The organism is Klebsiella sp. V115_8 (assembly GCF_029967715.1).
Lineage (GTDB): Bacteria > Pseudomonadota > Gammaproteobacteria > Enterobacterales > Enterobacteriaceae > Klebsiella > Klebsiella quasipneumoniae.
Genome location: NZ_JASCAR010000036.1, coordinates 1 through 83,474 on the forward strand (window position 1 = coordinate 1; position 83,474 = coordinate 83,474).

Consider the following 83,474-nt stretch of genomic DNA (forward strand, 5'->3'; position numbering starts at 1 on the left):
CTTCCCGTTTCAATGCCCGGTGGCGGCTGCGCCTTACCGGGCCTACATTCTCCCTGCGCACTCCTGTAGGCCGGGCAAGCGTAACGCCGCCCGGCAATGAGCATTCTGCGCCGTTCCCGCTTCGATGCCCGGTGGCGGCTGCGCCTTACCGGGCCTACATTCACCCTGCGCGCTCCTGTAGGCCGGGCAAGCGCAGCGCCGCCCGGCAATGGGCATAAGGGATAAAGGGAACCGTCCGGCAGTCACCGACGTCCGCGGGTCAGGCTTTGCTCTCCTGCAGCAGCTGCTGGATCACCTGCTCCTGGCGGGCATAATCCCCTTCGCCGAAGGCGGTATAGCGCAGTTGCCCACGTGCGTCGAAAATGTAATGCGCCGGCCAGTACTGATTGCCGAAGGCGTTCCAGATGGCGTACTCATTATCCGCCACCACCGGGTAGGTTATCCGCCACGCCTTCACCGCCTCGCGCAGCAGCGGTAGCGAACGCTCCCAGGGATATTCCGGGGTATGGACGCCAATCACCACCAGCCCGGCCGCGCGGTATTTGTTCGCCCAGTCGCGCACGTAAGGCAGGGTATGCTGACAGTTGATGCACTCCCGGGTCCAGAAGTCCACCAGCACCACTTTGCCTTTCAGACGCTCCGGGGTTAACGCCGGGCTATTGAGCCATGCGCTGCCCCCCGCCAGCGAAGGCATCGCGCTGCTGGGCTCGGGCGTCGCAATCGGTTGCAGAACCGTTTTCTGCGTTGGCTGCGGCAGACGGGCGGCCAGCCGCTGCTCCAGCGCCTGACTCCATCCTCCCGCGCTTTGCAAATAGCGGTCGCCGCCGCTGGCGATCAGCGCCACCGAGGCCAGCATCGCTACCCCCGCCAGCCGGCGCAGCCGTTCGCCGAACGCCAGCCCGCGACGCAGACGGGCAATCAACGCCGCGCCGCACCACCCGAGCAGGAATAACATCAGCGCCCCGCCGCCGCCGTAGGCCAACAGCAACCCGCCGGTGGTCGCCTGGCCCGGCTGCACAAAGCCCAGGCTCAGTATCGCCCCCAGTACCGGCCCGGCGCATGGCGCCCACAGCAGACCCACCGCCAGCCCGGCCAGCAGCGAACCGATCCAGCCGCGCTGGCGTGAGCTGGCGTCGTTAAGCTGATTCCCCAGCGCCACCAGGGGTGACGTCAGCCGCTGCGCGACGCGCGGCGAAAGCAGGCTCAGCCCGACAAGGGCGAAGAACGCCAGCGCCAGGCCGCGCCCAGCCAGCGTCAGATTCACGACCCAACCGCTGGCGACCGTCACCAGCCACGACACAGCGCCGAACATCAGCGCCATGCCCGCCAGCATGATCGCCAGTTGCCCCCGGCGGCCCCGGACGCTGGCGAACAGCAGCGGGATCACCGGCAGCGTGCAGGGGCTTAGCAGGGTTAACATCCCGCCCAAAAATGCAATGAATATCGACATCGCCTTCTCCTCATTATGCCATCGCTGCCGAAGGTGGCAGCCACGACATTACAGCAAGGGGATGTAGGGCGGATGTGTCGGGAAAGCGGGAGAATTGTCGGCTTAGTTTTCTATCTGCGCCGGTGATACAGCAGGATACAATCCCTGCGCGGCGAGACGCACGCTGGCATCCAGACCGCCCTGCGGGCGATTGGCCAGGCGCAGCGTGCCGTTCATCTGGCTGACCAGCTGCGCGGCGATCGCCAGCCCCAGGCCGGTGCCGCCGGTATCGCGATTGCGCGAGTCCTCCAGGCGATAAAACGGCTGCAGCACCGCCTGCAGCGACGCCTCAGGGATCCCCGGCCCCTCATCCAGCACATGAATGATGATATCCCCGGCGGCGTCGCGGTTGAGGGCGACCGTTACCGTGGCGCCGAATTTCAGCCCGTTATCGATAAGGTTGGTCATCACCCGGCGCAGGGCCTGCGGTGGGATCCACACCACTCCGGCGCGCGCCTCGGGGCAAAACCGCACCGGCCGGCCGACATCGGCATAATCGCAGGCGATGCTGTCGAGAAAGGCGTCAAGGTTCAGCCGCTGGCGCGCCTCCTCCAGCGGCTGCGAAGTGCGAGCGAAGGCGATACCTTCGCGCACCAGGCGGGTCATATTGTCGAGATCCTGCAGCAGTTTGTCGCGCAGTTCAGGCTGGTCTGCCATCTCCACCCGCAGCTTCATCCGGGTGATCGGGGTTTGCAGATCGTGGGAGATGGCGGCGAGGATCCGCGCCCGCTCCTGCAGATGATCGTGGATGCGGGTCTGCATCGCGTTAAACGCGCGGGCGGCACGGCGCACCTCCTCCGGCCCCTGCTCGGCCATGGTTCCCGCCGTGTCGCTGGCCGGCTCAAGCGCATTCACCGCATGGGTAAAGCGAGTGATGGGCTGCAGTACCTGGCGAACCGCGTACCAGGCGCAGGCCAGCAGGAGGACAAACTGAGCGATCAGCACCACCGGCAGCCAGCGGGCGATGGGCGGTAGTTTCGGCCACAGGTCGAGGGTTAAGGGGGCGCCATCGTGGAGGGTAATATGGGCCTGGATATGCTGCCGCGGACCGGGGATCGCCACAATACTCACCGGATACTGCGCGCTCAACGCCTCCTGCAGGGAGCGCGCCGCGTCCCGGGCGCGCCAGCTGTCCGGATAGTCGCCGCGCTCACCGGCGTCCAGCTGATAGCGGTAGTTGCCGCGCGCCAGCTTCGGCAGCCACTGCGGGCGTTCAGCGGGCGGCAGACGGTCGAGGATCGCCACGCTGGTGGCGACATCCGACGCCAGATTGCCCAGCATCACGCTGCGGGCGCTGCTCATACGCTCATAAAACAGCAGCGACAGGGTTAAGGTATTCGCCAGCAGCAGCGCCAGAAACAGCAGCGCCATCAGCCTCGACTGCAGCGAGGCGGGCCAGAACCTCATTCATGCCTCTCGCGGATGGAGACCGGGACCGACAGCACATAGCCTTCACTACGCACCGTCTTAATGTAGGCCGGCTCGCGGGCATCCTCCCGCAGGCGCTGACGCAGCCGGCTCACCAGCAGGTCGATTGACCGTTCAAACAGTTCGGCGTCGCGTCCCTGGGTCAGATTGAGCAGCTGATCGCGGTTCAGCACCCGCTGGGGGTGGTCGAGAAACACCCGCAGCAGTCGATACTCCGCCCCGCTGAGGGCGACAATCGCCCCGCTGTCGTCCAGCAGATGGCGGGCGGCGGTATCGAGCAGCCAGTCGCCAAATGCGATCAGCCTGCCCGCCTCGGTGATCTGCAGGTTGGGCGGCAGCGCCCGGGTGCGGCGTAAAATGGCTTTGATGCGCGCCAGCAGTTCGCGGGCCACAAAGGGCTTCACCAGATAGTCGTCAGCCCCCATCTCAAGGCCGAGGATCCGGTCGCTGTCGTCGGTGCGGGCGGTGAGCATCAGCACCGGGATATCCTGTTGCGGGTTTGCGCGCAGCTGGCGACAGAGCGTTAAGCCATCCTCCCCCGGCATCATGATATCCAGCACAATCAGGTCGATTTGATGGTTTTTGAGCACCGACCACATGGCTTTGCCGTTCGCCGCGCCGCTGGCGCGGTATCCCGATTTTTCCAGATAGTCGACAATCAGTTCCCGGATGTCGCGGTCGTCATCGACGACCAGGATGTGGTCAATACGCTCCAAAGGCTGCTCCTGCGGCAAAATAGACTCTTCACAAGCATAAGCTGTGTTGCCGGAAGCGCAACGTCGCGCCGCCGGCAAGGCGCGGGTTACAAACGATCGGCGTCCACCACCGCCTGCACAAACGCCGTCGGGTCCTCCTGCGGCGGGTTATGGCCCACCGGCCCCTGCAGATCCCGGTGCTCATATTTACCGGTAAATTTGGCCCGGTAGCTGGCGGGAGCCGGATGCGGCGCGCCGTTATTCGCCCCTTCCAGAGTGATGGTGGGCACCGTAATCGGCGGCAGCGCCGCCAGCCGTTGTTCATAGCTGGCATACTTCGCTTCTCCCTTCTCCAGCCCCAGGCGCCAGCGGTAGTTGCTGATGGTGATCGCCACGTGGTCCGGGTTATCCAGCGCCCGGGCGGTTTTGGCAAAGGTTGCGTCGCTGAATGGCCACTGCGGCGACGCCTGATGCCAGATAAATTTCGCAAAGTCATGGGTGTTCTGCCGGTAACCTGCTTCCCCGCGCGGAGTGGCAAAATAGAACTGATACCACCACGACAGCTCCGCCTGCGGCGGCAGCGGTTTTTCGCCAATCTGCTGACTGCTGATCAGATACCCGCTCACCGAGACCAGGGATTTCACCCGCTGCGGCCACAGCGCGGCGACGATATCCGCCGTGCGCGCCCCCCAGTCAAAGCCGGCCAGATCCGCCTGCCTGATGTTCAGGGCATCCATCAGATGGACAATATCGGCCGCCATCGCCGACGGCTGACCGTTACGCGGCGTGCTGGCGGAGAGGAAACGGGTGGTGCCGTAGCCGCGCAGATACGGCACAATCACCCGGTAGCCCTTCTGCGCTAAAGCTGGCGCCACCTGGGCATAGCTCTGAATATCGTAGGGCCAGCCGTGCAGCAGAATCACCGGCTGGCCGTCGCGCGGGCCGATATCCACGTAGCCAATATTCAGATCGCCGGCGTGGATCTGGTGGATCTTGTCGAACGCCCCCGCGTCTTCAGCGGCGCAAACGGCGGCGGACCACAGGGTGGATAACCCCAGCGCCGCGGCGCTGGTATACCGGATCAGGGATAATCTGTTCATCGCTATGTCACCTTTCATCGTCATCAAGAGAGTACGTAACCAGTTAAGCGGAAATTTGTATCCGCCGTGTGCCCGACCGGGGCCGTTTTTATCTCTTCATGTCAGCGATCCGCCGCGGGATACAGTGTGATACATAATCAATGTTGGCAATTGTTGCTGGCTTGTGAATTTCTGCTTGCCCCCGGGCATAAATCCGCTACCGTGACAGCCATTTTTACCACCTGATAACCCAGGAGCCCGCTGTGGCGATTTTTGATGGTCACAATGACCTGCTGCTGAATCTCTGGCTTCACCATCGCGAGGATCCGGTGAACGCTTTCTTTGCCGGGATAGAGAACGGCCACCTCGATTATCCGCGTATTCGCCAGGGCGGTCTGGCCGGCGGCCTGTTCGCCCTCTTTGTACCGCCGCAGGAGTATATCGCCCGCGTGGCGCCCCAGTACGCCAGTCAGGCGTGGGACCCATTAACGATCCTCTGGCAGCAGCTGACTATCCTCAAGGCGATTTGCGCCCATGACGCCAGCCGCGCGCGGCTGTGCCTGAGCGCGGCGGATATCGAACGCTGCCGTCAGGATAAGGCGCTGGCGATGGTGGCGCACATCGAAGGCGCCGGCGGGTTCGACGCCCAGGGCGAAGATCTGCAGGACTTTTATCGCGCCGGGGTGCGCAGCATAGGTCCGTTCTGGAACATCGCCAATCGCTTCGGCTGCGGGGTCACCGGCGCCTTTCCCGGCAGTCCGGACAGCGGGCCGGGTCTTACCGGCGAGGGCATTGCGCTCATTGCCCAGGCCAACGCCCTGAAGATGCAGATCGATGTTTCGCACATGAATGAACAGGCCTTTTGGGATACCGCCCGTCACTCCACCGCCCCGCTGGTGGCCACCCACTCCAATGCCCACGCCCTGTGCCCGCAGCCGCGCAACCTGACCGATCGGCAACTGCGGGCGATCCGCGACAGCGGCGGCGTGGTGGGCGTTAATTTCGGCAACGCCTTCCTGCGGGCCGACGGACGGCGCGATAGCGACACGCCCTTCGCCACCATCATCCGGCATATCGACTATCTTATTAACATAATGGGTGAGGATCATGTGGCACTTGGTTCGGATTTTGACGGCGTCACCCTGCCGGACGCGCTGGGGGATGTGGCCGGCTTACCGCGGCTTATCAATGCCTTGCGTGACAGCGGCTATGATCAATTGGTGCTGGATAAGCTGCTGTGGCGTAACTGGCTGCGGGTATTAAAAAATGTTTGGCAACAATAGGTTATATTGTAAACATGAAGTTAATTCCTTACAGATTCCGGGTTGATCTCTCTCCCGGTGAAGCGCAATATGCGGCGGCCGTCACAGATCCTGCATTATCCGTGAGGCCTGTCGTCATTTTTAAGAGGAACAAAACATGTGGAAGAAACCTGCTTTTATCGATTTACGTCTCGGTCTGGAAGTGACGCTGTACATTTCTAACCGCTAATCGCCCCGCCCGCCGTTCGCGCGGGCCTCTTTTTTCATTACCCGGTCCGTCTTCATGTTCATTAAAGTCCTCGGTTCCGCCGCCGGCGGCGGTTTCCCGCAATGGAACTGCAACTGCGCCAACTGTCAGGGTCTGCGCGACGGCACGATCCAGGCCAGCGCCCGCACCCAGTCGTCGATCATCGTCAGCGATAACGGTCAAGAGTGGGTGCTGTGCAACGCCTCGCCGGATATCAGCCAGCAGATTGCCCACACGCCCGAGTTAAATAAAACCGGCGTGCTGCGCGGAACGCATATCGGCGGCATTATTCTCACCGACAGCCAGATCGACCACACTACCGGGTTACTCAGCCTGCGCGAAGGCTGCCCGCACCAGGTGTGGTGCACCCCGGAGGTCCATGAGGATCTCTCCACCGGCTTCCCGGTGTTTACCATGCTGCGCCACTGGAACGGCGGCCTGGTGCATCACCCCATCGCGCCGCAGCAGCCTTTTACCGTTGACGCCTGTCCTGATTTGCGGTTTACCGCGGTGCCTATCGCCAGCAACGCGCCGCCCTATTCGCCGTATCGCGACCGGCCGCTGCCGGGCCATAACGTGGCGCTGTTTATCGAAAACCGCCGCAACGGGCAGACGCTGTTCTACGCTCCGGGGCTCGGTGAGCCGGATGAGACCATTCTGCCCTGGCTGCAAAAAGCGGACTGTCTGCTGATCGATGGCACCGTCTGGCAGGATGACGAACTGCAGGCCGCCGGCGTCGGGCGCAATACCGGCCGCGATATGGGCCACCTGGCGCTCGGCGATGAGCACGGGATGATGGCCCTGCTGGCCTCCCTGCCGGCAAAACGCAAAATTCTTATTCATATCAATAACACCAACCCGATCCTTAACGAGCGCTCTCCCCAGCGTCAGGCGCTGACGCAGCAGGGGATTGAAGTGAGCTGGGACGGGATGGCTATCACCCTTCAGGATATCGCATGCTGATCACCGACACGCTGTCGCCGCAGGCCTTTGAAGCGGCCCTGCGGGCTAAAGGCGCCTTCTACCATATTCACCACCCTTACCACATCGCCATGCATAACGGCGACGCGACCCGCGAGCAAATTCAGGGCTGGGTGGCGAACCGGTTTTATTACCAGACCACTATCCCGCTGAAAGACGCGGCGATCATGGCCAACTGCCCGGACGCGCAGACCCGGCGCAAATGGGTGCAGCGGATCCTCGACCACGATGGCAGCCACGGCGAGGACGGCGGGATTGAAGCCTGGCTGCGGCTGGGGGAAGCGGTCGGTCTGAGCCGCGACGATCTGCTCAGCGAGCGCCACGTGCTGCCCGGCGTGCGCTTCGCGGTGGATGCCTATCTTAACTTCGCCCGTCGCGCCTGCTGGCAGGAGGCGGCCTGCAGCTCCCTGACCGAGCTGTTCGCCCCGCAGATCCATCAGTCGCGCCTCGACAGCTGGCCGCAGCACTACCCGTGGATCAAAGAGGAAGGCTATTTTTACTTCCGCAGCCGTCTGAGCCAGGCTAACCGCGACGTGGAGCATGGCCTGGCGCTGGCGAAGGCCTACTGCGACAGCGCTGAAAAACAGAACCGGATGCTGGAGATCCTGCAGTTTAAGCTCGACATTTTATGGTCGATGCTCGACGCCATGACCATGGCCTATGCCCTGCAGCGCCCGCCCTATCATACGGTCACCGACAAGGCGGCCTGGCACACGACCCGACTGGTGTAATCATGCAGAGAATTTCCATCGTTGCCTTTCGTCGCGGCTACCGCCTGCAGTGGGAAGCCGCCCAGGAGAGCCATGTGATCCTCTATCCTGAGGGAATGGCCAAACTCAATGAAACCGCCGCGGCGATCCTCGAGCTGGTGGATGGCCGGCGCGACGTCGCGGCGATTATCGCCATGCTCAACGACCGCTTCCCGGAAGCCGGGGGCGTTGATGACGACGTCATCGAGTTCCTGCAGATAGCCTGTCAACAGAAGTGGATCACCTGCCGTGAGCCAGCGTAAACCCGCCGTCAATCCGCCGCTGTGGCTGCTGGCGGAGCTAACCTATCGCTGCCCGCTGCAGTGCCCCTACTGTTCGAATCCGCTGGACTTCGCCCAACAGGAAAAAGAGCTGACCACCGAACAATGGATCGAGGTCTTTCGCCAGGCGCGGGCGATGGGCAGCGTACAGCTGGGCTTTTCCGGCGGCGAGCCGCTGACCCGTAAAGATCTGCCGGAGCTGATCCGCGCCGCGCGCGACCTCGGGTTTTATACCAACCTGATCACCTCCGGGATAGGGCTGACGGAGAGCAAACTCGACGCCTTCAGCGAGGCCGGTCTGGACCATATCCAGATTAGCTTCCAGGCCAGCGATGAAGTGCTCAACGCCGCGCTGGCCGGCAACAAAAAAGCCTTCCAGCAGAAGCTGGCGATGGCCAGAGCGGTGAAAGCGCGCGACTATCCGATGGTGCTCAACTTCGTTCTGCACCGGCACAACATCGATCAGCTGGATAAAATTATCGCGCTGTGCATTGAGCTGGAAGCGGATGACGTTGAGCTGGCCACCTGCCAGTTCTACGGTTGGGCGTTCCTCAATCGCGAGGGGCTACTGCCGACCCGGGAGCAGATCGCCCGCGCCGAGCAGGTGGTCGCCGACTACCGGCAGAAAATGGCCGCCAGCGGCAACCTCACCAACCTGCTGTTTGTCACCCCGGACTATTACGAAGAGCGGCCGAAAGGCTGCATGGGCGGCTGGGGATCGATTTTCCTCAGCGTCACCCCGGAAGGCACCGCCCTGCCGTGCCACAGCGCGCGCCAGCTGCCGGTTACGTTTCCGTCGGTGCTGGAGCAGAGTCTGGAGTCGATCTGGTATGACTCGTTCGGCTTCAATCGTTACCGCGGGTATGACTGGATGCCGGAGCCGTGCCGCTCCTGTGATGAAAAAGAGAAAGACTTCGGCGGCTGCCGCTGCCAGGCCTTTATGCTGACCGGCAGCGCCGATAACGCCGACCCGGTGTGCAGCAAATCCCCGCATCATCACAAAATCCTCGACGCCCGTCGCGAAGCGGCCTGCAGCGAGATAAAAGTCAGCCAGCTGCAGTTCCGCAACCGGGCCAGCTCGCAGCTGATCTACAAAACCCGGGACCTGTAATGACGCTGGCGACCCGCACCGTCACGCTGCCGGGCGGCCTGCAGGCCACCCTGGTCCATCAGCCGCAGGCCGAACGCGCGGCGGCCCTGGCGCGGGTCGCCGTCGGCAGCCACCACGAACCCTCGCGCTTCCCCGGGCTGGCGCACCTGCTGGAACACCTGTTGTTTTACGGCGGTGAGCGCTACCGGGATGATGACCGGCTGATGGGCTGGGTGCAGCGCCAGGGCGGAAGCGTGAATGCCACCACCCTGGCCCGCCATAGCGCGTTCTTTTTCGAGGTCGCCGCCGATGGTCTGGCTGACGGTGTCGCGCGTCTACAGGAGATGCTGCAGGCGCCGCGGCTGCTCAGGGAAGATATTCAGCGCGAAGTGGCGGTGATTGACGCCGAGTACCGCCTTATCCAGCAGCATGAGCCGTCGCGCCGGGAAGCCGCCGTGCGTCACGCCGCCAGCGCGCCCGCGGCGTTTCGCCGCTTTCAGGTAGGCAGCGCCGACGCGCTGGCGGGCGATCTCCCTGCGCTGCAGACGGCCTTACGCGATTTTCACCACACCCATTACGTCGCCCGGCGGATGCAGCTCTGGCTGCAGGGGCCGCAGTCGCTGGAGGCGCTCGGCGAGCTGGCGGTCCGTTTCGCCGCCGGGCTTGCCGCAGGCGAGGCTCCGCCGCTGGCGCCGCCGCTGCGCCTGGACGAGACCACTGAACTGCAGCTGGCGGTCGACGCCCGGCCCGCCCTGTGGCGCTGTCCGCTGATCGCCTTAAGTGACAACGTCACCTTACTGCGCGAGTTTTTGCTCGATGAAGCCCCCGGCAGCCTGATGGCCGGGCTGCGCCAGCGTGGTCAGGCGCAAGAGGTAGCGCTGAACTGGCTGTATCAGGATCGGCACCTCGGCTGGCTGGCGCTGGTCTTCGCCAGCGACCAGCCGGAACAGGTCGACCGGCAGATAACCCACTGGCTGCAGACGCTACAGCGGACGACGCCAGACCAGCAGCAACACTACTATCAGCTGTCCCGGCGCCGTTTTCAGGCGCTGTCGCCCCTCGATCAGCTGCGCCAGCGGGCATTCGGCTTTGCCCCCGGCGCGCCGCCCGTCGGGTTCGCCGATTTTTGCGCCGCCCTGCAGGCCGCCCCTACTGTCAGCCTGGCCTGCCAGACCCTTTCCCCAGGGGAGCCTGTTGCCACCCAGGGCTTTAGCCTGCCGCTCAGCCGCTGGCGCCGCCGCCCGGTCACTGCCCCGGCGCTGAAATTCGCTTTTTATCCGCAAGCCGCTGGCGGCCTCGTGGCCGAAAGTCCGGCACAAGCCGCGCCGCTGCTCCACCTCCCGTTACCGGGAGAGCCGCCGAGGCTCCTGCTCCGACCGCCCTTCTCCTGCTCGCCCACTCAGGCCGAGGGGCTGGCGCGCGGGGAACAGCTGCGCCCGCTGCTCGCCGCGCTGCGCCACGCCGGGGGCCACGGCGAGTGGCATCGCGTCGACGGCAGCTGGCAGCTGCTCCTGCAGTTGCCAGCTGCCGGCCGGCGGCCGGAGGCTATTCTGCAGGCCATCGTGCGGCAGCTCGCGCTCCCGGCCGACCCGCTGACCCCGCCGCCGGAGAGTATTGCTATCCGTCATCTCATGGCCCAGCTCCCCGAACGGTTGGTCACATCAGAGCATCAGGCAGGTTGGCTGGCGGCCCTGGCCGGCGGCAGCGCGGAGGATGCGCGGTGGGTCGCGCGCCAGCTGAGCCTGCTTACCGTCCCGGTCAACCCGCCGGGCAGCCTCCCCGGCCCCTGCCGGCGCGGCGTCGAACGGCTGGCTTTCCCCGGGGGCGATACGGCGCTGCTGGTCTTTATTCCGCTGCCGGATGGCGCCTCGCTGGCGGCTCTGCGGGTGCTGGCGCAGCGCTGCGAACCGCTCTTCTTCCAGCGCCTGCGGGTAGAGCAGCAGATTGGCTATGTGGTGAGCTGTCGCTATCAGCGCGTCGCCGATCGCGACGGGCTGCTGATGGCGCTCCAGTCCCCGGATCGCCGCGCCGTGGAACTGCTGCGCTGTTGCAAAACCTTTCTGCGCCAGCTGCCGCCGCTGGATGAGGCGGCCTTCAGGCCGCTACAGCAGCGCCTGGCCGCACAGGTCCGCGCCCGGACGCCGCCCGAGGCGCAGGCGCTGGCCGCCCTGCGTCAGAAGTATGCTTTACCGGAGCTGACGGCGCAGGCGGCTGACGCGCTGCGCGTCGAAGCGGTCGTCGACCTGGCCCACGAGATGTCCCGCCGGCGTCGCCGCTGGCGGGTGCTATTCACTGCAGGGGATTAATGGCCGGGTGCATCAGGGGGCAGAAAGGCGCTGACGAAGCGCGTGAGGATTGCCGCGGCCTGCGGGCTCTCCTGCACCTCATCGTATAACCGCTGCGGGTCGATGCCCTCTGCCTGCAGCACCGCCTCCCGGTAGCGGATCAGCGCGCGGGCAATCGGCGCGGTGAATTCCGGGTGAAACTGCGTGGAGACCGCGTGCGGCCCGTAGCGCACGATCTGGTGGGGGTCGTGTGCGGACGCGGCCAGCACCGTGGCCCCCTCCGGCAGGCGGGTAATGGTTTGCATATGGCTCAGATGCGCGGGAAAGGCGGCCGGCAGGTCCCGGAGCAGCGGGTCGTCGACACCCCACGGCGATAGCGAAACGGTTTGGCTGCCGCTTTCCCGTCCGGCTGGATGATACGCCACCTCGCCACCCAGGGCATGAGCCATCAGCTGATGGCCATAGCAAACGCCGAACAGCGGCATGCCGATAGCCACCGCCTGACGGATCCAGTCGGCGGTCCGTTCGCTCCACGCCAGGCGGTCGGAAACCATCGCCCAGGAGCCGGTCAGCACCGCCACCGTCTGGCGATCCGGCGCCGGCAGCGGCTCTTCCTCAAACACCCGTACCGCGGTGAGCTGCGCCTGCCATGGCGCCAGCAGCGTGCGGAACCAGCGCGGCAGATCGCCATGCTCCTCGCGGATGGCTGCCGGGGGCGTCCCGGTCTGAACCAGCAATAATCGCTTACGTGTCACCCTTCCTCCTCACTCGTCATGTTCCTTAAAAATACTATGCCGCCGGGAAGATAAGGGGACAAATAACCAATTTCTATGAACGATGCGCCTGCGGAATAAGTCCTGCCGCTTACTGGGCGTCCGCGCTCTCCCGCTGCGGCACGTCGGCGGCCGCCGCCGGCGCCTGCTGCGGGACAAAAATATGGTCCAGGATGGCGCGCGCCGTCGGTCCGGCCACCACCCCGTCCCCGCCGCCGTTCTCCAGGATCAGCGCCATCGCCACCTTCGGATGCTGATAAGGGGCAAACAGGGTATAGAAAATGTGGTCGCGCAGACGCACCGGGATCATTTTGGCGTTATAGGTCTGGTTTTGCTTCAGACTGAACACCTGCGAGGTCCCGGACTTTGCCGCAATCTGATACGGCGCGGTGTGGAACAGTTTGTAGCCGGTGCCGTTGGGCAGATTAGCCATCCCATACATGCCGTTGCGCACAATGCCCCAGTACGGGGATTTCGGATCGCCGACCTGCGGCAGGTTCGCCGGCTGCTGATAACGTTCCACATGATTGCCCTGCTTCATCGAATAGAGCAGATGCGGATCCTGCACCTTACCGTTGTTCAGCAGCGTGGTGAGCGCTTTCACCATCTGGATGGGAGTGGCGATCCAGTATCCCTGGCCGATGCCGACGGAGATGGTATCCCCCTGATACCAGGGCTTTTTATGCACCCGCTGCTTCCACGCCCGGCTCGGCAGCACCCCGGCATACTCCTCATTGAGATCGATGCCGGTAGACTGGCCGTAGCCGAACTTGCTCAGCCACTCATGGATCCGGTCGATACCCATCTCGAAGGCAACCTGGTAGAAAAAGGTGTCTGCGGACTCTTCAATGGCTTTGGTGACGTTGAGCATGCCGTGGCCGGTTTTCAGCCAGTCGCGATAGCGGCGTTGCGTGCCCGGCAGCGTCCACGTCGGCGCCCCGAAGAAGGTGGTATTCGGCGTGATCACGCCCGCGGAGAGCGCCGAGAGCGCCATATAGGGCTTCACCGTCGAGGCCGGGGGATACAGCCCCTGGGTGACACGGTTGATTAACGGTCGGTCGGGGTTATCCAGCAGCGATTTATAGGCCTGATAGCCGATGCCTTTGACGAACGGGTTAGGATCGTAGCTGGGGCTGGAGACCATCGCCAGTACCCCGCCATCGCGGGGATCGACCACCACCACCGCCGCGCGCTGCCCCTTCAGCACCGACTCGATATACTGCTGCAGGTGCAGGTCAAGGGTCAGATAGAGGTTTTTCCCGGCCACCGGCGGTACCTCTTTCAGCAGACGTACCACCCGGCCGTGGTTATCCACCTCCACCTCCTGGTAGCCGGTGGTGCCGTGGAGCGCTTTTTCGTAATAGCCTTCGATTCCCTGCTTGCCAATATTGTGGTCGGCAGCATAGTTCTCCTCTTCACCGTCTTTCGCCAGCCGCTGCAGGTCGCTGTCGTTGATTTTCGACACATAGCCCACCACGTGCGCCAGCTCTGCGCCGTAGGGGTATTCACGCTGCTGGTAGCTCTCCACCGTCACCCCGGGGAAACGGAATTCGTTGACCGCGAAGCGGGCCACCTCCACGTCGCTGAGGTCGGACTTGAGGGTAACCGCTTTATAGCGGCTGCTGTGGTGCATATCGTCGCGGAAACTGGCGATGTCGTCCGGCGTCAGGTCGACAATCGGCGTCAGGCTTTGCAGCAGCGCGGCCATATCGGGAATTTTGCTCGGGATCACCTGCAGGCGATACAGGGTAATATTCTGCACCAGCGGAATGCCGTTGCGATCGAATATCAGCCCGCGGCTGGGGGCGATGGGCAGCATTTTGATATCGTTTTGGTTGGAGCGGGTCTGGTAGAAATCGTGCTGCTCCACCTGCAGATGGTAGAGGTTGAAAATCAGCACGCCAAAGCAGACCACCACCAGCAGAAAGGCGATTGCGGCCCGGCGGATAAACAGCATCTCTTCCGCGGAGTGGTCGCGAATTTCATCTCTCAAAAGGGGCATTAGCGGTACATCACCTGGATCACGGGAAAAACCAACGGCGTAACGGCCGGGAAGCATAGCCTTATCGCGGCGTTAGCCCTACTGAAAGGTTGCTAATGATCTGGCAGAAATGTTTCAGCATGTTAGAGCGTGGAGAGCCTTTCCCTGTGGGAGAAAGGCATCAGGGCGCGAGGTTGGCCAGCGACAGGTCTCGCTGGCTCCCCTTTCCCCGGTAAACCCGGTTATTTTCTGGCCTCAAAAGCGATCTTAACCGCCATCCCGGCCAGTACCGTCGCCATCAGCCAGCGTTGAAATTGTTGCCAGCCCGGCCGCCGACCAAGAAAAAGCGCCACCTGCCCGGCCAGCAAGATAATCAGGCCGTTCACCGCCACGCTGATTAATACCTGGGTACAGCCTAATATTAACGACTGGCTGAGCACGCTGCCGAGTCCGGGGGTGATAAATTGCGGCAGCAGGGACAAATACAGGATGGCAACTTTGGGGTTCGCCAGGCTGGTGATAAATCCCATCAGAAACAGCTTACGCCCACTGTCCGCGGGTAAGTCGCGCACCGCGAATATCGGCCGCCCTCCCGGTTTAATCGCCTGCCACGCCAGATAGAGCAAATAAGCGACCCCGCACAAACGCAATGCATCGTAGGCGTAAGGGACCGCGAAAACCAACGCGGTAATGCCGAAAGCGGCACACAACATATAGAAGAAAAAACCCACGGCCACCCCGGCAAGGGAGATAAAGCCAGCGCGTTTTCCCTGGCAAATCGAACGCGAAGTGAGATACATCATATTGGGGCCAGGGGTTAACACTAACCCCAGCGCCACCGCGGCAAAGGCCATTAAAGAAGCTAATTCAGGCATAACTTATCTCCAGATAGCGGTAATGCCCAGGCGCGCGGCGACGTTGACCATGCTCCCCAACAGTATTCTGTCTTTAGCGCCAGTCACATGGTGTCTAAGTATTAGCTTATTCTGTGTCTGCCAACAACCCCTGCGTCGGGCATTCGTTACGCTCGCGCAGCGGAAAACCCTCATCCTTTTCTCATAGTAAAATTGTCATATCTCAAACAATTAGCATTCCTTCTACCCGTTTGACACAGATCGTTTCCTTTGCCGTCTCGTTACGACTATGGTTAATGATGAGGTTTATTTTTTATCCCTGGATCCGCCAGGGCATATAAGAGGGTGTTTCGCCCTTCGTTGAACGGAATTAGCTATTAAATCCGTAGACTCATTCAAATATCGCTTATTGGTAGCAGTGTATATCGTAACGGCATTCACAAAAGCAAACGGAGCCTGATATGAGCACGTCTAACGACCCATCCAACAACGCATCCGCCGGAAAGTGCCCTTTCCACGCCGAGACGCCCAAGCAGAGCGCCGGCAGCGGCACCGGCAACCGCGACTGGTGGCCTAACCAGCTGCGTGTCGATCTGCTGAACCAGCACTCCAGTCGTTCCAACCCGTTGGGTGAGGATTTTAACTACAGGGAAGAGTTTAAAAAGCTCGATTACTCCGCGCTGAAGGCTGACCTCAGAGCGCTGCTGACCGATTCGCAAGAGTGGTGGCCGGCAGACTGGGGCAGCTATATCGGTCTGTTTATTCGTATGGCCTGGCACGGCGCTGGCACCTACCGCACCGTTGACGGTCGCGGTGGCGCGGGTCGTGGACAGCAGCGCTTTGCGCCGCTGAACTCCTGGCCTGATAACGTCAGCCTCGATAAGGCCCGCCGTCTGCTGTGGCCGGTGAAACAGAAATATGGCCAGAAAATCTCCTGGGCCGACCTTTACATGCTGGCGGGTAACGTGGCGCTGGAAAACGCCGGCTTCCGCACCTTTGGCTTCGGCGCCGGCCGTGAAGATGTCTGGGAACCGGATCTGGACGTCGACTGGGGCGATGAGAAAGAGTGGCTGGCCCACCGTCACCCGGAAAGCCTGGCGAAACAGGCCATCGGCGCCACCGAAATGGGGCTGATCTACGTTAACCCGGAAGGCCCTAACGCCAGCGGCGAGCCGCTGTCCGCCGCGGCGGCCATTCGCGCCACCTTCGGCAATATGGCGATGGACGATGAAGAGATTGTCGCGCTGATCGCCGGCGGCCACACCCTGGGTAAAACCCACGGCGCAGCCGAGACCAGCCACGTCGGCGCCGAGCCGGAAGCCGCCCCGCTGGAAGCCCAGGGTCTGGGCTGGCACTCCAGCTACGGCAGCGGCGCAGGCGCGGATGCCATCACCTCCGGTCTGGAAGTGGTCTGGACGCAGACGCCTACCCAGTGGAGCAACTACTTTTTCGAGAACCTGTTCAAATACGAATGGGTGCAGACCCGCAGCCCGGCGGGCGCTATCCAGTTCGAAGCCAAAGACGCGCCGGAAATTATCCCGGATCCGTTTAACCCGGGTAAAAAGCGCAAACCGACCATGCTGGTCACCGACCTGACCCTGCGCTTCGACCCGGAGTTTGAGAAGATCTCCCGTCGCTTCCTCAACGATCCGCAGGCCTTTAACGAGGCGTTCGCCCGGGCGTGGTTCAAACTGACCCACCGCGATATGGGGCCGAAATCCCGTTACCTCGGGCCGGAAGTGCCGAAAGAAGATCTCATTTGGCAGGATCCGCTGCCGGCGGCGACCCATCAGCCGAGCGCGGACGACATCGCCAGCCTGAAAACCGCCATCGCTGGCGCCGGCCTGTCGGTGAGTGAGCTGGTGTCGGTCGCCTGGGCCTCCGCCTCCACCTTCCGCGGCGGTGATAAGCGCGGCGGCGCCAACGGCGCGCGTCTGGCGCTGGCCCCGCAGAAAGACTGGCCGGTCAATGCTATCGCCAGTCGGGTGCTGCCGACCCTGCAGGCGATCCAGCGCGCCTCCGGCAAAGCGTCACTGGCCGATATCATCGTGCTGGCTGGCGTGGTCGGCGTGGAGCAGGCGGCGGCGGCGGCCGGCGTCAGCGTCAACGTGCCGTTTACTCCAGGCCGCGTCGACGCCCTGCCTGAGCAGACCGACGTCGAGTCGTTTGACCTGCTGCAGCCGCTGGCGGATGGCTTCCGCAACTACCGTCGTATCGAGGGCGGTGTGTCGACGGAAACGCTGCTGATCGATAAAGCGCAGCAGCTGACCTTAACCGCTCCGGAGATGACGGTTCTGGTGGGTGGACTGCGCGTGCTGGGCGCCAACTACGACGGCAGCAAACACGGGGTGTTTACCGACCGCGTCGGCGTGCTCAGCAATGACTTCTTCGTCAACCTGCTGGATATGGCCACCGTCTGGAAAGCGGCCGATGATCGGGCGGAGCTGTTTACCGGCAGCGACCGTAAAACCGGCGAAGCGAAGTACAGCGCCACCCGCGTGGATCTGGTGTTTGGCTCCAACTCGGTCCTGCGCGCGCTGGCGGAAGTCTACGCCTGCGCCGACGGGCAGCAGAAGCTGGTGCATGACTTTGTCGCCGCCTGGACCAAGGTCATGAACCTCGACCGTTTCGACCTGTGATCCCCTCGCCCCGGCACCCGCCGGGGCGTTTTTTTTATACCGCCCGCGGCAGCTGTTGCAGGCGGCTCCGCGTTCGCTGAATATCCTCCAGTTCCACCCCGGCCACCAGCGTCTCCAGGTCGCAGCGGGTCACCAGCAGCAGGCGGATCTGCTTTTCATACAGCACATCAATCACGTTGATAACGCGCTGCTGGGCCGCCGGCCCTACCGTGGCCAGCGGCGGCACCTCGTCCAGCAACCAGACGGCATAACGTTCGCTGAGCGCCAGATAGTCCATCACCGCCGTGGCGGCCTGGCAGAGTTGGGCAAAAGAGAAATGGAGCAAGTCGGGTGACGCCGCGGCCGCCTGCAGCGTGCGATAGCCTACCGCCAGCGGAACCGGTTCGGCAGGCAGCGAGGGCAGATCGTACAGCTGACGCTGTTGTTCGCTCGGGTTAACCCATAGCCGCCCGCTGCAGAAGGCGTTATCCTGGCTCAGGTGCCGTTCGCGATAATCCTCCTCGCCGTTAAGCGCGACGACCGCCAGGTGGGCGCGGATCAGCGCGATCGACGGTAAAAAGCGATCGTGATACAGCGGATTAGGCAGCAGCATCTCCGGCGGGTAGTTAGAGGTTGCCAGCAGCACGATGCCCCGTTGAAAAAGGTGTTCCAGCAGCGCCTTTATCAGCATGGCGTCGCCGGGGTCATGAAGATGAAATTCGTCAAAGCACAGCAGGCGGCAGCCGGAGGTCATCTGCATCATCACCGCCTGCAGGCCGGGCGCGCCGGGGGCATTCAGCCGCTGATGCAGTTCGCGGAAGAAGTGATGAAAATGGACCCGACGCCTGGCGGCGAGCGGCAGGCTGGCAAAAAAGTGGTCGAGAATAAAGCTTTTCCCTCGCCCGGTGCGTCCCCAAACGTACAGTCCCTGCGGCGTGCCGGGCGCGGACAACAGCTGCTGACCCAGGGCGTCGAGGCGGGCGATGAGCGACAGCTGATCGTCGTCCAGCGTCAGACGGGCACGCGCCGCCTGCTCGGCCATCACGCGGGTAAAGCGAAAATCAGCCGTCGTCATAGTCTGGGCAGATTCCGACGACACACATCCATTATTTAACATTCTTATAACCTCCGGCAGGAGGCCATTCTAGCCGCTTTCCCGCGGGTTGGCGAATCGCGCGGCGAGCGGCCATGTCTTCTGCCCCGCCGCCTGTCTCTACGCTTCTCCGACGCGCCAGTGTACCGAGGTGACATTCTGCTGGCCGGCCACCTGCGCCATAATCTGCGCCAGCGTTTTGTGATGCTGCTTATGGCTAATCAGCTCCGCGCAAATCTCCCGCTGATCCGCCGTATCTGCCGCCGCCGACTGCAGCCCCTGCAGGGTGAACCTTTGCTGCTGAGCAATATTCAGCAGCAGCTGACGCACGGCCTTTTCATGCTCGCGTAAACAGGTGACGCGCAAGATATAGCGTTTCTCTTCGTCTCCGGCGCCCGGCAAGGCATGAATGCGCTGCGCCGCTTCGCGGAGCAGGATATTAGCGCACAGAATAATCAGCGTCGCCGCCGTCGCGTTCCAGAACTGTCCCAGGCCGCAGAGGACACCGATACCGGCCGAGCACCACAGGGTGGCGGCGGTATTGAGGCCGCGAACGTTCATGCCATCGCGCATAATCACTCCCGCCCCAAGGAAGCCGATACCGGAGACGATCTGCGCCGCAATGCGCCCGGGGCTGTCCGGCGACGCCGACATCGCGCTAAGAATAAACACCGCCGCGCCGGTGGCCACCAGCGCATTGGTCCGCAAGCCGGCCATACGTTGCCGCCACTGTCTTTCCGCGCCGATCAGCGCTCCCAGCAGCATCGCCGCGAGTAAATGTGTCATATAAGGAAATACCATCGCGCCTTCCTCCAGATAACTGAAAGCCAAAAATTATTGATGTCGCGCTCAGCCGCGCCGGGCAATTAGCGGGCGGGTGATGGTGGAGGAAATAAGCTGGTGGGAAACAGAAACATAACGGTGCCTCTCGCGTACGGTCGCGAATCACTACATTAAGGGAGGCAATCCGGTAATCAAAGATTGCTGCCCGCCGGTTCGGCAAGCAGCGAAAACAGTCGCGTTAGCTTGCCGGAGAATAACAATAAGGATGACTGTCCAACGCATGACTCCTGTATGAAAGTGGGCACATTATAGCCCGGCGTAATAGCGGGTAAAGCGGGAAAACGCCGCCGGTGAGGATTCGTTTACTCTGTCTGGCCCGGGCCCTGGGCAGCGCGACAACGCCAGGCGGGGAACATTGCCGCCCACGGTGATTTACTTCAATTCTTCCCCTGGCGTGCGGCGAAAAGCAGCATGAATCTCAACTTTCCTCCTGTACGGCGCGATCTTGCGCTAAAGATTGCCGTTAACGCTGAAGATTAAAAATTTAAAACTATTAACAATCACTTAACATTAGCAGGCAAACCATTCTTCCTGAGGAACACAACACCATGTCTACTACCCAGGTTCTCGGCGAAACGCCCTATGCTTCGCCAGGACAACCGCACGCCACCTTAACCGGACGCATTGACGCGTTGCCCGCCTCCTTCGGGTTATGGTCGTTTATCACCCTGCTCTCTCTCGGCGGCTTCTTCGAGCTCTACGACTTGTTCCAGACCGGGTACATCAGCGCGGGCCTGCTGGCGGAGGGTATTTTCCACACCGGCGCGGAGGGGATCTTTGGCATCGCCGATCAGGCGGCCTTTGCCTCCGCCACCTTTATGGGGCTGTTTATCGGCGCGAGCCTGCTGGCGCCGCTGGCGGACAAGCTGGGACGCCGGCTGACCTTTATGGTGGCGCTCGCCTGGTACGGCTTTTTCTCGCTGCTGATGGCGACCCAGAGCAGCGCGGAAGGGGTGATCTTCTTCCGCTTTCTGGTAGGGATCGGCCTCGGCATTGAGCTGGTGACCATTGACACTTACCTCAGCGAATGGGTCCCTACCCACCTGCGCAATAAAGCCTTCGCCTTTGCCTTCTTTATCCAGTTTCTGTCGGTTCCGGCGGTGGCGCTGATGTCCTGGATATTGGTGCCAACCACCCTCTTCGGCCTCAGCGGCTGGCGCTGGGTGATCATCTTCGGCGCGCTGTTCTCGCTGGCGATCTGGTTTATCCGCAAAAAACTGCCGGAGTCAGCCCGCTGGCTGGAAACCAAAGGGCGGCATGATGAGGCGCATGCGGTGATGTGCGCGATGGAAGCCCGCTGCGGCCTGACGCCGTCGCCGAAGCATGCGCAGGCGGCGGAGAGCGTCGTCAAACGCGGCACCTTCCGCGAAATCTGGGCGCCGCAGTATCGGCAGCGCACCCTGATGCTGATGGTGATGAATTTCTTCCAGGCGATCGGTTTCTTCGGCTTTGGCAACTGGCTGCCGGCATTGCTCTCCGGCCAGGGCGCCAGCATTACCCACAGTCTGCTGTACGCCTTCTTTATCACCCTCGCCTATCCGCTGGGCTGCCTGTTCTGCACCCGCTTCGTGCATCGCTTTGAGAACAAGTGGCAGATCGTCCTCTCCGCGCTGATGACCGTCATCTTCGGCACCCTGTTTGCCCTGCAGAACAGTCCGGTTCTGCTGGTGATCTGCGGGTTTATGATCACCTGGTCCAACGCCTGGCTGACCATCAGCTACCACGCCTACCAGGCCGAGGTCTTCCCGACCCATATTCGCGCCCGCGCCGTCGGCTTCTGCTACTCGTTCAGCCGGCTCTCGACCGCGGTGACCAGCATCCTGATCGGCATTATTCTGCAATATGGCGGTACGCCGGGGGTGATTAGCTTTATCGTCGTCAGTATGCTGATGGTGATGCTGTCGGTGGGGATCTTCGGCCCGAGAACCCGGGGCATTCGACTGGAGAATATCTGAGGCTGGCCTCAGCCAAAAATCCCCTGCGCCTCGGCGAAGCATTTTTCCGCCAGGGTCGAGACCGGCTCCTGCTGGCGCATAATCAGCGCCAGCTGCGAATCGACCTGGCTTTCGACGATGGGCAGGATATCAAGATTGTCGCTGAGGGCTTCCAGGCCGTTGTTGAGCGGCATGATGGCGCAGCAGATCCCCGCCTGCACCGCCTGGATTATCTGAAACGTCGAATCGCTTTCAAAGACAGACTTCGGCGTTAGCCCTTTGGCCTTAAAGCTGATTTCAATGGATTCCCGGTAGTACATTCCCTTGGTCAGAAAGCCAAGGGGCAGCGTCGCCAGCCTATCCCACCCCGGCGTCCCGTCGCTGAAGTCGAAATGGCGTTTATCGTGCAACAGTCCCATCCGGGTTTGCGGCAGCCGGGCGATCTTAAACAGACGTTCATCCAGATGCTGCAGGTAACAGATCCCCAGGTCCAGCTGGTTGCGGCTGACGCCATCGATAATCTGCTCCGAGGTCATTGACAGCAGGCTGAACTGCAGCGCCGGGTATTTCTCCGCGAGAGGTTTAATCAGCTGCATCGGGTTGAGGCTCGCCAGCGGCACCATGCCAACCCGCAGCTGACCGACCATCTGTCCGCGACAAATGGCCGCCTCCGCCGCCAGACCGTCATGGGCGGCAAGCACCGCCCGCGCCCAGGCCAGGATCCGCTCCCCCTCCGGGGTAAAACCCTCGAAGCGCTGGCCGCGCTGGATAAGGGTCAGGTTCAGCTCCTCTTCCAGATTACGAATGCGCATGGAGAGGGTCGGCTGGGTAATATGGCAGGCTGCCGCCGCCTGGCCAAAATGGCGCGTCTGATCGAGCGCGATCAAATACTTGAGTTGCTTAATGTCCATTCTTTTTCCCGTTTGAACCCCGCCGTTCACCCCCGGGGCCGCGCACAGGTTACCAGAATGTTAGTTTCATAACCGATAAATTCAAGCGAGGAGACGAGGGGGCGACGGGCGCAGGACGGCGCGACGCCGCCCAACGCCCTCCTTCTTTAACGCACACCGGACAGCGGGCGGATCTCTTTCGAGCGCAGCGTCAGGCGGACGGGGACAGACTTATAGGAAGGCGTCCCGCTCTCTTCATCCAGATAGTTCAGCGGCACCAGCACGTTGGCTTCCGGATAATAGGCGCCGACGGTGCCGGGCGCGATGCCGTAGGCCACCACCGTGATATCTCTGAGCGTCAGCGAGCTGCCCGGCAGCGCAGTGTGGATATCTACCCGATCGCCATGCTCCAGACCCTGGGCGGCCATATCCTGCTCGTTCATAAACAGCACGTCGCGGCGGCCGAAGACGCCGCGGTAGCGGTCATCCATGGCGTAGATGGTGGTGTTGTACTGGTCGTGGCTGCGCAGGGTCACTAAGCGCATCACCTCCTCGCCCTCCACCACCACGTTCTCATGCACGCCTTTGAAAACCGAGAACATGGCTTTGCCGGTGGCGGTAGGCCAGATGCGCTCGGTCGGCGGCAGCGGCATGCGAAAGCCCCCGGGGTGGCGAATGCGCTGGTTATAATTTTCGAACCCCGGAATGGTCTGTTCGATCAGATCGCGAATACGGTCGTAATCTTCCACCAGATACAGCCAGTCCACTTTGCTGGCCGGCAGAGTGGCCTTCGCCAGACCGGCGACAATCGCCGGCTCCGAGCGCAGCGTCGGCGAGGCGGGCTTTAGCTTGCCTGACGAGGCATGCACCATCGACATCGAATCCTCGACGGTGATCGACTGTCGGCCGCTGGCCTGCAGGTCAAGCTCGGTGCGGCCAAGGCACGGCAGAATAAAGGTCTCTTTCGCCGTCAGCAGGTGCGAGCGGTTGAGCTTGGTGCCGACGTGCACGCTGAGCTCAAGGCCGCGCATCGCCGGGAAGGCGCGTTCGTGATCCGGCATCGCCACGGCGAAGTTGCCCCCGAGGCAGATCAGGGCTTTGGCGTCGCCGGCGATCATGGCCTCCAGCGCCTTCACCGCATCGTGACCATGATGCCGCGGCGGCGTGATCCCCATCACCCGCTGCAGGCTGTCGAGGAAGGCCGCGGAAGGTTTTTCGCTGATCCCAACGGTGCGGTTTCCCTGCACGTTAGAGTGGCCGCGCAGCGGACAGATGCCGGCCCCCGGCTTGCCGATATTGCCGCGCATCAGCAGCAGGTCGGCAATCAGCCGGACGTTGGAAGTGCCTTTATTATGCTGAGTGATCCCCATGCCGTAGGTGACGATGGTGGCCCTGGATTTGGCGTAGGCCACGGCGACCTGGGTCAGCGACTCGCGCGTCAGGCCGGACTCCTGCTCAATGTCCTGCCAGCGGGTGGCGTGCAGATCCTCGGCGAAGGCGGCGAACCCCTGGGTATGTTGCGCAATAAACGCGTGGTCGAGCACCTGGCCCTGCTCCTCCTCCAGCTGCAGCAGCGCTTTGGCGATCCCTTTCAGCGCCGCCGCGTCGCCGCCGGCCCGCACCTGGTAGTAGGTCGAGGCGATCGGCGTCGAGCGATACGTCGCCATCTCCATCACGTTTTGCGGGTCGGCAAAACGCTCCAGCGCCCGCTCACGCAGCGGATTAAAAACGATAATCGGCACGCCGCGGCGGGAAAGCTCATGCAGGGTGCCCATCATCCGCGGGTGGTTGGTGCCCGGATTATGGCCGATAGAGATCACCAGCTCGGTCTGGTCAAAATCGTCGAGGGAAACGGTGCCTTTGCCAATGCCGATCGACTGCGGCAGGCCCACGCTGGTGGATTCATGGCACATGTTAGAGCAGTCGGGAAAGTTATTGGTGCCATACTCGCGGGCAAACAGCTGAAACAGCCACGCCGCTTCATTGGAGGCCCGTCCGGAGGTGTAGAATTCAACTTCATCCGGCTGCAGGCCGCGAAGGATCTCGCCGATACGGGCGAAAGCCTCTTCCCACGCCACCGGGCGCAGCGTGTCGCTGGCGCGGTCGTAAACCAAAGGATGGGTTAAGCGGCCATAGCCCTCCAGTTCAAAATCGCTTTTCGCCAGCAGGGAGGTCACGGTGTTAGCCGCGAGGAACGCTGGCGTCACCCGTTTGGTGGTCGCCTCCCAGGTCACAGCTTTGGCGCCGTTTTCGCAAAACTGAAAAGTGGATTTATGCTCTTTATCCGGCCAGGCGCAGCCCGGGCAATCGAAGCCGTCAGGCTGGTTGGTTCGCAGCAGCGTGGCGGGCGCTTCAAAGGCATCCATCTGGGTACGCACGGCGATGGCCGTCGCCTTCAACGCGCCCCATCCGCCTGCCGGACCGTCATAAGGGTGAACACCGGGAACCGCGCGTCTTTTATTGGTCATCTTTTTACTCCTGCTGCTCTGTTCTGGCCGCCGCCGGCGGAAAAAAAGCGTGCGACGACCCCGGCGACGAGGCGTGGTGTGCGCGGCGTCACCTGATAAGAATGCTGTTTCTCAAGGATAGTACGATGGGAAAGCGTAGGTACTGCGTTTGTTAACCGAATAATAACATACACCACAAATCTGTATAATTGATGTTATCTATCGGGTGTTAAATTTAACTTATTTGCAAATTTTGCTTTTATCGCCCCTTCCGCGCGGCGGGTCGCATGGGCGCGGGAAAGTGATGACCGGGCAGCGGAAACTGCCCGGTGCGCAGGGGCTCAGGTCAGGTTGAAGTACCGGTCCGGACGCAGCGTCTCCGGCAGCGGATGTTGACCGGTCATGTCGAGCAGATTGCGCTCAATGGTATTGCACATCGCGTTCAGCGGCAGGTCGTTGGCGGCGGTGCCGAAGGGATCCTCCAGCTCTTCCGCCAGTGAATCCCACGACAAAAAGGTGTAGGAGATAAAGACCGAGACAAACGGCGTCATGTAGTGCAGATCCCCGACCAGGGCGAACGGCAGCAGCGTGCAGAACAGATACACGGTGCGCTGTAGGATCAGGGTATAGGCGAACGGCACCGGGGTGGTGGCCAGCCTTTCGCAGCCGCCCAGCACGTGCGCCAGCTCATCGAGTTTGTTGTCCATCAGCCCATAGGTGATGTCGCTAAGCTTGCCCGCCTCGCGCAGCTGGCCGATTTCGTTGCCGACCAGCAGCAGGATCCGGTTGGTAGGCATTGAGCTGGCGAGGATCTCCGCCACCTGGTCCGCCGGCAGCAACCGCCGCAGGTCAGCCGTCGGATCGGTTTTGCGCAGCTGGTGCTTCAGGCTCCAGCTAAAAGCCACCAGGTAGCTGACGATGCGGCGATGGGCATCGTGTTCGGCCGGCAGGATATTGCGCAACTGGCGCACCAGCGTACGTTCGGCGATAAGCACCGTCCCCCACAGATTGCGCGCCTCGACGAAGCGGCTGTAGCTGGCGCTGTTGCGAAAGCCGAGGAAAATCGCTATCGCGATCCCCAGCAGGCTGAACGGCGCCACCGTTAAGTGGATCCCCCACTGCGCGTACCATTGATAGCTGATAATGGCGATGATGGACATCAGCACATTAAGCAGCAGACGAAAGATGATTTTCGACAGCACGGAGCCGTGCCAGTCAAATAGGCGAAGAAACCAGTGTTGTTCTGGCCGAATGATCATTGTCTGACTTCCTGAATTACCGCTCTGGTTATTATCTCTAAATAAAAAATAGAGAGTATCGATGAACCGATTGGTTTATTTTATCGTTAACTGCAACGGGCAGATCTGCGCCATTATTTAGCGATGGCAATGGCCGGCTCAGTATGAGCCTTATTTATCGTTCGGGCAATCAATGTGCGAGCGGGTGGCGCGAGGAATAATGGCTCAGAGGTTAAATAACCGCTGAGCCAGTCTGTTTTCCGCTTATGACGTCAGGCAGTTTGCCTCCTCCGGCGAACCGGCAACCGCCGCGCTGGGATCGAGATGCACCATCACATTGAGCACCGGATGGTGCGCTATGACCCGCGCCCGCGCCTGCCGGGCAATCTGATGCCCTTCGGCTACCGACAGCTCTCCGGCCACCTCGAGATGGACATCCACCAGCACCAGATCCCCCGCCTTACGGGTTTTCAAATCGTGCAGACCCGCCACGCCCGGCGTGGCCCGCAGCGTGCCGGCGATCGCCCGCTGCGTCTCTTCATCGACGGCGCGGTCCATTAAATCGTGCAGCGCGGTGGCGGCGAAACGATAGCCCATCCGCGTAATCACCAGCCCCACCGCCAGCGCGGCGAGCGGATCGAACCAGGCAAACCCGGCCAGATTACCGATGATCCCCAGCGCCACCACCAGGGATGACGCGGCGTCCGAGCGGGCATGCCAGGCGTTGGCGATGAGCAGCGAGGAGTTCAGCCGCCTGGCGGCCGCCAGCATATAGCGAAACAGTCCCTCTTTGACCACCAGCGCCGTCAGCGCCATCCACAGCGCCACGCTGTGCACCGGCGCAATCGTCTGCGGTTGCGCGAGATGACCCGCTGCAGACCACAGCATACCGACCCCGACCAGCGCCAGGATCGCGCCGAGGACCAGAGAGGCGCCGTTCTCATAGCGCCAGTGGCCATAATGGTGATCGTGGTCAGAGGGCCGGCGACTCTTTTTATTCGCCACCAGCACAACGCCATCGGCGAGCAGATCGGAAAAAGAGTGCATTCCATCGGCAATTAACCCCTGGGAACCCGAGAATATTCCCACCGCAATCTGCAACGCGGAGAGAAAAATATTGACCACCACGCTAACCAGGGTACTCTTTCGCGCCTGCTCCGAACGCTGATGATATTTATTATCATTGTCAAAATTATGTTGTGTCATTATTTCTCTCCCTCAGTGAGCGGGAAGAATAAACTGACAAGCTGAGTTTATGCTTAACAATATAAAAGTCATTGCCTTGCGGTTTAACGAATTCGCTGCGGTCGTTAATGAATAGATTCTGAAAGTGTGGCCGGAGAGGTACAACCGCGCGCGGATGGACTATCTTATCACTGGCGCCGACAGGTCGGGCCGCCTTCTCTTAGCCACCACAGGAGTCAGCGATGTCAGATATCACACCCTCCCGGCTGCGTTTTGCCATTAATCTGGGCAATGCGGTACTGGCCCATCCTGGCGAAAGGGGCGTGCCGACAGGCATTACCCCCGAGCTCAGCCATCGACTGGCGAAGCGCTGGGGCGTCGCCGCCGAGTTCGTCACCTATCCTGCCGCCGGTAAAGTGGTGGCCGACGCCGGCGGCGAACGCTGGGATATTGCCTTTCTGGCCATCGATCCGGCACGGGAGGCGACCCTGCGCTTTACCTCTCCCTATATCACCATCCAGGGAACCGCGCTGGTGAGAGCCGGTTCGCCCTGCCAGAGCGTGGCCGATATGGATCGCCCGGCAACCACGATTAACGTCGGGCAAAATGCCGCCTACGATCTGTGGCTAACCCGCCATCTGCAGCACGCCAGCCTGAATCGTCTCCCCTCCTCGCAGGAGGCCATCGACGCCTTCCTCGCCGGTGAAGGGGATATGGTCGCCGGCATCCGTCAGCCGCTGGAGGCGACAGCGCGCCGCCATCCGGAGGTGCGGGTCCTGGCGGATAATTTTACCGAGATCCACCAGGCCATCTGCGTCGCCCGGGAAGACGTGGCCCGCTTTAGCGCGGTGAACGACGCGTTGAACGAATGGCGAGCGGACGGTAGCCTGGAGGCGCTGATTGCCCGGCACCTGGGCGAGGCGGGCTGAATCACGCCTCCGCCATCCGGCGCATGGCGCAATGCCAGGCGCCGTTGCGTACCGAGGAGCGCAGCACGCGGGCGATAGCCTGCACCATCAGACGCGTCGTGCGCCGCTGCAGCGGCGTCAGCGACAGTCCCAGCATCTCCTGCGCCCATGGCGGCAGAAGATCGATCCCGGCCCGCATCATCACCTGGCCAACCGGCTGACTCAGGCGACCCGGCAGACGGGTGGTGAGCAGCACCTCGGCCACCTCCCGGGTACGTTCGTCACAGCGCAGCTGCGGGCGCATCGCCTCAAGATAGTCCGCGACCTCATTCGGCGTCCGGGGAATATCCTCGGCCCCCAGCCGGCGAGCGATCTCCGCCGACTCGTGAAAATAGTCCTCCTGGCGCTGGACGCTGACCACCGTGCGCTTATAGCGCAGGTGGGAGGCCATAAAGCGGCTGCACTCGGCGACATGCACCCAGGTCAACAGCGCCGGGTCGCTTGCCTGATACGGCGTGCCATCCTTATCCACCCCGGCGATCCGCTGATGGATCCCCTGCACTTTGGCGATCAGCCGCTCCGCGTCAGGGGTGGCGGCAAAGGTGGTGGCGGAGATAAACTGACTGGTGCGGCGCAGGCGGCCAAAGATATCCTCGCGAAAACGGGAGTGGTCCCAGACGCCGGCCAGCGCCAGGGGATGCAGCATCTGCAGCAGCAGCGCGCTAATGCCGCCGCACAACATAGAGGTAAAATCGCCATGCACCTGCCAGATGGCTGATTGCGGACCAAACAGCCCCGGCTCCCCTTTGGGCTGTTCAAAGTCAATCTCTTTTAGCGCCATGCCGGTCAGGCCGAGCACCTGCGCCTCGATCATCCCGCGAATGCCGATCATGATGGAGTCCTTTACGTTTGCGAAAGGACCAAAGATACCACTATTGCGCAGCGGAGGCAGTGGCGGGGAGAGAGATCGCGGGAACGGTGCCCGCAGAGTGCGGGCACGACAGCTTACGGATTGAGCTGGTAGTCGAGGGTGATATTGGCTTTCAGCACCTGCGATACCGGGCAGCCGGCCTTCGCTTTCTGGATGATCTCATCGAACGCCGCCGGCGCGACGCCCGGCAGGACAATCTGGCTTTGCAGCGCGATGTCGGTTATCGCAAACCCGCCGTCGGTTTTATTGAGGGTGACCACCGCGGTGGTGTCGATGGACGTCGCGGTATAGCCCTCTTCGCTGAGCATCAGCGACAGAGCCATCGAGAAGCAGGCGGCATGCGCGGCGCCGATCAGCTCCTCGGGGTTGGTGCCTTTCACCCCTTCAAAACGGGTGTTAAAGCCGTAGGGCTGTTGGCTCAGCGCCCCGCTCTCCGTCGACACGGTGCCTTTGCCATGCTTGAGATCGCCTTCCCAGTGCGCCAGCCCTTTCTTATGAATCGCCATATGACTCCTCCTGTGATGATGTCGAACAAAAAGTATAGTGCCTGATGCCGAACCTGCGTCTATTCTGCAGTCCGCCACCCCGGCGTTCCCGAAAAGTACCCGTTGCGGGTGACGCTAACGGCCATCGTGAGGATGATAAGGATCGGTTTTGTCATCCTCGCTGTCGTCCCGTTTACGCGGCACTTCGCCCTGTTCGCCCGGCGCCTCGCGCGCAGGATGCTTCCCGCGCTCCTCGCCATGCGGGTGAGATGTTGTGCTCATACCGGCAAGCCCCCCTTATTTAGGCGACTGTTTGAGCAGGCGATCGATACGCACTACCGGCGGCGTCATTTTGCGATCAAGGCTACCGTTAATACTGACCAGATCGTCAGGCTCTACATGCTGTTCATTAAACGCGGCAACCGGAATAATGGCGGTGATGGTGCCGCTTTTATCGCGAAACTGATAACGGTCATCTCCCTGCCGGGTCAGCAGATTGCCGCGCAGCGAAATCGTGGCGCCGTCGTGCATGGTTTTCGCCTGCTCAACGGTCATGATCCGCCCCTCCTCGACGCCGCGATAGCCGTCATCCAGTTTGTGCGGCGGCGGCGGCGCGGCATCCTGGCTAAAACCGCCCTTATCGTCCGCTTGCGCGACAGCGGCGGCAAACAAACAGGCCATGGCCAAGGCTAATTTTTTCATCATGCCTCCTTGTTTTTGCTGATGAACAGAATAAAGCCTGGCTGAGGCTGGCCATTTTTACAAAGTCAATTGTTCTGATATCGTCTAATATAAGAATGTCCTTATCGTTGCGCTGATGCCGAAACGAAACGCGGGGAAAATAATAATGATTGAGAATCAACAGCCTTGTCCCATCGTCGACGAAAATGAACGAGCCCTCCGCTTTGAATATCGCTTCAGGCGCTATGGGATAATTGCACTCAGCCTCATTATCCTTACCGCGTTAAGCGGCCTTTGGTCCTCTGGTTATTTCAGTGAGGCGCACCGGGAAAGCGCAGGAGGTGAATTAATCGTCGATTACCAGCGTTATGCCAGACTGATGAGTGAAACCGAACTGAATATTCAGATCAAACCCAACCAGGAAAATGACACCACGATCAGCTTCGCCGCCACGTTATTAACTCGCTACCAGCTTGGCGATATCCGCCCGCAGCCGGATAAAATGTACAGTGCCGACGGGAAATTATATCTGGTGTATCAGCGGACGACCAGCCGCTCGCCGCTCTCGGTGTGGTTAGCGATTACCCCCAAAACCATAGGCACGCTCTCCCTGCAGGCGGCCGTCAACGATCGCCCTGCCGTCAGCTGGCAGCAGTTTGTCTATCCGTAGGAGTCGCGATGGAAATGGTCCTTAGAGCCGCAGCAATCTATCTGATATTGCTGATTATTTTCAAGATTGCCGGCAGACGAACCCTGATGCAGTTAACGAATTTTGACCTGATATTGCTGCTGATTATCAGCGAAGCTACCCAGCAGGCGATGCTCAGCACAGACTATTCCGTCACCGGTTCGATGCTGACTATCGTCACCCTGGTGAGTATTGATATTTTATTTGGTTATATTAAGAAAAAATTTGCCCAGGCGGAAAATTTCCTTGATGGCACGCCGGTTATCGTGGTGGAAAATGGTGCTGTCATCGATGAGAAAATCAAGCTCGTCAATATTTCTGTCGATGATATCCTGCTGGCGGCCAGGCAGCACCATGGGATTTATGAACTGAAAGCGATCAAATTCGCTATTCTCGAACGTAACGGCCAGATATCCATTATTCCGCAACAGGAATAACACCGGAATAGCTATTTATCGCGCTCCGGTTGTTTATCCCCCGATTCCGGGGCGCGGGTGGCGTCATCCTCTTCTTTTTCAACGCTACGCGTGTTTAATGTCAACATTTTTCCTCCTCGCGGGTTGTTAGGGACCTTACAGATTATAGAACCTCAACGCCTGCTTATGCAGAAACAGGCCAGAGTCATCACGATATGTCGCCTGATTCACACTGCGTTTATTCCAGGATATTTCCCACCTCACCGTTGTTATTTGTGCTTAATAATTATTCGATCCGTGCAGCTTAAATTTACGATAGCGAAAAAAAGAATGAGGTCACTATGTCCGTGATGGTTATTACCGGCGGAACCGCCGGGGCAGGAAAAGCCACCGCGCTGCGTTTCGCCCGCGCAGGGTATCACGTGGCGCTGATCGCCCGCGATGAAACGGGTCTGCAGGAGACGCAGCAGGCCTGCGAACGGTTTGGCGTCAAAACGCTGGCGATTAGCGCCGATGTTGCCGATGCCGGGGCTGTGCAGCGCGCCGCCGCCGAGGTGGAAGCCACCCTCGGTGCCATAGACGTCTGGATCAACAACGCCATGACCACCGTGCTGGCGCCCTTTCGTCAGATGAGCGACGACGAATTTCGCCGGGTGACGGAGGTGACCTATCTCGGCTATGTCAACGGCACCCGCGCGGCGCTGGAGGTGATGACGCCCCGGGATCGGGGGGTGATTATTCAGGCTGGATCGGCGCTGGCCTGGCGCTCGATCCCCCTGCAGTCGGCCTATTGCGGAGCCAAAGCGGCCATTCGCGGCTTCACCGATGCCGTGCGCACCGAGCTGATGCATGAGAAAAGCCACATCCAGTTGACCATGGTCCAGCTGCCGGGGATGAACACCGCTCAGTTTGGCTGGGCGCGCAACAAAATGGATCAGGCCATGCAGCCGGTACCGCCGGTCTATCAGCCGGAGGTCGCCGCCGAGGCTATCTACAGCGTGATCCAGCGGCCGGTGAACGAGCTGTGGGTGGGGAAAAGCACCATCCAGTCGATCCTCGGCCAGGTCTTCTTCCCTCGTCTGCTCGATCGGCTGATGGTGAAGAAAGCGTGGGAGGGACAGTTTACCGGCCAGCCGAAGCCGGCAGAGCACCAGGACGACCTGTTCACGCCGGTGCGCGGCAATCATCCCGGACACGGCCCCTTTAACGATGGCGCACGGCGTAAAGCAGTGACCATCAGCGCCGATCTCCCGGGAAAAGTGGCTGCCGGCGTCGGCGTGGCGGTGGCGACGATGGCCCTGCGGGCGTTGTTCCGTCGACCGGGGAGACGGCGCTAAGGCAGGCTGCGGCTGAACCAGCGGTAGCCATACCCTGAGAGCGCCAGCCGCGCCTCTTTCCCGCCGCGCAGCCCGTCCTGGTAGAACTTATCTTCCAGAATCGGGCTCCAGTAGCCCTCGGCCAGCGGCGGGAGCTGGACCTCTACCGCCTGCTGGCCGCAGTTCGCCAGCATCAGCACCTCCCGCGATTCGCTGCGATAGCACAAGGCCAGCACCGCGGCAGGCTTCACCGTAAGGAGGGTAAAAGGGATGGATCCCGGTTCAGTATATTCCGTGCGCGCCAGCACCATATTGCGCACCCGATGCAGTAGCGAGCGGGGGTGGCGCAGCGCCGCTTCGACATTGATCCGCTGGTAGCGAAACCGTCCGCTGGTCACCGGTTTTACCGGCAAATCCTCCCGCGCCGCCCGGGAGAAGCCGCCGTTGGGCGCCGCCGACCACTGCATCGGCGTTCGGACCGCGTAGCGCTCCGGTAAGCGCAGATCGTCGCCCATACCAATCTCGTCGCCGTAGCGCATCACCGGCACGCCAGGCAGCGCCAGCAGGATAGCATGGGCCAGCGCGATGCGTCGGTTATCGCCACCCAGCATCGGCGCCAGCCGCCGGCGCACGCCGCGCTGGTAAACCGACATCGATTTATCCGGGGCAAAGGTGCGGATAACCTGGCGCTTGTTGCGTTCGCCAATCCCCTCCAGGTCCAGTTCATCATGGTTACGCAGCCAGTTGACGAAGCAGCATCCGTCCGGCGGGGCCACCATCGCCTGCAGCGCCTTCACCACCGGAGCGGCGCGCTGCTGCGCCAGGCTGACATAGAGGTATTTATTAAGCCAGAAATTGAGCACCATCTGCAGCCGATCGCCGCGGCCGAAATAATGGCGATACGCTTCCACCTCCACGTCCACTTCACCCAACAGTATCGCGTCGGGATTGAGGCGCTGCACGACCTGGCGAAGATGCGTCAGCAGCGGGTAGCCCCGCGCCTCTTCGCCCTTCCCGGCCTGCTTCACCAGATGTGACGCCGCATCGAGACGAAATCCTGACACCCCGGCCTGCAGCCAGAAGGTGATGATGTTTTCTATTTCGGCGATCACCGGCGGATGAGCGAGATTCAGGTCGGGCTCATGCCGATAAAACATGTGACGATAGTATTGTCCGGCCTGGTCGTCCCAGCTCCAGACGCTCTCCTCGACGCCGGGAAACATGGGCGGATCGTCGTTCTCCGGCGGCCGATCGGCCCAAAGATAGTATGGCCGCCACGGCGAGCGGGGATCGCGTCGCGCCGCCTGAAACCACGGGTGCCGGGCGGAGGTGTGCTGGATAACCAGCTCAACGATCACCCGCAGTCCCAGCTCCCGGGCGCGGGCAATCAGCTCAATCACGTCGGCGATGGTCCCGAAGCGGGGATCGGGCTGCAGATGGTCGCTGATATCATAGCCATCATCCTGCAATGGGGTGAGATAGAAAGGGGTCAGCCAGAGCACCGTCGCCCCCAGACTACGAATGTAGTGCAGCTTTTGGCGGATACCGGCAAGATCGCCAAACCCATCGCCATTGGCATCGTAAAACAGAGAACTGTCCACCTGATAGATGACCGCTCTGTGAAACCACTCTTCCTGTTGCATCACTATCACCTTGCGTTCTGCCCGCCACTGTCAGCTTCCTCAGCGCGCCCTCCTGTTCCTGACGTCTGCTTTGCCGACAGGCGGTACGGGATCGGGCTCTGCAGGTGGGGCCCTGTTCGCCACCGCGTCCACCAGCGCCTGCTGCCTGGCGGTTAATTTCAGCGGAACCGCTTTCTCAGTGGCGAGCAGCGCGATGGTGTGGCGCTTAACCATAATTGACTCCGGCGGCTTATTGTCCGGCCTCAACGCCGGGCAGATTGTTATGCATCAGATATTGCCCGGTCAGCGCCGGCAGATGATGCAGCAGCCAGTCAGCCATCCCTCTCTCTTCGGCAAGGATCCCTTCCAGAGTAGGCATCGCGCTATGGTCCCCCACTCGCTTCGCCGCCGTTAATAAAGCGGTATAGCAGGCGACCTCAAAATGGGCAAAAACGTAGGCGGTGATAATCAGTTTAATGAGCTCATCGCCGGGCAGCATGATGCCAATAGTCTGGCCCAGGGCTGCGACCCGGCTCATCGCATCCTTCAGCGCCGAGCGGGAAATGTGGTTGCGGGCGATAAGGTCCTGCAGGGCCGACAGTTGCCGACGGGTTTCATAGAGATGTTGTTCAAGGCGGGTCCGTAATTGCGGTTCATTATCGAGGCGTCTGATGGTGGCCATAAGCAGTGACTCGGCCTGTTTTTCCATGGCATGGGCATCGCGAAGCCAGTTATGGTAATTTTCACTATCCGTCATATCCACCTCTGATCATTAATTTTTTATTTTGACGGGGAATCTTCACTCTCTTCCGCCGCCTGGTCAGCTCGCGCTGCGCTATATCCGGATAAATGCCCAACAATATTAGCATAAATACTGATGAGAATGACCCACAGGACGCTGTCTTTCCACCAGATTAACGAGGGTATCGCCAGACCTACCCACATAACGGCGGCCACAAGATGACAACGCTTAATAAATACCGGCGTCAGTTTCATTTTATTACCTTAGATCTGAACAATATTTAGCAAGCGGATGTGTTGCTGCCCACCCCTGGCATCCGGCGGTTAATTCCCGGCTAACAATATCTTCCCTTTCCACAGCCATAAAAACAGTGCCGTCATTTACTCGCCCTTACCGCTTCGCCGGCACATTGCCGCTGCGGTAAACAGCGCTTAATAATTAAGGTTGCTATAATTTAATTATCCTGCTCCTTTTCTTCCATTGCGGACAATAGACGATGGGTGAAGGAAAGCGTTCGCAAATAAACAGAAACCTGCGGACCGCCAGGCCCACAGGTTTCTGTCCCGACGCCGTCGAAACGGCGTCACGGGTCATCAGTCGCTAGCTGTCGCCGGCTTTACGGCCGCCGCCATGACTGTTCTTACCACCCTTTTTACCGGCTTCGGATGCACGCTCAGGATCGTTTTTAAAGTTCCCGCCGCTGTGCTGTCCACCTTTACGCCCGGCTTCGGATGCTTTTTCACGATCTTCTGCAAAATTACCTGAACCGCCTCTATGCTCTGCCATAATGTTCACCTTTGGTTTGATCAATATCGGTTGGTAAATGGAAAATGACCCTGTTACAAATCATCGCCCTCGATATCTAACACTAGAGGAATACCCGCAGGAGTCAAATTAATTCCGGCCATTAATCAGCGTTACCAATAAATAAATTAACCACAGCGAAGCGGCACTAAAAATTAATCTTTCCGCAACCCCTTCTTCGCTTTGGATTATATGCCCATTATGGTCTGTTCTGCGGACAGCGATCCTCGTTTGTAAACAAATGAAAATAAAGTGATGAATAAATATTTCTTCCACTCCCGGACAGCCACCCTTACAAAAAATACCACCTAAGAGGCATGGCGTTATTAGCCATGCGTAGCGGGTTAACTTAATATTCCCTTTTTCACGACGCGTCTTCCTCTCCGTCTTTAAAAAATTTTTCCCGGGGAGAAAAATAGCCCAGCCACGTTAAATATTGATGGAATAATCCTAATTTCACCCCAGCGATATTAACGCAGCGCTATTCACTTAAATACGCCGGGGATCAGTCGGTTAAGGAATAACTGTACCTCTTTTCCCGGGCATTCACTGGCCCTGGGCGAGTCACCCGGGGTCTGGCGATGGGGGAACCTGACCTATCCTTACAGCTGGCCCGTTCTGTCTGAAGGAGATGACTATGCAAGATGAAAAACCGCCAATGAAGAAATTACCCACCTCCATGTTGCCAGAAGAGACGGCTCCACGTCCGGAGTTCCCGGAGCAAGAACAAAACCCGCCGGGTCTGGATGCTGAAATGGAGCCGTCACCGGACCATGGGGAAACCAGCTACACCGGCACCGGGCGGCTGGCCGGTAAGAAAGCGCTCATTACCGGCGGTGACTCCGGCATTGGCCGCGCGGTGGCGATCGCCTTTGCCCGCGAAGGGGCCGATGTCGCCATAAGCTATCTGCCGGAAGAGCAAGAGGATGCCGATGAAGTCATCGCCCTGATTAAAGCCGAAGGCCGCACCGCGGTGGCCCTGCCGGGGGATATTCGCTCCGAGTCCTTCTGTCAGTCGCTGGTGGCCGATGCGGTGGAACAGCTGGGTGGCCTGAGCATCCTGGTCAATAACGCCGGGCGTCAGCAATATTGTGAGACTCTCGAGGAGCTCACCACCGAAGACTTTGACGCCACCTTTAAAACCAATGTCTACGCGCCGTTCTGGATCACCCGCGCCGCGCTGCCCCATCTCCAGGCCGGGAGCGCGATCATCAACACCACCTCGGTGCAGGCCTATAAACCCAGTCCGATCCTGCTCGATTACGCCCAGACCAAAGCCTGCCTGGCGATCTTCACTAAATCGCTGGCCAAACAGGTGGCAAAACGCGGCATTCGCGTTAACGCCGTGGCGCCAGGCCCTTACTGGACGGTACTGCAGTCCAGCGGCGGTCAGCCGGACGAGAAAGTGAAACAGTTCGGGAAAGACACGCCGATGGGGCGTCCGGGACAGCCGGTCGAGATCGCCCCGCTGTACGTCACCCTGGCATCCGATGCCTGCTCTTATACCTCCGGCCAGGTTTGGTGCTCTGACGGTGGGGACGGGGTAGTCTAAGCCTCCCGGCAGACCGGCGTGCGACATCGCGCGCCGGTTTTACCCTCCGCCCCCGGGGATTGGTATCTGCCCTCTCGCCTCGCCGGCGCGGCGATTTTTCCTCTCCTGCAGCCTACCGGCCGCATGCTATGATACTCGCCCGCCGCTGTGCGCTAACCCCGGCCCTGACGCCAATCCTGAGGACGACAGATGAGTAATGACATCCCCCTGAAATTTTATGACATCGTGGACGAATATGAGACCGAAGCGGCTGCCCCGGTTAAGGATGAGGAACGCGATGCGCTGGCGCGCTATTTTCAGCTGCTGATTGCGCGGTTAACCAATAACGAAGAGATCGACGAAGAAGCACAGCAGGAGATGGCCCGCGAGGCGGCCATTGACGAGCGCCGTATTGACGATATCGCTAACTTCCTCAATCAGTGGGGCAACGAGTAAGTCTTATCGTCAGCTCACCGGCGGGGCCGCCGCCCGCCGGTATTGCCGCTGAAGGCGACGCCGCTGCTCAGGCATCGGCGAGCGTCTCCCCCAGACGTCGCTGCAGCGCATCCAGAAACAGCGGCAGCCCATCGGGCTGATAGTCGCGGGAAAGATAGATGCCGTATACGCTCAGCGCCTTCGGCGTCCAGTCAGGCAGCACCACCTCCAGCGCGCCGCTGGCAATCGCGCCCCGCGCCTCCAGTTCGGGGAGCATCGCGATGCCGCACCCGGCGACCGCCGCCTCCAGCAGCAAGGAAGAGATCCCCGCGCTCAGATTACCGTTCACCGACACCGACGCCTCCTGCCCCTGCGCATCGCTGAACTGCCAGCGCTGGCCGGCAAAATGGCTGTATAACAGGCAGTTATGCTGTTGCAGATCGTCAAGCGTCGTCAGCGGACCATGCTGGCGGAGCCAGCGCGGCGCAGCGCAGAGTAGCGACCGGCACACGCCGAGACGGCGAGCGATAGCCCCGGCCTCCGGATTATCGGTAATGCGAATGGCCACGTCGATGCGCTCGCCGATCAGGCTGACCGGATGGTTATTGATATCCAGCTCCAGGCGCAACAGCGGATAGCGAGCGAGAAAGTCCGGCAGCAGCGGGGAGATCAGCTGCATCGCGGTAAAATGCGCGCACGCCACCCGCAGCGTGCCGCTGGGGTCGGCCCGCTGGCGCTCGCCGGCGATTTCATCGGCGATCCGCGTCAACCCGCGGGTCTTGAGCAACACCTTCTCCCCCGCCGGGGTCAGCGTCAGCCGCCGGGTTGAGCGATGGATCAGCCGGGCGCCGGCCCAGCTCTCCATCTGTTCCAGATAGCGGCTGACCATCGGGCGCGACATCCCCAGCGCGCGCGCCGCGGCGCTGAGGCTTCCCAGTTCGCAAATCCGCAGATATACCTGCGCCGCAATCACCCTGTCCATCACGCCCCCTTCATCTGCACGATTTATGAAACTCAGCATCTCTTATTTCAGGAATTCTATCAAATAGCGAAATCCGTACAATGCTACGCATTCCCCTGTGACTGAGAATGAATGATGAAATTATCTGCCCTTGCTATTGCCACCGCCCTGTTCAGCGGCGCGGTCTTCGCGGCGCCGCTGACGCTGCAGACTTACAACCCTCAGGAGAAAGGTATTTTTGCCGTCAACTCCACCCTCGTTTCCGGCCCGCATGAAGCGGTGCTGTTTGACGCCCAGTTCAGCGTCAAAGACGGCGAAAAGCTGGTGGACATGATCAAGAAAAACGGCAAACCGCTGTCGCGGATTGTGATCACCTCCGGCGATCCTGACTTCTACTTTGGCCTTGAGCCGCTGGTGAAAGCCTTCCCGCAGGCGGAAGTGGTCGCCACGCCGGAAGTGGTTAAACATATTGAAGCCACCAAAGCGGCAAAGCTGGCGTACTGGGGCCCGCAGATGAAAGACGGCGCGCCGACGCAGGTATACGTCCCGCAGGCGCTGAAAGCCAACAGCTTTACCATCGATGGCGAAACAGTGACGATTATGCAGCCGCATGACTACGCGGCGTTCGTTTGGATCCGGGCGAACAAAACGATCCTCGGCGGCACCGGCGTGGCGTGGGGCATGCATCTCTGGACTGCCGACACCCAGACGCCGGCCAGTCGCCAGCAGTGGCGCACTACGCTGGACCAGATGATTGCCCTGCACCCGCAGCAGGTGATCCCGGGGCATTACCTCGGCACGCCGCCGGAGGGTGACCGCGCGGTGCGCTTTACAAAAACCTACCTCCAGCAGTTTGAGCAGGCGCTGAAGACACATAAGGATTCCGCCGGGGTGATCAAGGCCATGGAGACGCAGTGGCCGGGGCTGGCGGAAACCAGCTCGCTGGAGCTTAGCGCCAAAGTTAACACCGGCGAGATGAAGTGGTAATGCCGGCGCTGCGCGAGGGAGACTGTTCTTAATCTGGCGCGCTAAGGTTGCTATTGCCCTGAAAATGGACCACCCTACCTGAGGCCGCATAAAAAACGTGCGGCCAACTTTGGGTTACATTTCATCCGGTCACCACCGGGTTTGCCCTTGAAACCAGAACAGGATAAAGGAGTCAGAATGAAATCGAACCATCAGGCACGTCATCTTCTCGGTCTGAACTACAAGCTTTCCCAGCAGAAAAAAGTGGTGCTGGAAGGCGATGAAGAAACCACCCTCAACCATATCCATGCTACCGGCCGCAAACGCCGCGGTGGTTAATTTTCAGCCTGAGTGATGATAAACAACACCGTCCTGTTGCCAGGATGGTGTTTTTTTATGGCAATTGACGGCTTGTTTACCCGCTTGAAGACCTTCTGCTCTATACTCTGCCCGCTGCTTTTCCACCCGCCCTTCGCTTATCGCCGCGCCGGGACTGTGGACACGATCAAGGAGTTAGTGCGATGCAATTTACCCATAAGAAAAACCGTTCCCTGTACATCCCCTACGCGGGCCCCGTTCTGCTTGAATTCCCTCTGCTCAACAAGGGCAGCGCCTTCAGTATGGAAGAGCGCAGCAGTTTCAACCTGCTTGGCCTGCTGCCGGAAGTGGTTGAAACCATCGAAGAGCAAGCGGAACGCGCCTGGATCCAGTATCAGGGATTCAAAACAGAAATCGACAAACACATTTACCTGCGTAATATCCAGGACACCAACGAGACCCTTTTCTATCGCCTGATTGGCAACCATCTCGAAGAGATGATGCCGGTTATCTATACCCCGACGGTGGGCGCCGCCTGCGAACGTTTCTCCGAGATTTACCGTCGCGCCCGCGGCGTCTTTATCTCCTACCAGAATCGCCATAACCTTGACGACATTCTGCAAAACGTCCCGAACCATAATGTCAAAGTGATTGTGGTGACCGATGGCGAGCGTATCCTCGGCCTCGGCGACCAGGGGATCGGCGGGATGGGGATCCCGATCGGTAAACTGTCGCTGTACACCACCTGCGGCGGCATCAGCCCGGCTTACACCCTGCCCATCGTGCTGGACGTCGGGACAAACAACCAGCAGCTGCTGGACGATCCGCTGTATATGGGCTGGCGCCATCCGCGTATTACTGACGACGAGTACTACCAGTTCGTTGACGACGTGATCCAGGCGATTAAAGCCCGCTGGCCGGACGTGCTGCTGCAGTTTGAAGACTTTGCGCAGAAGAACGCCATGCCGCTGCTCAACCGCTACCGCAATGAGATCTGCTCCTTTAACGACGATATTCAGGGCACCGCGGCGGTCACCGTCGGGACGCTGATCGCCGCCAGCCGCGGCGCCGGCAGCCAGCTGAGCGAACAGAAAATCGTCTTCCTCGGGGCGGGCTCCGCCGGCTGCGGCATCGCCGAGCAAATTATCGCCCAGATCGTCCGCGAAGGACTCAGTGAAGAAGAGGCCCGCCAGCGCGTATTTATGGTTGACCGCTTCGGCCTGTTAACCGACGGCATGCCTAATCTGCTGCCGTTCCAGAACAAGCTGGTGCAGAAGCGTGAACATCTGCAGGGCTGGGATACCACTAACGATGTCCTGTCCCTGCTGGACGTGGTGCGCAACGTGAAACCGAACATCCTGATCGGCGTTTCGGGTCAGCCGGGGCTGTTCACGGAAGAGATTATCCGCGAGATGCATAAGCATTGCCCGCGGCCGATCGTGATGCCGCTCTCCAACCCAACGTCACGGGTGGAAGCCACGCCGCAGAATATCCTGAGCTGGACCGACGGCGAGGCGCTGGTCGCCACCGGCAGTCCGTTTGCCCCGGTCACCGTGAAAGGCAAACAGTATCCCATCGCCCAGTGCAACAACTCCTATATCTTCCCGGGCATTGGTCTGGGGGTGATCGCCTCCGGCGCGTCGCGGGTCACCGACGAGATGCTGATGGCCGCCAGCGAAACCCTGGCGAAACACTCGCCGCTGGTGAACAACGGCGAAGGCCCGGTTCTGCCGGAGTTGAAGGATATCCAGACCGTCTCGCGGGCGATCGCCTTCGCGGTCGGTAAGGTGGCTCAGGAGCAGGGCGTGGCGGTGAAAACGTCCGCGGAAGCGCTGCTGCAGTCCATCAGCGATAATTTCTGGCTGCCGGAATATCGTAATTACCGCCGCACCTCAATTTAATCGCGCTCACCGGGCCGCACGATCGGCCCGGTTATTAATAGCGTCCGGATAATATTCCCCGCCACTGAAACGCCTTTTTCGCCCATATTCATTTATCGTAAAAATATAAAACGGATAGCATTTGCCGCGCGCCCGGTGCCAGGCAAAATCAAGGCCTCTTCCCCCCTCGCAGACAATCCGCAGGCAGAAACTGCAGCCGCGCGTGGCGGGACAATCGATATCCGACGCTTCTCCACACCCTGCCAGTTTTGTCACTGGCGCGCTTTCCCTTTCCCCACTACACTGCCATCACCCATTCACTTACTGAATATAAAAGGAGGCCCCCCATGCTGTATTGTGAAATGTTTATTGTTTCACATGCCTTAGGCAATGGCGCCAGCTCAAGCGTTATCGGTATCGTGCTGCGATAACTTTGGCTTGAGCGAAGACCCTTCACAGAATCCCTTCTCTCCGGCTTACCGGGTTATCGTCAGCGAGTTTTGACGAGGCATTCGCATGCCTGTAACTCTTGAGTAAGTTGACTATGAGTACATTACTAACTGCCCATGCGCTCCACGTGGAAACTGCCTTCGGGCCGCTGTTTAATACCCTCTCCTTCACCCTGAAGAAAGGCGACCGTATCGGTCTCATCGGCCATAACGGCTGCGGCAAAAGCACCCTGCTGCAGGTGCTGGACGGCACCCTAGCGCCCACCTCGGGCAGCGTCTCACTCGCCGGTCAGTGTCTGATGGCCCGCGTTGAACAGCATCTGCCGGAGGCGCTGCGTTCGCAGTCGCTGCTGCAGGCGGTGCTGGCCCTGTTACCCGCCGACGCGCGGGAAGCACAGCGCTGGCTGGCCGAACGCCTGCTGGCGCAGATGGGCTTCACGCCGGCGGTGATGGAGCAGCAAACCAGCACCCTGAGCGGCGGACAGCATACGCGCCTGCTGCTGGCCCGGGCGCTGATCCGCCAGCCTGACCTGCTGCTGCTGGATGAGCCCGGCAACCATCTCGATCTGCCCACCCTGCTGTGGCTGGAAAGCTTCTTGCAAACCTGGCAGGGGAGCTTCGTGCTGGTGTCACACGACAACGCTTTACTGGATGCTGTAACTAATGCCAGTTGGATCCTCCGCGACCAGACGCTGCACAGCTTCGCCTTGCCCTGCAGCGCTGCCCGTCAGGCACTGCAGGAGCAGGATGAGAGCGCCGCGTTACGTCATAAGGCGGAGCAAAAAGAGATCGACCGGGTCAGCGCCAGCGCCCGGCGGCTGGCCACCTGGGGGCGGGTGTATGACAACGAAGATCTCGCCCGCAAAGCCAAACAGATGGAGAAGCAGGTCGCCCGCCTGAAAGACGAGCAGACCGAGCTCAGCATCGGCCCGCCGTGGCGCCTGGTGTTGCAGGGGGACGCCCTGCCGGCGGACCGCCTGCTGGAGATGGACAGGCTGCCGGTGGCTCCCGCGCCGGGACTGCCGGCCCTGTTCACCACCGGCGTAGCGCGACTGCGCAGCGGCGATCGCGTGGCCATCATGGGGCGCAACGGCGGCGGGAAATCGTCCTTGCTGCGCCTGCTGTGGCAGCAGATGAACGACGCATCGCCGCTTCCGGGGCTGCGTCTGCACCCCCGGCTTCACCCCGGGTACTACGACCAGACCCTGGCGCAGTTGCCGGACGAGGCCAGCCTGCTCGACGCCCTGACGCCGTTCGCCCCGTCGGCGGACACCCGTAAACGGGCGTTGATCGCCGCCGGGTTTGGCTGGGCGAGGCATGGACAGAAGGTCTGCACCCTCAGCGGCGGCGAGCGGTCGCGGCTGCTGTTCGTCGGCCTGTCGCTGGCGCGCTACAGCCTGCTGCTACTGGATGAACCCACCAACCATCTGGATATGGAGGGCAAAGCGGCGCTGGCGCAGACGCTCCGCGACTATCCCGGCGGCGTGCTGCTGGTCAGTCATGACCGCCAGCTTATTAGCGAAAGCTGTAACCGCTTCTGGCTGATCGACAGCGCCGGGTTAACGGAGTGGCACAGTCTGGAGGAGGTCTATGCCCGTCTGCAGGCGCAGACCCCCACCCTGACGGCGGCCTCCTCATCCCAGGAGCCGTCACTCGCGGCTGATGATGAAGAGGCGCTGCTGACGCGCCTGATAGCCCTGGAGCAATGGCTGGCGGACGATATGGCCCGTAAGCCGAAACATCAAAAGCCCTCGCTGCAGACCCAGTGGCGAGAGGAGATCGCCCGGCTGCTTAACCAGCTGGCGTAATCTCCGCGCTCCCCGCCGGCTAAGGCACCACGCCCTTAGCCGGCGTTTCCTGGCCGGGTAAACTGCTGCTCGGTCATCATCTTTCCCCACTGGTCTCCCTGCCATTCGCGGGTTAACGTGAAGCCAAAGGACTCATACAGTTTGCGGGCCGCGTCCAGACCTTTAAACGTCCACAGTTGAACGGCGCTGAACTGACGGCTATCGCAGAAAGCCATCGCCTCACTGAGCAGCCGCCTGCCAATGCCGGTTCCCCGGCAGCTGTCATCGAGAATGAACCAGCGCAGATGCGCCTGCTGCTGGCCGAGATCCTCGCCATCGATCGCCACCGAACCGACAATCTTCCCCTCGCGCATCGCCAGCCAGATCTGGTTGACCGGCGAGGAAAGCCGGGTGGCGAATTCCGCGACGCCGCTGGCAACCTTGCCTTCAAAAAAAGCGCCGAAATCATGGTGCCGGGCGTAATACTCCCCGTGCATCTGGGCTATCCGGCCGATCGCCCCCGGCTGATAGCCGGTTACCAGCGAAATTTGCGGCGTCGTTTCCGCAAGCGCAGCATCCCGACACTGCGCCAGCGCCTGAGCATAGGCCGCCAGTCCGCTGGCGACGGTCCGCTGCTGCGTCTCATCGAGATGCGCTAACGCCTCCACCACCCGGCGGGTACCGTAGGCGTTAATCGTTGCCACCGTGTCGTGCCCTTTCGCGGTCAGCGCCAGCGATTTAGATCGCGCGTCCTCCGCGCAGGGGCGCTCCTCCAGTTCTCCGGCGGCCAGCAGACGGGCGACCATCCGGCTGACGCTCGATTTTTCCAGCCCGAGCAATGTGACCAGCTGCGCGGCGGTTATCGTCCCCCTGACCGACACCTCCAGCAGGGTATGCACCGCCGAGGGTGAATAGTGGGTGGCGGCCAGCGTGGTGTTCATAAAACCCAGCTCGCGCACCATTAACCGCGAGGCCGTTCGAATTTGTTGGATTAAAGGCGTGTCAGACATAGTGAGGCGTCCAGTGAAGTAAATAGTTGTATAATACAACCATCATCTGCATCGTTCGTCAAGGCTCACTGACCCGGGGAAATCTTTGCAGCTACCGTGTTAAGTTCCCTGGTGTCGCTGGAATAACTGAAGAACATTCCTCCTGATTGTCAGCGGCAAGCTGCCGGCGCTAAGGCCCCGGAAACCTCTGGCGTCTGAACCCTCTTTGACAGTTACCGATATGTCACCGCGTGTTTACTCTGATTTTTAAATAATGCAAATTTACGGATGCTCACCCGTGCAGATTATGGCGGGAACTCATAACAAGGTCTGCAGGCATCTCATCGTTTTTTTACATTGCCCGGCCCTGCTTTATTGGCAATGTTTCCATAAAGAAGGCAACGTGAAGCATTATATATTAATTCAGTGAATGCGCAGCCACTCATGATTTATATGACATATTATTTTCCCTATGAAATTAATGCAAAGTATTTATGAAGTGATCTAATTCACATTCTTCACAGTTAACTATATATATTGTGATTTACAGCATTCAATTACCAAAAGGAGATTTAATATGGAAAGCAATGAAATTATGTGTAATGTAGAACGCTGGTTGGATAATCAGGCTGTTAATTCAATTGGTATATGCTTAGATGGTCTAAATACCACCGGCAACACGCATATTTCGGGTGGTTCTTCCGTGCTTACTGGTTCTGCCGCAACGCAGGAGCGTGAAATTGGTAAGGAATTAAGCCTTATTACTGATATTGATGAACTTGCGGAAAAACTGGTTTCCAGCCCTGCAAATTTTGTCACCACAGTCATGGGGATAGCGCAAAGTCGCTCCGGGTGGAAACCGCTTGAACCTGAAAGTGCAGACAATGCTGAGAATTTCAAAAAATATATTGATCAGATAATGAAATTCCCTTTAATGATTGTAACCAAAACTGACACGACCACAGTGACCTATTCCGAAGGAAATTATGATTCTTTAATTGATAATATAGCCGACATTTACTCCGGCATGAGCGATGGAGATAAAAACTCCGTTAAGGCAGGGCTTACATCACTGGCGAAAAGTTGTATGAGTCGGGTAAATGAAAAGCAAAAGAAAGTGTTATTTACTCAAAGCACAATGTGTGTAAATGATGAAGTGACTACATCCTTTTATTCATCTAATGTTGCAATGGAGAAGAAACACAGTAGCGGCAAGAATGCTCCGGCAGATGAATTTAGTTCAGAAGTACAGGTCAGCAGAGTAGAGGTTAAATTTAACCGTATGGCGCTGAATAAGAATATTGCTAAAAAACTATGTTCACTTCTGTTCAAGTCAATTGATGACTGGCTCGAAGAGACAAATACTAAGCAAACCGATAAGAAAATCGAATTTTGTTTTGGTGACTAACATTGGTGTCTGGTAGCACCTCATCTTCCCCGGTACTCACCGGGGATGTTTATATAATGAAATGATATTAGCGCAACTCTTTGGTACCTTGACATTGACATCCTCCCTGCAGACTAACCTCCCCCAATTTTAGTCATGTTGCGATCGGTGGTGTGAACCGTTCCAGTTTCGGCTTTTCGCTCATCGTGGACTGCGCTCATTTACTGCTATGAGCGCCTTATTGAGTTCAGTGCCCGCCTGGTACAATCAGGTTGATAGTTCTTGTTACAGGCCTTCGTCATTAAAAACGGTTCCTCTCATCAGGACGCCATAATACCCGTGCGCCCGTTTCCGCAGGACTTCGCCAGACAGGGGATGATAAGCAGGATCGCCGCGGGCGCCGGACTGCGCCCGCGATAAGTATTATTGCGGGTTCTTCGCCTTCCAGGCCTCCCAGGCCGATTTGATCTCCTGCTTCGCGGCGGCGGCATCATTAAAACCGGCCAGCTCGACCTTTTTCCGCCCCTCTGGTAGTTCTTTATAGACCCGGAAGAAGGCCTCCAGCCGCTGCTGCTCGATTTTCGGCAGATCGGTGATGGTCTGAATGTCGTCATAGGTCGGATCAATTTTACTGGCCGGGACGGCGATGATTTTGTCGTCTTTCTCACCGCCGTCTATCATCTTAAGAACGCCGATCGGCCGCAGCTTAATCAGCGTGCCCGGGGCCATCGGCGCGCGGGTGTAAAACACCACGTCCAGCGGGTCGCCATCCCCGGCCAGCGACTGGGTTAATGAACCGTAGTTCGCCGGGTAAGCCACCGGCATCGACTGAAAGCGGTCGGCGACGATAAACCCCGTTTTAGCGTCGGTTTCATACTTAATGATCCCGCCTGCCGGGATCTCGGTGACCGCGTAAAACTCTTCCGGATTGTTTTCCGGCTGCGGGAATTCCAGCACATTGTGAGCCTGCGCGGCGGCGGAAAAAAGCAGACCGGCGGTGAGGAGCGTTTTGACCAGATGCATTGTTGTATCACTCTGTTGTTATAAGAAATTGATGCGCAAAACAATAGAGTTGGGTGATGAAGAAAACATGACCATTCCGTGACACTATTATTACCTACCAAAATTAGAGGTATTGTCTGAATTTTGTGCTACGGCTGTAGCAAAAAACCACATCCTGTACTAAAGCGCCTTGTTTTTTTCTCCATAGCGTCTAATCCTTATTGGGTAATATTGCATTAATAAAATTAATCAATCCGCTCTCAAGGAGACAGGCATGAAGGCAGCTGTTGTTACTCACGACCATCAGGTTAACGTTACGGAAAAAACGCTGCGCCCGCTGGAATACGGCGAAGCGCTGTTGAAAATGGAATGCTGCGGCGTGTGTCATACTGACCTGCACGTGAAAAACGGCGATTTTGGCGATAAAACCGGCGTTATTCTCGGTCATGAAGGGATCGGGGTAGTACAAAAAGTCGGCCCTGGCGTCACCTCCCTGAAGCCGGGCGATCGCGCCAGCGTGGCGTGGTTCTTCGAAGGCTGTGGCCACTGCGATTACTGTAACAGCGGCAACGAGACGCTGTGCCGCTCGGTGAAAAACGCTGGCTATACCGTCGACGGCGGCATGGCGGAAGAGTGCATCGTCACCGCCAACTACGCGGTTAAAGTCCCGGACGGCCTCGACTCCGCCGCCGCCAGCAGCATTACCTGCGCTGGGGTCACCACCTACAAAGCCGTTAAGGTCTCCCACATCAAGCCGGGCCAGTGGATCGCTATCTACGGCCTCGGCGGGCTGGGCAACCTGGCGCTGCAGTATGCCAAGAATGTCTTTAACGCCAAAGTGATCGCTATCGACGTCAACGACGGCCAGCTGGAGCTGGCGGCGTCGATGGGCGCTGACCTGACCATCAACTCGCGCAATGAAGATGCGGCGAAAGTGATTCAGGAAAAAACCGGCGGCGCCCACGCTGCGGTGGTGACCGCGGTGGCCAAAGCGGCCTTTAACTCGGCGGTGGATGCCGTTCGCGCCGGCGGCCGCGTGGTGGCGGTAGGCCTGCCGCCAGAGGCGATGAGCCTCGATATTCCACGTCTGGTACTCGACGGTATCGAGGTGGTCGGCTCGCTGGTCGGCACCCGTCAGGATCTGGTGGAAGCGTTCCAGTTCGCCGCCGAAGGCAAAGTGGTGCCGAAAGTCACCCTGCGTCCGCTGGAAGATATCAATGCCATCTTCAAAGAGATGGAACAAGGTCAGATCCGCGGCCGTATGGTTATCGATCTGCGTAGCTAATCGCCAGCGCCTCTCCCGCCCGGGCGAGGCGCTTCTCCTTTCGCGCTTCCCCTCGCTTCCCGCCGCGTAAAGTAAATGCAATTTCCGCAAATGCTTAGCGCAATTCCTTGGTTCCTTTGTTTTTAGCCGCGCCCGATGATGGCAACACAATAGATAACAAAGGAATTCACCATGCATCGTCATTTTCGCCTGCCCGCGCTGGCCGCGCTGTTTCTCTCCGGCGCCTTTTCCGTCTGGGCCGCCGACACGCCGGTTAAAGGCGGTACCTTGATTTATCTGGAGCAGCAACCGCACACCAATCTCTATCCACCCGCCGGCGGCTTTTATCCCAATGGCGGCATACTCAATCAGATCACCGACAAGCTGACCTGGCAGAACCCGAAAACGCTGGAGATTGAGCCGTGGATCGCCGAAAGCTGGACCAGCAATGCCGATAAAACCGAGTACACTTTTCACCTGCGAAAAGGGGTCACCTTCTCGGATGGCACGCCGCTGGACGCCGCCGCGGTCGCCAAAAACTTCGACACCTATGGGCTGGGGGATAAAGCCCATCGCCTGCCCGTCTCGGAGGTGATCAATAACTACCAGCGCAGCGAAGTGATCGACCCGCTGACGGTGAAATTCTACTTCAACAAGCCGTCGCCGGGCTTCCTGCAGGGGACCGCCACCATCGGCTCCGGCCTGGTCTCCCTCAGCACCCTGCAGCGCAATTTCGAGGAGCTGGGCGATGCCCGGCACATCATCGGCTCCGGTCCCTTCGTGGTGCAGGATGAAAAACCGGGCCGCGAGCTGACGCTGGTGGCGCGCAAGGATTATCAGTGGGGGCCGAAAAACATCGCCCAGCAGGGCCCCGCTAACCTCGACGGCATCACCTTTATCGTGACCCCGGAAGACAGCGTGCGCATCGGCGCGCTGCTGGCGGGCCAGGCGGGCTTTATTCGCCAGGTGCAGGCCTACGATGAAAAGCAGGCGACCGATCAGGGATTTACGGTCTACGCCGCGCCTACCCGCGGGGTCAACGACAGCCTCAGCTTCCGCCCGGATAACCCACTGGTCGCCGACCTGCGGGTGCGCCAGGCCCTGCTCCATGCCACCAACGCCCGGCAGGTGGTGGAGACGCTGTTCTCCGCTAACTACCCGCAAGCCACCTCCGTGCTGGCCAGCTCCGCCGCCGGCTATGTCAATCTGAGCGATAAGCTCACCTTCGACCAGGCCAAAGCCCGGCAGTTGCTGGATGAGGCCGGCTGGAAACCCGCCGCCGACGGCATTCGCAGCAAAGACGGGCAGCGGCTGGCGCTGACGGTCTATGAGTCGCTCCCCCAGCCGCAGAATAAAGAAGTGCTGCAGCTGATCACCCAGCAATGGCGCCAGGTGGGGGTAGCGTTAACGGTCAAAGCCGGGGACGCCGGCAGCCGGACGCTCGACAACCTCGACCCGCAGAAAACCCCGCTCACCGTCTCGGAAGTGGGCCGCGCCGATCCGGATGTAGTAAAAAGCATGTTCTTTCCTAACAACCGTGACGCGCTGCTGCAGAAAGGCGGCTCCAGCGATAAAGTGCAGCACTTTCGCGATGATAAGCTGAACGACCTGCTGACCGGCATCTCCGCGGCGGTGGAGCCGCAGCAGCGCCTGCAGTTAACCGGCGATGCCCAGCGCTATCTGATCGATAACGCCTATGTGATCCCCATTTTCGAAGAGCCGCAGGTGTTCGCCGGCGCGCCGTGGGTGAAAGGCGTCAGCTTCGAAGCCGTCGGGCGTCCGTCGTTCTACGGCGCCTGGCTGGATAAACACTAAGAGGCCGGATATGAGCGCTTATCTTCTGCGACGGTTCGGCCAGGGGCTGCTGGTCCTGTGGGCGGCGTTTACCCTCACCTTTTTCCTGCTGCAGGTGCTGCCGGGGGATGCGGTGCTGATCAAGTTTCAGAACCCGGACCTCGGTCTGAGCCCGGCGCAAATCGCCGACATGCGGCTGGCCTACGGCGCCGACAGCCCGCTGTGGCGCCAGTACCTGCACACGCTGCTGGCGATGCTGCACGGCGACTTTGGCTATTCCCTGCAGGCGGGTCTGGCGGTCAGTAGCCTGATTGCCAGCAACCTGCCGGATACCTTAAGCCTCGCCCTGCCGGCCTTCCTGCTGGCCGTGATCCTGGCGTTTGCCCTCGCTTTCGCCTCACGTCTGCCGGGGCTGCGCTGGCTCAGCAACCTCCTGCAGTCGCTGCCGGTGCTGTTTATCTCACTGCCCACCTTCTGGCTGGGTATCGCCCTGATCCAGCTCTTTTCGTTTCAGCTGCGCTGGATCCCGGTGATCAACCCCGGTCCGCTGGAGGGGCTGATTTTACCGGTTATCGCCGTCGCGCTGCCCATCTCCGCCCCGCTGGCGCAGATCCTGATGCGCAGCATGGATCAGGTGGCGGTTCAGCCCTTCGTCGCGGTCGCCCGCGCCAAGGGAATGAGCGAGACCGGCGTCCTCTGGCGCCATGTGATGGGTAACGCCCTGCTGCCGGCGCTGAATATAGCCGGGCTGCTGCTGGGCGAGCTGATTGCCGGGGCGCTGATCACCGAGACCGTCTTCGGCCGCAGCGGCCTCGGCCAGCTGACCCAGCAGGCGGTGAATAACCAGGATATCGCCGTACTGCAGGCGGTGGTGATGATTTCGGCTCTCGGTTTCGTCCTGATCAACCTGCTGGTCGACCTGGTCATGCCGCGGCTGGATCCCCGACTCCAATTACAGACCGGAGGTGCGAAATGAGCCTGGTCGACTATGCCATCGCGGTTCGCCGCCGCCCGGAGTGGCGCAAAGTGCGTCTGCAGCCAGGCCTGTGGCTGGCGTGGGCGGTAATGATCACCGCCCTGTTAATGGCCCTTGCCCCACAGTGGTTTACCTCCGCTAACCCGCTGGAAGGGATCCCCGGCGCTCAGCGCCTGGCGCCGCAGGCGCACTACTGGCTGGGTACCGACCAGCTGGGCCGCGACCTGTGGACGCGGGTGGTTTACGGCGCGGTACATTCTCTGTCGGCGGCGCTGATCGCCGTCGCCATCGGTCTGGTGGTAGGCACCGCCCTTGGCACCCTCGCCGGGGCGCTGGCCGGCCGCGTGGAATCGACCATCATGCGCCTGGTGGATGTCCTGCTGGCTATCCCTTCCCTGCTGCTGCAGCTGACGGTGATCATTCTGCTGGGTTTTGGCACGGTGAATGCGGCGGTGGCGGTCGGCGTGGCGGCCATCGCCAGCTTCGCGCGCCTGGCGCGGGCGGAGGTGGTGCGCGTGCGCCACAGTGATTACGTCGAGGCGGCCCGGGGCAGCGGCGGCACCTTTCTCGCCATCTTCTGGCGTCATATCCTGCCCAACTCGCTCACCGCGGTACTCGCCTTCGCCACGCTGCAGTTTGGTCAGGCGATGCTGGCGCTGGCCACCCTCAGCTTCCTTGGCTACGGCACCCCGCCGCCGGTCCCGGAGTGGGGATTACTGATCGCAGAAGGTCGTAATTACCTGTCGACCGCCTGGTGGCTGACCACCTTCCCCGGCCTCGCCGTGGTCGCGGTGGTCCTGGCCGCCAATCGTCTTAGCCGCCAGTGGAGTGGAGTACGCCCATGAACGTTCTCTCTGTTGAAGATCTGCGCATCAGCTACCGGTCGCGGGGCGAATGGCGCGAAGTGGTGCATAACGTCAGCTTTTCCATTCAGCGCGGCGAAATGCTGGCCTTCGTCGGTGAATCCGGCTCGGGGAAAACCACGACCGCGCAGGCCATTATCGGCCTGCTGGCGGATAACGCCCGCCGCGACGCCGGGCGGATTATCCTCAATGGCGAAGTGATTAGCGACTGGTCGGCAAAACGCCTGAACCGCCTGCGCGGGGTGAGCATCAGCCTGGTGCCGCAGGACCCCGGCAATTCGCTTAATCCGGTAAAAACCATTGGTCAGCAAGTGGAAGAGATCCTGCGGCTGCATCAGTCCCTTTCCGCCGCCGAACGCCGGCAGCAGGTCCTCAACCTGCTCGCTAAAGTCGGGCTCAGCCACCCGGAACAGCGTTTTGACCAGTACCCGCATCAGCTGTCGGGCGGGATGAAACAGCGGGTGCTGATCGCCATCGCCATCGCCCTGCAGCCGGATCTGATTATTGCCGACGAGCCCACCAGCGCCCTCGACGTTACGGTGCAAAAGCGCATTCTCGATCTGCTCGACATCCTGCGGCGCGAGTCGGGAACCGCCGTGCTGTTTGTCACTCACGATCTGGCGCTGGCCGCCGAACGCGCCGACCGGATCATGGTGTTTCGCCAGGGCGAGATTCAGGAACAGGGCGCCACCGAGGCGATTATCCGGCGTCCGCAGCACCCTTACACCCGCCAGTTGCTCCACGATCTGCAGGACGCGCCGCTGAGGCTGACGGCGGATCGTCACCGTCCGCTGGCCACGCCGGCCATTCGCGTCGAAGGGATCAGCAAACGCTTCTCGCTGGGCAAACAGGCCCTGCAGGCGCTCGACAGCGTCAGCTTTGAGGTCAGACGCGGCAGCACCCATGCGCTGGTGGGCGAATCCGGCTCCGGGAAAACCACCCTGGCGCGGATCCTGCTGGGCTTCGAGCGCGCCGACGCCGGACAGGTGACCATCGACGGTATTGACGCCGGGCATCTCAGCCGCGAGGCACAGCGTCAGCTGCGGCGCAAAATCCAGTTCGTCTACCAGAACCCCTTCGCTTCGCTCGACCCGCGCCAGACGCTGTTTGCGATTATCGAAGAGCCGTTAAAAAACTTTGAGCGCCTCAGCGCGGCGACGCGTCGCCAGCGTGTGGAGAGCGTCGCCGCCCGGGTGGCGCTGGCCCCGGAGCTACTGTCGCGGACGCCGCGGGAGCTTTCCGGCGGCCAGCGGCAGCGGGTGGCGATTGCCCGGGCGCTGATCCTCGAGCCGGCGATACTGGTTCTTGACGAAGCGACTTCGGCGCTCGATGTCACCGTTCAGGCGCAGATCCTCGCCCTGCTGCAGCAGCTACAGCAGCAGCTTGGTCTGAGCTACCTGTTCATTACCCACGATCTGGCGACGGTGAGGCGGATTGCCGACAGCGTCACGGTGCTGCGCGCCGGCCTGGTGGTGGAGCATGGCGACGTTGGGCGCCTGTTCGCCGCTCCGCAGCAGGCCTACACCCGCGAACTGATCGCCGCCATTCCCCAGGTTTCCCCACGCCTGGCTCAGGCCCACATGGAGAACGCATAATGCCTAAACGCCTCGGCTTTTTTACCCGTCTGCTCGATCAGGGCTCCGCACAAACGCGCTACCGGCTGGCGGCCGAACAGATCCGCCACGCGGAGCGCGTCGGCTTCGACAGCGCATGGATTGCCCAGCACCATTTTCATGAACAGGAAGGCGGCCTGCCTTCCCCGCTGGTGTTCCTCGCCCACGTGGCGGCGCAGACTGACCGCATTCGCCTCGGCACAGCGATTATCACGTTGCCCATGGAGAATCCGCTGCGCGTCGCCGAAGACGCGGCGGTGCTGGATTTACTCACCGACGGGCGTCTGGAGGTGGGATTTGGTTCCGGCGGCACGCCAACGTCGTTTCTGCCCTTCGGCCTGACCAGCGAGCAGCGCGGGGCGGTGTTTGCCGACCATCTGCACCTGATCCACAGCGCCTGGCGCGGCGACACCCTCAGCCACCCGGACAACCGTCTCTATCCGCCCGCGCCGCAGCTGGCGGCGCGCATCTGGATCGCCACCTTCTCGGTGGAAGGCGCCATCCGCGCCGGTCAGGCGGGGCACGGGCTGATGCTGTCGCGCACGCAGCCCCGGCCGCCCGGTGAGCCGCGCCTGCCGCTGGACGCCATTCAGAACCCGATCGTCGACGCCTATCTGGCGGCGCTGCCGGACGGCGTTGCGCCGCGGATCCTCGCTTCGCGCACCGCCTTCGTCGCCGACAGTCACGCCCACGCCCTGCAGGTCGCCGAACCCGGCCTGCGCAAGCAGGCGGCACAGCACCGGGCTGCGGGTCATCTGATAGAAGGTGACAGTGTCACTGACTATCTGCAACAGCTGGATGCCCACGTGGGCGATCCTGAGCATGTTGTTGCCTCCCTGGCGCAGGACAGCGTGCTGGCCCGCGCCACCGATGTTTCGTTCCAGGTGCACTCGGTGGAGCCTTCGCACCGGGATACGCTGCGTTCCATTGAGCTGATCGCTCAGCATATTGCCCCCCACATCAGATAAGGAGTCACCATGACGCTGAGTCAGGATATTCTGGCCGAACTGGCGGAGATCGCCGCCGGTTCCCCGCTCGACCAGGCGCGCGCAGTCCGCGATGCCGCTACCCGACATGCGCAGGGAAGTTATGAAGTGCTGTTCAGCCAGCAGGACGCCGACTTTCCCCTCGATGAACGCTTCGCGGTGGCGGCAAAGGTGGCGAAGCTCCATCAGGCGGACGCGCTGGCGGCGCACTATGCCGGCTTCGGCCTGGCCGATCCGACCACGGATCGTCTGGTTCCGGCGCTGGCCTTTGCCCGCCTGCTGACCTTCACCCCCGTCGAAGCGACACCCGGCGCGCTGCAGGCTCTGACAAACGCGGGCTGGAGCCTGCGGGGCATCGTCACCCTGGCGCAGCTGGTAGCCTTTGTCAGCTTCCAGAGCCGCCTGCTGCTGGGTCTGCGGGCGCTCAATCATCAGCCCATCGTCAGCGCCGATACGCCGGTGGTGGCCGGGTACTGGCACACCACCCCGCACGCGCAGAGCGGTAAAGCGGCCCCCGTGCGCTTCACCCGCGAGGAGCTGCACTGGGAACCCTGGCTGGCGGATAAACCGCTGGTGGAATTTAGCGCTGAAGAACAGGCGATTCTGGCCAAATATGGCCATAGCGATTCGCCCTACTTCCGCCTGCTGGCGCGCAACCAGCCGGTGCTGGAGCAGCGGACGCTGACCGATAAAGGTATTTTCTATACCCCGGGGGGATTGCCGCGCGCCGAACGTGAACTGGCCGCCACGGTGGCCAGTAAAATCAACGGCTGTATTTACTGCGCCTCGGTGCATGCCCGCAAAGCGGCGCAGCTGGCGAAGGACGAGACCGCCGTCGACACGCTGCTGGCGGTGACGCCGGGAGAGGATCTGCGCGGCGGGCAGTCGCCGCGCTGGCAGGCGGAAATCGACGCCGCCGCCGCGCTATCGGTGACGCCGCCCGCGCTGAATGCCAGCCATCTGGCAGCGCTTGATGAACAGGGCTTAGATACTCTGGCCCAGCTGGATCTGCTGCAGTCAGCGGCCTTTTTCGCCTGGGCCAACCGGCTGATGCTGACGCTCGGCGAGCCCTGGCGTGAATAAGCGTCGTTAGCAAGCCTGTCGGCGCTGATGGCGGCCGTAGATGAGCAAGGCGCTCATCGCCAGAAACGACAGCGTGGCGGCGGGGAGCGCCACGCTGTTCCAGCCGAAGCCCTGGGCAATCATCATTCCGCCGCAGAAGGCGCCGATGGCGCTCCCGAGGTTAAAGGCGATCTGCCCCCCTGCCGCCCCCAGCATCTCGCCGCCTTTGGCGTTCTGCAGCAACAGGATCTGCAGCGGCGCCGACAGGGCAAAGAGCCCGGCACAGCAGAAAAACGCCAACGTCAGCGAAGCGATTTTATGCTCCCCGAAGGCAAAGATCAGCAGCAGCGTCACAGCGATCGCCCCGTCGGTGATGGCCGCGATGCGCAGCGGACTGTAGCGCCCGGAAATTTTGCCGCTGAACAGGTTGCCGACCACCATCCCCAGCCCCGCCAGCATCATAATCAGCATCATCCGGCTTTCGGCAAAGCCGGAAACGTTGAGCATAAAAGGCTTGATATAGCTGAACCACGCGAACACCCCGGCGTTGCCGAACATGGTGGCGGCAAAAATCAGCCACGGCGCCGGGGAAGCGAGGAAACGGAACTGCTCGCGCAGCCGGGTGGTGGCCCGATCATACAGCGTAGGGACCCAGCAGAAGATGGCCATAAACACCGCGACGTTAAACACCGCGATGAGCGCGAAGGTATAGCGCCAGCTAAAATGATGCCCAAGCCAGGTGCCCCCGGGAACGCCCACCAGGTTAGCCACCGTCATGCCGCCGATCATCCCCGCCACCGCGGCGGTCACCCTCCCCGGCGGCGCGATTTTCGACAGGATGATCGCCCCCACGCCGAAGAAAGCCCCGTGGGGAAACCCGGAAACCAGCCGGCCAAGCGCCAGCATGGCGTAGCTGCTGGAGAAGGTAAACAGGGTATTGCCGAGAATGCACAGGGCGGCGAGAAACAGCATCACCGATTTCAACGAAAACCGACTGGAGAGCAACGCCATGATCGGCGCGCCGATCACCACGCCGAAGGCATACCAGGCAATCATATTGCCGGCGGCGGGGATTGAAATCCCGACATCGCGCGCCATGTCCGGCAGCACGCCCATAATGCCAAATTCCGCCATGCCGAGTCCGAAAGTGCCCAGCGCCAGTGAAAAAATCGTTTTTTTCATACATCTTATAGGGGTATTGAGAGACGGCCGGCATTATTGACCATCCCGCCTCGCCACACCAGCTAAAAACGCCCGACGGCAGTATCCTCCATACAACGGCCTGATTCGTTCATGCGCTCGCCAGCGCCACCATGGCGGTCCTGCTGGCGGCAGAGGCGCCGGGCGGTGGATAATTCCCTGTAAAAATTGGTGGGCACGCAGGGACACATTGTGGATTGATCTCAAGTTAACTTGAGGTTGTAAAGTCGAGACATCGTTCACCTCGGGAGAATCATCCATGCAAAATGTTGATGTTGGCTTTACCCATGTCGCCTTTACCGTCCGCTGTCTGGCCAGCAGCATCGATTTTTATACCCGCTACACGGCGATGACCGTTATTCACCAGCGCGAACCCAACCTCCCCTCGGCGCGTAAAGTGGCGTGGCTCAGCGATCGCACCCGACCTTTCGCCCTGGTGCTGGTGCAAAGTGATGACCCTGCCGACACGCCGCTGGGTCCGTTCGGCCATCTCGGCGTCGCCTGCGCCACCCAGGCGGAGATCGATGAGAAGGTCGCCCAGGCGCGGCGGGAAGGCGTTCTGCGCCGGGAACCGGAGCAGCTGGGCGATCCTGTGGGCTATTTCGCTTTCTTTGCCGACCCGGACGGTAACACCCTGGAGCTGTCATGGGGGCAGCGAGTGGGGCTGGAAGTCATTGCCGCGGGGAACGTCAGCTAGCCCGTCCCGGGCGCGAATATTTTCCACCGCCACGCCAGTGAAGGATTACACTTCAAAGGGATACCTCGGCAACACGGAGCATGGCGATGGGTAATAAGAAAAGCGGTCATCCTGTCGACGCGGCGGTGAAGATCGCCCCGCTCGACAATAAAGCGTACGAGAAGGCGCTGCGCAAGCTCCACGTTGAGCTGGTAAAACTGCAGCGCTGGGTGGTGCATAAAGGGCTGAAGGTATGCATCGTCTTTGAAGGCCGGGACGGCGCCGGCAAAGGCGGCACGATTAAGGCGATCACCGAGCGCGTCAGTCCGCGGATCTTCCGGGTCGTCGCCTTACCCTCGCCCACCGAACGCGAGAAAAGTCAGCTCTATTTTCAGCGCTATATCAAGCACCTCCCGGCGGCTGGCGAAATCGTGATTTTCGATCGCAGCTGGTATAACCGCGCCGGCGTCGAACGGGTGATGGGCTTTTGTACCCCGGAGGAGGTGCAGAAGTTCCTCGACGGCGCGCCGATGGTGGAGCGCGGCATGGTCGAGTCGGGCATTATCCTGCTCAAGTACTGGCTGGAGGTCTCTCCGCAGGAGCAGGAGCGGCGCCTGCGGGATCGCATCGACGACGGGCGCAAGATCTGGAAGCTCTCGCCGATGGACATCAAGTCTTTCAACCGCTGGGATGAATATACCGCTGCCCGCGACGCCATGTTCGCCGCCACCGACACCGCCTGGGCGCCGTGGTTCGTCGCCCGCTCCGAAGATAAAAAGCGGGTGCGTCTGAATATCATCACCCACCTGCTGTCACAGATCCCCTACGAAGCCTTGCCAGTGGAGCATGTCACGCTGCCGAAGCGCAAAATGGGCAAAATGAAACAGACCAATTTCCCCTTCCGCTTTATTCCGGAGAAGTTCTGATTATTTCCCGCCGCGCTGGCTAACGCCAGCGCCGGGTTTATTACCATAACTATGAATATTTCATGCGGTTGCTTTCCTCTGGAAGTTGCTTCGCAAAATAAAAAACAAATCCGAACCAGGTATTTCTTTTCATCGCACACCGCGTGATAATCAGCTCGCCAACAACAAGGAGCAGATAATGAAACAGAATGCCGTTAACAAGTCACAGACTCGCGATCGTACAACAACGGTTAACCCGCAAAACCAGGCACTTACCATCGTCGATGCGGACAAACGCCGAAAAGACCAGGAATTCATTAAGGCACTGAATGAGTTCACTGCCCGTGCAGGGTTGTTGTCAGAGGATCCTTTTTTCGGAGGGATTTAATGGCGGCACAATTTGATATCTTTCGTAACCCATCATCGAGAACCAATGCGTTTCAACCTTATTTAATGGTAATCCAACATGATTATTTTAATGACCTTGGCACACGTTTAATTGTGCCGCTGAGCTATCATTCTCATTTGACCGGCCATTATCATGCTGCCGCCCCGGTTATTAATATGGAGTTTGAGAAACTGTTCATCAACACGCCGGCAATCACCAGCGTGGCAAAGCAAAGGCTGGATAAAAAATATTTTATCTGCAATTTGGCTAAAGAAAGAACGACCGTGATATCAGCGATGGACGCATTAATCACTAACACATAAACCCGCTCCAGCAAAACTGGAGCGGGCCTCCTGGCCAGACGGCTTACTTCATCCCTTCGCGACTCTCTTTGATCGCCTCCAGACGTTCGACATCGCGATACCAGCGCGGGTGATGTTTCTTCGCCCAACGGCGGCTGACCTTACCTTCAATCATCCCCTTAATCGACCCCTTCACCCAGAACGCCATATACATATGGATAAGGATCGCGTGGATCAGAATAATGGCCGACGTCGCGTGAATTAACAGGCTGTAGCGAATCACCTGAATCGGGAAATAGTGGGCAAACCAGGGACGCCAGATAATCACGCCGGTCACCAGCAGCACAAAAATCATGCTCATGATGGTCCAGAACATCATCTTTTGCCCGGCGTTATATTTACCGACCCGCGCCACTTTATGCTCGTTGCCTTTCAGCACCTCCACAATGCCTTTCAGCCAGGGGATATCCTGTTTATCAGGGATGTTGTGATGGACAAAACGCACAAACATAAACATCAGGGCGATAAAAATCAGCACTCCGAAGAAGGGGTGCAGAATACGCCCCATCTGCGGGGTACCGAAGGTTTCCGTCAGCCACTGCAGGGTCGGGAAGAAAAACGAAATACCCGATAGCGCCACGAGGAAGAAAGCGATCACCACCGTCCAGTGACAGGCGCGATCGATAAAGGTCGTGCGCACTATCATCTTCGATTTACTCATCATGCTCCTCCTCGTCGTCGTCAACTTCCTTATTTGGCCCGATACCGATGTAGTGATAGATAAGCCCGGCAAAGGTAGCGATAAAGCCCGCCGCCGACAGCGGCTTCAGGATCCCTTTCCACAGCTCCACCGAGGTATCAATCTTCGGCGCAGCAGGCAGCTTGTGATAAAGCTCGGGCTGGTCGGCATGATGCAGGACGTACATCACATGGGTGCCGCCGACGCCCTGCGGGTTGTAAATCCCGGCCCTGGCATAGCCGCGTTTTTTCAGCTTAGCCACCCGCTCCTCGGCCACCTCCAGCATCTCTTTCTTCGTACCGAAGTGGATCGCGCCGGTCGGACAGGTTTTCACGCACGCCGGTTCCTGACCGACGCTGACCCGGTCCACGCACAGGGTGCATTTATAGACCCGGTTATCCTCTTTATTGAGACGCGGGACGTTAAACGGACAGCCGGCAATGCAGTAGCCGCAGCCGATGCAGTTTTCCTGCTGGAAATCGACGATGCCGTTGGCGTACTGAATAATCGCCCCGGCGGACGGGCAGGCCTTCAGGCAGCCCGGCTCTTCGCAGTGCATACAGCCATCCTTACGGATAAGCCACTCCAGTTTGCCGTTCTGTTCGATCTCGCTAAAGCGCATCACCGTCCAGGATTTAGCGCTGAGATCCGCCGGGTTGTCGTACACCCCGACGCAGTGCCCCACCTCATCGCGGATGTCGTTCCACTCGGAGCAGGCCACCTGGCAGGCTTTACAGCCCACGCAGGAGGAGACATCGATAAGCTTGGCGACTTCCGCCTTATGGTCCCGCGCGCGCGGCGCGGGCGTGATCGGGTTGGTCGCGGAGCGTTTAATAATGTCTTGTGTTTCCATCGCCATTGAATCGCTCCTTACGCTTTCTCGATGTTGACCAGAAACGCCTTGTACTCCGGCGTTTGCGAGTTGGAATCGCCGACGTTCGGCGTCAGGGTGTTAGCGATATAGCCTTTGCGAGCTACTCCTTCAAAACCCCAGTGCAGCGGGATCCCGACGGTCTCCACCTGCTGGCCGTTGACGTTGAGGGTTTGCAGACGGCGCGTCACCACCGCCACCGCGCGAATAAAGCCGCGCTGGCTGCTGACTTTTACCCGGTCGCCGTTGGCGATGCCTTTCGCTTTTGCCAGCCCTTCGCTGATTTCGACAAACTGTTCCGGCTGCGCGATGGAATTGAGCAGCGCATGCTTGGTCCAGGTATGGAAGTGTTCGGTAAGACGATAGGTGGTCCCGACGTACGGGAACTTATCCTTCTTACCTAAGCGAATGGCGTCCTCTTCATACACACGCACCACCGGGCTGGAGACCACCTTCGGGTGCAGCGGGTTAGTGCCAAGCGGGGTTTCCATCGGCTCGTAGTGTTCCGGGAACGGTCCTTCCGCCAGCTTATCCAGTGCGAACAGGCGACCCAGCCCCTCCTGCTGCATGATAAACGGCCCGGTGTTGCTCCCCGGCGGCGCGGTATTGAAGTCCGGAATATCATTCCCGACCCACTTGCTGCCGTTCCACTGGATCAGCATCCGCTTCGCATCCCACGGCTTGCCGTTGATGTCGGCTGACGCGCGGTTATAGAGCACCCGGCGATTGAGCGGCCACGCCCAGGCCCAGCCCAGCGTATTGCCCAGACCCGACGGGTCGGCGTTATCGCGGTTCGCCATCTGGTTGCCCTGCTCCGTCCAGCTGCCGCTGTAGATCCAGCAAGACGACGCGGTGGTGCCGTCATCGCGCAGCAGCGCGAAGCTATTGAGCAGTTGCCCTTTTTTCGCCAGCGGCGCGCCGTTAGCGTCGTAGAGATCCGCCAGCGCGTAGCCGTTGTTCTCTTTCGCCACCTCTTCTGATTCCGGACGATCCGGCTGCTTGTAGTGCCAGCCCATCTTCAGCAGCGGCTCAGCGCCTTTACCACCTTCGGTGCGGTACAGTTCGCGCAGACGATGGTAAATCCCGGCCAGGATCTCGCCGTCGTTACGTGCTTCACCTGGGGCATCCTGACCTTTCCAGTGCCACTGCAGCCAGCGGCCAGAGTTAGCGATCGAACCGTCCTCTTCGGCAAAGCAGGTCGATGGCAGGCGGAAGACTTCCGTCTGAATCGTCGACGGGTCGACATCGTTCGACTCGCCGTGGTTTTGCCAGAAGGTGGAGGTTTCGGTGACCAGCGGGTCGATAACCACCATATACTTCAGCTTGCTCAGGCTGCGAACCACCTTGTTTTTATCCGGGAACGACGCCACCGGGTTAAAGCCCTGGCAGATATAGCCGGTGACGTTGCCGTTATCCATCATATTGAAATACTTGATAACGTCATAAGCCTGGTCCCATTTCGGCAGCCAGTGGAAGCCCCAGTCGTTCTCTTTTTGCGCCGCGTCGCCGTAGAAGGACTTCATCAGGCTGACAAAGAATTTCGGGTAGTTGCTCCAGTAGTTCACCTGGTCCGGCAGGGTCGCTTTTGGCGTGTTGGCCGCCAGATACGTCTGCAGATCCGGCTGCTTATCAGAAGGCAGCGTCAGGTAGCCCGGCAGGCTGGTGGACAGCAGGCCAAGGTCGGTCAGTCCCTGAATGTTAGAGTGACCGCGCAGGGCATTCACGCCGCCGCCGGCCATGCCCATATTGCCGAGCAGCAGCTGGATCATCGCCATGGTGCGAATGTTCTGCGCGCCGACGGTGTGCTGCGTCCAGCCCAGGGCATACAGGAAAGTGGTGGTGCGATCGGCGGCGCTGGTTGAGGCCAGCACGTCGCACACCTTAAGGAAGTCCGCTTTCGGCGTACCGCAGATGTTTTCGACCACCTCCGGCGTGTAACGGGAAACGTGCTGCTTCAGCAGGTTCCACACGCAGCGCGGATGGCTGAGCGTCTCATCGCGTTTGGCGTAGCCGTTTTCATCGAACTGGTAGTTCCAGGACGATTTATCATACTGGCGTTTGTCCGCATCATAGCCGCTGAACAGCCCCTCTTCGAAGGCAAAATCATCCCGCACCAGCAGGCTGGCGTTGGTGTAGTGCTTCACGTACTCGGCATTGATTTTGTTATGTTCGATCAGGTACAGCAGGACTCCCGACAGGAAGGTAATGTCGGTACCGGAGCGAATCGGCGCATAGATATCCGCCACCGACGCCGTACGCGTAAAGCGCGGGTCGACAACGATAAGCGTGGCGTCGTTGTTGTTTTTCGCTTCCATCGCCCAGCGGAATCCCACCGGGTGGGCTTCCGCGGCGTTGCCGCCCATCACCACCACGACGTTCGCGTTTTTGATATCCACCCAGTGGTTGGTCATCGCACCGCGACCAAATGTTGGAGCAAGACTTGCTACCGTTGGTCCGTGTCAGACGCGTGCCTGGTTGTCTACCGCCAGCATGCCGAGCGAACGCACAAATTTTTGCGTCAGCATGCCGGTTTCATTACTTGCTGCCGAAGCGCACAGCATGCCGGTGGAAAGCCAGCGGTTAACCGTCACGCCCTGTTCGTTCTTTTCCATAAAGTTGGCGTCGCGGTCGGCTTTCATCAGCCGGGCGATGCGGCTGAAGGCTTCATCCCAGGAGAGTCGCTGCCATTTATCAGATCCCGGCGCGCGGTATTCCGGGTAGCGCAGGCGGTTGTCGCTGTGGACATAGTCCAGCAGGCCGGCGCCTTTCGGGCATAACGCGCCGCGGCTCACCGGATGGTCCGGATCCCCTTCAATATGGTAAATCGCTTCTTTGGCGTTTTTCGCGCCGTCGCCGAGGCTATACATTAATAGCCCGCAGCCAACGGAGCAGTAAGTGCAGGTGTTGCGGATCTCTTTCGCACGCAGCAATTTGTAGTTGCGTGCCTGAGCCAGCGCCATTTTGGGGGCAAAGCCCAGGGCGGCAGCTGTGGTTCCGGCCATACCGCCTGCGCAGATCTTAAAGAACTTTCTGCGGCTGACGTCCATTGCATTCCTCCATGCAGGATGTTGATTCATCGCGCGGAGGAAACTAACAGCAAAATCCCGGGAAAATTTGCGTCAAATCAAGGAGCAAAACCAACGCCCCCTTAATCGCCAGCCGCGGCCGTTTTCACTAATCCCTAGGGGTTACCCATGGCGGAAAATTTCGCCCCGCGGCGGTAAAAAGATGATATATATGCCGGCTGCATTTGCGTAACCCTCAGGATAAGCATGGAGAAAAAGAGAGCCACGACCATCGGCTTCGCCGCCATTATTTTATGGAGCACCATGGTCGGATTGATTCGCGGCGTCAGCGAAGGACTGGGACCGGTCGGCGGCGCGGCGATGATTTACAGCCTCAGCGGCCTGCTGCTGATTTTTACCGTCGGTTTCCCTAACCTGCGCCAGATCCCGCGCCGCTATCTGCTGGCCGGCAGCGCGCTGTTCGTCAGCTATGAAATCTGCCTCGCGCTATCCCTGGGCTATGCCGCCAGTCGTCAGCAGGCCATTGAAGTGGGGATGGTCAATTACCTGTGGCCCAGCCTGACCATCCTGTTCGCCATCCTGTTTAATGGTCAGAAAAGCAGCTGGCTGGTGATCCCCGGTTTGCTTCTCGCCCTGCTTGGCGTCGGCTGGGTGTTGGGGGGTGAGCACGGCCTGCAGCTGGACGAGATTATCAGCAACGTCATCTCCAGCCCGCTCAGCTATCTGCTGGCCTTTATCGGCGCCTTTATCTGGGCGGCCTACTGCACGGTGACGGCCAAATATGCCCGCGGCAAAAATGCCATTACCCTGTTCGTCCTGTTAACCGCGCTGACGCTGTGGCTGAAGTTTCTCGCCACGCCGCAGCCACCGATGGTCTTCAGCTGGCCGGTCAGCATCAAACTGCTGACGGTAGCGGTGGCGCTCGGTCTGGCCTACGCCGCGTGGAACGTGGGGATCCTCCACGGCAACGTCAGCCTGCTGGCGGCGGCCTCCTACTTCACGCCGGTGCTCTCCTCCGCGCTGGCGGCGATCCTGCTTAGCGCCGCGCTATCGTGGCCCTTCTGGCAGGGGGCCGGGATGGTGTGTCTCGGCTCCCTGCTCTGCTGGTACGCGACCCGCCGTTAGCCGAGATCGCCGCCCGCCACCGGGAGGGTCACGCCGGTGATATAGCTGGCCTCATCGCTGGCGAGGAACAGGATCGCGTTCGCCTGTTCCGCCAGCGTGCCGTAGCGGTGCATCAGGCTGCTGGCCACCGTCTGATCGACCACCTGCTGATACCATACCTTCTCCTGCTCACCGGGCTGCTCGTCGTTACGTGGCGTCAGGCGCGGCGGCGCCTCCGTCCCGCCCGGCGCGACGGCATTGATGCGGATGCCGCTGCCGCTGTACTCCATGGCGATCGACCGGGTCAGCGCATTGACGCCGCCTTTCGCCGCCGAGTAAGGCACCCGGTTGACCCCCGCCGTCGCCACCGATGAGACGTTGACGATGCTGCCTTTGCCCTGCTTGAGCATCCAGGGCAGCGCCGCGCGGCAGCCCCACAGGGTGGGAAACAGCGAGCGGCGGATCTCTTTCTCAATCTGGTCCGGCTGGTATTCGGCAAACGGCCGCGCCCAGATGGTCCCCCCGACGTTATTGATTAGCACATCGATGCGGCCAAAATGCGCGACCCCGTCGGCAAATGCCTGCTCGGCGCTCGGCCACTGTTCCAGGTCCGCCTCCAGCGCCAGCACCTGACTGCCGGACTGCGCCAGGGTCGCCGCCAGCTCGCGCACCCAGGGCGCGCGATCGATGAGCAGCAGAGCCGCGCCTTCCGCAGCCGCCTGCTCCGCGGTCTGGCGGCCAATGCCCTGGGCCGCGCCGGTGATGGCGACCACTTTATCGCGAAAACGCATACTTCCTCCTTATGCCGCCGCACTCTGGCTGGCGATAAATTTCTCGTACCAGAAGCCCGCCGGGGCGATCCCTCGCTCGCGCAGCGCCGTGGCGACCGCGTTGACCATCGGCGGCGGGCCGCAAAGGTAGATATCGACCTCGCCATTATTCAGCATGGCGTCGTCAAGATGATCGGTGACAAAGCCGCGCTGCGGGCAGGCGCTGTTTTCCTCCGCCACCACCGGCAGCCAGCGAAAGTGGGTTAACTGCTGACGGAATGCCTCCAGCGCCTCGGTCTTCACCAGGTCGCCGTCGCGCGTGACGCCATACAGCAGGGTCACCGGGCGCGAGCTGTTCTGCGCCTGCAGGGTCTCGAGCATGGAGAGCAGCGGCGCCAGCCCGGTACCGCCGGCCAGCATCAGCAGCGGACGTTCGCCATGGCGCAGATAGAAGCTGCCCATCGGGCCGCTGAGGATCAGGCGATCGCCGGGCCGCGCCTGCCGGGTTAACCACTGGCTCATCATGCCGCCGGGCACGTTACGGATCAGGAAACGTCCTTCTGCCGAGCCTGGGCGGGAGCTGAAGGAATAGGCGCGAACGTGCGGCGTGCCTGGCACCTGGATGTTGACGTACTGCCCCGCCAGGAAGTCCAGCGGTTCATCGAGGGCGACCACCAGCTCGACGGCGGTATCGGACAGACAATTCACCTGCCGCACCTGCGCCCCGGTGTTCGTCAGGGCGGTTTTACACTGGGCGGCAGCCACTGGCACATCGATAACGCAGTCGCTGGTGGGCACCATCTGACAGGTCAGCACCTGGCGGGCCTGCGCTTCCTCGTCGCTTAGCGCTTCGTCGAGATACTCGTCGCCGAGAGCGTATTCCCCGCTGGCGCAGTGGCATTTGCAGGTGCCGCACACGCCGTCCGAGCAGTCCATCGGCAAATTCACCTTCTGCCGATAGGCGGCATCCAGGACTTTCTCTCCGGCATGGCATTGAATAAAGCGGGTAATACCGTCCTCAAAATTAAGAGCAATAGTGAAGGTCATAAGCGCCTCTTAAATGTGGTAAACGTCGATCACCTGACGGATATAATCGTTATTCAGGCGCACGGTTTTGCGCACGATCTGCGGCCTGCCGTCCTGCACGGTCAGCGTGCAGCAGGTGGCGCCGAAAAAGGCGTCGGTGTGCTGATAGCGGTGGCTCCAGGTCACCCAGCTGTAACGCACCTCCAGCCCTTCATCGTTCTCCCCCAGCAGCTCGACGTTGCTGATGATATGGGTGGTTCGCGGCTCCGGCGTGCTGGCCCCTGAGCGCTCGGTTTTAATCCGGTAGACGCGATCCTCCAGCCCTTCGCGGTTGGGATAGTAGATCAGCGAAATCTCTTTTTGCGGATCGCGCGTCAGCTGGTCATCGTCGCCCCACGCGGGCATCCAGTAGACGGCCTGCGGGCTGTAGCAGCTGAGCCATTCATCCCACTGACGATCATCCAGCAGACGGGCTTCGTAGTAGAGAAACTGGCGTACCTGTTCGAGGTTCAGCATCAGACCACCTCCACGCGCTGGGTGATCGACTGGTCATAGCGCTGCTGCTCTTGTTCAATCGCCGCCAGCATCAGCGTCTGCCAGTGATGGTGATGGGCGATATACAGCGCCTCGTCCTCCGATTTCACGCCGCTTAAGCGCGGATGAAATCCGGCGTGCTGCGCATGCTCATCCGGACCGTCGACCCAGCGCAGCGCGCCGCGGCTGAGATCGCTCCACGCCAGATTTTCGCCGAGATAGCCGCGCTGACAGGCGCTGAACTCTTCGAGGTCGTCCGGGGTCCCCATCCCGCTGACGTTAAAGAAATCCTCGTACTGGCGGATGCGCAGGGCCCGCGCCTGGTCGGATTCCCCCTTCGGCGCAAAGCACCAGATAGTGACTTCGGTTTTGTCCACTGCCAGCGGACGAATGACGCGGATCTGGGTGGAGAATTGATCCATCAGATAGACGTTGGGGTACAGGCACAGGTTGCGGGTTTCGTTGACCATCTGGTCGGCGCGGAGTTCGCCGAATTCCGCCTGCAGGCGCTCGCGGTGGGCATACACCGGGCGCACCTCCGGGTTCAGCGCCCGGGTCCACAGCAGCATATGGCCGTTATCAAATCCGTAGCCGCCGCCGAGGCTTTTTGACCAGCCGTTGGCGTCCACCGCATGGGTGCCTTCCGCTTCATAGTTGCGCCGCGACATGGTGGAGGCATAGTTCCAGTGCACCACGCTCACGTGGTAGCCATCAGCGCCGTTCTCTGCGCCCAGCTTCCAGTTGCCCTCGTACACATAGCTCGACGATCCCTTGAGCACCTCCAGCCCCTCCGGCGCCTGGTCGACGATCAGATCGATGATTTTGCAGCTTTCCCCGAGATAGGCTTCCAGCGACTGCACGTCGGCATTGAGGCTACCGAATAAGAAACCGCGATAGGACTGAAAACGCGGCAGCTTTTGCAGGTCGTGCGATCCTTCCTGTTTGAAAGTGTCAGGATAGCCGCCGGTGCTTTCATCTTTGGCTTTTAATAGTTTGCCATTATTGCTGAAGGTCCAGCCGTGAAACGGACAGGTAAATGAGTTTTTATTCCCGGTTTTCCGTCGACATAACATGGCGCCGCGATGGGCGCAGCTGTTAATTAACGCATGCAGCTCGTTCTTTTTATCGCGGGTAATAATGACCGGCTGACGCCCCAGCGTCAGGGTATAATAATCCCCCGGCTCGGCTATTTGGCTTTCATGGGCGAGAAACGCCCAATTACCTTCAAAGATATGCTTCATTTCAAATTCAAACAGCTGCGGGTCGGTAAATATTGAACGGTGGCAGCGGTAAATATGGTTTTCACGATCGACAATTAAGGCGTTGTTAATTTTGTCTTTAAGCGCTGATAGCGTTTTTTGCATGAGTCAGTCCCTCCTGCAGTATTCAGGATGAAAGAAACCGGGTGAATTGTTTGCTTTCAGGTGCAATGTCTGGCCCGGGCAACCGCGTGCCCGGGGCCGTTACAGCAGATTACGCTTTGGCGCGCAGGCGGGCGCCGCGCTGCTCTTCGTCGGCGCTGAGCGCTTTACACAGGGTGAAATCAAAACAGACCTCAGTGTGCTCTCCCTCAAGGTCGCGCTGCGCGATAGTCTCGCGGTCCGTCACTTTGATCGGGTCGGCAATCAGGCCGTCGCGGGTGGCAAAGGCAAAATCATCCCACAGGTATTTATCGCCGCTGAGGTTGATCTGGCTGGTGAGATGTTTATGCCCCGGCGCGGAGACGAAGAAGTGAATGTGCGCCGGACGGTTGCCATGTCGGCCTAACCGATCCAGCAGCTTCTGCGTCGGGCCATCCGGCGGACAGCCGTAGCCGGAAGGCAGGATGCTGCGCACGCTGTAGCGGCCATCGGCGCCGGTGCGGATCCGCCGGCGCAGGTTGTATTCGCTCTGGCTCGGGTCGAAGAAGGAGTAATTGCCGAGGGTATTGGCGTGCCAGATATCGACAATGGCGTTGGCCACCGGCCGGCCCTCGGTATCGTTGACCTGGCCATGCAGCCACATCACTTCCCCGGCGTCGGCGCCATCATCCATCCGGGCGTGGCAGTCGGCCAGCGGCGCATTAGCCACATACAGCGGCCCTTCGATGGTGCGCGGGGTGCCGGTTTCCCGGCGCGCCGCTGCGTCAATGGCGTCCTGACGCAGGTCGAGGAAATGCTCCAGACCCAGTCCCGCCGCCAGCAGCGCCGCCTCCTGACGGCCGCCCAGCGCATGCAGATAGTTCACCGCATGCCAGAACTCTTCTTCGGTAACGTTATAGTCGTCGATCAGCGTACAGATATTCTCCAGCAGACGGTGAATAATGGCTTTAAAACGTTCGTTACCGCCAGGGACATGTAAACCCGCGCCTTCACGTAATAATTTCTGCACGGCTTCTTGTTGTACGAAAGCATTACTCATCATTATTCTCTCTTATCGTTGTAGGGTATTTCCCGGGTCACCCCGGCATAAGGTCAGGTGTTATTATTATTAGCTATCGTCGTCACGAACAGACGAGGGATGACGGCACAGCGCCTCGACGCGAATATCCATAAAAGGATACAGCGGCAATCCCATTAATATTTGATGTAACTCTTCGGCATCGTTGACATCGAAAATACTGACATTGGCGTAAAGACCGGCGACGCGCCAGATATGTCGCCATTTGCCTTCCCGCTGTAATTGTTGTGAATAGGCTTTTTCGCGTTGCTTTATTTCCTCCGCTTCGGCGACGGGAAAGCCAAGCGGAATATTCACGGTCATCTCCACTTTAAATAGCATGTGTTTCTCCTGTTACCCGCTACGCCTGGCGGGTGTAAAAACGCAGTTTGTCTTCATCCAGCTCGACGCCAAGACCCGGGGTTTGCGGGAGCACCACCTCGCCGTCGGCAAAGGAGAGCGGTACGCGGACGATATCGTCTTTCAGCAACAGCGGGCCGAACATCTCGGTGCCCCACTGCAGCGGCAGCGTCGACCAGGCGTGCAGCGAGGCGACAGTCCCCACGGTCCCCTCCAGCATGGTGCCGCCATACAGGCCAATCCCCGCCGCCTGGGCGACGCGGGCCAGCGCCAGTACGCTATTCGGTCCGCCGGCCTTGGCTATTTTCAGCGCGTAAGCGCCGGTAAAGCCCTGCTGCGCCAGTTGATAGCCATCGTAAGCGGTGGCTACCGCTTCGTCGGCGAGGATCGCGGTTTCAATATGCTGGCTCAACCGCACCAGCGCCGCGTTGTCGTGGGCGCTGACCGGCTGTTCGATGAGGTCGACGCCCATCGCCGCCAGCTCGCGGCAGCCTTTCGCGCCGGTCGCCGCGTCCCAGGCCTGGTTGACGTCGACGCGGATGCTGGCGCGATCCCCTAACGCTTCCACAATGGCGCGGGTATGGCGCAGGTCGGTAGCTAATTCGCGGGCGCCAATTTTCAGCTTGAATGCCCGATGGCGGCCCTCTGCTAACAATTTTTCCCCTTCGGCAATATCTTTTGCGGTATCGCCGCTGGCTAACGTCCACAGCACCGGCAAGGACGTTTGCAGCGCGCCGCCGAGCAGCGCCGACACCGGCAGGCCCAACGCTTTGCCCTGCGCATCCAACAGCGCGGTTTCAATGGCGGACTTCGCAAAGGTGTTGCCTTTAACGGCGCTGTTCATGCGGGCGGTCAGCGCATTCAGGTTATCGGCCGGTTGCCCCAGCAGCAGCGGCGTCAGGTAATGCGTTATCGCCGACGAGATAGCCTCCGGGCTCTCGACGCCATAGCTCAAGCCGCCGATGGTGGTGGCCTCGCCAATGCCGCAGATGCCGTCGGAGCGAGTAAGGCGCACGATCACCAGCGTCTGACATCCCATGGTGGTCATCGACAATTTATGTGGCCGGATGGTTGGGACATCCACAATCCAGCTCTCAATACCTTCTACGGTGGCAGTCATTTTCGCTTCCTGATGAGATGTATAACTTTTTGTACCCACATCCATAACGGGGAGGGCTGTGCCATTGACAATAGGGTTCGGTCTGGCGGGTGGTCAACGGCGATAATCGAAATGTTGTGCGATTATCGGCACGTTTGTTAAAAGGCGGTTAATAATGTGATCGCGGTGGTAAAACCGGCACAATTCAGGACGGTGCGGTTAGCGCACGGTATAGTGATGCCCCGTGAGCTTTGCAATGCAACGGAGAGGGAATCCATGCGTGACCATACCCCCACCACCCTAAGCGCCAGGCAGGCCGAGCACGATCCCAACTTTATGCTGTCTCTGGCTCGCGGGCTGGAGGTGCTTAACGCCTTTACCCCGCAGCGTCAGCGGCTGACCATTTCCCAGTTAAGCCAGAAAACGCAAATTTCCCGCGCGGCGGTACGCCGCTGCCTGTATACCCTCGCCGCGCTGGGCATGGTCCATAGCCCGGATGGCCGCCATTATGAGCTGTTGCCCCGGGTGCTGGCGGTGGGCCATGCCTATCTCGCCGGCACCCCGCTGGCGAAAGTGGCGCAGACGGCGCTGGATAGCCTCGGCAAAGCCCTCGGCGAATCCTGTTCGGCGGCGACGCTTGATGGGGATAACGTGCTCTATATCGCCCGCGCCGCGGTGAATAATTTACTGAGCGTCGATCTCGGACGCGGCAGCCGTCTGCCAGCCTGGGCGACGTCGATGGGTCGGGTATTGCTCAGCGCGCTGCCGGAGGAGCAGCTGGAGGTGACACTGTCACGCGCCGTGCTCATTCGCTACACCCCACACACCCTGTGCGATATGGCCGGGCTACGCGCGGAGATTGATCGGGTGCGCATGCAGGGCTATGCCCTCGCCGACCGCCAGATAGAGGTGGGCCTGTGCTCGCTGGCGGTGCCGGTGCTGTCGCGTCATGGCCAGGTGGTGGCCGCGCTGAATGTCGGAGTGCCGGCCGCGACGGTCAGCGCCGGGGCGTTAAAAGAGAAGGCCCTCGCCCCGCTACGCCGCGCGGCGATGGACCTGTCGCTACAGCTATAGTGCCGACGGCGGCTTCGTCGCCGTGGCGAGGCTGCGCCAGATCCCGGCGGCCAGCAGCAGCAGCATGACCCCCGCTGTCGCCAGCACCAGGCTGTGCGCCTGGGTAAAGGCCGCCTTCGCCGCCGCCATTAGCGCCTCCGCCACCCCGGCGGGCAGCGCCTGGGTCAGGCTGACCGCCTCGCCGATCGATGACGACGCCTGCTGCGCCATCGTCTCATTCAGCCCGGACGGTAGCACAATGCTGGCGCTGTAGCTGCGGGTGAGGATCAGGCCGAACAGCGCAATGCCGAGGCCGGCGCCCAGCTCATAAGCCATGGTTTCGATCGCCCCGGCCGCCGCCGCTTTCTCCTTCGGCGCCGCCGCCATAATGGCGGAGCTGGAGGCCAGCAGCGCGCTGGCGACGCTAAAGCCCAGCAGCGTCATCAGCCCCCAGGCCAGCCAGTGTTGAGTGCTGAAGTCGGTCAGCGCCAGGCCCAGAAAGCTGAAGGCGCTCAGCAACATCCCGCCGGTAGCCACCTCGCGCAGTCCGAGCTTCGACACCAGCATCCCGGCAATCGGCCCGCTAAAGCCGCTGGCCACCATCACAGGCAGCATAAACATCCCCGCCTCGAACGGCGTTTTCTGATGCACAAACTGCAGCTCCTGCGCCATCAGCAGCTCAAAACCCACCAGGGTAATCAGGGCCGTCATCGCCATCATCACCCCGCTTAAAATAATACGATGGGTGAACAGGCGCATATCCACCATCGGCCGGGCCGCCGACAGCTGTTTGCGGATAAACCAGGTCAGCATCGCCGCCCCGCCGATCGCCACCAGCGCGGTGAGCCACAGCGCCAGCTGGCCCTTCAGGGCCGATTTGGCGCTAAACACCAGCATCAGGATCGCCGCAATCAAAATGAGCGCCTGCAGCAGGTTCAGCGGCTGGTCGCGGCGCGCGGGCTGGCGCGGCACCACTTTCGCGTTAATGGCGATAACCACCAGCACAATCGGCACGTTGATCAAGAACACCGATCCCCAGTAGAAATGCTCCAGCAGCATGCCGCCCACCAGCGGGCCAAAGGCCGCGCCGCCGGAGCCCACCGCCGCCCACAGCCCCAGCGCCATATTGCGCTGGCTGGCCTCGGCGAAGGTGCTGCGGATCCCGGCAAGCGTCGCCGGAACGATCATCGCCGCCCCCACCGCCAGCAGGGCGCGGGAGGCAATCAGCGTCAGGGCGGTCGGCGACAGCGCGGCGCACAGCGAGGCGACGCCAAAAATAGCGCTGCCGAGCAGCAGCAGACGTTTAAAGCCGATTTTATCGCCAAGGGCGCCCATCGGCAGCACCATCCCGGCCATCACCAATGAATAGATATCAATGATCCACAACAGCTCATTACCGCTGCTGCCCAGCGCGACGCTGAGGGTCGGCGCGGCCACATGCAACACCGTGGCGTCAATCGCCACCGGAATATAAACCAGCAAAATCGCCATCAGCGTCATCCATTGCCGTGACATAGCGTGTACCTCAATGTTAGAACTTGGACACATGTCCAGGATGGCGATCCTGCCGGATTGTTGAACACATGTCCAACTTTTTGTTACACTCGGGCAAGGCCAGATATCAGCGGGGTTCTATGCACTATTTACAGCGGGATGAGCGACGGGAAGGAATTATGCAGGCCGCCATGCGTCTGGCGCTGCGCGGCGGCTTCAGCGCCATGACCGTCCGGCAGATCGCCCGCGAGGCGCAGGTGGCCGCCGGACAACTGCACCACCACTTCGCCTCCATTGGCGAGCTGAAGTCCCAGGTGTTCATCCGTCTTATCCGCGAGATGCTCGACATGCCGCTGGTGGCGGAGGATGCCAGCTGGCGCGAGCGGTTATTCTCGATGATCGGCAGCGAGGATGGCCGGCTGGAACCCTATATCCGCCTGTGGCGGGAAGGCCAGGTTCTGGCCGACAGCGACCCGGACATCAAAGCGGCCTACCGGCTGACCATGACCATGTGGCATGCCGAGACCGTGGCGATCGTGGAACAGGGCCTCGCCTGCGGTGAGTTTCACTCGAGCGAGCCGCCGGTGGATATCGCCTGGCGTTTTATCGCCCTGGTGTGCGGCCTCGACGGGATTTACGCCCTCGGCACCCAAACCCTGGACGAGACGGCGTTTAGCCGTTACGTCAATAAGATGATTACGCTGGAGTTATTTTAGTTAAATTTTACATTTAGTAACAATTAATCCCGCTACGCTCTCCACGTGCTCTCCGACAGCACGTTTTTTTTATCTACGCTTTTTAGATAACGCCAATTAAGGGTTATTCACCGTCACCTTGTATTCAGCTGTTGACCTTATTTATTTACTCCATTCCGGGCAATTAGAGGGCAATATGTCGGTACAAAATGAGAAAGATAATCATTACCTTTTGAAAAACTGGCGGCCAGAAAATAAGGCCTTCTGGGAAAACAAGGGTCAGGCCATTGCGAGAAGAAACCTCTGGATATCAGTCACCTGCTTACTACTTGCCTTCTGCGTATGGATGTTATTCAGCGCCGTGGCGGTCAACCTTAATAAGGTCGGTTTTCATTTCACTACCGACCAGCTTTTTTTATTAACCGCACTTCCTTCACTTTCCGGCGCGATATTACGGGTCCCCTACTCCTTTATGGTACCCCTCTTCGGCGGGCGCTACTGGACCGTATTAAGTACAGTGATCCTAATTGTGCCTTGTATTTGGTTAGGCGTGGCGATCCAGAATAGCGCTACTCCATTCTGGGTATTTATTGTTATTGCGCTGCTGTGCGGTTTTGCCGGGGCTAATTTTGCTTCCAGTATGGGAAATATCAGTTTCTTTTTTCCCAAAGCCAAACAGGGCAGCGCGCTGGGGGTCAACGGCGGCCTGGGCAATCTCGGGGTCAGCGTGATGCAGATGGTCGCCCCGGCGGTGATCTTCCTGCCGATCTTCACCTTCCTCGGCGTCCATGGCGTCACCCAGCCCGATGGATCGACCATGGCCCTGAGTAATGCGGCGCTCGTCTGGGTACCCCTCCTGCTGCTTGCCACCGCTGCCGCCTGGTTCGGTATGAATGATATCGCCAGTTCGAAGGCCTCGATTCGCGATCAGCTTCCCGTACTCAAGCGCCCGCATATGTGGCTGTTGAGCCTGCTCTATCTGGCGACTTTCGGCTCATTTATCGGCTTCTCCGCCGGCTTCGCCATGCTGGCGAAAACCCAGTTTCCTGCGGTCGACATTCTCAAGCTGGCTTTCTTTGGACCGTTTATTGGCGCGCTGGCGCGCTCGTTCGGCGGGATCATCTCCGACCGTCTGGGCGGTGTGCGGGTGACGCTGGTCAATTTCGTGCTGATGGCGCTCTTTACCGGTCTGCTGTTCCTCACCCTGCCGGGCAGCGGATCCGGTAGCTTCCTCGCCTTCTACGTGGTGTTTATGGGGCTGTTCTTAACCGCCGGGCTCGGCAGCGGCTCCACCTTCCAGATGATCGCCGTCATCTTCCGTCAGCTCACCATCGAGAGCGTGAGGCAGCGCGGCGGCAGCGAAGAAGAAGCGCAGCATGAAGCCGTGACCGATACCGCTGCCGCGCTGGGCTTTATCTCGGCAATTGGCGCCATCGGCGGCTTCTTTATCCCGAAAGCCTTCGGCACTTCGCTGGCGATGACCGGTTCGCCGGTCGGGGCGATGAAGGTCTTCTTCGTTTTTTACGTGGTTTGCGTATTGGTGACCTGGCTGGTCTACGGCCGACGTAAACCCGCTTAACCATAACGATTTATCTGCCGGATGGCGGCTTCCGCCTTATCCGGCGTACGCGTTCGTTCGCTCATCCGGCCGGGTGGCACGATGCCGGACTTTATCGGAGCAGGAGAAATGTCATGAGTAAACTACTGGATCGCTTTCGCTACTTTAAGCAGAAAGGCGAAACCTTTGCCAACGGCCACGGTCAGGTCTACAACAACAACCGTGACTGGGAAGACAGCTACCGTCAACGCTGGCAGTTCGACAAAATTGTCCGCTCCACCCACGGCGTGAATTGCACCGGCTCCTGCAGCTGGAAAATTTATGTCAAAAACGGTCTGGTGACCTGGGAAACCCAGCAGACCGATTATCCGCGTACCCGCCCGGATCTGCCGAACCATGAACCACGCGGCTGCCCGCGAGGCGCCAGCTACTCCTGGTATCTCTATAGCGCCAACCGTCTGAAGTACCCGCTGGCGCGTAAACGGCTGATTGCGTTGTGGCGCGAAGCACTGGCTGAGTTTCCCGACCCGGTGCAGGCCTGGGATAGCATCATGCAGGATCCGGCCAAAACCATCAGCTATAAAGCGGCGCGCGGCAAAGGCGGCTTTGTCCGCTCCAGCTGGAAAGAGCTGAATCAGCTCATCGCCGCCGCCAACGTCTGGACCATCAAACACTACGGCCCGGACCGTGTCGCCGGGTTCTCGCCGATCCCGGCGATGTCGATGGTCTCCTACGCGGCGGGTACCCGCTATTTATCCCTTATCGGCGGCACCTGCCTCAGCTTCTACGACTGGTACTGCGATCTGCCCCCGGCCTCGCCAATGACCTGGGGCGAGCAGACCGACGTGCCGGAATCCGCCGACTGGTACAACGCCAGCTACATTATCGCCTGGGGCTCCAACGTGCCGCAGACCCGGACCCCGGATGCCCACTTCTTCACCGAAGTACGCTACAAAGGCACCAAAACCATCGCCATCACCCCGGACTATTCGGAAGTGGCCAAACTGTGCGACCACTGGCTGGCGCCGAAGCAAGGTACCGACAGCGCGCTGGCGATGGCCATGGGCCACGTCATCCTCAAAGCCTTCCACCTTGATAACCCGAGCGATTACTTTCTTAACTACTGCCGCACCTATACCGACATGCCGATGCTGGTGATGCTTGAGCCGCGCGACGATGGCAGCTATGTGCCAGGCCGCATGCTGCGCGCCTCCGACCTGCTGGATGGACTGGGCGAAACGAATAACCCGGAATGGAAAACCGTCGCCTGCACCGCCGACGGCGAACTGGTGGCGCCAAACGGTTCCATCGGCTTTCGCTGGGGCGAAAAAGGGAAATGGAATCTCGAACCGCTGGCTGACGGCAAAACGGTGGAGCTCACGCTGTCTCTGCTGGATATTCGCGACAGCGTGGCGTCAGTCGCCTTCCCCTACTTCGGCGGCAATGAAAACCCGCATTTCCGCAGCGTGCCGCAGGCACCGGTAACCCTTCATCCGCTCCCGGTGAAACAGCTGACGCTGGCCAGTGGCGAAAGCGGCCTGGTGGTCAGCGTATATGACCTGATTCTGGCTAACTACGGCCTGGACCGAGGGCTTGATGATGTCAATGCGGCGAAAGATTTCGCCGAGGTTAAAGCCTATACCCCGGCGTGGGCGGAGCAGATCACCGGCGTGCCGCGCCAGCATATCGAACAAATCGCCCGCGAGTTCGCCGATACGGCACATAAAACCCATGGCCGTTCGATGATTATCCTCGGCGCCGGGGTAAACCACTGGTACCACATGGATATGAACTACCGGGGGATGATTAACCTGCTGGTGTTCTGCGGCTGCGTCGGCCAGAGCGGCGGCGGTTGGTCGCACTATGTTGGCCAGGAGAAGCTGCGCCCGCAGACCGGCTGGCTGCCGCTGGCGTTCGCGCTGGACTGGAACCGTCCGCCGCGGCAAATGAACAGCACCTCCTATTTCTACAATCACGCCAGCCAGTGGCGCTATGAAAAACTGACCGCGCAGGAGCTGTTGTCGCCGCTGGCCGACGCCAGCAAATTTAGCGGCAGCCTTATCGACTTCAACGTCCGCGCGGAACGGATGGGCTGGTTGCCTTCTGCGCCACAGCTCAACGTCAACCCGCTGACCATCAAGCAGCAGGCCGAGGCCGCCGGGCTATCGCCCTCGGATTTCACGGTGCGGTCGCTAAAATCCGGCGAGATCCGCTTTGCCGCCGAGCAACCGGACAGCGGCAAAAACCATCCGCGGAACCTGTTTATCTGGCGCTCTAACCTGCTGGGATCGTCCGGTAAGGGGCATGAGTACATGTTGAAATACCTGCTCGGGACCGACAGCGGTATTCAGGGGGATGAACTGGGCGCCAGCGATGAGGTGAAACCTGAGGAAGTCGAGTGGCAGACGGCGGCTATCGAGGGCAAACTCGACCTGCTGGTGACGCTGGATTTCCGCATGTCCAGTACCTGTCTCTTTTCCGATATTGTTCTACCGACCGCCACCTGGTACGAAAAAGACGATATGAACACCTCGGATATGCATCCGTTTATCCACCCGCTTTCCGCCGCCGTCGACCCGGCGTGGGAGGCAAAGAGCGACTGGGAGATTTACAAAGATATCGCCAAATCCTTCTCGCAGGTCTGCGTCGGCCATCTCGGGAAAGAGACCGACGTGGTGCTGGTCCCGCTGCAGCATGACTCTCCGGCTGAGCTGGCGCAGCCGTTCGAGGTGCTTGACTGGCGCAAGGGCGAATGCGATCTGATCCCCGGGAAAACCGCTCCGTCGATTGCCCTGGTGGAGCGCGACTATCCCGCCACCTGGGAACGCTTCACCTCTCTCGGTCCGCTGCTCGATAAGCTTGGCAACGGCGGAAAAGGCATCTCGTGGAATACGCAAAGCGAAGTCGATTTCCTCGGCAAGCTTAACTACCTCAAGCAGGACGGTCCGGCCAAAGGCCGGCCGCGGATCGACAGCGCCATTGACGCCTCCGAAGTTATTCTCAGCCTCGCGCCGGAAACCAACGGCCAGGTGGCGGTGAAAGCCTGGCAGGCGCTGGGAGAATTTACCGGTCGCGACCACACTCATCTGGCGCTGAATAAAGAGGATGAGAAGATCCGCTTCCGCGATATTCAGGCGCAGCCGCGCAAGATCATCTCCAGCCCAACGTGGTCCGGACTGGAAAGCGAGCACGTCTCCTACAACGCCGGTTATACCAATGTGCACGAACTGATCCCGTGGCGCACCCTCTCCGGGCGGCAACAGCTGTATCAGGACCATCCGTGGATGCGGGCTTTTGGCGAAAGCCTGGTGGCTTATCGCCCGCCCATTGATACCCGCAGCGTCAGCCAGATGAAGGCCGTGCCGCCGAACGGTTTTCCGGAGAAAGCGCTGAACTTCCTGACCCCGCACCAGAAATGGGGGATCCACTCCACATACAGCGAAAACCTGCTGATGCTGACGCTGTCGCGCGGCGGGCCGATCGTCTGGCTCAGTGAAACTGACGCCAGAGAGCTGGGCATTGAAGATAACGACTGGATCGAAGCGTTCAACGCCAACGGCGCCCTCACCGCCCGGGCGGTGGTGAGCCAGCGCGTGCCGCCGGGGATGACCATGATGTATCACGCTCAGGAGCGGATTATGAATATCCCGGGTTCGGAAGTGACCGGCCGCCGCGGCGGCATTCATAACTCCGTCACCCGCGTCTGCCCGAAGCCGACGCACATGATCGGCGGCTACGCCCAGCTGGCCTATGGCTTTAACTACTACGGTACCGTCGGCTCCAACCGCGACGAGTTCATCATGATCCGCAAAATGAAAAATATTGCCTGGCTGGATGACGAAGGCCGCGATCAGGTACAGGAGGCGAAAAAATGAAAATCCGTTCTCAGGTTGGAATGGTGCTGAATCTGGACAAATGCATTGGCTGTCACACCTGCTCGGTCACCTGTAAAAACGTCTGGAGCAGCCGGGAGGGCATGGAGTACGCGTGGTTCAATAATGTGGAAACCAAACCGGGCATTGGCTACCCAAAAAACTGGGAAGACCAGGAGCAGTGGCAAGGCGGCTGGATCCGCGGCATCAGCGGTAAACTGACGCCCCGCCTCGGCAATCGGGTTAGCGTGCTGTCGAAGATATTCGCCAACCCGGTGCTGCCGGCGATTGACGATTACTACGAACCTTTCACCTACGATTACCAGCATCTGCACAACGCGCCGGAGGGAAAATATCTGCCTACCGCCCGCCCACGCTCGCTGATCAGCGGCGAGCGGATGGATAAAATTGACTGGGGCCCGAACTGGGAGGAACTGCTCGGCGGTGAATTCGAGAAACGCGCCCGCGACCGTAACTTCGAAGCCATGCAGAAAGAGATGTACGGCCAGTTCGAAAACACCTTTATGATGTACCTCCCGCGCCTGTGCGAGCACTGCCTCAACCCGAGCTGCGTGGCCACCTGCCCGAGCGGCGCCATCTACAAGCGTGAGGAAGATGGCATCGTGCTGATAGACCAGGACAAATGCCGCGGCTGGCGGATGTGCATCAGCGGCTGTCCATATAAAAAAATCTACTTTAACTGGAAGAGCGGTAAGTCGGAAAAATGCATCTTCTGCTATCCGCGCATTGAGTCCGGGCAGCCAACGGTGTGCTCCGAAACCTGCGTCGGGCGCATCCGCTATCTCGGCGTCTTGCTGTATGACGCCGACCGTATCGAAGAAGCTGCCAGCACCGAGCATGAAACCGACCTCTATGAGCGCCAGTGCGAGGTATTCCTTAATCCAAACGATCCGGCGGTCATCGAGGAAGCGTTAAAACAAGGCATCCCCCACAATGTCATTGAGGCGGCGCAGAAATCGCCGGTCTATAAGCTGGCGATGGACTGGAAACTGGCCCTGCCGCTGCATCCGGAGTATCGCACCCTGCCGATGGTCTGGTATGTGCCGCCCCTGTCGCCGATCCAGTCGGTTGCCGACGCCGGCGGCCTGCCCAACAACGGCGCCATCCTGCCAGCGGTTGAGAGCCTGCGCATTCCGGTCCAGTACCTGGCGAACCTGTTGAGCGCCGGGGATACCGGGCCGGTATTGCGCGCGCTGAAACGGATGATGGCGATGCGCCACTACAAGCGCTCGCAAACCGTTGAGGGCGTGACCGATACCCGGGCAATTGAAGAGGTGGGACTCAGCGTTGAGCAGGTCGAAGAGATGTATCGCTATCTGGCGATCGCCAACTACGAAGACCGCTTCGTGATCCCCACCAGCCATCGCGAACTGGCAGAGGATGCCTTCCCGGAACGCAACGGCTGCGGCTTTACCTTCGGCGACGGCTGCCACGGGTCAGATACGAAATTCAACCTGTTTAACAGCCGGCGGATTGACGCCATCGACGTCAGCGGCGTGCGTAAGCATGGGGAGGGAGAGTGATGCGGATCCTGAAAGTGCTCGGTCTGCTGCTGGAGTATCCCGACGAGGTGCTGTGGGAGAACCGCGACGAAGCCCTGGCGCTGGTCAGCGCCGATATCCCTTCCCTGACGCCCTTTGTCGGGGAGCTGCTGGCGGCGCCGCTGTTGGATCGCCAGGCCGACTGGTGCGAGGTGTTCGAGCGAGGGCGCGCTACCTCGCTGCTGCTGTTTGAACATGTGCATGCTGAGTCCCGCGACCGTGGCCAGGCGATGGTGGACCTGATGAATCAGTATCAGCAGGCAGGTCTGCTGATCGATTGTCGTGAACTGCCCGACTATCTGCCGCTGTATCTGGAGTATCTCAGTATTTTACCCCTCGCCGACGCCCGCGAAGGGCTGCAGAATATCGCGCCGATTCTGGCGCTGATCGGCGGCCGCCTGAAGCAACGAGAATGCTCGTATTATCAACTTTTTGACGCCCTGCTGGAACTGGCAAAAAGCCCGCTCACCAGTGACAGTGTCACCAAACAGGTGGCAGGAGAAAAGCGCGACGATACCTGTCAGGCGCTGGACGAAGTGTGGGAAGAAGAGCAGGTGAAGTTTATTGAAGATAATGCGACCGCTTGCGACAGCTCGCCTATGCAAGCTTATCAACGACGCTTTAGCCAGGATGTGGCGCCGCTGTACGTCGACATCCGCGCCGGAGGCCCGAAATGATCCAGTATCTGAACGTCTTCTTTTACGATATCTACCCTTACCTTTGCGGCGCCGTGTTTCTGCTCGGCAGCTGGCTACGCTACGACTATGGGCAGTATACCTGGCGCGCGTCATCCAGCCAGATGCTGGATAAACGCGGTATGGTGCTATGGTCGAACTTGTTTCATATCGGCATTCTCGGCATTTTTTTCGGCCATCTCTTTGGCATGCTGACCCCGCACTGGGTCTACTCGTGGTTCCTGCCAATGTCGCAGAAGCAGCTGATGGCAATGATCCTCGGCGGCGTGTGTGGGGTGCTCACCCTGGTGGGCGGCATCGGCTTGCTGGCTCGCCGCCTGACCAACCCGCGCATTCGCGCCACCTCCACCACGGCAGATATTCTGATCCTGTGCATTTTGCTGATTCAGTGCGCGCTGGGGCTGACGACGATCCCCTTCTCCGCCCAGCATCCGGACGGCAGCGAAATGCTCAAGCTGGTGGACTGGGCGCAGGCGGTGGTCACCTTCCACGGCGGCGCCTCGGCGCATCTGGACGGCGTGGCCTGGATTTACCGCGTCCACCTGGTTCTGGGGATGACCATCTTCCTGATCTTCCCGTTCACCCGTCTGGTTCACGTCTGGAGCGCGCCGGTGGAGTATTTCACCCGCCGCTACCAGGTGGTGCGCTCCCGACGCTGAGCGCTGGCGGCTGTTATCATTCATCCTAACCGGTAGCCCGGACGCGGCCTTCGCGCGAGTCCGGGTAGTTATCGACCCGGCTCCAGCCGTTATGCCGGGTGGCGGCTGTCGCCTTACCCGGCCTACAGGGCGCTCTCACAGGCTCATACCCCGTAGGCCCGCGCAAGCGC

Annotated in this window: 77 protein-coding genes and 1 riboswitch; of the genes, 39 read left to right on the forward strand and 38 right to left on the reverse strand. The window is 60.3% G+C overall.

Annotated elements, in window-relative coordinates; genetic code table 11:
- Positions 1-259: 259 nt before the first annotated feature.
- From QLG03_RS16510 to QLG03_RS16525, 4 genes are all read right to left on the reverse strand, one after another.
- Complete coding sequence (locus QLG03_RS16510) at positions 260-1,450, reverse strand: cytochrome c biogenesis protein CcdA (protein WP_072413244.1); 1,191 nt, start codon at positions 1,448-1,450, stop codon at positions 260-262.
- Positions 1,451-1,552: 102 nt separating this feature from the next.
- Positions 1,553-2,896 (reverse strand): ATP-binding protein, encoded by a 1,344-nt coding sequence (locus QLG03_RS16515; RefSeq protein ID WP_050534070.1) that lies wholly within the window; start codon positions 2,894-2,896, stop codon positions 1,553-1,555.
- A complete protein-coding gene (locus QLG03_RS16520) occupies positions 2,893-3,633 on the reverse strand; it encodes a response regulator (RefSeq protein ID WP_017900551.1) in 741 nt (246 codons plus the stop codon). Before QLG03_RS16520 ends, QLG03_RS16515 begins: the two co-directional genes overlap by 4 nt.
- A gap of 86 nt (positions 3,634-3,719) precedes the next feature.
- Positions 3,720-4,712 (reverse strand): alpha/beta hydrolase, encoded by a 993-nt coding sequence (locus QLG03_RS16525; protein WP_023289793.1) that lies wholly within the window; start codon positions 4,710-4,712, stop codon positions 3,720-3,722.
- Between the two features lie 242 nt (positions 4,713-4,954).
- Here QLG03_RS16525 and QLG03_RS16530 point away from each other — a divergent pair, with 242 nt between their 5' ends.
- The 7 genes from QLG03_RS16530 to pqqF all read left to right on the forward strand — a co-directional run bounded on the left by QLG03_RS16530 (position 4,955) and on the right by pqqF (position 11,607).
- Positions 4,955-5,974 (forward strand): dipeptidase, encoded by a 1,020-nt coding sequence (locus QLG03_RS16530; RefSeq protein ID WP_255987628.1) that lies wholly within the window; start codon positions 4,955-4,957, stop codon positions 5,972-5,974.
- A gap of 136 nt (positions 5,975-6,110) precedes the next feature.
- Positions 6,111-6,182, forward strand: coding sequence for a pyrroloquinoline quinone precursor peptide PqqA (pqqA, locus tag QLG03_RS16535; RefSeq protein WP_002905689.1), 72 nt, complete (start codon positions 6,111-6,113; stop codon positions 6,180-6,182).
- 54 nt (positions 6,183-6,236) lie between these two features.
- On the forward strand, positions 6,237-7,163 hold the full coding sequence (gene pqqB / locus QLG03_RS16540; protein ID WP_048297569.1) for a pyrroloquinoline quinone biosynthesis protein PqqB: 927 nt from the start codon (positions 6,237-6,239) through the stop codon (positions 7,161-7,163).
- Entirely contained in the window at positions 7,157-7,912 is a 756-nt protein-coding gene (gene pqqC, locus QLG03_RS16545) for a pyrroloquinoline-quinone synthase PqqC (protein ID WP_023289796.1), read from the forward strand. The genes pqqB and pqqC overlap by 7 nt, the downstream gene beginning before the upstream one ends.
- Positions 7,913-7,914: 2 nt before the next feature.
- Positions 7,915-8,193, forward strand: coding sequence for a pyrroloquinoline quinone biosynthesis peptide chaperone PqqD (gene pqqD, locus QLG03_RS16550; protein ID WP_255987630.1), 279 nt, complete (start codon positions 7,915-7,917; stop codon positions 8,191-8,193).
- Positions 8,180-9,322: a pyrroloquinoline quinone biosynthesis protein PqqE gene (pqqE, locus tag QLG03_RS16555; protein ID WP_023289798.1), complete on the forward strand. Its 1,143-nt coding sequence runs from the start codon at positions 8,180-8,182 to the stop codon at positions 9,320-9,322. The genes pqqD and pqqE overlap by 14 nt, the downstream gene beginning before the upstream one ends.
- Positions 9,322-11,607 (forward strand): pyrroloquinoline quinone biosynthesis protein PqqF, encoded by a 2,286-nt coding sequence (pqqF, locus tag QLG03_RS16560; protein WP_255987633.1) that lies wholly within the window; start codon positions 9,322-9,324, stop codon positions 11,605-11,607. Before pqqE ends, pqqF begins: the two co-directional genes overlap by 1 nt.
- Here pqqF and QLG03_RS16565 read toward each other — a convergent pair.
- The 3 genes from QLG03_RS16565 to QLG03_RS16575 all read right to left on the reverse strand — a co-directional run bounded on the left by QLG03_RS16565 (position 11,604) and on the right by QLG03_RS16575 (position 15,215).
- Positions 11,604-12,341: a glutamine amidotransferase gene (locus QLG03_RS16565; RefSeq protein WP_255987635.1), complete on the reverse strand. Its 738-nt coding sequence runs from the start codon at positions 12,339-12,341 to the stop codon at positions 11,604-11,606. The genes pqqF and QLG03_RS16565 overlap by 4 nt on opposite strands.
- Before the next feature lie 109 nt (positions 12,342-12,450).
- Positions 12,451-14,361 (reverse strand): penicillin-binding protein 2, encoded by a 1,911-nt coding sequence (gene mrdA, locus QLG03_RS16570; RefSeq protein WP_032452966.1) that lies wholly within the window; start codon positions 14,359-14,361, stop codon positions 12,451-12,453.
- A 221-nt stretch (positions 14,362-14,582) separates the two neighbouring features.
- Entirely contained in the window at positions 14,583-15,215 is a 633-nt protein-coding gene (locus QLG03_RS16575) for a LysE family translocator (RefSeq protein ID WP_023289802.1), read from the reverse strand.
- A gap of 17 nt (positions 15,216-15,232) precedes the next feature.
- Positions 15,233-15,312: riboswitch (ZMP/ZTP riboswitch) on the reverse strand.
- A gap of 343 nt (positions 15,313-15,655) precedes the next feature.
- Here QLG03_RS16575 and katG point away from each other — a divergent pair.
- The gene (gene katG / locus QLG03_RS16580; RefSeq protein WP_044523422.1) at positions 15,656-17,833 is read left to right on the forward strand and encodes a catalase/peroxidase HPI; all 2,178 of its coding nucleotides are present in this window, start codon (positions 15,656-15,658) and stop codon (positions 17,831-17,833) included.
- A 34-nt stretch (positions 17,834-17,867) separates the two neighbouring features.
- Here the strand turns inward: katG and zapE are convergent, their stop codons facing one another.
- Positions 17,868-18,929 carry a cell division protein ZapE gene (zapE, locus tag QLG03_RS16585; protein WP_255987638.1) on the reverse strand — a complete coding sequence of 354 codons (1,062 nt, stop codon included), beginning with the start codon at positions 18,927-18,929 and terminating at the stop codon, positions 17,868-17,870.
- Positions 18,930-19,025: 96 nt separating this feature from the next.
- Entirely contained in the window at positions 19,026-19,706 is a 681-nt protein-coding gene (locus QLG03_RS16590) for an MgtC family protein (protein WP_048297575.1), read from the reverse strand.
- A gap of 590 nt (positions 19,707-20,296) precedes the next feature.
- On the opposite strand from QLG03_RS16590, the gene QLG03_RS16595 reads away from it, so the two are divergent.
- Positions 20,297-21,703, forward strand: coding sequence for an MFS transporter (locus QLG03_RS16595; RefSeq protein WP_255987641.1), 1,407 nt, complete (start codon positions 20,297-20,299; stop codon positions 21,701-21,703).
- A gap of 8 nt (positions 21,704-21,711) precedes the next feature.
- On the opposite strand, the gene QLG03_RS16600 is transcribed toward QLG03_RS16595, so the two are convergent.
- From QLG03_RS16600 to QLG03_RS16615, 4 genes are all read right to left on the reverse strand, one after another.
- Positions 21,712-22,593 carry a LysR family transcriptional regulator gene (locus QLG03_RS16600; protein ID WP_102006168.1) on the reverse strand — a complete coding sequence of 294 codons (882 nt, stop codon included), beginning with the start codon at positions 22,591-22,593 and terminating at the stop codon, positions 21,712-21,714.
- A gap of 146 nt (positions 22,594-22,739) precedes the next feature.
- Positions 22,740-25,040 carry an FdhF/YdeP family oxidoreductase gene (locus QLG03_RS16605; RefSeq protein WP_065881671.1) on the reverse strand — a complete coding sequence of 767 codons (2,301 nt, stop codon included), beginning with the start codon at positions 25,038-25,040 and terminating at the stop codon, positions 22,740-22,742.
- Between the two features lie 320 nt (positions 25,041-25,360).
- Complete coding sequence (locus QLG03_RS16610; RefSeq protein WP_032452977.1) at positions 25,361-26,278, reverse strand: bestrophin family ion channel; 918 nt, start codon at positions 26,276-26,278, stop codon at positions 25,361-25,363.
- A gap of 243 nt (positions 26,279-26,521) precedes the next feature.
- On the reverse strand, positions 26,522-27,463 hold the full coding sequence (locus tag QLG03_RS16615; RefSeq protein ID WP_255987646.1) for a cation diffusion facilitator family transporter: 942 nt from the start codon (positions 27,461-27,463) through the stop codon (positions 26,522-26,524).
- Positions 27,464-27,684: 221 nt separating this feature from the next.
- Here QLG03_RS16615 and QLG03_RS16620 point away from each other — a divergent pair, with 221 nt between their 5' ends.
- The gene (locus QLG03_RS16620) at positions 27,685-28,371 is read left to right on the forward strand and encodes an ABC transporter substrate-binding protein (protein ID WP_023289818.1); all 687 of its coding nucleotides are present in this window, start codon (positions 27,685-27,687) and stop codon (positions 28,369-28,371) included.
- 1 nt (position 28,372) lies between these two features.
- Here the strand turns inward: QLG03_RS16620 and QLG03_RS16625 are convergent, their stop codons facing one another.
- The 4 genes from QLG03_RS16625 to QLG03_RS16640 all read right to left on the reverse strand — a co-directional run bounded on the left by QLG03_RS16625 (position 28,373) and on the right by QLG03_RS16640 (position 30,468).
- Positions 28,373-29,242 carry an oxygenase MpaB family protein gene (locus QLG03_RS16625; RefSeq protein ID WP_255987649.1) on the reverse strand — a complete coding sequence of 290 codons (870 nt, stop codon included), beginning with the start codon at positions 29,240-29,242 and terminating at the stop codon, positions 28,373-28,375.
- Between the two features lie 113 nt (positions 29,243-29,355).
- A complete protein-coding gene (locus QLG03_RS16630) occupies positions 29,356-29,787 on the reverse strand; it encodes an OsmC family protein (protein WP_004202630.1) in 432 nt (143 codons plus the stop codon).
- Positions 29,788-29,901: 114 nt separating this feature from the next.
- Positions 29,902-30,048: a hypothetical protein gene (locus QLG03_RS16635; RefSeq protein ID WP_032452980.1), complete on the reverse strand. Its 147-nt coding sequence runs from the start codon at positions 30,046-30,048 to the stop codon at positions 29,902-29,904.
- Positions 30,049-30,063: 15 nt separating this feature from the next.
- Positions 30,064-30,468 (reverse strand): YdeI family stress tolerance OB fold protein, encoded by a 405-nt coding sequence (locus QLG03_RS16640; protein WP_032452981.1) that lies wholly within the window; start codon positions 30,466-30,468, stop codon positions 30,064-30,066.
- 145 nt (positions 30,469-30,613) lie between these two features.
- Here QLG03_RS16640 and QLG03_RS16645 point away from each other — a divergent pair, with 145 nt between their 5' ends.
- The 3 genes from QLG03_RS16645 (at position 30,614) to QLG03_RS16655 (ending at position 32,888) form a co-directional block, all read left to right on the forward strand.
- Positions 30,614-31,117 (forward strand): hypothetical protein, encoded by a 504-nt coding sequence (locus QLG03_RS16645; protein ID WP_110237742.1) that lies wholly within the window; start codon positions 30,614-30,616, stop codon positions 31,115-31,117.
- Between the two features lie 8 nt (positions 31,118-31,125).
- The gene (locus QLG03_RS16650) at positions 31,126-31,572 is read left to right on the forward strand and encodes a YetF domain-containing protein (protein WP_023289822.1); all 447 of its coding nucleotides are present in this window, start codon (positions 31,126-31,128) and stop codon (positions 31,570-31,572) included.
- Positions 31,573-31,892: 320 nt separating this feature from the next.
- Entirely contained in the window at positions 31,893-32,888 is a 996-nt protein-coding gene (locus tag QLG03_RS16655) for an SDR family oxidoreductase (protein WP_023289824.1), read from the forward strand.
- Here the strand turns inward: QLG03_RS16655 and QLG03_RS16660 are convergent.
- The 5 genes from QLG03_RS16660 to QLG03_RS16680 form a co-directional block, all read right to left on the reverse strand.
- Positions 32,885-34,510 carry an alpha-amylase family protein gene (locus QLG03_RS16660; RefSeq protein WP_255987655.1) on the reverse strand — a complete coding sequence of 542 codons (1,626 nt, stop codon included), beginning with the start codon at positions 34,508-34,510 and terminating at the stop codon, positions 32,885-32,887. The two genes, QLG03_RS16655 and QLG03_RS16660, sit on opposite strands and share 4 nt — an antisense overlap.
- A 39-nt stretch (positions 34,511-34,549) precedes the next feature.
- Complete coding sequence (locus QLG03_RS16665; RefSeq protein WP_044523443.1) at positions 34,550-34,723, reverse strand: hypothetical protein; 174 nt, start codon at positions 34,721-34,723, stop codon at positions 34,550-34,552.
- Positions 34,724-34,739: 16 nt separating this feature from the next.
- On the reverse strand, positions 34,740-35,246 hold the full coding sequence (locus QLG03_RS16670) for a ferritin-like domain-containing protein (RefSeq protein ID WP_023289827.1): 507 nt from the start codon (positions 35,244-35,246) through the stop codon (positions 34,740-34,742).
- A gap of 23 nt (positions 35,247-35,269) precedes the next feature.
- The gene (locus tag QLG03_RS16675) at positions 35,270-35,485 is read right to left on the reverse strand and encodes a hypothetical protein (RefSeq protein ID WP_182962718.1); all 216 of its coding nucleotides are present in this window, start codon (positions 35,483-35,485) and stop codon (positions 35,270-35,272) included.
- A gap of 346 nt (positions 35,486-35,831) precedes the next feature.
- A complete protein-coding gene (locus QLG03_RS16680) occupies positions 35,832-36,017 on the reverse strand; it encodes a general stress protein (protein WP_008804757.1) in 186 nt (61 codons plus the stop codon).
- Between the two features lie 655 nt (positions 36,018-36,672).
- Here QLG03_RS16680 and QLG03_RS16685 point away from each other — a divergent pair.
- Both QLG03_RS16685 and QLG03_RS16690 read left to right on the forward strand, forming a co-directional pair.
- Positions 36,673-37,587 carry an SDR family oxidoreductase gene (locus QLG03_RS16685; protein WP_023289828.1) on the forward strand — a complete coding sequence of 305 codons (915 nt, stop codon included), beginning with the start codon at positions 36,673-36,675 and terminating at the stop codon, positions 37,585-37,587.
- Positions 37,588-37,776: 189 nt separating this feature from the next.
- The gene (locus tag QLG03_RS16690; protein ID WP_004202643.1) at positions 37,777-38,022 is read left to right on the forward strand and encodes a YmjA family protein; all 246 of its coding nucleotides are present in this window, start codon (positions 37,777-37,779) and stop codon (positions 38,020-38,022) included.
- A gap of 67 nt (positions 38,023-38,089) precedes the next feature.
- Here QLG03_RS16690 and QLG03_RS16695 read toward each other — a convergent pair whose 3' ends face one another.
- Entirely contained in the window at positions 38,090-38,983 is an 894-nt protein-coding gene (locus tag QLG03_RS16695; protein ID WP_044523447.1) for a LysR family transcriptional regulator, read from the reverse strand.
- Positions 38,984-39,097: 114 nt separating this feature from the next.
- On the opposite strand from QLG03_RS16695, the gene QLG03_RS16700 reads away from it, so the two are divergent.
- Together QLG03_RS16700 and sra are read left to right on the forward strand one after the other, a co-directional pair.
- Positions 39,098-39,949: a Vmh family MBL fold metallo-hydrolase gene (locus QLG03_RS16700; RefSeq protein WP_044523543.1), complete on the forward strand. Its 852-nt coding sequence runs from the start codon at positions 39,098-39,100 to the stop codon at positions 39,947-39,949.
- Between the two features lie 177 nt (positions 39,950-40,126).
- Positions 40,127-40,267 (forward strand): stationary-phase-induced ribosome-associated protein, encoded by a 141-nt coding sequence (gene sra / locus QLG03_RS16705; RefSeq protein ID WP_012541615.1) that lies wholly within the window; start codon positions 40,127-40,129, stop codon positions 40,265-40,267.
- Here sra and QLG03_RS16710 read toward each other — a convergent pair.
- Positions 40,264-40,371, reverse strand: a complete 108-nt coding sequence (locus QLG03_RS16710; RefSeq protein WP_032425875.1) for a hypothetical protein — start codon at positions 40,369-40,371, stop codon at positions 40,264-40,266. The two genes, sra and QLG03_RS16710, sit on opposite strands and share 4 nt — an antisense overlap.
- Before the next feature lie 78 nt (positions 40,372-40,449).
- Here QLG03_RS16710 and QLG03_RS16715 point away from each other — a divergent pair, with 78 nt between their 5' ends.
- Both QLG03_RS16715 and QLG03_RS16720 read left to right on the forward strand, forming a co-directional pair.
- A complete protein-coding gene (locus QLG03_RS16715; RefSeq protein ID WP_004202648.1) occupies positions 40,450-42,147 on the forward strand; it encodes an NAD-dependent malic enzyme in 1,698 nt (565 codons plus the stop codon).
- A 523-nt stretch (positions 42,148-42,670) separates the two neighbouring features.
- A complete protein-coding gene (locus QLG03_RS16720; protein WP_101881162.1) occupies positions 42,671-44,383 on the forward strand; it encodes an ABC-F family ATP-binding cassette domain-containing protein in 1,713 nt (570 codons plus the stop codon).
- A 35-nt stretch (positions 44,384-44,418) separates the two neighbouring features.
- Here QLG03_RS16720 and QLG03_RS16725 read toward each other — a convergent pair whose 3' ends face one another.
- Positions 44,419-45,372 carry a helix-turn-helix domain-containing GNAT family N-acetyltransferase gene (locus tag QLG03_RS16725; RefSeq protein WP_032452996.1) on the reverse strand — a complete coding sequence of 318 codons (954 nt, stop codon included), beginning with the start codon at positions 45,370-45,372 and terminating at the stop codon, positions 44,419-44,421.
- A 556-nt stretch (positions 45,373-45,928) separates the two neighbouring features.
- On the opposite strand from QLG03_RS16725, the gene QLG03_RS16730 reads away from it, so the two are divergent.
- Positions 45,929-46,759, forward strand: coding sequence for a hypothetical protein (locus QLG03_RS16730; RefSeq protein ID WP_044523450.1), 831 nt, complete (start codon positions 45,929-45,931; stop codon positions 46,757-46,759).
- A gap of 402 nt (positions 46,760-47,161) precedes the next feature.
- On the opposite strand, the gene QLG03_RS16735 is transcribed toward QLG03_RS16730, so the two are convergent.
- Complete coding sequence (locus QLG03_RS16735; RefSeq protein WP_023289834.1) at positions 47,162-47,761, reverse strand: inorganic diphosphatase; 600 nt, start codon at positions 47,759-47,761, stop codon at positions 47,162-47,164.
- A 253-nt stretch (positions 47,762-48,014) separates the two neighbouring features.
- Here QLG03_RS16735 and adhP point away from each other — a divergent pair, with 253 nt between their 5' ends.
- The 7 genes from adhP to QLG03_RS16770 all read left to right on the forward strand — a co-directional run bounded on the left by adhP (position 48,015) and on the right by QLG03_RS16770 (position 56,319).
- Positions 48,015-49,025, forward strand: a complete 1,011-nt coding sequence (adhP, locus tag QLG03_RS16740; RefSeq protein ID WP_002906221.1) for an alcohol dehydrogenase AdhP — start codon at positions 48,015-48,017, stop codon at positions 49,023-49,025.
- 171 nt (positions 49,026-49,196) lie between these two features.
- Positions 49,197-50,819, forward strand: a complete 1,623-nt coding sequence (locus QLG03_RS16745; RefSeq protein ID WP_282473660.1) for a TIGR04028 family ABC transporter substrate-binding protein — start codon at positions 49,197-49,199, stop codon at positions 50,817-50,819.
- A 10-nt stretch (positions 50,820-50,829) separates the two neighbouring features.
- The gene (locus QLG03_RS16750) at positions 50,830-51,774 is read left to right on the forward strand and encodes an ABC transporter permease (RefSeq protein WP_023289836.1); all 945 of its coding nucleotides are present in this window, start codon (positions 50,830-50,832) and stop codon (positions 51,772-51,774) included.
- A complete protein-coding gene (locus QLG03_RS16755; RefSeq protein WP_023289837.1) occupies positions 51,771-52,619 on the forward strand; it encodes an ABC transporter permease in 849 nt (282 codons plus the stop codon). The genes QLG03_RS16750 and QLG03_RS16755 overlap by 4 nt, the downstream gene beginning before the upstream one ends.
- Positions 52,616-54,232, forward strand: coding sequence for an ABC transporter ATP-binding protein (locus QLG03_RS16760; RefSeq protein WP_255987660.1), 1,617 nt, complete (start codon positions 52,616-52,618; stop codon positions 54,230-54,232). The genes QLG03_RS16755 and QLG03_RS16760 overlap by 4 nt, the downstream gene beginning before the upstream one ends.
- Complete coding sequence (locus QLG03_RS16765; protein ID WP_048297591.1) at positions 54,232-55,218, forward strand: putative FMN-dependent luciferase-like monooxygenase; 987 nt, start codon at positions 54,232-54,234, stop codon at positions 55,216-55,218. Before QLG03_RS16760 ends, QLG03_RS16765 begins: the two co-directional genes overlap by 1 nt.
- Positions 55,219-55,227: 9 nt before the next feature.
- Positions 55,228-56,319, forward strand: a complete 1,092-nt coding sequence (locus QLG03_RS16770) for an alkylhydroperoxidase domain protein (RefSeq protein ID WP_048297592.1) — start codon at positions 55,228-55,230, stop codon at positions 56,317-56,319.
- Positions 56,320-56,325: 6 nt separating this feature from the next.
- Here the strand turns inward: QLG03_RS16770 and araJ are convergent, their stop codons facing one another.
- Complete coding sequence (gene araJ / locus QLG03_RS16775) at positions 56,326-57,480, reverse strand: MFS transporter AraJ (protein ID WP_023289841.1); 1,155 nt, start codon at positions 57,478-57,480, stop codon at positions 56,326-56,328.
- A 277-nt stretch (positions 57,481-57,757) separates the two neighbouring features.
- Here araJ and QLG03_RS16780 point away from each other — a divergent pair, with 277 nt between their 5' ends.
- The 4 genes from QLG03_RS16780 (at position 57,758) to QLG03_RS16795 (ending at position 59,790) form a co-directional block, all read left to right on the forward strand.
- Positions 57,758-58,195: a VOC family protein gene (locus QLG03_RS16780; RefSeq protein ID WP_023289842.1), complete on the forward strand. Its 438-nt coding sequence runs from the start codon at positions 57,758-57,760 to the stop codon at positions 58,193-58,195.
- Positions 58,196-58,281: 86 nt separating this feature from the next.
- Positions 58,282-59,100, forward strand: a complete 819-nt coding sequence (ppk2, locus tag QLG03_RS16785; protein ID WP_023289843.1) for a polyphosphate kinase 2 — start codon at positions 58,282-58,284, stop codon at positions 59,098-59,100.
- Positions 59,101-59,278: 178 nt separating this feature from the next.
- A complete protein-coding gene (locus QLG03_RS16790; protein WP_044523461.1) occupies positions 59,279-59,467 on the forward strand; it encodes a hypothetical protein in 189 nt (62 codons plus the stop codon).
- Positions 59,467-59,790: a CcdB family protein gene (locus QLG03_RS16795; RefSeq protein WP_023289845.1), complete on the forward strand. Its 324-nt coding sequence runs from the start codon at positions 59,467-59,469 to the stop codon at positions 59,788-59,790. Before QLG03_RS16790 ends, QLG03_RS16795 begins: the two co-directional genes overlap by 1 nt.
- A 43-nt stretch (positions 59,791-59,833) precedes the next feature.
- Here the strand turns inward: QLG03_RS16795 and fdnI are convergent, their stop codons facing one another.
- From fdnI to fdnG, 3 genes are read right to left on the reverse strand one after another with little or no spacing between them, the layout of a single operon-like run.
- Positions 59,834-60,490: a formate dehydrogenase-N subunit gamma gene (fdnI, locus tag QLG03_RS16800; protein ID WP_023289846.1), complete on the reverse strand. Its 657-nt coding sequence runs from the start codon at positions 60,488-60,490 to the stop codon at positions 59,834-59,836.
- Positions 60,483-61,367, reverse strand: a complete 885-nt coding sequence (gene fdxH / locus QLG03_RS16805) for a formate dehydrogenase subunit beta (RefSeq protein WP_072421610.1) — start codon at positions 61,365-61,367, stop codon at positions 60,483-60,485. Before fdxH ends, fdnI begins: the two co-directional genes overlap by 8 nt.
- Positions 61,368-61,378: 11 nt before the next feature.
- Positions 61,379-64,426: a formate dehydrogenase-N subunit alpha gene (gene fdnG / locus QLG03_RS16810; protein ID WP_147733486.1), complete on the reverse strand. Its 3,048-nt coding sequence runs from the start codon at positions 64,424-64,426 to the stop codon at positions 61,379-61,381.
- 225 nt (positions 64,427-64,651) lie between these two features.
- Between fdnG and yddG the strand changes: the two genes are divergently transcribed.
- Positions 64,652-65,530: an aromatic amino acid DMT transporter YddG gene (gene yddG, locus QLG03_RS16815; RefSeq protein WP_032453011.1), complete on the forward strand. Its 879-nt coding sequence runs from the start codon at positions 64,652-64,654 to the stop codon at positions 65,528-65,530.
- On the opposite strand, the gene benD is transcribed toward yddG, so the two are convergent.
- The 7 genes from benD to QLG03_RS16850 all read right to left on the reverse strand — a co-directional run bounded on the left by benD (position 65,527) and on the right by QLG03_RS16850 (position 71,782).
- Complete coding sequence (gene benD / locus QLG03_RS16820; RefSeq protein WP_023289850.1) at positions 65,527-66,300, reverse strand: benzoate diol dehydrogenase BenD; 774 nt, start codon at positions 66,298-66,300, stop codon at positions 65,527-65,529. The genes yddG and benD overlap by 4 nt on opposite strands.
- 9 nt (positions 66,301-66,309) lie before the next feature.
- Positions 66,310-67,326: a benzoate 1,2-dioxygenase electron transfer component BenC gene (gene benC, locus QLG03_RS16825; protein ID WP_032453013.1), complete on the reverse strand. Its 1,017-nt coding sequence runs from the start codon at positions 67,324-67,326 to the stop codon at positions 66,310-66,312.
- Positions 67,327-67,335: 9 nt separating this feature from the next.
- Positions 67,336-67,821 (reverse strand): benzoate 1,2-dioxygenase small subunit, encoded by a 486-nt coding sequence (benB, locus tag QLG03_RS16830; protein WP_255987665.1) that lies wholly within the window; start codon positions 67,819-67,821, stop codon positions 67,336-67,338.
- Positions 67,821-69,203, reverse strand: coding sequence for a Rieske 2Fe-2S domain-containing protein (locus tag QLG03_RS16835; protein ID WP_255987666.1), 1,383 nt, complete (start codon positions 69,201-69,203; stop codon positions 67,821-67,823). Before QLG03_RS16835 ends, benB begins: the two co-directional genes overlap by 1 nt.
- A gap of 109 nt (positions 69,204-69,312) precedes the next feature.
- A complete protein-coding gene (catA, locus tag QLG03_RS16840) occupies positions 69,313-70,239 on the reverse strand; it encodes a catechol 1,2-dioxygenase (RefSeq protein ID WP_255988014.1) in 927 nt (308 codons plus the stop codon).
- 69 nt (positions 70,240-70,308) lie between these two features.
- Entirely contained in the window at positions 70,309-70,599 is a 291-nt protein-coding gene (gene catC, locus QLG03_RS16845; protein WP_023289855.1) for a muconolactone Delta-isomerase, read from the reverse strand.
- 19 nt (positions 70,600-70,618) lie between these two features.
- Positions 70,619-71,782: a muconate cycloisomerase family protein gene (locus tag QLG03_RS16850; protein ID WP_171005068.1), complete on the reverse strand. Its 1,164-nt coding sequence runs from the start codon at positions 71,780-71,782 to the stop codon at positions 70,619-70,621.
- 171 nt (positions 71,783-71,953) lie between these two features.
- Here QLG03_RS16850 and QLG03_RS16855 point away from each other — a divergent pair, with 171 nt between their 5' ends.
- Positions 71,954-72,790 (forward strand): IclR family transcriptional regulator C-terminal domain-containing protein, encoded by an 837-nt coding sequence (locus QLG03_RS16855; protein WP_072096558.1) that lies wholly within the window; start codon positions 71,954-71,956, stop codon positions 72,788-72,790.
- Here QLG03_RS16855 and kmrA read toward each other — a convergent pair.
- Positions 72,785-74,284, reverse strand: coding sequence for an efflux MFS transporter KmrA (kmrA, locus tag QLG03_RS16860; RefSeq protein ID WP_233672923.1), 1,500 nt, complete (start codon positions 74,282-74,284; stop codon positions 72,785-72,787). The genes QLG03_RS16855 and kmrA overlap by 6 nt on opposite strands.
- A 119-nt stretch (positions 74,285-74,403) precedes the next feature.
- Between kmrA and QLG03_RS16865 the strand changes: the two genes are divergently transcribed.
- The 6 genes from QLG03_RS16865 (at position 74,404) to narI (ending at position 83,304) form a co-directional block, all read left to right on the forward strand.
- A complete protein-coding gene (locus QLG03_RS16865) occupies positions 74,404-74,979 on the forward strand; it encodes a TetR family transcriptional regulator (RefSeq protein WP_044523547.1) in 576 nt (191 codons plus the stop codon).
- Between the two features lie 175 nt (positions 74,980-75,154).
- Positions 75,155-76,537, forward strand: a complete 1,383-nt coding sequence (locus QLG03_RS16870) for a NarK family nitrate/nitrite MFS transporter (protein ID WP_023289860.1) — start codon at positions 75,155-75,157, stop codon at positions 76,535-76,537.
- Positions 76,538-76,650: 113 nt separating this feature from the next.
- Complete coding sequence (locus QLG03_RS16875) at positions 76,651-80,391, forward strand: nitrate reductase subunit alpha (protein ID WP_274578556.1); 3,741 nt, start codon at positions 76,651-76,653, stop codon at positions 80,389-80,391.
- Complete coding sequence (gene narH, locus QLG03_RS16880; protein WP_004202708.1) at positions 80,388-81,932, forward strand: nitrate reductase subunit beta; 1,545 nt, start codon at positions 80,388-80,390, stop codon at positions 81,930-81,932. The genes QLG03_RS16875 and narH overlap by 4 nt, the downstream gene beginning before the upstream one ends.
- Positions 81,932-82,627, forward strand: a complete 696-nt coding sequence (gene narW, locus QLG03_RS16885; RefSeq protein WP_032453024.1) for a nitrate reductase molybdenum cofactor assembly chaperone — start codon at positions 81,932-81,934, stop codon at positions 82,625-82,627. Before narH ends, narW begins: the two co-directional genes overlap by 1 nt.
- Entirely contained in the window at positions 82,624-83,304 is a 681-nt protein-coding gene (gene narI / locus QLG03_RS16890; protein ID WP_023289864.1) for a respiratory nitrate reductase subunit gamma, read from the forward strand. Before narW ends, narI begins: the two co-directional genes overlap by 4 nt.
- Positions 83,305-83,474: the final 170 nt, after the last annotated feature.

Bases quoted from the DNA above. Each gene is read 5' to 3' on its own strand.
- QLG03_RS16510 (WP_072413244.1), bottom strand. From the start codon at position 1,450: ATGTCGATATTCATTGCATTTTTGGGCGGGATGTTAACCCTGCTAAGC.
- QLG03_RS16515 (WP_050534070.1), bottom strand. From the start codon at position 2,896: ATGAGGTTCTGGCCCGCCTCGCTGCAGTCGAGGCTGATGGCGCTGCTG.
- QLG03_RS16525 (WP_023289793.1), bottom strand. From the start codon at position 4,712: ATGAACAGATTATCCCTGATCCGGTATACCAGCGCCGCGGCGCTGGGG.
- pqqB (WP_048297569.1), top strand. From the start codon at position 6,237: ATGTTCATTAAAGTCCTCGGTTCCGCCGCCGGCGGCGGTTTCCCGCAA.
- pqqC (WP_023289796.1), top strand. From the start codon at position 7,157: ATGCTGATCACCGACACGCTGTCGCCGCAGGCCTTTGAAGCGGCCCTG.
- pqqD (WP_255987630.1), top strand. From the start codon at position 7,915: ATGCAGAGAATTTCCATCGTTGCCTTTCGTCGCGGCTACCGCCTGCAG.
- pqqF (WP_255987633.1), top strand. From the start codon at position 9,322: ATGACGCTGGCGACCCGCACCGTCACGCTGCCGGGCGGCCTGCAGGCC.
- mrdA (WP_032452966.1), bottom strand. From the start codon at position 14,361: ATGCCCCTTTTGAGAGATGAAATTCGCGACCACTCCGCGGAAGAGATG.
- QLG03_RS16575 (WP_023289802.1), bottom strand. From the start codon at position 15,215: ATGCCTGAATTAGCTTCTTTAATGGCCTTTGCCGCGGTGGCGCTGGGG.
- katG (WP_044523422.1), top strand. From the start codon at position 15,656: ATGAGCACGTCTAACGACCCATCCAACAACGCATCCGCCGGAAAGTGC.
- zapE (WP_255987638.1), bottom strand. From the start codon at position 18,929: ATGTTAAATAATGGATGTGTGTCGTCGGAATCTGCCCAGACTATGACG.
- QLG03_RS16590 (WP_048297575.1), bottom strand. From the start codon at position 19,706: ATGGTATTTCCTTATATGACACATTTACTCGCGGCGATGCTGCTGGGA.
- QLG03_RS16595 (WP_255987641.1), top strand. From the start codon at position 20,297: ATGTCTACTACCCAGGTTCTCGGCGAAACGCCCTATGCTTCGCCAGGA.
- QLG03_RS16600 (WP_102006168.1), bottom strand. From the start codon at position 22,593: ATGGACATTAAGCAACTCAAGTATTTGATCGCGCTCGATCAGACGCGC.
- QLG03_RS16605 (WP_065881671.1), bottom strand. From the start codon at position 25,040: ATGACCAATAAAAGACGCGCGGTTCCCGGTGTTCACCCTTATGACGGT.
- QLG03_RS16610 (WP_032452977.1), bottom strand. From the start codon at position 26,278: ATGATCATTCGGCCAGAACAACACTGGTTTCTTCGCCTATTTGACTGG.
- QLG03_RS16615 (WP_255987646.1), bottom strand. From the start codon at position 27,463: ATGACACAACATAATTTTGACAATGATAATAAATATCATCAGCGTTCG.
- QLG03_RS16620 (WP_023289818.1), top strand. From the start codon at position 27,685: ATGTCAGATATCACACCCTCCCGGCTGCGTTTTGCCATTAATCTGGGC.
- QLG03_RS16625 (WP_255987649.1), bottom strand. From the start codon at position 29,242: ATGATCGGCATTCGCGGGATGATCGAGGCGCAGGTGCTCGGCCTGACC.
- QLG03_RS16630 (WP_004202630.1), bottom strand. From the start codon at position 29,787: ATGGCGATTCATAAGAAAGGGCTGGCGCACTGGGAAGGCGATCTCAAG.
- QLG03_RS16635 (WP_032452980.1), bottom strand. From the start codon at position 30,048: ATGAGCACAACATCTCACCCGCATGGCGAGGAGCGCGGGAAGCATCCT.
- QLG03_RS16640 (WP_032452981.1), bottom strand. From the start codon at position 30,468: ATGAAAAAATTAGCCTTGGCCATGGCCTGTTTGTTTGCCGCCGCTGTC.
- QLG03_RS16645 (WP_110237742.1), top strand. From the start codon at position 30,614: ATGATTGAGAATCAACAGCCTTGTCCCATCGTCGACGAAAATGAACGA.
- QLG03_RS16650 (WP_023289822.1), top strand. From the start codon at position 31,126: ATGGAAATGGTCCTTAGAGCCGCAGCAATCTATCTGATATTGCTGATT.
- QLG03_RS16655 (WP_023289824.1), top strand. From the start codon at position 31,893: ATGTCCGTGATGGTTATTACCGGCGGAACCGCCGGGGCAGGAAAAGCC.
- QLG03_RS16660 (WP_255987655.1), bottom strand. From the start codon at position 34,510: ATGCAACAGGAAGAGTGGTTTCACAGAGCGGTCATCTATCAGGTGGAC.
- QLG03_RS16665 (WP_044523443.1), bottom strand. From the start codon at position 34,723: ATGGTTAAGCGCCACACCATCGCGCTGCTCGCCACTGAGAAAGCGGTT.
- QLG03_RS16670 (WP_023289827.1), bottom strand. From the start codon at position 35,246: ATGACGGATAGTGAAAATTACCATAACTGGCTTCGCGATGCCCATGCC.
- QLG03_RS16675 (WP_182962718.1), bottom strand. From the start codon at position 35,485: ATGAAACTGACGCCGGTATTTATTAAGCGTTGTCATCTTGTGGCCGCC.
- QLG03_RS16680 (WP_008804757.1), bottom strand. From the start codon at position 36,017: ATGGCAGAGCATAGAGGCGGTTCAGGTAATTTTGCAGAAGATCGTGAA.
- QLG03_RS16685 (WP_023289828.1), top strand. From the start codon at position 36,673: ATGCAAGATGAAAAACCGCCAATGAAGAAATTACCCACCTCCATGTTG.
- QLG03_RS16690 (WP_004202643.1), top strand. From the start codon at position 37,777: ATGAGTAATGACATCCCCCTGAAATTTTATGACATCGTGGACGAATAT.
- QLG03_RS16695 (WP_044523447.1), bottom strand. From the start codon at position 38,983: ATGGACAGGGTGATTGCGGCGCAGGTATATCTGCGGATTTGCGAACTG.
- QLG03_RS16700 (WP_044523543.1), top strand. From the start codon at position 39,098: ATGAAATTATCTGCCCTTGCTATTGCCACCGCCCTGTTCAGCGGCGCG.
- sra (WP_012541615.1), top strand. From the start codon at position 40,127: ATGAAATCGAACCATCAGGCACGTCATCTTCTCGGTCTGAACTACAAG.
- QLG03_RS16715 (WP_004202648.1), top strand. From the start codon at position 40,450: ATGCAATTTACCCATAAGAAAAACCGTTCCCTGTACATCCCCTACGCG.
- QLG03_RS16720 (WP_101881162.1), top strand. From the start codon at position 42,671: ATGAGTACATTACTAACTGCCCATGCGCTCCACGTGGAAACTGCCTTC.
- QLG03_RS16725 (WP_032452996.1), bottom strand. From the start codon at position 45,372: ATGTCTGACACGCCTTTAATCCAACAAATTCGAACGGCCTCGCGGTTA.
- QLG03_RS16730 (WP_044523450.1), top strand. From the start codon at position 45,929: ATGGAAAGCAATGAAATTATGTGTAATGTAGAACGCTGGTTGGATAAT.
- QLG03_RS16735 (WP_023289834.1), bottom strand. From the start codon at position 47,761: ATGCATCTGGTCAAAACGCTCCTCACCGCCGGTCTGCTTTTTTCCGCC.
- adhP (WP_002906221.1), top strand. From the start codon at position 48,015: ATGAAGGCAGCTGTTGTTACTCACGACCATCAGGTTAACGTTACGGAA.
- QLG03_RS16745 (WP_282473660.1), top strand. From the start codon at position 49,197: ATGCATCGTCATTTTCGCCTGCCCGCGCTGGCCGCGCTGTTTCTCTCC.
- QLG03_RS16750 (WP_023289836.1), top strand. From the start codon at position 50,830: ATGAGCGCTTATCTTCTGCGACGGTTCGGCCAGGGGCTGCTGGTCCTG.
- QLG03_RS16755 (WP_023289837.1), top strand. From the start codon at position 51,771: ATGAGCCTGGTCGACTATGCCATCGCGGTTCGCCGCCGCCCGGAGTGG.
- QLG03_RS16760 (WP_255987660.1), top strand. From the start codon at position 52,616: ATGAACGTTCTCTCTGTTGAAGATCTGCGCATCAGCTACCGGTCGCGG.
- QLG03_RS16765 (WP_048297591.1), top strand. From the start codon at position 54,232: ATGCCTAAACGCCTCGGCTTTTTTACCCGTCTGCTCGATCAGGGCTCC.
- QLG03_RS16770 (WP_048297592.1), top strand. From the start codon at position 55,228: ATGACGCTGAGTCAGGATATTCTGGCCGAACTGGCGGAGATCGCCGCC.
- araJ (WP_023289841.1), bottom strand. From the start codon at position 57,480: ATGAAAAAAACGATTTTTTCACTGGCGCTGGGCACTTTCGGACTCGGC.
- QLG03_RS16780 (WP_023289842.1), top strand. From the start codon at position 57,758: ATGCAAAATGTTGATGTTGGCTTTACCCATGTCGCCTTTACCGTCCGC.
- ppk2 (WP_023289843.1), top strand. From the start codon at position 58,282: ATGGGTAATAAGAAAAGCGGTCATCCTGTCGACGCGGCGGTGAAGATC.
- QLG03_RS16790 (WP_044523461.1), top strand. From the start codon at position 59,279: ATGAAACAGAATGCCGTTAACAAGTCACAGACTCGCGATCGTACAACA.
- QLG03_RS16795 (WP_023289845.1), top strand. From the start codon at position 59,467: ATGGCGGCACAATTTGATATCTTTCGTAACCCATCATCGAGAACCAAT.
- fdnI (WP_023289846.1), bottom strand. From the start codon at position 60,490: ATGAGTAAATCGAAGATGATAGTGCGCACGACCTTTATCGATCGCGCC.
- fdxH (WP_072421610.1), bottom strand. From the start codon at position 61,367: ATGGCGATGGAAACACAAGACATTATTAAACGCTCCGCGACCAACCCG.
- yddG (WP_032453011.1), top strand. From the start codon at position 64,652: ATGGAGAAAAAGAGAGCCACGACCATCGGCTTCGCCGCCATTATTTTA.
- benD (WP_023289850.1), bottom strand. From the start codon at position 66,300: ATGCGTTTTCGCGATAAAGTGGTCGCCATCACCGGCGCGGCCCAGGGC.
- benC (WP_032453013.1), bottom strand. From the start codon at position 67,326: ATGACCTTCACTATTGCTCTTAATTTTGAGGACGGTATTACCCGCTTT.
- benB (WP_255987665.1), bottom strand. From the start codon at position 67,821: ATGCTGAACCTCGAACAGGTACGCCAGTTTCTCTACTACGAAGCCCGT.
- QLG03_RS16835 (WP_255987666.1), bottom strand. From the start codon at position 69,203: ATGCAAAAAACGCTATCAGCGCTTAAAGACAAAATTAACAACGCCTTA.
- catA (WP_255988014.1), bottom strand. From the start codon at position 70,239: ATGAGTAATGCTTTCGTACAACAAGAAGCCGTGCAGAAATTATTACGT.
- catC (WP_023289855.1), bottom strand. From the start codon at position 70,599: ATGCTATTTAAAGTGGAGATGACCGTGAATATTCCGCTTGGCTTTCCC.
- QLG03_RS16850 (WP_171005068.1), bottom strand. From the start codon at position 71,782: ATGGATGTGGGTACAAAAAGTTATACATCTCATCAGGAAGCGAAAATG.
- QLG03_RS16855 (WP_072096558.1), top strand. From the start codon at position 71,954: ATGCCCCGTGAGCTTTGCAATGCAACGGAGAGGGAATCCATGCGTGAC.
- kmrA (WP_233672923.1), bottom strand. From the start codon at position 74,284: ATGTCACGGCAATGGATGACGCTGATGGCGATTTTGCTGGTTTATATT.
- QLG03_RS16865 (WP_044523547.1), top strand. From the start codon at position 74,404: ATGCACTATTTACAGCGGGATGAGCGACGGGAAGGAATTATGCAGGCC.
- QLG03_RS16870 (WP_023289860.1), top strand. From the start codon at position 75,155: ATGTCGGTACAAAATGAGAAAGATAATCATTACCTTTTGAAAAACTGG.
- QLG03_RS16875 (WP_274578556.1), top strand. From the start codon at position 76,651: ATGAGTAAACTACTGGATCGCTTTCGCTACTTTAAGCAGAAAGGCGAA.
- narH (WP_004202708.1), top strand. From the start codon at position 80,388: ATGAAAATCCGTTCTCAGGTTGGAATGGTGCTGAATCTGGACAAATGC.
- narW (WP_032453024.1), top strand. From the start codon at position 81,932: ATGCGGATCCTGAAAGTGCTCGGTCTGCTGCTGGAGTATCCCGACGAG.
- narI (WP_023289864.1), top strand. From the start codon at position 82,624: ATGATCCAGTATCTGAACGTCTTCTTTTACGATATCTACCCTTACCTT.